The organism is Streptomyces sp. NPDC003032 (assembly GCF_053591415.1).
The window spans coordinates 55,743-170,409 of sequence record NZ_JBSFTT010000014.1 but is presented as its reverse complement, the minus strand read 5'-3'; the positions used below and the strand labels follow the sequence as shown (position 1 = coordinate 170,409).

The 114,667-nt window shown below is 69.1% G+C and carries 101 protein-coding genes and 2 tRNA genes (2 of these 103 only partly in view); 51 read left to right on the top strand and 52 right to left on the bottom strand.

Features of this window, described 5'->3' with window-relative positions; genetic code table 11:
- On the top strand, window positions 1-993 hold the 3' portion of the coding sequence (gene serS / locus ACWDZ7_RS21435) for a serine--tRNA ligase (RefSeq protein ID WP_451517056.1). The gene continues 297 nt to the left of window position 1, outside the view; only the last 993 of its 1,290 coding nucleotides appear in the window; its start codon lies beyond the left edge, outside the window; it ends in the stop codon at window positions 991-993.
- A complete protein-coding gene (locus ACWDZ7_RS21430) occupies window positions 990-1,814 on the top strand; it encodes an HAD family hydrolase (protein ID WP_451798912.1) in 825 nt (274 codons plus the stop codon). The genes serS and ACWDZ7_RS21430 overlap by 4 nt, the downstream gene beginning before the upstream one ends.
- Window positions 1,815-2,135: 321 nt before the next feature.
- Here ACWDZ7_RS21430 and ACWDZ7_RS21425 read toward each other — a convergent pair whose 3' ends face one another.
- The 4 genes from ACWDZ7_RS21425 to ACWDZ7_RS21410 are packed head-to-tail and all read right to left on the bottom strand — an operon-like array spanning window position 2,136 to window position 5,671.
- Window positions 2,136-2,855, bottom strand: a complete 720-nt coding sequence (locus ACWDZ7_RS21425; protein ID WP_451798910.1) for an ABC transporter permease — start codon at window positions 2,853-2,855, stop codon at window positions 2,136-2,138.
- An 11-nt stretch (window positions 2,856-2,866) separates the two neighbouring features.
- Window positions 2,867-3,778, bottom strand: coding sequence for an ABC transporter ATP-binding protein (locus ACWDZ7_RS21420; RefSeq protein WP_451798909.1), 912 nt, complete (start codon window positions 3,776-3,778; stop codon window positions 2,867-2,869).
- Window positions 3,778-4,659 (bottom strand): ABC transporter permease, encoded by an 882-nt coding sequence (locus tag ACWDZ7_RS21415; RefSeq protein ID WP_451798907.1) that lies wholly within the window; start codon window positions 4,657-4,659, stop codon window positions 3,778-3,780. The genes ACWDZ7_RS21420 and ACWDZ7_RS21415 overlap by 1 nt, the downstream gene beginning before the upstream one ends.
- Window positions 4,649-5,671, bottom strand: coding sequence for an ABC transporter ATP-binding protein (locus ACWDZ7_RS21410; RefSeq protein WP_451798975.1), 1,023 nt, complete (start codon window positions 5,669-5,671; stop codon window positions 4,649-4,651). Before ACWDZ7_RS21410 ends, ACWDZ7_RS21415 begins: the two co-directional genes overlap by 11 nt.
- Window positions 5,672-5,932: 261 nt before the next feature.
- Between ACWDZ7_RS21410 and ACWDZ7_RS21405 the strand changes: the two genes are divergently transcribed.
- Genes ACWDZ7_RS21405 through ACWDZ7_RS21390 form a run of 4 tightly spaced genes read left to right on the top strand, consistent with a single transcriptional unit; the run spans window position 5,933 to window position 10,487 of the window.
- A complete protein-coding gene (locus ACWDZ7_RS21405; RefSeq protein WP_451798905.1) occupies window positions 5,933-6,784 on the top strand; it encodes a M24 family metallopeptidase in 852 nt (283 codons plus the stop codon).
- Entirely contained in the window at window positions 6,781-8,562 is a 1,782-nt protein-coding gene (locus ACWDZ7_RS21400) for an SDR family oxidoreductase (RefSeq protein WP_451798904.1), read from the top strand. Before ACWDZ7_RS21405 ends, ACWDZ7_RS21400 begins: the two co-directional genes overlap by 4 nt.
- A gap of 47 nt (window positions 8,563-8,609) precedes the next feature.
- Window positions 8,610-9,527, top strand: a complete 918-nt coding sequence (locus tag ACWDZ7_RS21395) for a metal-dependent hydrolase (RefSeq protein ID WP_451798974.1) — start codon at window positions 8,610-8,612, stop codon at window positions 9,525-9,527.
- Window positions 9,528-9,554: 27 nt separating this feature from the next.
- Window positions 9,555-10,487 (top strand): MerR family transcriptional regulator, encoded by a 933-nt coding sequence (locus tag ACWDZ7_RS21390; RefSeq protein WP_451798902.1) that lies wholly within the window; start codon window positions 9,555-9,557, stop codon window positions 10,485-10,487.
- A gap of 154 nt (window positions 10,488-10,641) precedes the next feature.
- On the opposite strand, the gene ACWDZ7_RS21385 is transcribed toward ACWDZ7_RS21390, so the two are convergent.
- Window positions 10,642-11,553: an LLM class flavin-dependent oxidoreductase gene (locus ACWDZ7_RS21385; RefSeq protein WP_451798901.1), complete on the bottom strand. Its 912-nt coding sequence runs from the start codon at window positions 11,551-11,553 to the stop codon at window positions 10,642-10,644.
- A 245-nt stretch (window positions 11,554-11,798) separates the two neighbouring features.
- Here ACWDZ7_RS21385 and ACWDZ7_RS21380 point away from each other — a divergent pair, with 245 nt between their 5' ends.
- Entirely contained in the window at window positions 11,799-12,785 is a 987-nt protein-coding gene (locus ACWDZ7_RS21380; protein WP_451798899.1) for an HAD hydrolase family protein, read from the top strand.
- On the opposite strand, the gene ACWDZ7_RS21375 is transcribed toward ACWDZ7_RS21380, so the two are convergent.
- The 6 genes from ACWDZ7_RS21375 to hisC all read right to left on the bottom strand — a co-directional run bounded on the left by ACWDZ7_RS21375 (window position 12,782) and on the right by hisC (window position 23,417).
- A complete protein-coding gene (locus tag ACWDZ7_RS21375; RefSeq protein WP_451798897.1) occupies window positions 12,782-13,837 on the bottom strand; it encodes a M23 family metallopeptidase in 1,056 nt (351 codons plus the stop codon). The two genes, ACWDZ7_RS21380 and ACWDZ7_RS21375, sit on opposite strands and share 4 nt — an antisense overlap.
- A 113-nt stretch (window positions 13,838-13,950) precedes the next feature.
- Window positions 13,951-15,687 carry a GAF domain-containing sensor histidine kinase gene (locus ACWDZ7_RS21370; protein ID WP_451798895.1) on the bottom strand — a complete coding sequence of 579 codons (1,737 nt, stop codon included), beginning with the start codon at window positions 15,685-15,687 and terminating at the stop codon, window positions 13,951-13,953.
- Between the two features lie 136 nt (window positions 15,688-15,823).
- The gene (gene cydD / locus ACWDZ7_RS21365) at window positions 15,824-19,402 is read right to left on the bottom strand and encodes a thiol reductant ABC exporter subunit CydD (RefSeq protein ID WP_451798894.1); all 3,579 of its coding nucleotides are present in this window, start codon (window positions 19,400-19,402) and stop codon (window positions 15,824-15,826) included.
- Window positions 19,403-19,457: 55 nt separating this feature from the next.
- The gene (cydB, locus tag ACWDZ7_RS21360; protein ID WP_451798892.1) at window positions 19,458-20,465 is read right to left on the bottom strand and encodes a cytochrome d ubiquinol oxidase subunit II; all 1,008 of its coding nucleotides are present in this window, start codon (window positions 20,463-20,465) and stop codon (window positions 19,458-19,460) included.
- A 19-nt stretch (window positions 20,466-20,484) separates the two neighbouring features.
- On the bottom strand, window positions 20,485-22,047 hold the full coding sequence (locus tag ACWDZ7_RS21355; RefSeq protein ID WP_451798891.1) for a cytochrome ubiquinol oxidase subunit I: 1,563 nt from the start codon (window positions 22,045-22,047) through the stop codon (window positions 20,485-20,487).
- A 290-nt stretch (window positions 22,048-22,337) separates the two neighbouring features.
- Window positions 22,338-23,417, bottom strand: coding sequence for a histidinol-phosphate transaminase (hisC, locus tag ACWDZ7_RS21350; protein WP_451798889.1), 1,080 nt, complete (start codon window positions 23,415-23,417; stop codon window positions 22,338-22,340).
- Window positions 23,418-23,858: 441 nt separating this feature from the next.
- Here hisC and ACWDZ7_RS21345 point away from each other — a divergent pair, with 441 nt between their 5' ends.
- From ACWDZ7_RS21345 to ACWDZ7_RS21335, 3 genes are all read left to right on the top strand, one after another.
- Window positions 23,859-24,980: a LacI family DNA-binding transcriptional regulator gene (locus ACWDZ7_RS21345; protein WP_451517041.1), complete on the top strand. Its 1,122-nt coding sequence runs from the start codon at window positions 23,859-23,861 to the stop codon at window positions 24,978-24,980.
- A 229-nt stretch (window positions 24,981-25,209) separates the two neighbouring features.
- On the top strand, window positions 25,210-26,265 hold the full coding sequence (locus ACWDZ7_RS21340; RefSeq protein WP_451798887.1) for a metallophosphoesterase: 1,056 nt from the start codon (window positions 25,210-25,212) through the stop codon (window positions 26,263-26,265).
- Between the two features lie 180 nt (window positions 26,266-26,445).
- A complete protein-coding gene (locus tag ACWDZ7_RS21335) occupies window positions 26,446-27,333 on the top strand; it encodes a hypothetical protein (RefSeq protein WP_451798886.1) in 888 nt (295 codons plus the stop codon).
- A 64-nt stretch (window positions 27,334-27,397) separates the two neighbouring features.
- On the opposite strand, the gene thiC is transcribed toward ACWDZ7_RS21335, so the two are convergent.
- Window positions 27,398-29,209: a phosphomethylpyrimidine synthase ThiC gene (gene thiC, locus ACWDZ7_RS21330; RefSeq protein WP_451798884.1), complete on the bottom strand. Its 1,812-nt coding sequence runs from the start codon at window positions 29,207-29,209 to the stop codon at window positions 27,398-27,400.
- Between the two features lie 219 nt (window positions 29,210-29,428).
- On the opposite strand from thiC, the gene ACWDZ7_RS21325 reads away from it, so the two are divergent.
- Window positions 29,429-30,889 carry a YibE/F family protein gene (locus ACWDZ7_RS21325; protein WP_451798883.1) on the top strand — a complete coding sequence of 487 codons (1,461 nt, stop codon included), beginning with the start codon at window positions 29,429-29,431 and terminating at the stop codon, window positions 30,887-30,889.
- 146 nt (window positions 30,890-31,035) lie between these two features.
- On the opposite strand, the gene ACWDZ7_RS21320 is transcribed toward ACWDZ7_RS21325, so the two are convergent.
- The 4 genes from ACWDZ7_RS21320 to ACWDZ7_RS21305 all read right to left on the bottom strand — a co-directional run bounded on the left by ACWDZ7_RS21320 (window position 31,036) and on the right by ACWDZ7_RS21305 (window position 33,513).
- Window positions 31,036-31,473 carry an SsgA family sporulation/cell division regulator gene (locus tag ACWDZ7_RS21320; RefSeq protein ID WP_451798882.1) on the bottom strand — a complete coding sequence of 146 codons (438 nt, stop codon included), beginning with the start codon at window positions 31,471-31,473 and terminating at the stop codon, window positions 31,036-31,038.
- A gap of 103 nt (window positions 31,474-31,576) precedes the next feature.
- Window positions 31,577-32,380, bottom strand: a complete 804-nt coding sequence (locus tag ACWDZ7_RS21315; protein WP_451798881.1) for an IclR family transcriptional regulator — start codon at window positions 32,378-32,380, stop codon at window positions 31,577-31,579.
- A gap of 357 nt (window positions 32,381-32,737) precedes the next feature.
- The gene (locus ACWDZ7_RS21310; RefSeq protein ID WP_451798880.1) at window positions 32,738-32,959 is read right to left on the bottom strand and encodes a DUF5326 family protein; all 222 of its coding nucleotides are present in this window, start codon (window positions 32,957-32,959) and stop codon (window positions 32,738-32,740) included.
- A gap of 236 nt (window positions 32,960-33,195) precedes the next feature.
- Window positions 33,196-33,513 carry a cupin domain-containing protein gene (locus ACWDZ7_RS21305; protein ID WP_451798878.1) on the bottom strand — a complete coding sequence of 106 codons (318 nt, stop codon included), beginning with the start codon at window positions 33,511-33,513 and terminating at the stop codon, window positions 33,196-33,198.
- Between the two features lie 96 nt (window positions 33,514-33,609).
- Between ACWDZ7_RS21305 and ACWDZ7_RS21300 the strand changes: the two genes are divergently transcribed.
- The 4 genes from ACWDZ7_RS21300 to ACWDZ7_RS21285 all read left to right on the top strand — a co-directional run bounded on the left by ACWDZ7_RS21300 (window position 33,610) and on the right by ACWDZ7_RS21285 (window position 36,899).
- The gene (locus ACWDZ7_RS21300; protein WP_451798876.1) at window positions 33,610-33,990 is read left to right on the top strand and encodes a phage holin family protein; all 381 of its coding nucleotides are present in this window, start codon (window positions 33,610-33,612) and stop codon (window positions 33,988-33,990) included.
- A gap of 5 nt (window positions 33,991-33,995) precedes the next feature.
- Window positions 33,996-35,201 (top strand): cystathionine gamma-lyase, encoded by a 1,206-nt coding sequence (locus ACWDZ7_RS21295; RefSeq protein ID WP_451798875.1) that lies wholly within the window; start codon window positions 33,996-33,998, stop codon window positions 35,199-35,201.
- A gap of 250 nt (window positions 35,202-35,451) precedes the next feature.
- Window positions 35,452-36,357 (top strand): LysR family transcriptional regulator, encoded by a 906-nt coding sequence (locus ACWDZ7_RS21290; RefSeq protein WP_451798874.1) that lies wholly within the window; start codon window positions 35,452-35,454, stop codon window positions 36,355-36,357.
- Between the two features lie 59 nt (window positions 36,358-36,416).
- Window positions 36,417-36,899 carry an NUDIX domain-containing protein gene (locus ACWDZ7_RS21285; protein ID WP_451798873.1) on the top strand — a complete coding sequence of 161 codons (483 nt, stop codon included), beginning with the start codon at window positions 36,417-36,419 and terminating at the stop codon, window positions 36,897-36,899.
- A gap of 34 nt (window positions 36,900-36,933) precedes the next feature.
- Here the strand turns inward: ACWDZ7_RS21285 and ACWDZ7_RS21280 are convergent, their stop codons facing one another.
- Together ACWDZ7_RS21280 and ACWDZ7_RS21275 are read right to left on the bottom strand one after the other, a co-directional pair.
- Window positions 36,934-38,658 (bottom strand): globin domain-containing protein, encoded by a 1,725-nt coding sequence (locus ACWDZ7_RS21280; protein WP_451798872.1) that lies wholly within the window; start codon window positions 38,656-38,658, stop codon window positions 36,934-36,936.
- A gap of 386 nt (window positions 38,659-39,044) precedes the next feature.
- The gene (locus ACWDZ7_RS21275) at window positions 39,045-39,677 is read right to left on the bottom strand and encodes an HAD family hydrolase (RefSeq protein WP_451798870.1); all 633 of its coding nucleotides are present in this window, start codon (window positions 39,675-39,677) and stop codon (window positions 39,045-39,047) included.
- Window positions 39,678-39,753: 76 nt separating this feature from the next.
- On the opposite strand from ACWDZ7_RS21275, the gene ACWDZ7_RS21270 reads away from it, so the two are divergent.
- Window positions 39,754-40,305, top strand: a complete 552-nt coding sequence (locus ACWDZ7_RS21270; protein WP_451798869.1) for a DUF2269 family protein — start codon at window positions 39,754-39,756, stop codon at window positions 40,303-40,305.
- A gap of 5 nt (window positions 40,306-40,310) precedes the next feature.
- On the top strand, window positions 40,311-41,180 hold the full coding sequence (locus ACWDZ7_RS21265; protein ID WP_451798867.1) for a GNAT family N-acetyltransferase: 870 nt from the start codon (window positions 40,311-40,313) through the stop codon (window positions 41,178-41,180).
- Between the two features lie 23 nt (window positions 41,181-41,203).
- Here ACWDZ7_RS21265 and ACWDZ7_RS21260 read toward each other — a convergent pair whose 3' ends face one another.
- A complete protein-coding gene (locus tag ACWDZ7_RS21260) occupies window positions 41,204-41,635 on the bottom strand; it encodes a GlcG/HbpS family heme-binding protein (RefSeq protein WP_451798865.1) in 432 nt (143 codons plus the stop codon).
- 53 nt (window positions 41,636-41,688) lie between these two features.
- Window positions 41,689-42,903 (bottom strand): MFS transporter, encoded by a 1,215-nt coding sequence (locus ACWDZ7_RS21255; protein WP_451798863.1) that lies wholly within the window; start codon window positions 42,901-42,903, stop codon window positions 41,689-41,691.
- A 141-nt stretch (window positions 42,904-43,044) separates the two neighbouring features.
- Here ACWDZ7_RS21255 and ACWDZ7_RS21250 point away from each other — a divergent pair, with 141 nt between their 5' ends.
- Together ACWDZ7_RS21250 and ACWDZ7_RS21245 are read left to right on the top strand one after the other, a co-directional pair.
- A complete protein-coding gene (locus ACWDZ7_RS21250; RefSeq protein ID WP_451798861.1) occupies window positions 43,045-43,503 on the top strand; it encodes a MarR family winged helix-turn-helix transcriptional regulator in 459 nt (152 codons plus the stop codon).
- A 77-nt stretch (window positions 43,504-43,580) separates the two neighbouring features.
- Window positions 43,581-44,033: an N-acetyltransferase family protein gene (locus ACWDZ7_RS21245; protein ID WP_451798860.1), complete on the top strand. Its 453-nt coding sequence runs from the start codon at window positions 43,581-43,583 to the stop codon at window positions 44,031-44,033.
- Window positions 44,034-44,114: 81 nt separating this feature from the next.
- On the opposite strand, the gene ACWDZ7_RS21240 is transcribed toward ACWDZ7_RS21245, so the two are convergent.
- Together ACWDZ7_RS21240 and ACWDZ7_RS21235 are read right to left on the bottom strand one after the other, a co-directional pair.
- The gene (locus ACWDZ7_RS21240; RefSeq protein WP_451798858.1) at window positions 44,115-45,500 is read right to left on the bottom strand and encodes a serine hydrolase domain-containing protein; all 1,386 of its coding nucleotides are present in this window, start codon (window positions 45,498-45,500) and stop codon (window positions 44,115-44,117) included.
- A 52-nt stretch (window positions 45,501-45,552) separates the two neighbouring features.
- On the bottom strand, window positions 45,553-46,056 hold the full coding sequence (locus ACWDZ7_RS21235) for a MerR family transcriptional regulator (RefSeq protein ID WP_451798857.1): 504 nt from the start codon (window positions 46,054-46,056) through the stop codon (window positions 45,553-45,555).
- A gap of 82 nt (window positions 46,057-46,138) precedes the next feature.
- Between ACWDZ7_RS21235 and ACWDZ7_RS21230 the strand changes: the two genes are divergently transcribed.
- Complete coding sequence (locus ACWDZ7_RS21230; RefSeq protein WP_451798855.1) at window positions 46,139-47,092, top strand: SDR family NAD(P)-dependent oxidoreductase; 954 nt, start codon at window positions 46,139-46,141, stop codon at window positions 47,090-47,092.
- 99 nt (window positions 47,093-47,191) lie between these two features.
- Here ACWDZ7_RS21230 and ACWDZ7_RS21225 read toward each other — a convergent pair whose 3' ends face one another.
- Both ACWDZ7_RS21225 and dnaB read right to left on the bottom strand, forming a co-directional pair.
- A complete protein-coding gene (locus ACWDZ7_RS21225; protein ID WP_451798854.1) occupies window positions 47,192-48,346 on the bottom strand; it encodes a N(5)-(carboxyethyl)ornithine synthase in 1,155 nt (384 codons plus the stop codon).
- A 68-nt stretch (window positions 48,347-48,414) separates the two neighbouring features.
- The gene (gene dnaB / locus ACWDZ7_RS21220; protein WP_451517020.1) at window positions 48,415-49,890 is read right to left on the bottom strand and encodes a replicative DNA helicase; all 1,476 of its coding nucleotides are present in this window, start codon (window positions 49,888-49,890) and stop codon (window positions 48,415-48,417) included.
- A 460-nt stretch (window positions 49,891-50,350) separates the two neighbouring features.
- Between dnaB and ACWDZ7_RS21215 the strand changes: the two genes are divergently transcribed.
- Window positions 50,351-51,688, top strand: a complete 1,338-nt coding sequence (locus ACWDZ7_RS21215) for an MATE family efflux transporter (RefSeq protein ID WP_451798852.1) — start codon at window positions 50,351-50,353, stop codon at window positions 51,686-51,688.
- A 122-nt stretch (window positions 51,689-51,810) separates the two neighbouring features.
- Here ACWDZ7_RS21215 and rplI read toward each other — a convergent pair whose 3' ends face one another.
- From rplI to rpsF, 4 genes are all read right to left on the bottom strand, one after another.
- Entirely contained in the window at window positions 51,811-52,257 is a 447-nt protein-coding gene (gene rplI, locus ACWDZ7_RS21210; protein ID WP_451798850.1) for a 50S ribosomal protein L9, read from the bottom strand.
- Window positions 52,258-52,275: 18 nt separating this feature from the next.
- Complete coding sequence (gene rpsR / locus ACWDZ7_RS21205; RefSeq protein WP_003949403.1) at window positions 52,276-52,512, bottom strand: 30S ribosomal protein S18; 237 nt, start codon at window positions 52,510-52,512, stop codon at window positions 52,276-52,278.
- A 73-nt stretch (window positions 52,513-52,585) separates the two neighbouring features.
- On the bottom strand, window positions 52,586-53,185 hold the full coding sequence (locus tag ACWDZ7_RS21200) for a single-stranded DNA-binding protein (protein WP_451798849.1): 600 nt from the start codon (window positions 53,183-53,185) through the stop codon (window positions 52,586-52,588).
- A 78-nt stretch (window positions 53,186-53,263) separates the two neighbouring features.
- Window positions 53,264-53,554, bottom strand: coding sequence for a 30S ribosomal protein S6 (gene rpsF / locus ACWDZ7_RS21195; RefSeq protein WP_016644628.1), 291 nt, complete (start codon window positions 53,552-53,554; stop codon window positions 53,264-53,266).
- Between the two features lie 266 nt (window positions 53,555-53,820).
- Here rpsF and ACWDZ7_RS21190 point away from each other — a divergent pair, with 266 nt between their 5' ends.
- From ACWDZ7_RS21190 to ACWDZ7_RS21180, 3 genes are all read left to right on the top strand, one after another.
- Entirely contained in the window at window positions 53,821-54,138 is a 318-nt protein-coding gene (locus ACWDZ7_RS21190; protein ID WP_451517016.1) for a hypothetical protein, read from the top strand.
- 147 nt (window positions 54,139-54,285) lie between these two features.
- Complete coding sequence (locus ACWDZ7_RS21185; RefSeq protein ID WP_451798848.1) at window positions 54,286-55,407, top strand: lipid II:glycine glycyltransferase FemX; 1,122 nt, start codon at window positions 54,286-54,288, stop codon at window positions 55,405-55,407.
- 66 nt (window positions 55,408-55,473) lie between these two features.
- Window positions 55,474-56,505 (top strand): alanine racemase, encoded by a 1,032-nt coding sequence (locus ACWDZ7_RS21180; RefSeq protein WP_451798847.1) that lies wholly within the window; start codon window positions 55,474-55,476, stop codon window positions 56,503-56,505.
- Between the two features lie 143 nt (window positions 56,506-56,648).
- Here the strand turns inward: ACWDZ7_RS21180 and ACWDZ7_RS21175 are convergent, their stop codons facing one another.
- Both ACWDZ7_RS21175 and ACWDZ7_RS21170 read right to left on the bottom strand, forming a co-directional pair.
- A complete protein-coding gene (locus tag ACWDZ7_RS21175) occupies window positions 56,649-58,202 on the bottom strand; it encodes a glycosyltransferase family 87 protein (protein WP_451798973.1) in 1,554 nt (517 codons plus the stop codon).
- A 135-nt stretch (window positions 58,203-58,337) separates the two neighbouring features.
- Window positions 58,338-61,124, bottom strand: coding sequence for a transglycosylase domain-containing protein (locus tag ACWDZ7_RS21170; protein WP_451798845.1), 2,787 nt, complete (start codon window positions 61,122-61,124; stop codon window positions 58,338-58,340).
- 373 nt (window positions 61,125-61,497) lie between these two features.
- Between ACWDZ7_RS21170 and ACWDZ7_RS21165 the strand changes: the two genes are divergently transcribed.
- The 4 genes from ACWDZ7_RS21165 (at window position 61,498) to ACWDZ7_RS21150 (ending at window position 65,284) form a co-directional block, all read left to right on the top strand.
- On the top strand, window positions 61,498-62,184 hold the full coding sequence (locus ACWDZ7_RS21165) for a helix-turn-helix transcriptional regulator (RefSeq protein WP_451798844.1): 687 nt from the start codon (window positions 61,498-61,500) through the stop codon (window positions 62,182-62,184).
- 58 nt (window positions 62,185-62,242) lie between these two features.
- Window positions 62,243-63,325 (top strand): inositol-3-phosphate synthase, encoded by a 1,083-nt coding sequence (locus ACWDZ7_RS21160; protein WP_451798842.1) that lies wholly within the window; start codon window positions 62,243-62,245, stop codon window positions 63,323-63,325.
- A 93-nt stretch (window positions 63,326-63,418) separates the two neighbouring features.
- Window positions 63,419-64,675 carry an MFS transporter gene (locus ACWDZ7_RS21155; protein WP_451798840.1) on the top strand — a complete coding sequence of 419 codons (1,257 nt, stop codon included), beginning with the start codon at window positions 63,419-63,421 and terminating at the stop codon, window positions 64,673-64,675.
- A gap of 114 nt (window positions 64,676-64,789) precedes the next feature.
- Window positions 64,790-65,284, top strand: coding sequence for an LppU/SCO3897 family protein (locus ACWDZ7_RS21150; RefSeq protein ID WP_451798839.1), 495 nt, complete (start codon window positions 64,790-64,792; stop codon window positions 65,282-65,284).
- Between the two features lie 101 nt (window positions 65,285-65,385).
- Here ACWDZ7_RS21150 and ACWDZ7_RS21145 read toward each other — a convergent pair whose 3' ends face one another.
- Window positions 65,386-66,828 carry a CCA tRNA nucleotidyltransferase gene (locus ACWDZ7_RS21145; protein ID WP_451798838.1) on the bottom strand — a complete coding sequence of 481 codons (1,443 nt, stop codon included), beginning with the start codon at window positions 66,826-66,828 and terminating at the stop codon, window positions 65,386-65,388.
- A gap of 193 nt (window positions 66,829-67,021) precedes the next feature.
- On the opposite strand from ACWDZ7_RS21145, the gene ACWDZ7_RS21140 reads away from it, so the two are divergent.
- The 7 genes from ACWDZ7_RS21140 (at window position 67,022) to trxA (ending at window position 76,874) form a co-directional block, all read left to right on the top strand.
- Window positions 67,022-69,370, top strand: a complete 2,349-nt coding sequence (locus tag ACWDZ7_RS21140) for a DUF6049 family protein (RefSeq protein WP_451798836.1) — start codon at window positions 67,022-67,024, stop codon at window positions 69,368-69,370.
- Between the two features lie 48 nt (window positions 69,371-69,418).
- Entirely contained in the window at window positions 69,419-71,779 is a 2,361-nt protein-coding gene (murJ, locus tag ACWDZ7_RS21135) for a murein biosynthesis integral membrane protein MurJ (protein WP_451798835.1), read from the top strand.
- A gap of 118 nt (window positions 71,780-71,897) precedes the next feature.
- Window positions 71,898-73,613: a protein kinase family protein gene (locus tag ACWDZ7_RS21130; RefSeq protein ID WP_451798833.1), complete on the top strand. Its 1,716-nt coding sequence runs from the start codon at window positions 71,898-71,900 to the stop codon at window positions 73,611-73,613.
- Between the two features lie 65 nt (window positions 73,614-73,678).
- Complete coding sequence (gene sigM, locus ACWDZ7_RS21125) at window positions 73,679-74,389, top strand: RNA polymerase sigma factor SigM (protein ID WP_451798832.1); 711 nt, start codon at window positions 73,679-73,681, stop codon at window positions 74,387-74,389.
- Window positions 74,386-75,354, top strand: a complete 969-nt coding sequence (locus ACWDZ7_RS21120) for a hypothetical protein (protein WP_451798831.1) — start codon at window positions 74,386-74,388, stop codon at window positions 75,352-75,354. The genes sigM and ACWDZ7_RS21120 overlap by 4 nt, the downstream gene beginning before the upstream one ends.
- Window positions 75,355-75,540: 186 nt before the next feature.
- Entirely contained in the window at window positions 75,541-76,503 is a 963-nt protein-coding gene (gene trxB / locus ACWDZ7_RS21115; RefSeq protein ID WP_451798830.1) for a thioredoxin-disulfide reductase, read from the top strand.
- A gap of 38 nt (window positions 76,504-76,541) precedes the next feature.
- Entirely contained in the window at window positions 76,542-76,874 is a 333-nt protein-coding gene (gene trxA, locus ACWDZ7_RS21110) for a thioredoxin (protein WP_451518343.1), read from the top strand.
- 113 nt (window positions 76,875-76,987) lie between these two features.
- Here the strand turns inward: trxA and ACWDZ7_RS21105 are convergent, their stop codons facing one another.
- The 9 genes from ACWDZ7_RS21105 to rpmH form a co-directional block, all read right to left on the bottom strand.
- Entirely contained in the window at window positions 76,988-77,605 is a 618-nt protein-coding gene (locus tag ACWDZ7_RS21105; protein WP_451798829.1) for a GNAT family N-acetyltransferase, read from the bottom strand.
- Window positions 77,606-77,913: 308 nt separating this feature from the next.
- Window positions 77,914-79,044: a ParB/RepB/Spo0J family partition protein gene (locus ACWDZ7_RS21100; RefSeq protein ID WP_451798827.1), complete on the bottom strand. Its 1,131-nt coding sequence runs from the start codon at window positions 79,042-79,044 to the stop codon at window positions 77,914-77,916.
- Window positions 79,041-80,117 (bottom strand): AAA family ATPase, encoded by a 1,077-nt coding sequence (locus ACWDZ7_RS21095; RefSeq protein WP_451798825.1) that lies wholly within the window; start codon window positions 80,115-80,117, stop codon window positions 79,041-79,043. The genes ACWDZ7_RS21100 and ACWDZ7_RS21095 overlap by 4 nt, the downstream gene beginning before the upstream one ends.
- Window positions 80,118-80,403: 286 nt before the next feature.
- Window positions 80,404-81,123, bottom strand: coding sequence for a 16S rRNA (guanine(527)-N(7))-methyltransferase RsmG (rsmG, locus tag ACWDZ7_RS21090; protein WP_451518340.1), 720 nt, complete (start codon window positions 81,121-81,123; stop codon window positions 80,404-80,406).
- A gap of 100 nt (window positions 81,124-81,223) precedes the next feature.
- Window positions 81,224-81,739, bottom strand: coding sequence for a Jag family protein (locus ACWDZ7_RS21085; RefSeq protein ID WP_451798823.1), 516 nt, complete (start codon window positions 81,737-81,739; stop codon window positions 81,224-81,226).
- A gap of 14 nt (window positions 81,740-81,753) precedes the next feature.
- The gene (gene yidC, locus ACWDZ7_RS21080) at window positions 81,754-83,070 is read right to left on the bottom strand and encodes a membrane protein insertase YidC (RefSeq protein ID WP_451798821.1); all 1,317 of its coding nucleotides are present in this window, start codon (window positions 83,068-83,070) and stop codon (window positions 81,754-81,756) included.
- A 3-nt stretch (window positions 83,071-83,073) separates the two neighbouring features.
- Window positions 83,074-83,430 carry a membrane protein insertion efficiency factor YidD gene (gene yidD, locus ACWDZ7_RS21075; protein ID WP_451798820.1) on the bottom strand — a complete coding sequence of 119 codons (357 nt, stop codon included), beginning with the start codon at window positions 83,428-83,430 and terminating at the stop codon, window positions 83,074-83,076.
- Entirely contained in the window at window positions 83,427-83,798 is a 372-nt protein-coding gene (gene rnpA, locus ACWDZ7_RS21070; RefSeq protein WP_451798818.1) for a ribonuclease P protein component, read from the bottom strand. Before rnpA ends, yidD begins: the two co-directional genes overlap by 4 nt.
- A gap of 21 nt (window positions 83,799-83,819) precedes the next feature.
- Complete coding sequence (gene rpmH / locus ACWDZ7_RS21065; protein ID WP_006381191.1) at window positions 83,820-83,957, bottom strand: 50S ribosomal protein L34; 138 nt, start codon at window positions 83,955-83,957, stop codon at window positions 83,820-83,822.
- A 366-nt stretch (window positions 83,958-84,323) separates the two neighbouring features.
- Here rpmH and dnaA point away from each other — a divergent pair, with 366 nt between their 5' ends.
- From dnaA to ACWDZ7_RS21020, 9 genes are all read left to right on the top strand, one after another.
- Entirely contained in the window at window positions 84,324-86,222 is a 1,899-nt protein-coding gene (dnaA, locus tag ACWDZ7_RS21060) for a chromosomal replication initiator protein DnaA (protein WP_451798816.1), read from the top strand.
- 866 nt (window positions 86,223-87,088) lie between these two features.
- A complete protein-coding gene (gene dnaN / locus ACWDZ7_RS21055; RefSeq protein ID WP_451518334.1) occupies window positions 87,089-88,219 on the top strand; it encodes a DNA polymerase III subunit beta in 1,131 nt (376 codons plus the stop codon).
- A gap of 89 nt (window positions 88,220-88,308) precedes the next feature.
- The gene (gnd, locus tag ACWDZ7_RS21050) at window positions 88,309-89,184 is read left to right on the top strand and encodes a phosphogluconate dehydrogenase (NAD(+)-dependent, decarboxylating) (protein WP_451798815.1); all 876 of its coding nucleotides are present in this window, start codon (window positions 88,309-88,311) and stop codon (window positions 89,182-89,184) included.
- Window positions 89,185-89,236: 52 nt separating this feature from the next.
- Entirely contained in the window at window positions 89,237-90,358 is a 1,122-nt protein-coding gene (recF, locus tag ACWDZ7_RS21045; protein WP_451798814.1) for a DNA replication/repair protein RecF, read from the top strand.
- Window positions 90,355-90,912, top strand: a complete 558-nt coding sequence (locus tag ACWDZ7_RS21040; RefSeq protein WP_451798813.1) for a DUF721 domain-containing protein — start codon at window positions 90,355-90,357, stop codon at window positions 90,910-90,912. Before recF ends, ACWDZ7_RS21040 begins: the two co-directional genes overlap by 4 nt.
- Before the next feature lie 265 nt (window positions 90,913-91,177).
- Complete coding sequence (gene gyrB, locus ACWDZ7_RS21035) at window positions 91,178-93,247, top strand: DNA topoisomerase (ATP-hydrolyzing) subunit B (RefSeq protein WP_451798812.1); 2,070 nt, start codon at window positions 91,178-91,180, stop codon at window positions 93,245-93,247.
- 43 nt (window positions 93,248-93,290) lie between these two features.
- Window positions 93,291-95,894: a DNA gyrase subunit A gene (gene gyrA / locus ACWDZ7_RS21030; RefSeq protein WP_451518329.1), complete on the top strand. Its 2,604-nt coding sequence runs from the start codon at window positions 93,291-93,293 to the stop codon at window positions 95,892-95,894.
- A gap of 18 nt (window positions 95,895-95,912) precedes the next feature.
- A complete protein-coding gene (locus ACWDZ7_RS21025; RefSeq protein ID WP_451798810.1) occupies window positions 95,913-96,608 on the top strand; it encodes a DUF3566 domain-containing protein in 696 nt (231 codons plus the stop codon).
- Between the two features lie 167 nt (window positions 96,609-96,775).
- Window positions 96,776-96,849, top strand: a tRNA-Ile gene (locus ACWDZ7_RS21020).
- Window positions 96,850-97,128: 279 nt separating this feature from the next.
- Here the strand turns inward: ACWDZ7_RS21020 and ACWDZ7_RS21015 are convergent.
- Window positions 97,129-97,461 (bottom strand): DUF6344 domain-containing protein, encoded by a 333-nt coding sequence (locus ACWDZ7_RS21015; RefSeq protein WP_451798808.1) that lies wholly within the window; start codon window positions 97,459-97,461, stop codon window positions 97,129-97,131.
- A gap of 313 nt (window positions 97,462-97,774) precedes the next feature.
- On the opposite strand from ACWDZ7_RS21015, the gene ACWDZ7_RS21010 reads away from it, so the two are divergent.
- Complete coding sequence (locus tag ACWDZ7_RS21010; RefSeq protein WP_003999697.1) at window positions 97,775-97,903, top strand: DLW-39 family protein; 129 nt, start codon at window positions 97,775-97,777, stop codon at window positions 97,901-97,903.
- Window positions 97,904-98,257: 354 nt separating this feature from the next.
- Window positions 98,258-99,568 (top strand): hypothetical protein, encoded by a 1,311-nt coding sequence (locus ACWDZ7_RS21005; RefSeq protein WP_451798972.1) that lies wholly within the window; start codon window positions 98,258-98,260, stop codon window positions 99,566-99,568.
- Between the two features lie 120 nt (window positions 99,569-99,688).
- Here the strand turns inward: ACWDZ7_RS21005 and ACWDZ7_RS21000 are convergent, their stop codons facing one another.
- Together ACWDZ7_RS21000 and ACWDZ7_RS20995 are read right to left on the bottom strand one after the other, a co-directional pair.
- Window positions 99,689-101,491 (bottom strand): protein kinase domain-containing protein, encoded by a 1,803-nt coding sequence (locus ACWDZ7_RS21000; protein WP_451798806.1) that lies wholly within the window; start codon window positions 101,489-101,491, stop codon window positions 99,689-99,691.
- A gap of 49 nt (window positions 101,492-101,540) precedes the next feature.
- Window positions 101,541-102,089, bottom strand: coding sequence for a helix-turn-helix domain-containing protein (locus ACWDZ7_RS20995; protein ID WP_055563954.1), 549 nt, complete (start codon window positions 102,087-102,089; stop codon window positions 101,541-101,543).
- Between the two features lie 183 nt (window positions 102,090-102,272).
- On the opposite strand from ACWDZ7_RS20995, the gene ACWDZ7_RS20990 reads away from it, so the two are divergent.
- A tRNA-Ala gene (locus ACWDZ7_RS20990) sits at window positions 102,273-102,345 on the top strand.
- Window positions 102,346-102,539: 194 nt separating this feature from the next.
- Here ACWDZ7_RS20990 and ACWDZ7_RS20985 read toward each other — a convergent pair.
- The 5 genes from ACWDZ7_RS20985 to ACWDZ7_RS20965 all read right to left on the bottom strand — a co-directional run bounded on the left by ACWDZ7_RS20985 (window position 102,540) and on the right by ACWDZ7_RS20965 (window position 107,811).
- Complete coding sequence (locus ACWDZ7_RS20985; protein ID WP_451798805.1) at window positions 102,540-103,451, bottom strand: urease accessory protein UreD; 912 nt, start codon at window positions 103,449-103,451, stop codon at window positions 102,540-102,542.
- A complete protein-coding gene (ureG, locus tag ACWDZ7_RS20980) occupies window positions 103,448-104,143 on the bottom strand; it encodes an urease accessory protein UreG (RefSeq protein ID WP_451798804.1) in 696 nt (231 codons plus the stop codon). Before ureG ends, ACWDZ7_RS20985 begins: the two co-directional genes overlap by 4 nt.
- A gap of 26 nt (window positions 104,144-104,169) precedes the next feature.
- A complete protein-coding gene (locus ACWDZ7_RS20975) occupies window positions 104,170-104,844 on the bottom strand; it encodes an urease accessory protein UreF (protein WP_451798802.1) in 675 nt (224 codons plus the stop codon).
- Between the two features lie 166 nt (window positions 104,845-105,010).
- Window positions 105,011-107,026 carry an urease subunit alpha gene (gene ureC, locus ACWDZ7_RS20970; RefSeq protein WP_451798801.1) on the bottom strand — a complete coding sequence of 672 codons (2,016 nt, stop codon included), beginning with the start codon at window positions 107,024-107,026 and terminating at the stop codon, window positions 105,011-105,013.
- Window positions 107,023-107,811 carry an urease subunit gamma gene (locus tag ACWDZ7_RS20965; RefSeq protein ID WP_451798800.1) on the bottom strand — a complete coding sequence of 263 codons (789 nt, stop codon included), beginning with the start codon at window positions 107,809-107,811 and terminating at the stop codon, window positions 107,023-107,025. Before ACWDZ7_RS20965 ends, ureC begins: the two co-directional genes overlap by 4 nt.
- Before the next feature lie 400 nt (window positions 107,812-108,211).
- Here ACWDZ7_RS20965 and ACWDZ7_RS20960 point away from each other — a divergent pair, with 400 nt between their 5' ends.
- A complete protein-coding gene (locus tag ACWDZ7_RS20960) occupies window positions 108,212-108,616 on the top strand; it encodes a hypothetical protein (RefSeq protein WP_451798798.1) in 405 nt (134 codons plus the stop codon).
- A 13-nt stretch (window positions 108,617-108,629) separates the two neighbouring features.
- On the opposite strand, the gene ACWDZ7_RS20955 is transcribed toward ACWDZ7_RS20960, so the two are convergent.
- The 3 genes from ACWDZ7_RS20955 to ACWDZ7_RS20945 form a co-directional block, all read right to left on the bottom strand.
- A complete protein-coding gene (locus ACWDZ7_RS20955; RefSeq protein ID WP_451798796.1) occupies window positions 108,630-109,274 on the bottom strand; it encodes a response regulator transcription factor in 645 nt (214 codons plus the stop codon).
- Window positions 109,238-110,560 carry a sensor histidine kinase gene (locus tag ACWDZ7_RS20950; RefSeq protein WP_451798794.1) on the bottom strand — a complete coding sequence of 441 codons (1,323 nt, stop codon included), beginning with the start codon at window positions 110,558-110,560 and terminating at the stop codon, window positions 109,238-109,240. Before ACWDZ7_RS20950 ends, ACWDZ7_RS20955 begins: the two co-directional genes overlap by 37 nt.
- A 776-nt stretch (window positions 110,561-111,336) precedes the next feature.
- Complete coding sequence (locus ACWDZ7_RS20945; RefSeq protein ID WP_451798971.1) at window positions 111,337-112,041, bottom strand: DUF5324 family protein; 705 nt, start codon at window positions 112,039-112,041, stop codon at window positions 111,337-111,339.
- 300 nt (window positions 112,042-112,341) lie between these two features.
- Between ACWDZ7_RS20945 and ACWDZ7_RS20940 the strand changes: the two genes are divergently transcribed.
- Together ACWDZ7_RS20940 and ACWDZ7_RS20935 are read left to right on the top strand one after the other, a co-directional pair.
- On the top strand, window positions 112,342-112,875 hold the full coding sequence (locus ACWDZ7_RS20940; RefSeq protein WP_451798792.1) for a peptidylprolyl isomerase: 534 nt from the start codon (window positions 112,342-112,344) through the stop codon (window positions 112,873-112,875).
- Window positions 112,876-112,999: 124 nt separating this feature from the next.
- Window positions 113,000-113,896 carry a rhomboid family intramembrane serine protease gene (locus ACWDZ7_RS20935; RefSeq protein WP_451798791.1) on the top strand — a complete coding sequence of 299 codons (897 nt, stop codon included), beginning with the start codon at window positions 113,000-113,002 and terminating at the stop codon, window positions 113,894-113,896.
- Between the two features lie 239 nt (window positions 113,897-114,135).
- Here ACWDZ7_RS20935 and crgA read toward each other — a convergent pair whose 3' ends face one another.
- Window positions 114,136-114,414, bottom strand: a complete 279-nt coding sequence (gene crgA, locus ACWDZ7_RS20930) for a cell division protein CrgA (RefSeq protein WP_451798789.1) — start codon at window positions 114,412-114,414, stop codon at window positions 114,136-114,138.
- 139 nt (window positions 114,415-114,553) lie between these two features.
- On the opposite strand from crgA, the gene ACWDZ7_RS20925 reads away from it, so the two are divergent.
- A protein-coding gene (locus ACWDZ7_RS20925) for a DUF881 domain-containing protein (protein ID WP_451519317.1) crosses the window boundary here: on the top strand, window positions 114,554-114,667 show its beginning. The gene runs 657 nt beyond the window's last position; only the first 114 of its 771 coding nucleotides appear in the window; the start codon lies at window positions 114,554-114,556; the stop codon falls past the right edge of the window.

Sequence of the window (114,667 nt, the reverse complement as noted above, 5' to 3'; positions counted from 1 at the left end):
CGGCAGCTGGGCAACATCGTCCACCCGGACGTCCCGGTCGGCGGCGAGGAGGACTTCGTCGTCCTCGACACGATCGGCACCCCGCGCGACTTCGCGGCCGAGGGCTTCGAGCCGAAGGACCACCTGGAGCTCGGCGAGGCGCTCGGCGCCATCGACGTCGAGCGCGGCGCGAAGGTCTCCGGATCGCGCTTCTACTACCTCACCGGTGTCGGCGCCCTCCTTGAGCTAGCCCTGGTCAACGCGGCGATCGCGCAGGCGACGGAGGCCGGGTTCATCCCGATGCTGACGCCGTCGCTGGTCCGGCCGCGCGCCATGGAGGGCACGGGCTTCCTCGGCCAGGCCGCGGAGAACGTGTACCACCTTGAGAAGGACGACTACTACCTGGTCGGCACCTCCGAGGTCGCGCTCGCGGCGTACCACATGGACGAGATCATCGACGCCGACAAGCTGCCCCTGCGGTACGCGGGCTTCTCGCCCTGCTACCGCCGCGAGGCGGGCACGTACGGCAAGGACACCCGCGGCATCTTCCGCGTGCACCAGTTCGACAAGGTCGAGATGTTCTCGTACGTCGACCCGGCCGACGCCGAGAACGAGCACAAGCGCCTCCTGGAGTGGGAGAAGCAGTGGCTGACCGGCCTCGGCCTGCCCTTCCAGGTGATCGACGTGGCCACCGGTGACCTCGGCGCCTCGGCCTCGCGCAAGTTCGACTGCGAGGCGTGGATCCCCACCCAGGGCAAGTACCGCGAGCTGACGTCCGCGTCGAACTGCGACGGCTTCCAGGCCCGCCGTCTGTCCGTGCGCATGCGCGACAGCCGCGACGGCAAGAAGGTCCTCCAGCCGCTCGCGACGCTGAACGGCACGTTGTGCGCCGTGCCCCGCACGATCGTGGCGATCCTGGAGAACCACCAGCAGGCCGACGGCTCCGTGGTGGTGCCCGAGGTGCTGCGTCCCTACCTCGGGGGACGAGAGATTCTGGAGCCCATCGCCAAGTGAGCCACCCAGCTCAGGCCACGCCGTCCTTCCCTTACAAGCTGGTCGCCACCGACCTCGACGGGACGCTGCTGCGGCCCGACGACACGGTTTCGGAGCGTACGCGCGCGGCGCTCACCGCGGCCACCAGGGCGGGCGCCGCGCATATCGTCGTCACCGGCCGTGCCGTGCCGTGGACCCGGCACATTCTCGACGACCTCGGCTATGACGGCATAGCGGTGTGCGGGCAGGGCGCGCAGGTCTACCACGCGGGGGAGCACCGGCTGCTCACCTCGGTGACGCTCGACCGGCAGCTCGCCGGTCTGGCCCTGGCGAAGATCGAGGCGGAGATCGGCCCGCTCGCCCTGGCGGCGAGCCGTGACGGCATCGACGGCGAGGTCCTGGTCGGCCCGGGGTACGCGGTCCAGGACGGTCCGCTGCCGAGCATTCCGTTCACGGACGTCGCCGATCTGTGGGCCGCCCCGCTGAACAAGGTGTACATCCAGCATCCGGGCCTCGGTGACGACGCGCTGACGGACGTGGCGCGCCAGGTGGCGGGCGATCTGGTCGGCGTGACCATGGCGGGCGAGGGCGTCGTCGAGATCCTCCCGCTGGGCCTCTCCAAGGCCACGGGTCTCTCCCTCGCGGCCCGTCGCCTGGGCGTGAAGGCCATGGACACGATCGCCTTCGGCGACATGCCGAACGACATCCCGATGTTCGGCTGGGCTGCCCACGGCGTGGCCATGGCCAACGCGCACGAGGAGCTGAAGGCGGTCGCGGACGAGGTGACGACGTCGAACGAGGCGGACGGCATCGCGGTGGTCCTGGAACGTCTGCTGGGCTGAACCGGCGGCCGGGCCGAGAGACGCGGACCGGGCTCCTCCGGGTGGGCGGCCCGCGCAGCGATGTGCGCTGCGCGCTCGAAGCGGCCGCCCCGGGCAGTCCCCCCGCGGGCGGGGCTCGTACGGAGTGAGTGACTACTCCGGAGCCTGCCGCGGGCTGCCCTGTCGGGAACTCGACGGACCACGGATGGGCACGTCGGCTCCTCTCCCGGAGGGTGAGCGCCGGGTGCCGGCGCGGTGACATCAACTACTCTGCGCGTGCCCGGCGTTCACCGCCACCGAATAAAGCCCTGCTCTTCTCCGGGCCCTACTCCTCTCCAGGCCCTACTCCTCCCCGGCGATCTTCAGCGACCGCAGCTTCTGTCCCGCGTACCAGGTGGTGGCCACCGTGACGGCGACCAGCAGGCACGTCGCCGTCGGAAGGCCGACGTCGGAGGTGATCAGATCGCCGTCGCCGACCTTCTGTGCCACGGCCAGGGACCACTGCTGGACGCTGAGCGTGCGCGCGCCCAGGACCAGCGACCCGAAGAGGGTCTCCCACACCAGGGCGTAGACGAGCCCGAAGACCACGGCGTGCCGGGTGGTCGTGCCGAGGAACAGGAAGATCGCGGCGTATGTGATGGAGGCGACCAGTGCCGCGATCGTGTACGCCACGGCGATCTGCTGGCCGTTGCCGTTGAGGATCATTCCCGCGATGAGGGTGGGTATCGCGGAGAAGGCCATGGTCACGGCGATGGCGACGATCAGCTTGGTGAAGATGATGGTGGGCCGCTTGACCGGTTTGGAGAGGAGATAGACGACGGAGCCGTCGTCGATCTCCGGGCCGATGGCGCCCGTGCCCGCGATGACGCCGATGATCGGCACCATCGTGGCGAGCGCGAAGCCGCCCAGGACGTCGACGGCCACTTGGTCGTCGGCGCCGCTGAAGCCGCGTACCGCACCGGAGATGACGATCAGCAGGACGGGCAGGGCGAAGAGGATGAGCGCCCGGCGGCGGCCGAGCAGGGCCCGGTAGGTGAGCCGGGCCACAGTGGGGTCGTACACAATGGCTCCCTTCAGGCCGCGACGAGGTAGGAGAAGACCGACTCGAGGGACTCGTCCGAGGGCGAGACCGCCAGGAGCCGGATGCCGTGCTCACGGGCGACGCGGGGCAGCAGCGTCGTGAACCGGCCGAAGTCGACCGCCTGAATGCGCAACGCGCCCTCCTTGAGGTCGACTTCGATGCCGGCCGTCGACGGGTCGGCGATCAGCGCGGCGGCCAGGGAGCGGTCGTCGCTGGAACGGATCAGATAGCGGTGGGGCCGGTCGGTCATCAGGCGGCGGATTTTGCGGAAGTCACCGCTCGCCGCGTGCCGTCCGGCGACGATCACCTCGATGTGCGAGGCCAGTTGCTCGACCTCTTCGAGGATGTGCGAGGAGAACAGGACCGTGCGGCCCTGTTCGCCCATGTTCCTCAGGAGGTCCATCAGCTGCATGCGCTGGCGCGGGTCCATGCCGTTGAAGGGCTCGTCGAGCAGCAGCACGGATGGGTCGTGGACCAGAGCGGAGGCCATCTTCACGCGCTGGCGCATGCCCTTGCTGTACGTGGAGATCTTCCGGTCCTGCGCGTACTCCATCTGCACAGTGGCGAGCGCCTGCTTGGCGGCCCGCTCGTCCAGACCGTGCAATTCGGCGTTGGCGACGACGAATTCCTGGCCGGTGAGGAAGTCGTACATCGCCTCCCGCTCGGGGACGATGCCGATGTCCTTGTAGATCTGTTCGTTGCGCCAGATCGGTTTGCCGTCGAGTGTGACGCTGCCCGTGGAGGGGGCGAGGAATCCGCCCATCATGTTGATGAGAGTCGACTTGCCCGCGCCGTTCGGACCGAGGAGCCCCGTGACTCCCGGGCCGATGTTCATGGTGATGTCGTTGACCGCCACCACGTTGCCGAACCAGCGGGACGTGTGGTCGATGGTGATCGTGGGCATCAGAGGCCGACCTTTCGGTAGCGGCGCATCATCGCGCCGTAGCAGCCTGCGATGAGGCCGAGGACGACGAGTACGTAGACGACGCCCATGCCGGACGAGGGGCCTTCCCCTCCGGGGAAGGCGGAGGTCGCGCCGAGGAAGGCGGTCTGCACGCCGTCGATGAGCGTGATCGGTGAGAACAGGCCCAGCCAGGCGATGGCTCCGGTGCTGCCCTGTTCGTAGGCGATCGCCTGGACCGTGGACACCGCGCCGTAGGTGATGGTCAGGACGGCGATGACGGCTGCGATGCCGAAGCCCCGGCGGGGTGTGATCGCCGAGATGACCAGCGCGATGCCGGCGAAGAGGAGGGACAGCAGCGCCACGGAGACCAGGCCCTGGCCGAAGCCCTTCGTCTGGTCCGCGAAGTCGAGCTTGGCGAGCAACGCCCCTATGTAGAGCACAAGGAGCGGCGCGGCCGTGAGGACGAAGAGGGCCGAGGCCATCGCGGTGAACTTCGCGAGGACGTAGTCACCGCGCTCGATGGGCCGCGAGAAGTAGAGCGGCACGGTCTTGAAGCGCAGGTCGCGGGAGACGGTCTGCGGGGCCTGGGCGGCCAGGAAGAGGCTGATGACGGCCTGTAGGAAGATCGCGTAGCGCGTGTAGTCGACGGGGAGGTCCTTGGCCTTGGTGGCCACGGCGACCGCCACCATGATCGCGGCGGGTACGCACATCACCGCGAAGAGGATCATCGGCAGGACCTTGGACTTGGCCGAGCGCCCGAGGCCGTACGCGCCGCGCAGGCTCTGGGAGAAGAGCGAGCGGCGGGCATAGGCACGGCCCAGGCGGGCGCCGTCGTAGTTCCTGTACCCGATGTTGTGGATCTGGGTGGACTCAGTGCTCATCGCGTCCGCCTCCTGTCTGCTGTGCGGCGGCCGCGGTGGCCGACCCGGCGGCCGCGCGCTCGGGGACCGGCTCCTGCCGTGCGTCGTCGTGGTCCTTGAAGACCTCCGCGATGTGGTGCCTGCGCTGTTCCATCCGGACCAGGCCGATGCCCAGGTCGGCGACGAGGTCCCGCACGAGGTCGTACGTCTCCTCGCCCTCGGCGGTGAGCAGGATCGTGTGGCCGGCGCCGGGCAGCTCGCCGCCGGCCTCCGTGCCTATGCCGTGCCCGCGCAGCGCGTCGCGCAACGCCCGGGTGCCGTCCGGGTGTGCGTCGGAGTCGGTGACCTCGACGGCCAGGGTCGTGGTGGTCTGCGTGAAGTCGGTGGTGGAGCTGGACCGCAGCAGCTTGCCGCTGTCGATGACGACGACGTGGTCGCAGGTGCGCTCCAGCTCGCCCAGCAGGTGCGAGGTGACGAGGACCGAGATGCCGAAGTCGGTGTGGACGCGGCGGATCAGGCCGAGCATCTCGTCGCGCCCGACCGGGTCGAGGCCGTTCGTCGGCTCGTCCAGGAAGACCAGTTGGGGGTCGTGGACGAGGGCTTGGGCGAGCTTGACGCGCTGCTTCATGCCCGTCGAATAGCCGCCGATGGGGCGGTAGCGCTCCTCGTAGAGCCCGACGTGCCGCAGGGTGTCCGCCGTGCGCTCACGGGCCGCGGTGGGCGGGAGCCCGGACATGCGCGCCATGTGGACGACGAACTCGGTGGCCGAGACGTCGGGCGGCAGGCAGTCGTGCTCGGGCATGTACCCGACGCGCTCGCGGATCTGGCCGCCGCTGGTGGCGACGTCGAGGCCGAGCACGGCGGCGCGGCCCTCCGTGGCGGGGGACAGACCCAGCAGGATCTTGATCAGTGTGGACTTGCCGGCTCCATTGGACCCGACGAGTCCGGTCACACCGGGCCCGATATCCATGGAGAGCCGGTCAAGCGCGGTCACCCTCGGGAACCGCTTGCTCAGGCTTTCGGTCGCGATCACAGTCACGTTTCGACGGTAGTGGCGCAGACCACACGAGTCGTCAGACCACGGGCTTGCCCTGCTCTCACTCTGGAGTATTACGGGCCCGTAGGGGTCCCCCGGAAGTCGACCCCTGGGGGATCTTCCGGACCTGTCCCCCAGGCTCGGGCAGAACTATTGACGCAGCCGCCGAGCATTGTCACATTCATCAGTGTCAAGTTACGACCGCGTACGGCGACGAGCCGGACACGGGCATGGACCGGACTCGGGACGGACGGTGGCATGACCTCAGCAGGTGCAGACGGACTCTCCGCGGAGCTGCGGGGGTTCAGAGAAGTGCAGACCCTCGCGTATGAATGCGCGGAGGCGGTCGCGGCCCAGCTCAGGCCGGGTGTGACGGAGCGCGGGGCCGCGCGGATGCAGCGCGAGTGGCTGCGGGGGCGGGGCGTGCGGGACTGGTTCCACCTGCCCTTCGCCTGGTTCGGTGACCGCACGGCGTTCGCCGACTTCCGTATACCGCTGCAGTTCTTCCCCACCAACCGCGAGCTGGAGCCGGGGATGCCCTTCATCCTCGACATGGCCCCGGTCCACAAGGGCTTCACGGCCGACATCGGCTACTCCGGCTGTCTGGGTCTCAACCCCGTGCACGACAAGCTGCTGGCCGATCTGGAGGCACACCGCGAGCTGATCCTGCGCGAGGTGCGCGAGCGCCGCCCGCTGCGTGAGATATACGAGGACGTGGACCGGCTCATGGTCCGCCAGGGCTACGCCAACCGCCATCGCGCGTATCCCTTCGGCGTCATCGCGCACAAGGTCGGCCGGGTCAAGGAGCGCCGTCTGTCACCGCACCTCTTCGGGTTCGGCACACAGTCGCTCAAGGGTCTGGCGAGCGACGCGCTGCACGGCCACCGGGACGGCTGGTCACCGCTGTGGTCCCCGTACAAGTTCTCCGACCACCCGCCGCAGAACGGGCTCTGGGCGGTCGAGCCGCACCTCGGATTCAGGGGTACGGGCGCGAAGTTCGAGGAGATCCTGGTCGTCACCGACTCCAGGGATCCCGAACAGAGCGCGTTCTGGCTGGACGACGATCTGCCGCATGTGCGGCGCTGGGCTGAGGAGAGGGCCGCCGCATGACGACAGGAGCAGCCGCCGAGAAGATGAAGGACGCGCGCGAGCGCCGGGTGCGTACGGGCGGGGTGGAGCTGTGCGTCGCCGAGCTGGGCGACCCGGAGCGCCCGACGGTCCTGCTCGTGCACGGCTATCCCGACTCCAAGGAAGTGTGGACCGAGGTCGCCGAGCGCCTCGCGGACCGGTTCCACGTCGTGCTGTACGACGTGCGGGGACACGGCAGGTCGACGGCCCCGCAGCCACTGCGCGGCGGCTTCACCCTGGAGAAGCTGACCGACGACTTCGTGGCGGTCATCGACGCGGTGAGCCCGGACAGGCCGGTGCATGTGGTGGGGCACGACTGGGGCTCGGTGCAGTCCTGGGAATTCGTCACGGTCAAGCGGACCGAGGGGCGGATCGCGTCCTTCACCTCGATGTCGGGTCCGTCGCTCGACCATTTCGGGCACTGGATCAAGAAGCGTATGTCCCGGCCCACCCCGCGCAAGGTCGGCCAACTGCTCGGCCAGGGCGCCAGGTCCTGGTACGTGTACATGCTGCACACCCCCGTCCTCCCGGAGCTAGCCTGGCGCGGTCCGCTCGGCAAGCGCTGGCCGAAGATCCTCCGGCGCGTGGAGAAGGTCCCCGTGGGGGAATATCCGACGCCGTCGCTGCCCCAGGACGCGGCGCATGGAGCCTGGCTCTACCGCGACAACGTCCGCGCGAGGCTGCGCAGGCCCCGCGCCGACGCGTACGCGCACGCGCCCGTGCAGCTCATCACGCCCTCAGGTGACATCTTCCTGTCCGAGCGGCTCTACGACGATCTGGAGCAGTGGGCGCCGGGCCTGGTCCGCCGCACCCTGCCGGCCAAGCACTGGGTGCCGCGCACACGCCCCGACCAACTGGCAGCGTGGATCGGCGTCTTCGTGGCGTCCCATGAGGACGGCCTGCCTGCCAAGGTCAGCTTGGCCACGGGGAAGTACGCCGACCGGTTCGGCGGCCGGCTGGTCCTGGTCACCGGTGCGGGCAGCGGCATCGGGCGGGCCACCGCCTTCGCGTTCGCCGAGGCGGGGGCGCGTGTGGTGGCGGTCGACCGGGACGCGGAGAGCGCTGCCCGCACGGCGGAGCTGTCCCGCCTCATAGGCGCGCCCGAGGCGTGGGGGGAGACGGTCGACGTCTCGGACGAGCAGGCCATGGAGAAGCTCGCCGAGAAGGTCGCCAGGGAGTACGGCGTCGTGGACGTCCTGGTGAACAACGCGGGCATAGGCCTCTCCGGCTCCTTCCTCGACACCAGCGCCGAGGACTGGAAGAAGGTCCTCGACGTCAATCTGTGGGGCGTCATCCACGGATGCCGTCTCTTCGGCAGGCAGATGGCCGAGCGCGGCCAGGGCGGCCATATCGTCAACACCGCGTCAGCGGCGGCGTTCCAGCCTTCCAAGGCGCTGCCCGCCTACAGCACCTCCAAGGCCGCGGTCCTCATGCTCAGCGAGTGCCTGCGCGCGGAGCTCGCGGGCCAGGACATCGGGGTCTCCGCGATATGCCCGGGATTCGTGAACACGAACATCACGTTGACGTCCCGTTTCGTCGGTGTCGACGCCGACGAGGAGAAGCGCCGCCAGAAGCGCACCTCCCGGCTCTACGGCCTGCGCAACTACCCGCCGGAGAAGGTCGCCGACGCGGTGCTGCGCGCCGTTGTCAGGAATCAGGCGGTCGTCCCGGTCACCCCCGAGGCCCGCGGCGCCCACCTCATGTCCCGCTTCACCCCCAAGGCCCTGCGCGCCATAGCCCGATTGGAGCCGCCGCTGTGAGCGAGGAGAGCAACCCCGACACGCATGCCGCGGAGCCCAGAGCGGCAGTGGAACACCAGACGCCGGAGCAGCATTACGCGATCATTCCGCGCCGCGTCTCGTTCGACTGGGACGAGACGCCACTGCACTGGATACCGGACGAGCCGACCGCCACGCACGTCATCAACGTCCTGCATCTGCTTCTCCCGGCGGGGGAGCGGTGGTTCGTGAAGGTCTTCAAGGAAGGCCTGCCGCTGGTCACCGATCCCGTGCTGCTCAGGGACGTCAAGGGGTTCATGGGGCAGGAGGCCACGCACAGCGTGCAGCACGCGCACGTGCTCGACCACCTGGCGGCGCAGCGGCTCGACACCGCCGCGTTCACCAAGTACGTCGACTTGCTCTTCGAGAGGCTCCTCGGGGAGGAGCCTCCGTTGGGGGCGCCGGTGCCGACCCAGGAGTGGCTGCGCTTCCGCCTGTCGATCGTCGCCGCGATCGAGCAGTTCACAGCGGTCCTGGGGAACTGGGTGCTGCACGCCGAGGGCCTCGACCGCGCCGGTTCGGACGAGGTCATGCTCGACCTGCTGCGCTGGCACGGCGCGGAGGAGGTCGAACACCGCTCGGTCGCCTTCGACATGTACCAGCACTGCGGCGGCAAGGGCCTGCCCCGGTACGCCCGCCGGATCGCCGGCATGACGGTGACGGCGCCCGTGATGCTGTACCTGTGGATATGGGGCACCGCCTATCTGATCCGCCACGACCCCCAACTGGCGGGCCGCTCCCGGTACTCACTGGCCGAGCACAACAGGGCGGTCGCGAAGGGGCTGCTGCCCACCTGGCGCGAGATCGGCACGGCGATACCCCGCTATCTGCGGCGGTCGTACCATCCCTCGCAGGAGGGCTCGCTGCGCAAGGCCGTCGAGTATCTGGCACAGTCGCCCGCGGCACGGGCGGCGGCCGGTGCGGTGGGCCGGGCGGCCATCGCCTAGTACGAGGCATCACGGAGGACGGTCAGCGTGGAGTACCGCATCGAGGACCTGGCGCACCACAGCGGCGCGACGGTGCGCACGATCCGTGCGTATCAGGACCGCGGGCTGCTCCCCCGCCCGGAGCGGCGCGGCCGGTCCAATGTGTACGGGGAAGCGCATCTGGCACGGCTGCGGCAGATCGCCGACCTGCTCGACCGCGGTTACACCCTGGCCTCCATCAAGGAGCTCCTGGAGGCCTGGGACGCCGGCCGGGGCCTCGGCGGGGTGCTCGGCCTGGCCGTGGAGGTCGACGGTCCCTGGACGGACGAGAAGGCCGACCGGATCACCCGCGCGGAGCTCGACGAGGCGTTCGGTGGTGTACCGGACGAGGCGGCGGTCGCCGATGCGATAGCCCTCGGCGTGCTCGAACCGATGCCGGGGCGTAAGGACGAGTTCCTGGTGCCGAGCCCCCAAGAGCTGGCGGTGGCTGTCGAGTTGCATGCGGCCGGGGTTCCGCTGTCGGCGATATCTGGTCATTTGCGGGAGTTGAGGGGGCAGGTCGAGCACATAGCCTCCCGTTTCCTGGAGTTCACCACGGAGCACGTCTTCGGCCGTTATCTCGGCAATCATCCGCCGACCGAGGCGGACGCGGCCGAGGCCGCCTCTCTCGTACGTCGGCTCAGGCCGCTCGCACAGCAGTCGGTCGACGCCGAACTGGCGCGTGCGATGCGGTTGTTCGCGACGAGGCACCTTCGCCGGCACCTGGACCCGGAGCAGGCGCCGCAGAGCGCGGACGACTCGCAGAGTGTGGCGCTGCCCGCGTCCACAATGGGCGCTGTCAAGGAGCTGGTTGGCGATGAGAACGCGGCGGCGTTTATCGCTGCCGCCGCCGAACGCGAGGTGCGGGCGCGGACATTGGACGCACTTACCGCAACACGGCGAGAGCCAGCGAAAGTTGCCCAAACGCCGCGTATTCCTTAGGGATTGTCCACAGAATCGCCAACCAGCCTGTGGATAACCGGAGTTGTCTGTGGATCAAACATCTAGCCCCGAATTCGTCGATGAAAAGTCGGTGGACGAAAATCGAGTGGGCGGAGAACGAGCCGTTCCGGGACGAGGGCGGTCCAGTTCTCGGTCAGCGGAGCTGCGAGAGCGCTTCGGTCGCGATCTTCTCGAAGACGCCCTGGTCGGTGGCGAAGACCGAGTCCGGGATGGGGGCGTGGACGACGATCTCGGTGAAGCCGAGTTCCACGTGCTTGCCCGCGAAGTCCACGAAGGCGTCGACGGACTCCAGCGGCTGATTGCGGTCCGGAGTGAAGCCGGTCAGCAGGATCTTGTCCAGCTCGGCGACGTCCCGGCCGACGTCCGCGCAGGCCTTGCCCAGTTTCTCGATCTGGCCCCGGATCACCTCGCGTGACTCTTCGGACGTGCCCGACCCGAAGAGCTTCGGGTCGCCCGTCGTCACCCACGCCTGCCCGTGCCGGGCCGCGAGCCGCAGACCGCGCGGGCCGGTCGCGGCCACCGCGAAGGGCAGCCTCGGCCGCTGCACGCAACCCGGGATGTCGCGCGCCTCGGTCGCCGAGTAGAAGGTCCCCTCGTACGTCACCGAGTCCTCGGTCAGCAGCCGGTCGAGCAGCGGTACGAACTCGCCGAACCGGTCGGCGCGCTCGCGCGGTGTCCAGGGCTCCTGGTCCGCCTTGAGGAGCGTCGTGGCGTCGAAGCCGTTGCCGCCGGCACCGATGCCGAGCGTGATCCGCCCGCCGGATATGTCGTCGAGCGAGATGAGTTCCTTGGCGAGCGTCACCGGGTGGCGGAAGTTGGGCGACGTCACGAGCGTGCCCAGACGCAGCCGGTCAGTGGCAGCCGCGGCCGCGGTCAGCGTGGGCACCGCACCGAACCACGGGCCGTCGCGGAAGGAGCGCCAGGCAAGGTGGTCGTACGTGTACGCGGTGTGGAAGCCCAGTTCCTCGGCGCGCAGCCACTGGTCGCGGCCGCCTTCGTGCCAGCGGCGTACGGGAAGGATCACAGTGCTCAGGCGCAGGCTCATGTCCCAGAGCTTACGGCGACGCGCTGGGGCCTCGACCGGCGCTTACGTCGCAGAGGTAGCCAGCTGCTGAACTCTCCCGGTCCCGACGACATCGTGCCGCTCCTGGAAGAGCTGACCGCACGCCATGCGAGCCGGCCCATATCGGGCTGACACCCGCCCGGTACCGGACTGACCGGCGCTCAGAGAGCACTCAGATGTGCGCCCCCGCGCACGGCCGTGCAGGCATATGCGGGACAATCGACGGCGTGACCTCAGCTACCCCTGGGCCCCAGACCCCGGCCACCACCGCCCCGGCCGCCACCGCCCCGTCGGGGCCCCGGCCGCGGCCCCGGCTGATCGCCACGGACCTGGACGGCACGCTGCTGCGCGACGACAAGTCGGTCTCCGACCGTACGGTCGCCGCGCTCGCCGCCGCCGAGGAGGCCGGGATCGAGGTCTTCTTCGTGACCGGCCGCCCCGCCCGCTGGATGGACGTCGTCAGCGCCCACGTCCACGGCCACGGCCTCGCCATCTGCGGCAACGGCGCGGCGGTGGTCGACCTGCACGGCGGCCCGGGCACGCACCGCTTCGTCAAGGTCCGCGAGCTGGCGCGGGCGAACGCCCTCGACGTCGTCCGCAGGCTGCGCGCCGCGTCGCCGGGCACGTCGTTCGCGGTCGAGCGGACCGGGGGACTGCACCACGAGGAGACGTATCCGCCGCTCCACATGGAGCCCGGTGAGAGCGTCGCGCCCGCCGAGAAGCTCCTGGCCGAGAACCCGGGGAGCCCCGGGAGCCCTGTGAGCCCCGGTGACCCCGACAGCCCCGGTGACCCCGAGGACACCGCCGCCGCCGAACAGCCCGTCCTGAAGATCCTCGCCTTCCACCCCGAACTCCAGCCCGACGACTTCCTGGTGCTGGCCCGCGCGGCCATCGGCGACCGGGCGACGGTCACCCGCTCCAGCCCCAGCGCGCTCCTGGAGATCAGCGGCCCCGGTGTCTCCAAGGCCAGCACGCTGGAGCTGTGCTGCGCCGAGCGCGGCATCGCCCCCGAGGAAGTCGTCGCCTTCGGAGACATGCCGAACGACATCGAGATGCTGACCTGGGCGGGTACGTCGTACGCGATGGGCAACGCCCACCCTGACGTCATCGCCGCCGCCTCCGGACGCACGGTCGCCAACAACGACGACGGTGTCGCGGTCGTGATCGAACGCATTCTGGCGGAACGGACGTCGGGACCAGCCAAGCACGGCTAAAGCTTGACGCCCCGCTCGGCCAGCCACTTCCGCGGGTCGACCCCCGACCCGAGATACGGCGTGAGCCGCGTCTCGAAGTGCAGATGCGGCCCCGTCGAGTTGCCGGTCGTGCCGGCCTGTCCGACCCACTGGCCGGTGCGCACCTTGTCCCCCTGCTCGACGGTGACGGCCGCGAGATGCGCGTACTGCGTGTAGTACCCGCCGCGATGCCGCACCACGACCTCGATGCCGAAGGCCCCACCGCACGACACGCTGTGCACGCGGCCCGCGCCGACCGACCGCACGGGTGTCCCGATGTCGACCGCGAAGTCCTGCCCGGTGTGCCGGCGCGCCCAGCGCTCGCCGGTGCTGTCGAAGCCCGCGGAGAGTTCGTACGTCTTCACAGGCGTGACCCACGCGCGCGTGGAGGCCCTTTTTGGCTGGCGCAGGCGTACGGCACCCCGGCACTTCCCCGCGGCGACCGCCCGGTCGGCCTCGCCCTGCAGGAGCCACCGCGCCGACTCCAGCTTCCGTTCGATGCCGCGCTTCAGCTCGGCCAGGCGTGAGATGTGTCGGTCCAGGCCCTGCTTGGCCCGGTCCGCCACGCGCTTGGCGGCCACGAGCCGGACCCCGGCCCGCTGCGTCTTGTCGATGGCGCTATTGACGGCCAGGTCGGCCTGCCACATGGCCTGTCGGCCGCGCATCAGGGCGTCGGGGCTCTCGGCCAGGAGGAGTTGCGCGGTGTAGGGGAGGCCGCCACCGGTGCGGTACTGGGCCCTGGCCATCCGGCCCAGGTCATCCTGCAGCACCCCGACCTGGTGCCGCTCCTCGAAGAGGAGTCGGTCCAGTTCCCGGACCCTCTCCTTCTGGAGGCGCACCGCCCGACGGCCCTCTTCGTAGCGGGCGGTCGCGAGCGAGGCCTCTTCGTAGAGACGCGCCACGTCGGCGCTCGCGCTCGGCCCGTCGGAGGCCGCGGCGGGAGGCGTGAGCCCGAGCAGCGCGCACAGCAGTACCGACACACTGAAGAGCGGCAGGCACAGGCGCGGACGCGGACGACGGTGGCTCAGGCGCATGTCACGGATCGTTGCCCGGCGCGACGGCACGGTTCCTGCGGGACTCCTGCACTCGGGGGGCGCGGTGCCCCGTACGGCTCAGCCGCATACCTCCGAACAGGGCTGCCGGCGTGTCAGTAAGGCGCCTGCCACACCACCGTCGTGCCGCCACCGTCCTCGCCGATCCCGGGCCCGTACCAACTGTCGCCGCCCAGTGACTCGGCCCGCCTCTTGAGGTTCTTCAGGCCGCTGCGCCGACCGCCCTCCGGGATGCCCACGCCGTCGTCGGCGACCGTCAGGCGTACGCCCTGCCGCCCATCGGGAAGCGGCACCGTCGAGTCGACGACGACGTCGATACGGGCGGCGTGCGCGTGCCGGAAGGCGTTGGACAGGGCCTCCCGCAGGGCCGCGATGAGGTTCTTTCCGGTCAGCTCGCCGACCACGGTGTCGACGGGCCCCACGAAGCGGTGCGCGGGCTTGAAGCCGAGCGGGACGGCGGCCATGTTGATCTCCCGGAGCACGCGCGTGCGCAGCCCTGACGGCGCCTCGGCCGGGCCCTGCTGGAGCGCGAAGATCGCCGTACGGATCTCCTGGATCGTCACGTCCAGCTCGTCGACGGCCCTGCCGACACCGACCTGCACCTCCGGCACGACGGACCTGCGCTGGGCGCTCTCCAGCATCATCCCGGTCGCGAAGAGGCGCTGAATGACGAGGTCGTGCAGGTCCCTGGCGATCCGGTCGCGGTCCTCGTACACCGCGAGCCGCTCCCGGTCCCGCTGCGCGTCGGCCATCATCAGCGCGAGCGCGGCCTGCGAGGCGAACTGGGCGGCGAGCGTCCGCTCCGCCTCGCTGAAAGGACGCGCCCCACGCGCGCGTGGCGTCACGAGCGTCCCGAGGACCCTGCCGTCGCTGTGCAGCGGCAGCATCATGACGGGGCCGTAGCGGTGGGCGAGGTGGGTCACGGCGCGGGGGTCGGTGGCCGCGTCGTCGATGAACACGGCCTCCCCTTCGAGAAGTTGCACGATGATGCGGCTCTCCGGAGGGATGACCAGACCGAGCGCCCCGGTGGGCTCGTCCGAGGAGACCGCGACGATCTCCATGCCGCCCTCCTCGTCGGGCAGCAGCACGATCCCGGCGGCCGAGTCCGCGAGGTGCCGGGCCTGCTCGGCGACGACGGCGAGGGCGTCCTCCGCGTCGCTGCCGGAGAGCAGCGCCGTGGTGACCGCCACTGAGCCGTCGATCCAGCGCTCACGCTGCTTGGCGGCCTCGTAGAGGCGAGCGTTGCCGATGGCGATGCCGGCCTCCGTGGCGAGGACGCGCACCATGTGCACGTCGTCGTCGTTGAAGTCGGCCCCGTCCCGCTTCTCGGTCAAATAGAGATTGCCGAAGATCTGGCCCTGTACGCGGATGGGGACGCCCAGGAAGGACCGCATCGGCGGATGGTGGGCCGGGAACCCGCAGGAGCGCGGATCGGCGGAGAGATCGGCGAGGCGCAGCGTCCTGGGCTGGTGGATGAGGGCGCCGAGCAGCCCCTTGTGGCCGTCGGGAAGCCGCCCGATCCGCTCGGCGGTCTCCGCGTCCATGCCGTGGTAGACGAACTCGGAGAGCCCTTTGCCGTCCTCGGCGACGACGCCGATCGCGGCGTAGTGGGCGTCCGCCAGCTCGGCGGCGGTCTCGCAGATGCGGTCCAGGGTGGTGTGGAGTTCGAGCCCGGTGCCGACCGAGCGCATGGCTTCGAGCAGCTGCGGCACCCGCGACGCCAGCTCGGGCGAGAGCCCCTGGAGGCTGCGGGTCGCCCGCGCCGCCGAGTCCGCCGGGTCCGGTGTGCCGTCGGGGAGAGGGGAATCGGCGGAGGCCGAGGGTGCTGGCATGCCTTTGAGCCTAGTAAGTCCCATTTACCGGGGAAAGTCGAGGCCTCCACGACGATCGAGCGGCAGGCGCACGGTGCTGTCCGCCGACCTCAGCCCACGATCGACACGGCAGACGTACGGCACCGTCCCCCCACCCTCAGCCCGCGGTCAGCAGATCCGCCGCCCGCTCCACCTCCAGCATCCGCCGCAGCGGTCCTTCCACCGCGGCGAGTTCCTCGTACGTACCGCGCTGCGCCACCCGGCCCGAGTCGAGGACGATCACCTCGTCGACCGCGTCCAGCCCGGCGAGCCGGTGCGTGATGAGCAGCGTCGTACGCCCCTCCGTGGCCGCCAGGAGGTCGGCGGTGAGGGCGTCCGCGGTCGGCAGGTCGAGATGTTCGGCGGGCTCGTCGAGGACCAGGACGGGGAAGTCCGCGAGCAGCGCGCGGGCCAGCGCGAGACGCTGTCGCTGCCCTCCGGAGAGCCGCGCTCCGTGCTCGCCGACGAGCGTGTCGAGCCCGTCGGGCAGCGAGTCGGCCCAGCCGTCGAGGCGCGCCCGCTCCAGGGCACCGCGCAACTCCTCCTCGGTGGCGTCCTTCTTGGCGAGCAGCAGGTTCTCGCGCACCGAGCTGTCGAAGATGTGCGCGTCCTGGGCGCACAGCCCGACCATGCCGCGCACGGTGTCGCCGTCCAGCGTGACCGCGTCCGTGCCACCGAGCGTGTACGTCCCTTCGTACGCGCCCACGAAACGCAGCAGCACCTGCGCGAGCGTCGTCTTGCCGGAACCGGAGGGGCCGACCACGGCGATCCGCCTCCCCCGCTCCAGCGTCAGGTCGACACCGGCGAGCGCGTCACCGGCCTGCCCTTCGTGGCGCGCCCGCAGCCCCTCGACGCGCAGCGGGAAGGGCGACCGCGGCGCCCGGGCGGGCACGGGCGGCTCCGGCACCGGCTCGGCCGCGTCGAGGACTTCGTAGACGCGCTCCGCGCTCTTCCTGACCCGCTGGCGGTACTGCACGGCGAGCGGCAGCCCAAGCACCGCCTCGAAGGCGGCGAGCGGCGTGAGCACCACCACGGCGAGGGCGATCCCGCTGAGCCGCCCGTCCTGCACCGCCTGCACCCCGACGAGCGCGGCCGCGGCCACGGTGAGCCCGGTGGCGAGCGCGCCGAGCCCGTTGCCGAGCGCGGTGGCGGTGGCACCCCGGGAGGCGATCCGCGTCAGCTCGGCGTCGGCCTCCCTGGCCTTGGCCGTACGACGCTTCAGCGCGCCGGCGACGGTCAACTCGGCGGTGCCGGTGAGCAGATCGGCCACGCGCGTGGCGAGCGCCCCGCGCGCGGGAGCCAGTTTCCGCTCCGCGCGGCGGGCCACGGCACCGCTCAGCAGCGGCACCCCGACGCCCGCGGCGAGCAGCCCGGCGGCGAGCACCGCGCCCGCCTCGGGCAGCAGCCAGGCGGTGAAGCCGACGGCTCCCATGCTCACCAGGGCTGCGGCGGACGCGGGCAGCAGCCAGCGCAGCCAGTAGTCCTGGAGGGCGTCGACGTCGGCGACCAGGCGGGAGAGGAGGTCACCGCGGCGGGTCGTGCGCAGGCCCGCCGGGGCGAGCCGCTCCAGGCGCCGGTAGACGGCGACACGGGTGTCGGCGAGCATCCGCAGCACGGCGTCGTGCGAGACGAGGCGCTCGGCGTAGCGGAAGACGGCGCGGCCGATACCGAAGGCGCGGGTCGCCGTCACGGCGATCATCAAGTACATCACCGGAGGCTGCTCGGAGGCCCGGGATATCAGCCACCCGGACGTGGCCATGAGCCCCACGGCGCTGCCGAGCGCGAGGCCGCCGAGCAGCAGCGCGAGCCCGAGCTGCCCTCGCCGGGCCCGCGCGGCGTCCCGTACGCGGGCCAGCACCCGGCTCCGCGGACGGAGCTCCTCCCACCCGCCCGTCTGTCCGCTCGGCGCCGCCGAGCCAAGGGCGGGTCCATCAAAACCGGCGTCACCGGAGCGCCCACCAAACCCGCCATCACCGGAGCCTCCACCAAACCCGCCGCCACCCGCCGCAGCCCCGCCGCCCGACCGGCGCTGGGCAGGGAGCCTCCCCGCCTCGGAGGGGCGGCGGACTGCGGCCTCAAGCCGCACCACCCGATCCGCCACAGCCAGCAACGCGGGCCGATGCACCACCAACAGCACCGTCCGCCCGACGGCCAGCCGCCGAACCGCCTCCACGACCCCCGCCTCGGTCCCCCCGTCGAGCGCCGCTGTCGGCTCGTCGAGGAGCACCACGGGCCGGTCCGCGAGGAACGCCCGTGCCAGCGCGAGCCGTTGCCGCTGCCCGGCGGAGAGCCCGGCCCCGTCCTCCCCGAGCGAGGTCTCGGCCCCGGCGGGCAGCGCGTCCACGAACTCCAGGGCCCCCGCGTCCCGAAGAGCCTCCCGCAGCTGCGCATCGGACGCGTCGGGCCGCGCGAGCCGTACGTTCTCCGCGATGGTCCCGGCGAAGAGGTGCGGCCGCTGCGGCACCCACGCGATCCGCTCGCGCCACCGCTCGGGGGAGACCTCCGCGAGGTCGACGCCCCCGACGCGCACCCGCCCCTCGGTGGGCCGTACGAAGCCGAGCACCACGTTCAGGAGGGTCGACTTGCCCACCCCGCTGGGCCCGACGAGCGCCACAGTCTCCCCGGGCGCCACCTCGAAGGCCGCCCCGGAGACGGCGTCCGAACCCCGCCCCGGGTAGCGGACGGTCACGCCCTCCACGCTCAGCACGCCCGAGGGCGCCGCCCCGGCTCCCGCGGCCGGCACCGGAGTCTCAAGGACCTCGAAGATCTCCTCGGCGGCGGCGAGGCCCTCCGCCGCCGCGTGGTACTGCGCCCCGACCTGGCGCAGCGGCAGATAGGCCTCGGGCGCGAGGACGAGGATGACGAGACCGACGTACAAGTCCATCTCGCCGTGGACGAGCCGCATGCCGATGGTCACCGCGACCAGCGCCACCGAGATCGTGGCGAGCAGTTCCAGGGCGAAGGAGGACAGGAAGGCGATGCGCAGCGTCCGCATTGTCGCCTGCCGGTACTCACCGGTGATCTTCCGTATCGACTCGGCCTGCGCCTTGGCGCGGCCGAACACCTTCAGGGTCGGGAGACCCGCCACGACGTCGAGGAAGTGCCCCGAGAGCCGTGAGAGCAGCCGCCACTGATGGTCCATGCGGTTCTGCGTCGCCCAGCCGATCAGGATCATGAAGACCGGGATCAGCGGCAGCGTCACGACGATGATCGCCGCCGAGACCCAGTCCTCGGTGACGATGCGGGCGAGCACCGCCACCGGCACCACCACCGCGAGCGCCAGCTGCGGCAGATAGCGCGAGAAGTAGTCGTCCAGCGCGTCCACGCCCCGCGTCGCGAGCGCGACCAGGGAGCCGGTCCGCCGGCCGCTGAGCCACCCGGGCCCGAGGTCACCCGCCCGTTCCAGGAGCCGGCCCCGCAGCTCGGACTTGACCGCCGCGCTGGCCCGGTGCGCGGCCAGCTCGGTGAGCCAGGAGACCAGCCCCCGGCCCGCCGCGACCAGGGCGAGCAGCATCAGCGGCGTGCCCAGGTCGGCGGCGGAGAGGCCCTTCTGGAAGGCGCCCACCACGATCTCGGCGATGAGCATCGCCTGACCGATGACCAGGCCCGCTCCGACCAGCCCCAGGCCCACCACCGCGACGAGGAAGAGGCGCGTGGCACGGGCGTACCGAAGCAGACGCGGATCGATTGGTTTCACGTGAAACACACCTTCCGGGAAACCACGGGGAGGCTCAATGGGGCTCAATGGAGGCTCAATGGGCGGGGTCGGGCGCGATGTGCTGCGTACCGATCCGCTTGCGGAACACCCAGTACGTCCATGTCTGGTAGAGCAGCACCACGGGCGTCGCGATGGCGGCACACCAGGTCATGATCTTCAGGGTGTACGGGCTGGACGAGGCGTTGGTGACCGTGAGGCTCCACTCCTCGTTCAGCGAGGACGGCATGACATTCGGGAAGAGCGTCAGGAAGAGCATGGCGACGGCCGCCGCGATCGTGATGCCCGACAGCGCGAACGACCAGCCCTCGCGCCCGGCCTTGATCGCCACGACGGCACCGACCAGCGCGAGGACCGCCACGACCATCGCGACCAGGCTCTTGCCGTCACCCTTGTCCGCCTGGGTCCACACGAGGAATCCGACCGCCAGCACGGCGGTGATGAGCCCGAGGCCGAGGGCCAGCTTCCGCGCGCGCACCCGGATGTCACCCACCGTCTTCAGCGAGGCGAACACCGCCCCGTGGAAGGTGAACAGCGTCAGCGTGACGAGTCCGCCGAGGATCGCGTACGGGTTGAGCAGGTCCCAGAAGGAGCCCACGTACTCCTTGTGGGCGTCGATCTTGACGCCCCGCGTGATGTTCGCGAAGGCCACGCCCCACATCACCGCCGGGATCAGCGAGGTCCAGAAGATCGCGTGTTCCCAGTTGGTCTGCCACCGCTCCTCGGTCCGCTTGGCGCGGTACTCGAAGGCGACACCGCGCACGATCAGGCAGATCAGGATGAACAGCAGCGGCAGATAGAAGCCGGAGAAGAGCGTCGCGTACCACTCGGGGAAGGCGGCGAAGGTCGCGCCGCCCGCCGTGAGCAGCCACACCTCGTTGCCGTCCCAGACGGGGCCGATGGTGTTGATGAGGACCCGCTTCTCGACCCGGTTCCGGGCGAGCAGCTTGGTCAGGACGCCCACTCCGAAGTCGAAGCCCTCCAGGAAGAAGTAGCCGATCCACAGAACGGCGATCAGTACGAACCAGATGTCGTGAAGTTCCATGTCCTGAGCGCTCCTTCCTTCAGTACGAGAAGGCCATGGGCCGGTCGGCATCGGAGTCGGCATCGGCGTCGGAGTCCGAGCCCTTGCGGGAACCCGGACCCGGACCCGGGCCGCCGATCTTGGTGGGCGGGTTGAGATCCGCCTCGGTCAGCTCGGGCGGCCCCTGCCTGACGTACTTGAGCAGCAGCCTCACCTCGATCACCGCGAGGACCGCGTAGATGAGCGTGAACCCGATCAGCGAGGTGAGCACCTCGGCCTGCGAGACGCCGGGCGAGACCGCGTCCCTGGTGCGCAGCACTCCGTAGACCACCCAGGGCTGACGCCCTGTCTCGGTGAAGATCCAGCCCCAGGCGGTGCCGATGAGGGGGAAGATCAGCGTCCACTGGGAGAGCCGCCACCACCATGCGCCGAGCTTCGGCGCCAGCTCCCTGTTCTTGGTGAGCATGAGCTTGGGCACGTCGTCCGCGCCGGTGCGGTGCTCCGGAGCGAGCCAGAACTTCTTCCGCGTCAGCCACAGGCCCACCGTGCACAGGGCCATCGAGACGCCGCCGAAGCCGATCATCCAGCGGTACGACCAGTAGGCGGTGGGGATGTTGGGCCGGTAGTCGCCGGGCCCGAACTTCTCCCGCGCCTCCTTGTTGAGGTCGTTGATGCCGGGGATCTCGGCGCTGAAGTTGTTCTTGGCGAGGAAGGACAGGACTCCGGGGACCTCGACGGCGACCTTGTTGTGGCCCTCGGAGACATCGCCGTACGCGAAGATCGAGAACGGCGCGGGCTTCTCGGTGTCCCACAGCGCCTCGGCGGCCGACATCTTCATCGGCTGCTGCTCGTACATGACCTTGCCGAGGGTGTCGGCGCTGACCACGGTGAGCAGGGTGCCGACGAAGGCGGTGACCAGGCCGAGCCGCATCGACAGGCGCATGGTGCGGATGTGCCGCTTCTTGCGCAGGTGGAAGATGGCGATGCCGGTCATGAAGGCGCCGCCGACCAGGATGGCCGCCGAGATGACGTGGAAGAAGTTGACGAGCGCCGTCTCCTGGAAGAGCACCTTCGCGAAGTCGGTGAGCTCCGCGCGCTTGGTGCCGTCCCGCTCCACGATCTTGTAGCCGACCGGGTGCTGCATAAAGGCGTTCGCGGCGATGATGAAGTACGCCGACAGGACGGTGCCGATGGAGACAATCCAGATCGTCGCGCAGTGCAGCTTCTTCGGCAGCTTGTCCCAGCCGAAGATCCACAGGCCGATGAAGGTCGACTCGAAGAAGAAGGCGATCAGGGCCTCGAAGGCCAGCGGCGCCCCGAAGACGTCACCGACGAAGCGCGAGTAGTCGGACCAGTTCATGCCGAACTGGAACTCCTGGACGATGCCGGTGACGACACCCATCGCGATGTTGATCAGGAACAGCTTTCCCCAGAACTTGGTCGCCCTGAGGTAGTGCTCCTTGCCCGTCCGCACCCACGCCGTCTCAAGGATCGCCGTGAGGGCGGCCAGAGAGATCGTCAGGGGGACGAACAGGAAGTGGTAGACGGTCGTGATGCCGAACTGCCATCGCGCCAGAGTCTCCGGCGCCAGAGCCAGGTCCACTGCGTCTCTCCTTACTCGCCGTGGTCATCGCGGCGTTTTGCCCCTGCTTGTCCCGCTGATCTCCGGAGGAACCGGGGCACGCTTGTGAACGCGTTCACATTCACAAGCATTATGTCGTATGGGTTGTCGGCACCCGAACGGGGGGTCCCCAGAAACGCGGGAAGGTCCCGGAGACACGCCTCCGGGACCTTCGACACGGCTCACCGCTCACCGCTAACCGCTAACCGCTAACCGCTAACCGCTAACGGCTAACGGCTAACGGCTAACGGCTAACGGCTAACGGCATACCGCTAAAGCTCCTTGCGGAACGCCTCCGCCGCCGCCAGGAAGACATCATTGGCCTCGGTCTCCCCGATCGTGGCCCGCATCCCCTCGCCCGCGAACGGCCGGACCACCACGCCGGCCCGCTCGCACGCCGCCGCGAAGTCGGTCGCACGGTCGCCGAGCCGCAGCCACACGAAGTTCGCCTGCGTCTCGGGCACCGTCCAGCCCTGCTCGCGCAGCGCCTCGACCACCCGCGTGCGCTCGGCGACCAGCGAGCCGACGCGGCCCATCAGCTCGTCCTCGGCCCGCAGCGAGGCCACCGCCGCGTCCTGCGCGAGCTGGCTCACACCGAAGGGCACCGCCGTCTTGCGCAGCGCGGCGGCCACCGGCTCGTGGGCGACCGCGAAGCCGACACGCAGCCCGGCGAGGCCGTACGCCTTGGAGAACGTACGCAGGACGCAGACGTTCGGGCGCTCACGGTAGATCTCGATGCCGTCCGGAACCTCGGGGTCACGGATGAACTCGCGGTACGCCTCGTCGAGCACGACCAGGACGTCGCTCGGCACGCGGTCGAGGAAGCGCTCCAGCTCGGCCCTGCGCACGGCGGTGCCGGTGGGGTTGTTGGGGTTGCAGACAAAGATGAGGCGGGTGCGGTCGGTGATGGCGTCGGCCATCGCGTCCAGGTCGTGGACCTCGCCCTCCGTCAACGGAACCCGCACCGACGTCGCACCGCTGACCTGCGTGATGATCGGGTACGCCTCGAAGGACCGCCACGCGTAGATCACCTCGTCGCCCGGGCCCGACGTGGCCTGCACGAGCTGCTGGGCGACGCCGACCGAGCCGGTCCCCGTGGCGATGTGCGAGACGGGCACCCCGAAGCGGTCCGCCAGCTCGCTCATCAGGACCGTGCACGCCATGTCGGGGTAGCGGTTGAAGGACCCGGCCGCGGCGAGCGCGCTCTCCATGACGCCGGGGAGCGGCGGGTAGGGGTTCTCGTTGGAGGACAGCTTGTAGGCCACCGGTCCGCCGGCCGCGGCGGGCTTGCCCGGCTTGTAGGTGGGGATACCCTCCAGCTCGGCGCGCAGCCTCGGGCTCGTCTCGCTCACCGCAGTCCTCCTCGTACCAGTGCCAGAACAGTTCGAATACTGCTCACCTTATGAGGATTGGGCTCCGCTGCGAATGGCCTCCAGCGATCCGCATACGAAGGATCGGGCCGTCCGCCCCGGAATCCTCGTACGAAGGACGCGACCGCCGCCGGGCGGAGCCGCCCGGCGGAGCCGCCCGCAGGGGGGAGCGCCCGTACTCCCCTGTGCGCCGGTGGCTCGCTCCGTGGCGCGCGTCACCCGTGAAGGTGAGTTGAGACCTCTTCGAGACCTCGCACATTTGGCAGGCCCGTACCCGACGATCAGCGGCAGCTATCGCCGAGCCCCTCGTCTCCCTTGCTTTCCAAGATCATTTGCGTATGAAGGCCATGCAGAAACGTGCCTGTCAACGAGTGAATATGCGTCCGCGCTACCCACCCCGATGAGCCCTACTATCGGCTCGCCATGACAGCAGCAGGGAAGCACCAGGTGAGCCGAGCGGAGACCGCCCGCCGGGGCAACCGGCAGAGCAGAGCGGGCATCAGAGACGTCGCAGCCGCCGCCGGTGTCTCCATCACGACGGTCTCCGACGCCCTCAACGGCAAGGGGCGGCTGCCCGACGCCACCCGACGCCACGTCCGAGAAGTCGCCGAGCGGCTGGGCTATCGCCCGTCCGCGGCGGCCCGAACCCTCCGTACGGGCAAGTCCGGCCTCATCGGCCTGACCGTGACGACGTACGGGGATGAACCTTTCACCTTCACCGAGTTCGCCTACTTCGCGGAGATGGCCAGAGCCGCCACCTCCGCCGCCCTCGCCCGGGGCTACGCCCTGGTGATCCTCCCCGCCACCTCGCGCCGCAGCCCGGTCGACGTGTGGTCCAACGTCGCGCTCGACGGCACCGTCGTCGTCGACCCCTCCGACCACGACCCGGTCGTGAGCGAGCTGGTCAGACAGGGCCTCCCGGTGGTCTCCGACGGCCGCCCGGCGGGTTCGCTGCCCGTCACCGCCTGGGTCGACAACGACCACGAGGCCGCGGTCCTGGAGATCCTCGACCATCTCGCGGCCGCCGGCGCCCGCCGCATCGGCCTGCTCACCGGCACCACCACCGACACCTACACCCATCTGTCCACGACCGCGTATCTGCGCTGGTGCGAGCGGATCGGCCAGGACCCGGTCTACGAGTCCTATCCCGCGCACGACCCGTGCGCGGGCGCCGTCGCCGCCGACCGGCTGCTCGCCAGGCCCGACCGCCCCGACGCCGTCTACGGCCTCTTCGACCCCAACGGCACCGACCTGCTCGCCGCCGCCCGGCGGTACGGCCTGCGCGTCCCCGACGACCTGCTGCTCGTCTGCTGCAGCGAGTCCACGGTGTACGCGACCACGGAACCGCCCATCACCACGCTCTCCCTCAAGCCGCGCCGCATCGGCACGGCCGTCGTACAGCTCCTCATCGACGCCATCGAGGGCCTCGATTCCGGCCGGCCCGTCGAGCAGGTGATACCGACCGAACTGATCGTGCGCACCTCGTCCGAGCGACGTCCGCCGCGCACGACGGTCAGCCCGCCACGCTCATCGGGTACCGGCTGATCCCGACGATCTCGGGCAGAGGTGCCCCAACAGTCCGCCACCAGCGGGGAAACCTCTGCCCAATTCGGGAGAAAACCTCAGTGAACCGGTGCATGGGACCGATTCACCACCCCTGGTGCACCACACAGCGGGAGCCGCATTCCTATGATGGGCGGACGACACCGCGGGCCGCTGCGACCAGGCAGTCCGTTCTCGGTGCAGATGCGGCGCAATGGTGGTGGAGGGGTCGATGACTCAGGGGGCCGGTCAGGGACCCGATGTGCGGACGGCGACGCTGCGCGACTTCCGCGTACCCGCGTACGTCCATGAGACGACCGGCCCCGCCGAGGTGAGCCCTCCGGCTCCCGGCGAACCACCGGTCGACGGCTACACCCCCACCCAGCGCGACCTGCCCGTCATCAACCGCGGCGACACGGTCCAGGTGCAGGTCATGCCGGAGCCGCCGCAGCCGCGGGGGAGCGACGAGCACGGTCCGCTGTTCGTCGTCGGGGACGTCCACGGCTATCTGGACGAGCTGTTCGCGGCCCTCCAGGAGCAGGGCCTCCTGGACGCCGAGGGCAACTGGTCAGCGGGCAACGCGCGCCTGTGGTTCCTCGGCGACTTCACCGACCGCGGGCCCGACGGCATCGGTGTCATCGACCTCGTGATGCGCCTGTCCGCCGAGGCCGCTGCCGCCGGCGGCTACTGCAAGGCGCTCATGGGCAACCACGAGCTGCTCCTGCTCGGCGCCAAGCGCTTCGGCGACACCCCCGTCAACTCCGGCGCGGGCACCGCCACCTTCCAGGCCGCCTGGCTGCTCAACGGCGGCCAGAAGACCGACATGGAGCGCCTGGAGGACCACCATCTGCAGTGGATGGCCCGTCTGGACGCGATGGAGGAGGCCGACGGCCATCTCCTCGTGCACTCCGACACGACCGCCTACCTGGATTACGGCGACTCGATCGAGGCAGTGAACGACACCATCCGCGAGACGCTCACGCGCAACGACGCCGACGAATGCTGGGACCTCTTCCGCAAGTTCACCAAGCGCTTCGCCTTCCGCGACGAGTCGGGCCCCTCGGCCGTACGGGAACTTCTGGACATGTACGGCGGCACACGCATCGTCCACGGCCACAGCCCCATCCCCTACCTCCTCGGTGATGTCGGCTCCGAGGACGAGTCGGACGGCGGCGGACCGGTCATCGAGGGTCCGCACGTCTACGCCGACGGCCTGGCCATCGCGATGGACGGCGGAGTGACCATGGCCGGAAAGCTACTGGTCCAACAACTCCCCCTGGGTATCTGAGCGTTCTCTGGGCAGGCGCCCCTTTACAGGATCACGCTGGCCGGGGGGGCGAATTCTGGAAACCCCCTGTCAACGCGTGCCGTCACGGCTCTACCATCGGCTTATCCGTAGCAGGCTCCCCTCCGTTTCTGCCCGACGGCTCGTAGCCATGCGAGCCTTAGCCCTACGGAGCATCGGGGGATGCACATGAACAGCGCTCCACATCTGCTCAATGAGGACCGCCCCGAGTACGAGCGGATCCTCGACGAGGCGCTGCGCACCGCACCTGACCGTCCTGAACTCGCCGCAGTGGGCCAGCGGCTCAATCCCGAACAACTGCGCACCATGGCCCTGAACGCCACAGCACTGATCACGGCCGCCGCGGCGGCCGAGTACGCGCACTACGTGAAGGTTCGCGAGGAGTTGCGCGAACCTCGACCGTCCTCCACCTCGATTCGCGAAGGGAGCGGACAGAGCGCCGCGGAGTCCGGCTCCGGAGGCGTAGGTCTCGCCACGACGATGGGCGAGGTCGCCGAACCGGCGGCGGCAGCGGGAGCCGGGGCGGTCGCCGTCGTGGCGGTCCTCGCCCCCGTCCTCGCGGGTACGGCCGCCGCGATCTTCCTGCTCGTCGGCTACATCCTGAAGATGCTCAACCCGGAGCCCGCCTTCGCGGACACCCTGCTCACCGCGGGATGGCTGTTCGGCGCGCTCACCGCCGGGGGCATCCTGGTCGCCGCGGTCGGTCTCCTCCTGACGGCCCTGCGCAACGGCTCCACGTCCCTCCCGGCCGGGCTGCACGGCGAGCGGCACGAGGAGGTGTCCCGCGCCAGGGAAGCCTGGGGCCGGGCGCTCCTTGAGCGGGGCGTCGTGCCGTTCCTGCGGGAGGCCCTGACGGACCCGGGCGCGGCCCCCGCGGCCCGCAAGCGGTCGCACGGGCCCGGAGTCGGCGGTCGTATGCCGCAACTTGGCTACCACCGGCCGGGATTCAGCAGCCCGGACGGCGGCCCCACCGCGGGGTCACGGCCGAGCTTCTCCAGCCCGGACTTCTCCAGCCCGGACTTCGGCGGGCCCGAACACAAGCCGGAGTAGGCCCGGGTGTCCGCAGAGCTGTCGCGACACTCGACACTCTGCGGACACGCCGTCCTTGTGCCGCTCAGTCGGCGATCGGCAGATAGACCCGGTTGCCCGCCGCGGCGAACTCCTTGGACTTCTGCTCCATGCCCGCTTCGATGTCGTTCTGCTCCAGGTCACCGCCGTGCTGGCGGCGGATGTCCTGGGAGATCTTCATCGAGCAGAACTTCGGGCCGCACATCGAGCAGAAGTGCGCCGTCTTCGCCGGCTCGGCGGGCAGCGTCTCGTCGTGGTACTCCCGCGCCGTGACCGGGTCGAGGGCCAGATTGAACTGGTCCTCCCAGCGGAACTCGAAGCGCGCGTCCGAGAGCGCGTCGTCCCAGACCTGCGCGCCGGGGTGCCCCTTGGCGAGGTCGGCCGCGTGCGCCGCGATCTTGTACGTGATGACGCCGGTCTTCACGTCGTCGCGGTTGGGCAGGCCCAGGTGCTCCTTGGGCGTGACGTAGCAGAGCATGGCCGTGCCCCACCAGCCGATCATCGCGGCGCCGATGCCGGAGGTGATGTGGTCGTAGGCGGGCGCGATGTCGGTGGTCAGCGGGCCGAGCGTGTAGAACGGCGCCTCCTCGCAGATCTCCTGCTGGAGGTCGATGTTCTCCTTGATCTTGTGCATCGGGACATGACCGGGGCCCTCGATCATCGTCTGTACGTTGTGACGCTTGGCGATCGTGTTGAGTTCCCCGAGGGTGCGCAACTCCGCGAACTGTGCCTCGTCGTTGGCGTCCGCGATCGAGCCGGGCCGCAGGCCGTCGCCGAGCGAGTACGTCACGTCGTACGCGGCGAGGATCTCGCAGAGCTCCTCGAAGTGCTCGTAGAGGAAGCTCTCCTTGTGGTGCGCCAGACACCAGGCGGCCATGATCGAACCGCCGCGCGAGACGATGCCGGTCTTGCGGCGCGCGGTGAGCGGCACATACGGAAGGCGCACGCCCGCGTGCACCGTCATGTAGTCCACGCCCTGCTCGGCCTGCTCGATGACCGTGTCCTTGTAGATCTCCCAGGACAGCTCCTCGGCCTTGCCGTCGACCTTCTCCAGGGCCTGGTAGAGCGGCACGGTGCCGATCGGGACGGGGGAGTTGCGCAGGACCCACTCGCGGGTGGTGTGGATGTTCCGGCCGGTGGAGAGGTCCATGACCGTGTCGGCGCCCCACTGGGTCGCCCAGGTCATCTTGTCGACCTCCTCCTCGATGGAGGAAGTCACCGCGGAGTTGCCGATGTTGGCGTTCACCTTCACCAGGAACTTCTTGCCGATGATCATCGGCTCGATCTCCGGGTGGTTGACGTTGGCGGGGATAACCGCGCGGCCCGCGGCGACCTCCGCCCGCACGACCTCGGGGTCCATGTTCTCGCGGATCCCGATGAACTCCATCTCGGGCGTGATCTCGCCGCGCCTGGCGTACGCGAGCTGCGTCACCGCCTGGCCCTGGCGGCCGCGGCGCGGCTGGCGGGGGCGGCCGGGGAAGACCGCGTCGAGGTTCTTGAGGCCGCCGCGGGGCGAGGTGTGCTTGATGCCGTCGTCCTCGGGGCGCGGGGGACGGCCCACGTACTCCTCGGTGTCGCCGCGGGCGATGATCCAGTTCTCCCGCAGCGGCGGCAGGCCGCGGCGGACGTCGGTCTCGGCCGACGGGTCGGTGTACGGACCTGAGGTGTCGTACAGGGTGACGGCCTTGCCATTGGTGAGGTGCACCTGGCGGACCGGCACACGCAGGTCGGGGCGGGAGCCCTCGACGTACGCCTTGTGCCAGCCGATGGACTTCCCGGCCTCGTCGCGCTGGTTCCAGACCTGGTCGTGGCCCTGGTTCTGCGTCGAGGCAGGCGTGCGTGCGTCCGCTGTGGTCATGAGACCTACTCCCTACGCCGGCATTACCCGGTAACAGGTTCGGCGGTCGACGCAGCGAATTCCGTACGATTCATGCACGACTCGTGCCATTTCGTACGGAGGTCAGCGCCCTCTCAGCCCGGTGCTCCGAGCTCCCGCGATTGCAAAGGTGGCTCCACGCTAGCGTCATGTCGGCCACGCTGAACAGAGGGCCCCCTCCGTTCTTGCGATGATCGGTCCGTGACCACCACACCCCCGCCCCCGCCTCCGCCCTCCCAACCACCCCTCTCCGGCCCGCCTCCGGACGGACACGGACATGGACACGGACACGGGCCAGGCCACGGCCACGACCCCGGACAGGGGCAGCCGCAGGCGCAGGGGCATGGGCATGGGCACTCGCACAGCCACGGTCCGGCCGCGCCCGTCTCCCAGCATCTGCGCAAGGTCATCGCCGCGGTGCTGATTCCCTTCGCCACCGCGGTCGTCGTGGGGCTCATGGTGCTCTGGCCGGGTGGTACGCCCTCGCACGAGCGGACCGGCGTCGGTTTCGATCGGCAGACGCAGTCGGCGAAGGTCACGAAGGTCCAGGAGCTGCCCTGCAAGGACCTGAACCCCTCGCAGCCCCCGCCGAACGGCGACACCTCCACCGCCGAGGGCCAGTCCGCCCAGTCCCGCGCGGCCGGCACCTGCAAGAAGGCGCTGATCGAGGTGTCCACCGGCAAGGACAAGGGCCGCACGTTCACCGAGATCATCCAGCCGGACTCGCCCCGGCAACTGCGCAAGGGCCAAGAGGTGGTGGTCGCCTACGAGCCCAAGGCGCCCGAGGGGCTCCAGTACTCGGTCACCGATGTGAACCGCAAGATGCCCATGGCCCTGCTCGCCGGCATCTTCGCCCTCGCCGTCGTCGTGGTGGGCCGCCTGCGCGGTGTGATGGCCCTGGTCGCCCTCGCCATCAGCTTCCTGGTCCTCACCTTCTTCATCCTGCCGGCGATCCTGCAGGGCTCGAACCCGCTGGTCGTGGCGGTGATCGGAGCGAGCGCCATCATGCTGGTCGCGCTCTATCTCTGCCACGGGCTCACAGCCCGTACGTCGGTCGCGGTGCTCGGCACTCTCATCTCCCTCCTCCTGATCGGCCTGCTCGGCTCGCTCTTCATCGGCTGGGCCGCGCTGACCGGCAACACGGATGACAACACCGGCCTCATCCACGGCCTGTATCCGTCCATCGACATGAGCGGTCTGCTGCTCGCGGGCGTCATCATCGGCTCGCTCGGCGTCCTCGACGACGTGACGGTCACCCAGACCTCGGCGGTCTGGGAACTGCACCAGGCCAACCCGACCATGGGCTGGCGCGGCCTCTACCGCGCGGGCATCCGCATCGGCCGCGACCACATCGCCTCGGTCGTCAACACCCTCGTCCTCGCCTACGCGGGCGCCGCGCTTCCGCTGCTGCTGCTCTTCTCGATCGCGCAGTCCAGCGTGGGCACGGTCGCCAACAGCGAGTTGGTCGCCGAGGAGATCGTGCGCACCCTGATCGGCTCGATCGGCCTGGTCGCCTCGGTGCCGGTGACGACCGCGCTGGCCGCCCTGGTCGTCTCCGCCGACCGCTCCTCCGGCGCCGGCACCCCGGCCCCGACCTCGACCACCGGCACTCCCGCCCCTCGCTCCTCCCGCGGCGGGAAGGGGCGCCGCCGCAAGGCCTGATCCCGGAGCGACCCCGGAGTGAGGCCGGAATGACCCCGGAGCGAGGCCGGAATGAGGCCGGAATGACCCCGGAGTGAGCCCGAAGTGTGCCCGGACGCAGCCAAATGCACCAATCTGCCATTGCTGTCGGCCGGTTGACCGTTTGGTCAGCCCGCGTTCTGCTCCTCCGCCAGAATCCGGTCGAGCGCCTCGTCGAGATGCGTATCGAAGTCCGCGAGCGCCCGCTCCTGCCCGAGCGGCACCAACTTGTCCGTACGGTCCAGGAAGGCGAGCAGTGGCGGAATGCCCACGCGGAACAGCGCCCGGTCCACACCGACCTGAAGCCTGATCAGAGCCTCGTCAAGCAGTTCGGAATCGGTGGGCTCGATGCGCACATCCCCGACCCCGCACGGTCCGACCACCCCGTCGACCAGCAACTCTCTTCCGAAAGCCCAGGTCACCGGCTCATCACCGGGCAGATGGAAGGTGAGCCGCACGGCATAGGGATCATCTGTCTCATAGCGCAACTCCACCGGGATACGAAACGACAGCTCCTCAGAAACCAGGAAGCTCATCATGACCTCTGCCTGAACCGACTCGTCCATCGCGTCCTACCCCGTCACTTAGCACTCAAATGGCCAGGAACCAACTCCCTGACGCTCAAGGCATCTTGCTTAACGTGCACACCAGATCACAAGGAGTGAGTTTTCAGATGCTGATAGAGAAGGCGAGTGTCCCTAGTAGCTTTCCGATCTCACGCTGCAATCTCTCCGCCGCGGGCAGCAACCGATCGGCCTGACAGGCGGGTACGGAAAGGGCGAGAGTCGCCGCGGTGTCCCCCGCCAAGATCGGAATCGCGGCGCAGACCGTCCCGAGTGCGTACTCCTGACGTTCCATGACGGGCCGCATCCGCTCCATCGCGTCGAGCCGACGCAGAAACGTACGTTCGTCGCGGACCGAGTAACGCGTGATCGACTCAACCGGATAGCGGTCGAGGTGGTCCCGCCGTGCGTCACCGTCGAGTTGGGACAGCAGGCACTGGCCGATGGCGTGGGCGTGCCCCGTCTCGCGGAAATCCGCCCATTCCTCGACGGCGGGATTACCGGGGGTGTCGGAGACCGCCACGACTTCGATCTCGCCCTCGCGATAGACGGCGAAGTACACCGGCATTCCGACGGCATCACGGCAGTGCGCCAGGGCTTCGTCGATCGTGCCGCGCCGATTCTGCTGCGCCCCACTGCTGCTGAGCCGCTCCACTGCCTCGCCGAGCATGAACACGCCCCTCTCGCGGCGCAGATAGCCCTCGTGGGTCAGTGTGCGGAGCAGGTGGTACGCCGTCGGGAGCGCGAGCCCCGCCTCACGGGCCAACTGCTTGGCGGGCGCCCCGCCCGGGTGTGAGGCGGCGGCTTCCAGTAACCGCATCGCCCGCTGCACGGAGCCGATGAGGGTGGGCGTGCCGGTCGTGGTGCTGGGTGGCGTGGCAGTCGTGGTGCTCGGTGGCGTGGCGGCCACGGTATTCGGTGGTGTGGCGTCGCCCGACGGGGTGACATCGGCTGGTGGGGTGGCATCGGCTGGTGGGATGGAGGTGCCGACCGGTGAGGCGGGGGTGTCTACCGGTGAGGTGGAGGTGTCTACCGCGGCCAAGGTTCACTCCCGAAGCGCGTGGGGGGCCGCCCGTGCCCGGAAGAACACGGGAGGGCAGTGCGCCCGTCCGCGGGGAAACGACCCCGCGTCGGATTTCGGACTCTAACCCTTGGCCACCGCTCTACGGCCATCCGCCGGGAAACTTCCCCCTGCCGAGGGAACCATTTCGAAAAGTCGCCACTCGGCAGTAACCAATCCGCGCTCAGCCGTCAGCGTCGCCAATGATCACCAATCGGTGCGGGACGAGGACGAGCCGGATATGAACTTCCGTACGACATAGATGAGTCCACCGACCAAGGCAACGAATAGCAGCGCCTTGAAGAGCAGGCCGACGACGAAACCGACAACAGTCACTATCACGCCGCCGAACACGACCAAGGCGATGACGGGCACGGCCACCCACTTCACCCACCACGGCATTCCCGCAAAGATCTCCTTCGCTGCCATCGTCCTTACCTCTCTCCGCGCACTTCGCATCGGTGCGGGTTCCTGAATGTCCGCAGGCTCCCGGCTTCTTGCATTCGATGCTATGGCGCCGAAGGGCTCTGTGGGGGCCTCGCAGCCCTTGTCCTCCCCTGATCCGACCCTTAGAGAACCCCGAGGTCGCAGCCCTGAACCCGTCAGACTCCAGAGGGAGAGCTCCAGACGGTGATCAGGCCGCCCCGGGGCGGAGAAGAGGCAGATCAGGCCTCGGGCGGGGAGAAGACGACCAGGACCCGCAGGTCCTCGCTGATGTGATGGAACTTATGGGCCACGCCCGCCGGCACATAGACGACGCTGCCGCGCGCGACCGGCGTGGTCTCCATGCCGACCGTGATCGAGGCGCGGCCGCTGACGACCATGTACACCTCGTCCTGCCCGTGCGGCTGCTGAGGATCGGACTGCCCGGCGTTGAGCGCGTAGAGCCCGACCGACATGTTCCGCTCCCGCAGAAACTGCAGATACGCGCCGTCGTTCGCCGCGCGCTCGGCCTCCAGCTCGTCCAGTCGGAATGCCTTCATCGCCCTCGTACGCCCCTCGCTGATGCTCGCCGTGCGGATTTCCGCCGGTGCTCGTGACCTGACCGCTCCCGGTCCACGTCTGCCACGATCAGACACATGAAGAATTTCGTAGTCAAGACGATCGCCAACGCAGCGGCCCTGGCCGTCGCCGTGTGGCTGCTCGACAAGATCACCCTGACCGGCGACAGCACCGGCAAGAAGGTCGGCACCCTGGTCGTCGTCGCCCTGCTCTTCGGACTGGTGAACTTCCTGGTCAAGCCGGTGGTGAAGGTCCTCACCTTCCCGCTGTTCATCCTGACCCTCGGCCTGATCACCCTCGTGGTCAACGCCCTGATGCTGCTGCTCACCTCGTGGCTGGCCGACAAGCTCGACGTCAGCTTCCATGTCGAGGGCTTCTGGACCGCCGTCCTGGGCGGCTTGATCATCTCGATCGTGTCCTGGGCCATGAACGTGGTACTCCCGGACGACGAGGACTGAGCGGCATGACGGACTCCGCAGCCATAGGCGGCGACAGGGAAAGGGAAGACAGGATCGGCGGCCCGACGGGCCGGACTGACTCCGCGGGGATCGGCGACGGCACACGGGCCGTGCGGGCCGGGCTGCCCGAGCCGGTGAAGCACGAACCCACCCTTCCCGGTCCGGTCTTCGCCGCGCACTTCCACCTCCCCGGCGACCCCACGGGCGGCTACGCCTACGCCCGGGACGAGAATCCGACCTGGACCCACCTGGAGCGCGCCATCGGCGAGCTGGAGGCGCCGGGTGCCGGTGAGGACGTCGAGACGCTCGTCTTCGCCTCCGGCATGGCCGCGATCTCGGCGGTGCTCTTCTCACAGCTGCGCGCCGGGGACGCGGTGGTCCTGCCGGATGACGGCTATCAGGCGCTGCCCCTGGTCCGCGAGCAGCTCAGGGCGTACGGCATCGAGGTGCGCACCGCCCCGACCGGCGGCGACGCCCAGCTCGACGTCCTGGACGGCGCCAAGCTGCTGTGGATCGAGACGCCGTCCAACCCCGGTCTCGACGTGTGCGACGTGCGTCGCCTCGCCGATGCGGCACGCGCGCGTGGCGCCCTGGTAGCGGTCGACAACACCTTGGCCACGCCGCTCGGCCAGCGCCCCCTTGAGCTGGGCGCCGATTTCGCGGTGGCCAGCGGCACCAAGATGCTCACCGGCCATGGCGACATCCTCCTGGGGTACGTCGCCTGCCGCGACGCCGGGCTGACCGCGTCCGTGCGGCGCTGGCGCAAGATCGTCGGTGCTGTCCCGGGACCGATGGAGGCCTGGCTCGCGCACCGCTCGCTCGCCACGCTCCAGCTGCGTGCCGACCGGCAGAACGCGAACGCCCTGGCCCTCGCCGAGGCCCTGCGCGACCGTCCCGAGGTGGCGGGGCTGCGCTACCCCGGGCTGCCCGACGACCCCTCGTACAAGATCGCCTCGCGGCAGATGCGGCGCTTCGGGTGCGTGGTCTCCTTCACGCTGCCCACCCGCGCGCGTGCCGAGCGTTTCCTGGAGGAACTGCACCTCGTCGACGACGCGACGAGCTTCGGCGGTGTGCGGTCCACGGCCGAGCGGCGTCGGCGCTGGGGCGGCGACGATGTCCCGGAGGGCTTCATCCGCTTCTCCGCGGGCGCCGAGGACCCCGATGACCTGGTGGCGGACGTGCTCCGCGCGCTGGACGAATCAGCCGGGTGAACGCTGCCGACAGTCTCGGCCGTCGCTCCGACGACACCGCCCGTAGCCCGGAACGGCACCCTGGCTACGCACAACGAACGGTCCGAGCCTCCCCCCTCGTGGCTCGGACCGTTCCGGTCCCACGCGCGCAGAACCGCGCCGACAAGGCTAGTTGACTGTGCGTCAGTGTCCAATCACAGTAGCGACAGAGACCTATCGACATATTTATAGTTGGGCGCGCCCTGAGATCACGAAGGGGAGGGACGTCGTCATGGACCTGGCCCTGTTGCGCACCTTCGTGACGGTGCACCGGGCCGGCTCCTTCACCCGTGCCGCGGCGCTGCTCGGCCTCTCACAGCCCGCCGTCACGTCCCAGATCCGCACCCTGGAGCGGCAGCTCGGCCGTCCTCTCTTCCTGCGCCAGGCCCGTGGTGTGACCCCCACGACCACCGGCGACGAACTCGCCCACAAGGCCGCCCCACATTTGGACGCCCTCGTGGAGATAGCCGAGACCGGGCTCGACGAGGACTCGCCGGTGCGCACCCTCCACCTCGCGGGACCCCCGGAGTTCACCGCGGAACGCGCCTTGCCCGCGCTCACCGCCCTGACCGGCCGGGACGGCCACAGCTACGCCCTGCGCACCTCGTTCGGGACCGCCGAGGAAGTTCTGGAAGGGCTCGCGGCCGGGCACCACGACCTGGCCATCACCACGGCCCGGCCGCGCGGCGCGCTGCTCACCGCCACACCGCTCTGCGACGAGGAGCACGTCCTGGTCGTGGGGGAGCGCTGGGCAGCCCGTACCGGTAACGACAGGCCGCGCCGCAGGGGAGCGTTACCGCTGGAGCACCTGCCGGTGGTCGAGGTGCACGAGACGCTGCCGTTTGTCTCCCGCTACTGGGCCGCCGTCTTCGACGCCCGGCCCGCCGCCTCCGGTGCCGTCATCGTGCCGGACCTGCGCGCGGTCCTCGCCTGCGTGGCCTCGGGCGCCGGCCTGGCCGTGCTGCCTCGCTATCTGTGCGCCGACGCGTTGAAGTGCGGCGACATCGTGGCCCTCCTGGAGCCCGCGGTGCCCCCTCTGCGCACGTACTTCTTGGTAGTGCGCACCGGCACGCTCGCCATGCCCCACATCGCGCGGGCGCACGAACGGCTACTGCGGGCCTCGGTCGACTGGGCTTGATGGCCGTCCCCACCGGTCCGCGATGTTTCACGTGGAACAGTCCGGGCCACATTCCCCCCATGACCGTCCGACCCGTGGTCAAGCGCACCGCACGCGCCGTCCTGCTGGACGGAGACGACCTGATCCTGATCAAGCGGACCAAGCCCGGCGTCGATCCGTACTGGATCACCCCCGGCGGCGGCGTGGAACCGGAGGACGCCACTGTCATCGACGCGCTCCACCGCGAGGTGCACGAGGAACTCGGCGCCAAAATCGTCGATGTGGTGCCCTGCTTCGTCGACACCGTGGAGCACGTCGGCGAGGACGGCGGCGCGACCGGAGTGAAGGTGCAGCACTTCTTCGTCTGCCGCCTGGAGTCCATGGACGCCGGTCTGCGGCACGGGCCCGAGGTCGAGGAGCCGTGCGGCGAGTACGAGATCGTGCACGTGCCCTTCACCCGGGTCGGCATCGCCTCGGTCCATCTCGTACCGCTGTCGCTGCGGCACTATCTGGACGGCAACATCGAGGGCGTCCGCGCGATGCACGCGCCCGACCTGGGCTAGCCGTCCCTGGGTCTGCCGCTCCGCCCCGGGTCAGTCAATCCCTCGCCGCCGCCACCAGTTCCTCGACGGAGTCATGGCGGATCCGGCCCTCCGGGATGCCGACGTCCCGCAGGGCGTCCCGGCCGCTGCGGATCATGCCGGGCGGCCCCGAGAGATAGGCGTCGTACTCGTTCCAGGGGCCGTACTCGCGCACGGCGTCCGGCAGTTGGGCCTGCTGGTCCACGATCGGGCGGACGGCGAGCCACGGGTGGGTCTGCTGCAGTCGCAGCATGGTGTCGATGTCGTACAGGTCGTGATCGGTGCGGGCGCCGTAGAACACCTCGACCGGGCGCCGCCTGCCGTGCTCGGCGACGTCCTCGACCAGGGCCTTGATGGGAGCGATGCCCGTGCCGCCGCCCAGGCACAGAAGGCCGCTGTCGGTGGTGTGGTCGACGGTCATCGAACCCGTGGGCGGGCCGAGCCGCAGCACGTCGCCGGGGCGGGCGTGGTGCACCAGGGCGTTGGAGACCCAGCCGGCCGGGACGGCCTTGACGTGGAAGGAGAGCAGCCCGTCGGATCGGGGCGCCGACGCGAAGGAGTAATGCCGCCAGATCCGCGGCCACCAAGGGGTCTCCAGGCTGGTGTACTGCCCGGCGAGGAAGGGGTAGGGCTGGTCCGGCCTGACCGTGACGACGGCTATGTCCGGGGTCCTGAGGTCATGCGAGACGACCTCCGCGAACCACCAGGCCGGGGCGCGCGCTTCGTCTTCCGCGGCCGCGTCGATCATGATCTGGGAGATCGCCGTGTACGTACGGACCCAGGCGGCCTCTGTCTCCTCGTCCCAGATCGCGCTCGCGTAGCGGCTCAGCGAGCCGATCAGGCACTCGCCGACGGCCGGGTAGTGCTCGGGCCGAGTGCCGTACTTGCGGTGCCCGCGGCCGAGGTTCTTCAGATACGAGACGAGCACGTCGGTGTGGTCGATGTGCTCGGCCGCCGTCAGCAGCGCCTTGAGGAGACGGTCGCGCTGGGTGTCCATCGCTGCGGGGAACAGGGCGCGCAGGTCGGGGTGGCGGGTGAAGAGCAGCGCGTAGAAGTACGAGGTGACCTTGTCGGCGATGGGGCCGATTTCGGCCATCGTGCGCTGCACGAGGGCGGCGTCGGGGGACGCCGGTTTGGACGGCTTCGTCAGTTCCGACGACTGGGCGAGAGCTGCGGCCTCCGGCTCGGCCGCTTCCGGACGCCGCGGCCCGGCGTCAGTGGACGGGTCCGGCTTCTGCGCGGAGGGAGCGGATGCATCTGGCTTCTGCGCGGAGGGAGCGGGCGGATCCAGCTTGCGCTCGGACGGAGCCGGTGGGTCCAGCTCCTGCGCGGACGGAGCCGGTGAATCCAGCTTCCGCTCGGACGGCGCTCGTGGGTCCAGCTTCCGCTCGGACGGAGCGGACGCAACCGGATTCTGCTCGGACGGAGCGGACTGACCCCGCCTCCGCTCAAAGGGGGAGGTGCCGAGGCTCCGGTCCGTGCCAATGGCCTCGGCGGTCACGACGGCACCGGCGGCCGGTATTCGCCCGTCAACCGGCTCGGCGGTGGGCGCGGCGCCTTCACGCCCACCCAGGGGACGTATGGAAGCCGGCCGACGCCCCTCGGCGGCGTCCGGCCCATCGGTGCCGGACTGCTGCGGCTGTCCGTCCTCCGCCCTCTTCGGCGGCCTGCGCGGGGTGAACCAGCCACCCCCGTCGCCGGAGGGCCCGTCGTCCGCCGACGTGGTGGTCGGAGCGTCCATGCTGTGCCTCGCCTCGAACATCTCTCGGTCGGTTATGCACTTCCTGCCGGAAGCCGCCTGCCTTCCCCGCTCTGCCTCGATGGCCGATCCAGCCACATTGAACCCGGCCACCCGGACCCTACGGACAAGTAGGCGGCAAATGTGACATTGGCCGCAGTCATCTCACCGCAGCCTCCCATTCACCGCCGCCGTGTCGGCCGCATAACGAGAAGTACCGGCTCTGGATCTCTCTGCACCGTTAGGCTTCGTTGACCTGCGCGTGCGCCCCCGAGGTGCGAAGAAGCGCACCCGGCACGAACCGGAGTCGACCATACCGGCAGCCGCCCGACATACAAGTGCCTTCCCTTCCGCGGTAATTCAACGCGTGCGCCTTCCCATTGCCTCGATCAGCGGACGTGCCGCACCAATTCGTACGCCTTACGCAGGTCCCGCCCGACATAGGAGTGGGTGGCCAGGCTCACCAGCCGTGGATCCGCATTGACCGCGACGGAAACCGGCACGGCACCGAACAGCTCCAGGTCGGAGAGCGAGTCGCCGTACGCGACGCAATCGCTCCGAGTCACCCCGAACTCTTCACAGAGGCGGTTCGCGATCTCCACCTTGGCGGCCGCATTGAGAATGCCCGTCGGTTCAATGGGCTCGGTGAACGGCACAGCGGGGAAACGCGACCCGTACGCGGCGTGCGCGCCCCACCCGATGAGCCGCTCCACGAAGAAGGACGGCGAGAGCGACACCACCGCGCAGTAGTCGCCGCCCTCCCGGATCTCCGCCCAGGTGTCCTGGATGCCGGACAGCCAGGGCGCCCCCTCGAAGGCGGCCGTCACCTGTACCTCCGTGAGCTCCGCCCACAGGGCGTGCACGCGCACCGCGTACTGCGGTGAAGCGATGCGCCCGGCGACGAAGTCCCGCTCCAGCGCGGCGATCTCCGCGTCCAGGCCGAGCTGCCGCGATATCTCCACGGGCGCCGCCGTGCCGTGCAGCAGCGTCCCGTCCAGGTCGAAGAGGTGGAGGCGTGCCATGTACGCCGAGGCTAGTACCCGCGGTTACTCCCGCTGTAAGACGCCCCGGCCCGTCCCGGTTGGCACCGTGTTTCACGTGAAACTTAGCCGCCCCGTTCGTCGGGCCACCCTGGTCGTCCACGTCATCGGCGCAGCCTGCTGGCTCGGGCTCACGCTCGGGCTGGTGGCTCTCGCCCTCACCGCGATCACGACGGGATCCACCGCCGCCGTGGAGGCCGCCGTCCGCTCGATGAAGGTCTTCGCGGACTGGCTGGTGCTCCCCCTCGCGCTGCTCACCCTGCTGAGCGGTCTCCTGCTGTCCCTGGGCACGCAGTGGGGGCTCGCCAAGCACCGCTGGGTCTATACGAAGTTCTGGCTGACCCTGGCCACCACCACCGCGTCGGCCTTCGCACTGCGTCCCGGTGTCGACGACTCGGTCGCCACGGTGGCCGCCGGCGGTCCCATCACCGACGCGTCCGGCTTGATCGCCGGCCCTCTTGTCTCGCTCAGCGCCTACCTGTTCATGACGGTCCTGTCGGTGCTCAAACCCTGGGGGCTAACCCGCCGTGGCCAGAGGCAACGTGGCGAAAAGGAACGTGCTTCTGCCCACAAACGGGTGGACGCCGAGGACGTACGTCGGACAGCCTGACCCGAGTGTCGACACCTTCCCTCTCCGCACTGCCCATCCGCCGACTCACCCCGCGCGATCTGACGTCCTGCGCCGATCTGTCCGAGGACCGGGGCTGGCCTCGTGAAGAACACAAGTGGGGCCTCCTGCTGTCGGCCGGAACGGGCTACGGCATCGATGCCCCCGACGGCAACGGCCTCATCGGCGCCTACGTAGTGACCCGGTACGGCCCGCAGGAGCGCCCCGACCTCGCTGCGATCGGCATGGTCCTGGTCGCCGAGCGATATGCCCGCCAGGGCATCGGCCGCCGCCTGATGCAGTACGCCGTCGAGGAGGCGGCCACCGTCCCGCTGACCCTCCACGCGACGCCGAACGGCCGCCCCCTCTACGAACAGCTCGGCTTCAAGACGATCGGCCGCGCCGAAATGCTCTGCGGACACTTCAGCCTTTCGGGTCCGCTCCCCGACATCGCCACGCGCCCGGCCACCGCGGAGGATCTGACCTCCATCGTCCGGCTCGACACCGAGGTCTTCGGCCACGACCGGACCCATGTGATCGCCCGGCTCCCCGCCTTCACCGACCAGCTCCGGGTCGCGGAGGCCGACGGCGAGATCGTCGGATACGCGGGTGCCTGGCCGAATATGGAGACGCACGTCATCGGCCCGCTCATCGCCCCCGACACGGACACCGCGAAGGCGCTCATCGCCTCGCTCAGCGCTCACACCGACCGCCCGCTGCGCACCGACATCGACGTACGGCACGAAGAGCTCCTGGCGTGGCTGAAGGACAGCGGCCTGGAACCCATCGCCTTCAACGCGGTGATGGCCTACGGCACGCCGGAGCTGCCCGGCGACTGGACCCGCCGCTTCGCACCGCTGACGGTGGCGGCCGGCTGAGACTCGGTCGCGAGATACCTGGATTACGCGAGGGCCTCCACGGCCGCCGACGCGAAGCCATGGTCCTGCTCGGGCGCACCGCCGCCGACGCCGATCGCGCCGATGAGACGGCCGTCGCGGTGGACCGGCACCCCGCCCGCGATGAAGAGCAGCGGCCGGTCGAGGGCGGTGGGCAGGGTGTGGAAGAGACCGCCGGGCTGGACCGCGTCGACCAGGTCGGCGGTCGGGGCGTTCAACTGAAGGGCGGTGTACGCCTTGCGGGTGCTGGTCTCGCCGGAGATCAGCACGGCCCGGTCGTCGCGCCGGAAGGCGAGGAGGTGGCCGCCCGCGTCGAGGACGGTGACGCTGACCGTGACATCGGCCGCGTCGGCGGCGCGGCGGGCCGCGGTGACGAGCGCTTCGGCGTCCTCGATGGTCAGCGGCGCGACGGCGGCGGGGGTGGTGATGGTGCTCATGAGGGGCTATCTCCTTGCGGGGCGTGCCGGGGTGTGGCGTGTGTGGGGGCAGGTCAGTGGTGAGCGGGCGTGGCGCGCTCGGCGGGGGCCTTGCCGGTCACGACGAGGCTCGGAGCCGCCTTGGCGGAGCGGCGCTCCAACCCGGCCGAGACGACGGCCAGGACGAGGGCGGATCCGGCGAGGGCGGCGCCCACCCAGTTGGGGGCGGTGTAGCCGAGGCCCGCGGCGATGACGATGCCGCCGAGCCAGGCCGCGAGGGCGTTGCCGAGGTTGAAGGCGCCGATGTTGACGGCCGAGGCGAGGGTGGGAGCGCCTGAGGCCTGGTCGAGTACGCGCTTCTGCAGCGGCGGCACGGTCGCGAATCCGAGAGCGCCGATCAGTGTGATGGTCACGGCCGCCGCGATCTTGTTGTGCGCGGTGAGCGTGAAGAGGGCGAGCACGACGGCCAGGGCGCCCAGCGAGATGTAGAGCAGCGGCATCAGCGCGCGGTCGGCGAACTTTCCGCCGATCAGGTTGCCGGCGACCATGCCGAGGCCGAAGAGGACGAGCAGCCAGGTCACGGAGGAGTCCCCGTAGCCGGCGACGTCCGTCATCATCGGCGCCAGGTAGGTGACGGCGGCGAAGACCCCGCCGAAGCCGAGGACGGTCATCGCCATGGCCAGCAGTACCTGTACGTTGCGGAAGGCGGCCAGTTCATGGCGGAGCCGCACGCCTTCGGGCTTCGGCAGGTCCGGAACGAGCTTGGCGATGCCCGCGAGACCGATGACGCCGAGCGCCGCGACGAGCGCGAAGGTCATCCGCCAGCCGAGCGTCTGCCCGACGAAGGTGCCGAGCGGCACGCCGACCACGTTGGCCACGGTCAGGCCCGTGAACATCATGGCGATCGCGCCGGCCTTCTTCTCAGGGGCGACCAGTTCGGCCGCGACGACCGAGCCGATGCCGAAGAAGGCGCCGTGGGCGAGGGAGGCGACGACACGGCCCGCCAGCATCACGCCGAAGACGGGGGCGACCGCGGAGATCAGATTGCCGACGATGAACAGGCCCATCAGCAGCATCAGCATCCGCTTGCGCGAGATCTTGGTGCCGAGGACGGTCATCAGCGGGGCTCCGAGGACGACGCCGAGGGCGTAGCCGGTCACGAGGAAGCCGGCCGTGGGGATGGAGACGCCGAAGTCGCCCGCGACCTCGGGGAGCAGCCCCATGATCACAAACTCGGTGGTTCCGATTCCAAAGGCCCCGATCGCGAGGGCCAGTAGCGCGAGAGGCATGGATCTACCTTCCAGACGATTGCAGATGCACTTAACGTGCGTCCACAATAATTGCAGACGCTGGTTAATTGCAAGCGCTGGCTATTGCATACGTGGACTACCCTGAGTCGTAGCCACTCCGGAACGGAGGAAGTAGGAGCCATGACAGCTACGGACCCCGCACTCACCGCCCTCGCCCAGGGTTGGTGCGCGCTCTCCCTGCTCCACGGGCAGATCGAGACCCACATCGAGCGCGCCCTCCAGGCCAAGCACGGGTTGAGCGTCCGCGAGTACTCTCTGCTCGACGTCCTCAGCCGCCAGCACGACGGCGAGGGCGGCCATCTGCAGATGAAGCAGGTCGCGGATGCCGTGGTCCTGAGCCAGAGCGCCACCACGCGCCTGGTCACCCGCCTGGAGGACCGCGGGCTGCTCTCCCGCTACCTGTGCCCCACCGACCGCCGCGGCATCTACACGGACGTGAGCGAGGCCGGTACCGCGCTCCTCGACGAGGCACGCCCCACCAATGACACGGCCCTGCGCGAGGCCCTCGACGAGGCCGCGCGGAATCCGCAGCTCGCCCCGCTGGTCAAGGCCGTCGAGACGCTCGGCGTGCCCGCCTAGGGAGTGCCGGGCTCCGTCGGCGGGGAAAGCGCGACGAGCGCTCCCTTTCGCAGTGTCGGCCCGCATAGGCTGCGGCCATGGGAGATCTTGAGATACGTCCGGCCGTCGCCGACGATCTGCCCGCCATCGTGGGCATGCTCGCCGACGACCCGCTGGGCGCCGCCCGTGAGTCGCCGGACGACCTCACCCCGTACGTCAGCGCCTTCCAGCGCCTGGCCGACGACCCGAACCAGCACCTGGTCGTCGCCGTGCGCCAGGGGCGCGTGGTCGGCACACTCCAGCTCACGATCGTGCCGGGGCTCTCCCGGAAGGGCTCCACGCGGTCGATCATCGAGGGCGTACGGGTGCACACCGATGAGCGTGGCAGTGGACTCGGCACGCGGTTCATCGAGTGGGCCGTCCAGGAATCCCGCCGCCACGGCTGCCAGTTGGTGCAGTTGACCTCCGACGCCACGCGCACCGACGCCCACCGCTTCTACGAGCGACTCGGATTCACGGCGTCGCATGTGGGGTTCAAGCTCCAGCTCTGAAGGCTTTCGAGCAAGGGGCGAGGGAGGGCGTGTTTCACGTGAAACATGCCCTCGCTGCCGTCCCTGATCACCGCCCGCTCATCACAGCCCCTGGAAGCCGCGCCACCCCTGCGGGTCCACGCCACCGGGAACCGGCGCTCCCCCGTCGTACGGCATACGCGTGAAGACGAACGACCCCAGGTCGAGATGGCTCACCGAGCCGTCCGCCCGCCGTACCGGCCGCAGCAGCTCCCCCGCGTAGTAGCCGTCGTGCCCCGTCCATGTGCCGTCGCCGTTGGGCCGGAACCGCGCCTGGCGGCCCGCGCCGGACAGCGGGCCGAGCTCGACCCCGCCGCCGGCCATCAGCCGGAGCGCGAGCACCTGGGTGCCCCAGTACCAAGGGCCGGCCAACTCCAAGACCGAATCGTCGACTTCGGGGAGGGGCCGCCACGGCTCAGGGATGCGCGGCTCGGCCTCAGCGACGATCTTCACCAGGTCGGCGGCCAGCGTCGCCACCAACGGCCCCGAAGTGCAGTTGGCGAGCGCGACGGCGGCCACTCCCTCCCGCTCACTCACCCACAGACCGGCCAGGAAGCCCGGGAGCGATCCCGTGTGCCCCGCCAGGCCGATCCCCTCCCACCGCAGCAGATCCAAACCAAGGCCGTACGCCCTGTCCCAGCTCTCCGCCTGCGAAGGAGCCGAGGGGGTCCGCATCTCCCGTACGGACTCCGCACCGAGGACCCGCTCGTCGCCCTTGGCGAGGAAGCAGGCAAAGCGCGCCAGGTCCGCCGTCGTGGACCACAGCTGGCCCGCCGGAGCCATCAGCCCCAAATCCTCGACGGCCTCCGGCATCATCACGTCCGCCCAGGGGTGCACGGCCCACCCGCCCGCGTGCGGGGCCTCGGGCTGCGCACTCGTACGGCTGAGCCCCAGCGGCTCCAGCACCTCGGCGCGCAGCACGTCCTCCCACGGGGCGCCCCGCAACTCCTCCACCAGCGAGCCGAGCAACGTATAACCGGGGTTGGAGTAGTGGAAACGACGGCCGACGGGATGCCTGAAGGGCTGCTCGCCGAGGACATCGGTGAGCTCCGGGCGCGCCGAACCAGGGGTACGCTCCCACCACTCACCCGGCGTCTCGGCCGCCAAGCCGCCGGTGTGCGCGAGAAGCTCCACGACCGTGGCCTCTCCCGCGCCGGTTCCCGGCAGATGCTTCTCCAGCGGGTCCCCCAGGTCCAGCAGACCCTCGTCCCGCAACCGCATCACCAGGACAGCGGTGAAGGTCTTGGTGATCGAGCCGATGCGGTACTGGACGTTCTCGTCCGGCGCGTGCCCGTCCACCATGCTGCGGCCGCCGCTCCACACCAACTCACCGTCCCGGGCCACCGAGGCCACCAGCGACGGAGCCCGGCCCTCCGCCTGAGCGGTGGCGATGCGGTGCAGCAGGGCTCGGCGGGTGGCGGGGAGCAGTTCTTCGTGGGGTGTCGTCATGGAACCAGTTCACCTGGGGGGAGCGCGCGCGTCGAGCGAATTCGTACGTCCGTCAGCGCGTTGGCCCCGGCGCCCAGAGCCCGGCCGCCGTCCCGTCGCGCAGGTGCTGCTCGTAGGTGACGACCTTGCCGTGAATGACCTCGAGGCAGGCGTCCAGGTCATCGATCTTCGCGCGTACGTCACGCTCGTGCTCCTGGAGCAGCGCGAGGCGGTCCCGCTCGTTGCCGGGGCCTGAGCGTATGAGCGCGGCGAACTTCTTGATCGTGGCGATCGGCATGCCCGAGTTCCGCAGGCGCCCGCAGAGCAGGAGCCAGTCCACGTCCGCCTGCTCGTAGACCCGTCGACCGCCACTGGAACGCGGGATCTCACGCAGGAAGAGCCCCTCACGCTCGAAGAACCGCAGCGCGTGCACGCTCAGACCGGTCGCTTCGGCGACCTTCCCGATGGAGAGCCCACCAACACTCGGGACGGGCCAGCCGTCCTCGTCCCCACCAAGCACACGGCCCACACCCATGCCCCTGCCGGGCAAGCCACCCTGGTACGCATCCTCACTCATGGCACGACCGTACTGACGCATCGAACCGGCAGGCATCTCCGTACTTGATCTAGCCCGCACTCCAGGTTCTAGCGTCGCCCGCATGATCACGGAACAGCAGAGACTCGGCACCCCGTTCGGCGCCCACAGCACCGCCGACGACGTACTCGCGGGCCTCGATCTTTCGGGCACCACCGCTCTGGTCACCGGCGGCTACTCCGGCCTAGGTCTGGCAGCCACCCGCGCTCTCGTCCGCGCCGGTGCCCACGTCGTCGTCCCCGCCCGCCGCCCCGATACCGCCGAGGACGCCCTGCGCGGCGTCCCCCGAACGGAGGTGCACGCCCTCGACCTGGCCGACCTGGACAGCGTCCGCGTCTTCTCGGAACGCTTCCTGGAGACCGGCCGCACCCTCGGCATCCTCATCAACGGCGCGGGTGTCATGGCCTGCCCGGAGACCCGCGTCGGCCCCGCCTGGGAGGCGCACTTCGCCATCAACCACCTCGGCCACTTCGCGCTCGTCCACCGCCTGCGCCCGGCCTTCGATCCCGCCGGCACCCGCGTGGTGGCCGTCGCCTCCTCCGGGCACTTCCTGTCCGGCATCCGCTGGGACGACGTCCACTTCCGCACCGGCTACGACCGGTGGCTGGCCTACGCCCAGTCCAAGACCGCCAACGCTCTCTTCGCCCTCCACCTCGACCGCCTGGGCGCGGACCGCGGCCTGCACGCCTTCGCCGTACACCCCGGCAGCATTCTCACGCCCCTGCAACGTCACATCCCCCGCGAGGAGTGGTTCACCCAGGGCTGGGTGACCCGGGACGGCACACCGGCCACCGGCTTCAAGACGCCGGAACAAGGCGCGGCGACAGCCATCTGGGCGGCGACCTCGCCCCTGCTGGACGGACACGGGGGCGCGTACTGCCAGGACTGCGACATCGCCGAACCGGCCGCCACCGACGACATGCTCGTCGGCGGCGTGAAGCCCTGGGCGAGGGACCCGGACGCGGCGTCCAGGCTCTGGGATCTCTCCTGCGAACTCACCGCGCTCAGCGCGCTGTGAGCGAAGTCCGGTCGGCCCGAGCCACGGCTGAGGGAAGGCTGGAGCGTCTGGGCGACGACGTACCCGGCCGGGGTACGCCGTCGACCAGGCGGTTTCGGCTCAGAGCACCGCGTGCGGGTACTTTTCGGCGCGGTGCTGGAAAGCCAGGACCGCGGGATTCTGGACGGTGCCGCCGCGGATCTCGATCGCTCGGCTGATCGTGCGGTCACCGTCCCAGCCGGTCGGCCCTTCGAGGACCGACCTCAGGAACGGGATCAGCGCTTCGCTGTTCTCCCAGGTGGCCGCGTCCCACAGGTAGGAGGGGCTGTGGTCCACGGCGTAGTAGTGGACGTGGTCGCCGACGGTGAACATCGGCTCGTTGAAGGTGGTGGGCCGAGCCCAGGCGAAGCCCATGCCCTCGTCACAGGAGACGTCGATGACCAGAGTGCCGGGCGCGAGCTTCGGCAGGTCCTCCTCTATCAGGAACATCAGCGGCGCCGCGGTGTCCTGGAGCACGCAGTTGACGATGATGTCGTGCCCGGCGAGGAACTCGGCCAGCGGCTCCGGTCCGTCCTCGGTGAGCGCCATGCTGCGGCGCGGGTCGAGGGTGTCGTCGGCCACATCGTGGTCGAATTGCACGATCCGTGCCGAGTGGATCGGTGAGCTGACGGCGGTGGTACCGCGGGCGGTCAGCACGTCCACGTCGTGCACGCCCAGCGCGCTGAGCGCGGTTACCGCGCCGCGTGCGGTGGCGCCGAAGCCCATCACCACCGCACGCCGCCGCCGCCCGTAGTCACCGGTCGTCCCGGTCAGCTGCATGGCATGCAGCACCGACGAGTAGCCGGCCAGCTCGTTGTTCTTGTGGAAAACGTGCAGGCTGAATCCGCCCTCCCGGGTCCAGTGGTTCATCGCCTCGAAGGCGATCACCGTGAGCCTGCGGTCGATGGCGGCCTGCGTGACCTTCTCGTCCTGTACGCAGTGCGGCCACCCCCACAGCACCTGTCCGTCCCGCAGCTCCGCCACGTCCTCGTGCAACGGTTTGGCCAGCAGGATGACGTCACACTCGGCGATCAGCTCCTCGCGTGAGCGGAAACCGGCGACCCACGGTGCAAGCTGACGGTCCGGGACACCGAAGTGCTCTCCGTAACCGGTCTGCAGATAGATGCTGGGCTGAAGGTCGGCGTCGACGCGTTCGAAGTGCGCTGGGTGGATCGGCAGACGGTGCTCGTTCTCTTTGCGGGTCTGCGACATGATTCCGAGCTTGAGCTGCTGCAAAGTACCCCTTTGATTACCACCTGTCTAACACACCCCGGGGCGAGGGGACTTGGTCCAACCTCGCGGGATCAGGTCTGCGCCATGTCCACGAAGCGCGAGTAGTGGCCCTGGAAGGCGACCGTGATCGTCGCCGTCGGGCCGTTACGGTGCTTGCCCACGATGATGTCCGCCTCGCCCGCGCGGGGCGATTCCTTCTCGTACGCGTCCTCGCGGTGCAGCAGGATCACCATGTCCGCGTCCTGCTCGATCGAACCGGATTCACGCAGGTCGGAGACCATGGGCTTCTTGTCCGTACGCTGCTCGGGGCCACGGTTCAGCTGGGAGAGCGCGATCACCGGCAGTTCCAGCTCCTTCGCCAGGAGCTTCAGGTTTCGCGACATGTCCGAGACTTCCTGCTGCCGGCTCTCGGACCGCTTGGAACCACCGGACTGCATCAGCTGCAGATAGTCGATGACGACGAGCTTCAGGTCATTGCGCTGCTTGAGCCGACGGCACTTGGCGCGGATCTCCATCATCGACAGGTTCGGGGAGTCGTCGATGTAGAGCGGGGCGGCCGAGACGTCCGGCATGCGGCGGGCGAGCCGGGTCCAGTCCTCGTCGGTCATCGTGCCGGACCGCATGTGGTGCAACGCCACACGCGCCTCGGCGGAGAGCAGACGCATCGCGATTTCGTTGCGTCCCATTTCGAGCGAGAAGATCACGCTCGGCATGTTGTGCTTGATCGAACAGGTGCGCGCGAAGTCCAGCGCCAGCGTGGACTTACCCATGGCGGGGCGGGCCGCGATGATGATCATCTGGCCCGGGTGCAGACCGTTGGTGAGCTGGTCGAGGTCGGTGAAGCCGGTCGGCACACCGGTCATCTCCCCCGATCTCGAGCCGATCGCCTCGATCTCGTCGAGGGCGCCCTCCATGATGTCGCCGAGCGGCAGGTAGTCCTCGGTGGTGCGCTGCTCGGTGACCGCGTAGATCTCGGCCTGGGCGCTGTTGACGATCTCATCGACGTCGCCGTCGGCCGCGTATCCCATCTGGGTGATGCGCGTACCCGCCTCGACGAGGCGGCGCAGCACCGCGCGCTCGTGGACGATCTCCGCGTAGTACTCGGCGTTCGCCGCGGTCGGGACCGTCTGGACCAGCGTGTGCAGATACGATGCGCCGCCCACCTTGGTGATCTCGCCGCGCTTGGTCAGCTCGGCCGCGACGGTGATCGGGTCGGCCGGCTCGCCCTTCGCATAGAGGTCGAGGATCGAGGCGTAGATCGTCTCGTGCGCGGGCCGGTAGAAGTCGTGGCCCTTGAGCACCTCGACGACGTCGGCGATGGCGTCCTTGGAGAGCAGCATGCCGCCGAGCACCGACTGCTCCGCGTCGAGGTCCTGCGGAGGCACGCGCTCGAAGGACGAGCCTCCCCCGTCCCAGCCGCTCTCGCGTCCGCGCTCGTGCTGCTCGTCGCGGCCACGGCCTCCGTCGCGGCGCTGACGGGAGACGGGCAGACGGTCACTGGGACCGCTGTCGGCCCAGGGGTCGTCCAAAGGCTCGGAAATACTCACCGGGCCACCTCCTCCCGTCCGCCGCGCGGACCTCGCCGTGCCCCTCTTTCCTACGGCACGACACTGACAAATACGGGGGCCCAACTCCGGTTCTGACGCGTCGGTTTTGCAGGGTTTCCGAGGTCGGACGACGAGGCGGGCGCCGGACCACGGTAGGCCCGCGGGCACCTTCAGCCAATCTGGTTATCCACAGGTGGTGTGGATGACGGCCCCGATGCTGTGGAGAACTCCGTAAAACCTGTGCACGGCCCGGTGGACAGCCCTGTGAACAAGCCCTCAGACACTCCGGGGAACGGCACCTGACCTGCGGCTTTCCCATCCACCGGCTGTGCAGAAGAAAAACTTTCCCCAGCAGGCCAAGATCACGACAAACGGCGCGCCCCGGAGCGTCCATCGAGCGCTGAAGTAAGGGTCTCAATCACATTGCATCTCTTACCTGTGGAAGATTAGATTGGTGCCCATGACACAGGCTTCCGCCGCGCCCAAGGCCGACCGGCGACGACACGACCGAGAGATCATCGCGCTCGCCGTCCCCGCCTTCGGCGCGCTGGTCGCCGAGCCCCTCTTCGTGCTCGCCGACAGCGCCATCGTCGGCCACCTCGGCACCGCGCAACTGGCCGGTCTCGGCGTCGCCTCCGGCCTCCTCACCACCGCGGTGAGTGTCTTCGTCTTCCTCGCCTACGCCACCACCGCCGCGGTCGCCCGCCGGGTGGGCGCCGACGATCTCCCCGCCGCCATCCGCCAGGGCATGGACGGCATCTGGCTCGCGCTGCTCCTGGGCGCCGCCGTCATCGCCGTCGTCCTGCCCACCGCGCCCGCGCTCGTCGATGTCTTCGGCCCCTCGGATGCCGCGGCCGGGTACGCGATCACGTATCTCCGCATCTCCTCGCTCGGCATCCCCGCCATGCTCGTCGTGCTCGCCGCGACCGGCGTACTACGGGGCCTCCAGAACACGAGGACCCCGCTCTACGTCGCGATCGGCGGCTTCATGGCCAACGGCGTCCTCAATGTCATCCTGGTCTACGGCGCCGACCTGGGCATCGCCGGTTCCGCCTGGGGCACGGTCATCGCCCAATGCGGCATGGCCGCGGTATACCTCTTCGTAGTCGTACGCGGCGCCAGGCGCCACGGTGCCTCACTCCGCCCCGATGCCGCCGGGATCCGGGCCTGCGCCCAGGCAGGAGCACCGCTCCTGGTCCGCACACTCTCGCTGCGGGCCATCCTGCTGATCGCCACCGCCGTGGCCGCACGCCTCGGGGATGCCGAGGTGGCCGCACACCAGATCGTTCTCTCCCTGTGGAGTTTTCTGGCCTTCGCCCTGGACGCCATCGCCATCGCCGGGCAGGCGATCATCGCCCGCTACCTCGGCGCCGACGATCCGGACGGCGCCCGCGCCGTCTGCCGACGCATGGTGCAGTGGGGCATCGCCTCGGGAGTCGCCCTCGGCCTGCTGGTCGTACTCGCGCGGCCGCTGTTCATCCCGCTCTTCACCGGTGACGCCTCCGTCCAGGACACGGCGCTGCCGGCTCTCATCGTCGTCGCCCTGGCCCAGCCGATCTGCGGCATCGTCTATGTCCTCGACGGTGTCCTGATGGGCGCCGGTGACGGGCCATATCTCGCTTGGGCGATGCTGATCACGCTCGCGGCCTTCGCACCGGTCGCGCTGCTCGTACCGGCCTTCGGTGGCGGCCTGACCACCCTGTGGGGTGCGATGACGCTGATGATGCTGGTGCGGATGCTGACCCTGTGGCTGCGCTCCCGCTCCGGCCGCTGGATCGTCACGGGCGCCACACGCTGAGCCATCGCCCGCTGTTTCACGTGAAACCACGCCGATTTCACGAGGAACTCGGCGGACTCCACGAGAAAAGGGGCCACACCCATGGGTGCGGCCCCTTCACTCAGTCCAGCCAAGCGTAGTGCTTAGGCAGAGACGACCTCGACGTTGACCTTCGCGGCAACCTCGGGGTGCAGACGCACGGACGTCGCGTGGGCGCCCAGGGTCTTGATCGGCGAGCCCAGCTCAACGCGGCGCTTGTCGATCTTCGGACCACCGGCAGCCTCGATCGCCGAAGCGACGTCGGCCGGGGTGACGGAACCGAAGAGACGACCGGCGTCGCCGGAGCGGACGGCCAGACGGACCTTGACACCCTCGAGCTGGGCCTTGATCTCGTTGGCCTGCTCGATGGTCGCGATCTCGTGGATCTTGCGCGCGCGACGGATCTGCGCGACGTCCTTCTCGCCACCCTTGGTCCAGCGGATCGCGAAGTTCCGCGGGATCAGGTAGTTGCGGGCGTAGCCGTCCTTGACGTCTACGACCTCGCCGGCGGCACCGAGGCCGGAGACCTCGTGGGTGAGGATGATCTTCATTATTCGGTCACCCTTCCCTTATCGCGCGGTGGACGTGTAGGGCAGCAGCGCCATCTCACGGCTGTTCTTCACGGCCGTGGCGACGTCACGCTGGTGCTGCGTGCAGTTGCCGGTCACGCGGCGGGCACGGATCTTGCCGCGGTCGGAAATGAACTTCCGCAGCATGTTCGTGTCCTTGTAGTCCACGTACGTGACCTTGTCCTTGCAGAAAGCGCAGACCTTCTTCTTAGGCTTGCGCACAGGCGGCTTCGCCATGGTGTTTCTCCTGTGTGATCAAGAAGTGGGGGTACGACCCACCTTCGGCCCGGAGGCCTGAAAGCCCGAAGGCTTAGAAGGGGGGCTCGTCCGAGTAGCCGCCACCGGAGCCGCCGGAGCTTCCGCCCCAGCCGCCACCGCCGCCGCCCTGCTGCTGGCCGCCACCGGCCGGCGCACCGGCCGCCCAGGGGTCGTCGGCGGGAGCACCGCCGCCGCCCTGCTGCTGACCGCCACCGGAGCCACCGCCCCAGTTGCCGCCGCCCTGCTGGCCGCCGCCACCGCCGCCGTAACCGCCCTGGCCACCGCGACCGGTGGTCTTGGTGACCTTGGCCGTGGCGTTCTTCAGGCTGGCGCCGACTTCCTCGACGTCCAGCTCGTAGACCGTGCGCTTGATGCCCTCACGGTCCTCGTAGGACCGCTGCTTCAGCCGGCCCTGCACGATGACGCGCATGCCTCGCTGGAGCGACTCCGCGACGTTCTCCGCCGCCTGACGCCAGACCGAGCAGGTCAGGAACAGGCCTTCGCCGTCCTTCCACTCATTGGTCTGCTTGTCAAAGATGCGGGGGGTGGACGCGACACGGAACTTCGCGACCGCCGCACCGGAGGGGGTGAAGCGCAGCTCGGGGTCGTCGACAAGATTGCCGACGACCGTGATGACGGTCTCGCCTGCCATGGGGGAACCTCTCGGCGGGTTTGCTGCTGGCTGCTTGTTGCTGCTACTCGATTCCCGGATGCCGCTGAGCTAGAAAGCTCAGTGCATCTCGGGACGGAGGACCTTGGTCCGGAGGACCGACTCGTTCAGGTTCATCTGTCGGTCGAGCTCCTTGACGACCGCAGGCTCGGCCTGCAGGTCGATGACCGAGTAGATGCCCTCGGGCTTCTTCTTGATCTCGTAGGACAGACGACGACGGCCCCAGGTGTCGACCTTCTCGACCTTTCCGTTGCCCTCACGGACGACGGAGAGGAAGTTCTCGATCAGCGGGGAGACAGCGCGCTCCTCGAGATCGGGGTCGAGGATGACCATCACTTCGTAGTGACGCATGTGGAACCCACCTCCTTTGGACTCAGCGGCCACGGTCGTTCCGTGGCAGGAGGGTCGTGATGCGTACGCAACGGTATCGGCAGCCACTGACAATCGGCTCCCGCGAGCGGGGGCCCTTGCCGCAGCCTGGGCAGACACCGGTGCAGACGGTACAGACTACCCGCACCAAGGCTTCCGGTTGAAATCCGGCGGCGGACGGGCAGAATCTGTACACATCGGGTGTCTATGGCGCTACGATGCGCCGCTTTCCGCAGGAGGTGCCTCACATGGCACAGACAATGCGACGGAACACCGCTACCTCCCTCTTCGCGACGGACGGCAAGTCCCATCCGCTCCAGGACACGCTGGTCGGCGTGACGCTGGTGCTGGGGGCGATCGCCTTCGTGACGGCGATGTTCCACAACCTCCATCTGCTCAGCTCGTGGACGGGTCTGGTCGGGATCGCCACGGGCGCGTACGGCCAGTTCATCTCGGCGACGACCCGCGAGCGCTTCGGCCTGGTCCTGGGCCTCGGCGCCTCGGCGATCGGTTTCTTCCTGGGCATGGCGCACGGCGGACTCTTCGGCGGAGTCGTCGGGGGCTGACCGCCTCGCGGCACCCCGGTCCCGGGTGGGGCCGGGGGCCTTGGTTCCGTACGGCCAGACGGGGCGCTCCCGGGGCGCAGTAGGCTTCGGCGCGAGAGCCGGAGCCCCTGAACCCATGGGGACACACCAGCCCGAGGAGCGCCCCGAATGAGTCTGACCCTGAGGACCATCAGTCGCGAGCAGCATCTGGCGTATATCCAGACACTGCCGGCGGCGAGTCATTGCCAGGTCCCGGCATGGGCTGACGTGAAGAGCGAATGGCGTTCGGAGAGCCTGGGCTGGTTCGACGACAGGACCGGTCAGCTGGTCGGTGCCGGCCTGGTGCTCTACCGTCAGCTGCCCAAGCTGAAGCGGTACCTCGCTTACCTCCCCGAGGGTCCGGTCATCAACTGGTATGCCCCGAACCTCGACGAGTGGCTTCAGCCGATGCTGGCGCACCTCAAGCAGCAGGGCGCCTTCTCCGTGAAGATGGGTCCGCCGGTCGTGATCCGCCGCTGGGACGCTCCGGCGATCAAGGCCGGCATCCAGAACCCGGACGTGAAGCGGCTGCGGGACACCGAGGCGACGTTCATCGAGCCGCGTGCCTTCGAGGTCTCCGACCGGCTGCGCCGGATGGGCTGGCAGCAGGGCGAGGACGGCGGCGCCGGTTTCGGTGACGTACAGCCCCGCTTCGTCTTCCAGGTGCCGCTGGCCAACCGCTCTCTGGACGAGGTCCAGAAGGGCTTCAACCAGCTGTGGCGGCGCAACATCAAGAAGGCCGAGAAGGCCGGCGTCGAGGTCGTCCAGGGCGGCTACCAGGACCTCGCCGAGTGGCAGCGCCTTTACGAGATCACGGCCATCCGCGACAAGTTCCGCCCGCGGCCGCTCGGCTACTTCCAGCAGATGTGGCAGGCCCTCAACTCCGAGGACCCCAACCGCATGCGGCTGTACTTCGCGCGGCACAACGGGGTGAACCTGTCGGCCGCCACGATGCTCGTCGTCGGCGGGCACGTCTGGTACTCCTACGGCGCCTCGGACAACATCGGGCGCGAGGTCAGGCCCTCGAACGCGATGCAGTGGCGGATGCTCCGCGACGCGTACGCCATGGGGGCCACGGTCTATGACCTGCGCGGCATCTCCGATTCCCTGGACGAGACGGACCACCTCTTCGGTCTGATCCAGTTCAAGGTGGGCACCGGTGGCGAGGCCGCCGAGTACATCGGCGAGTGGGACTTCCCGCTCAACAAGCTCCTGCACAAGGCGCTCGACATCTACATGTCGCGCCGCTGATCCCGCACAATTTCGTTCCACAACTCTGATACACCGCAGACACGAGAAAGGTTCCGGGATCCAGCCATGGCGCTCACGCTCTATGTCGACACCGCGCGCTGGCGGGCACATCACAAGCACGTGCTGGAGCAGTTCCCGGGCATCGTCCCGGTCTGCAAGGGCAACGGTTACGGCTTCGGTCATGAGCGCCTGTCCGAGGAAGCCACGCGCTTCGGCTCCGACATCCTGGCCGTGGGCACCACCTACGAAGCGGCCCGCATCAAGGACTGGTTCAGCGGTGACCTGCTGGTCCTGACCCCGTTCCGGCGGGGCGAGGAGCCGGTGCCGCTGCCCGACCGCGTCATCCGCTCCGTGTCGTCGATCGACGGCGTGCACGGCCTGGTGGGCGCCCGCGTCGTCATCGAGGTCATGTCCTCGATGAAACGCCACGGCGTCAGCGAGCAGGAGCTCCCGCAGCTGCACGCCGCCATCGAGGACGTACGCCTCGAAGGCTTCGCGCTCCACCTGCCGCTGGACCGCGCCGACGGCTCGGACGCCGTCGAGGAGGTCATCGGCTGGATGGACCGCCTGCGCGCGGCCCGCCTCCCGCTGCACACGATGTTCGTCAGCCACCTCAAGGCCGGCGAACTCGCCCGTCTTCAGCAGCAGTTCCCGCAGACCCGTTTCCGGGCGCGCATCGGCACGAACCTCTGGCTGGGTGACCACGAGGCCACTGAGTACCGCGGCGCCGTCCTGGACGTCACCGCCGTCTCCAAGGGCGACCGCTTCGGCTACCGCCAGCAGAAGGTCGCGTCCGACGGCTGGCTGGTCGTGGTGGCGGGCGGCACCTCGCACGGCGTCGGCCTGGAGGCCCCGAAGGCGCTGCACGGCATGATGCCGCGCGCCAAGGGTGTGGCCCGCGCGGGCCTCGCGACCGTCAACCGCAACCTCTCGCCGTTCGTCTGGGCGGGCAAGCAGCGCTGGTTCGCGGAGCCACCGCACATGCAGGTCTCCATCCTTTTCGTGCCCTCCGACGCACCGGAGCCCAGGGTCGGTGAGGAACTGGTGGCCCACCTGCGGCACACCACCACGCAGTTCGACCGGATCGTGGAACGCTGAGCCACCGCCGAACCGGCACGCACCAGACCGAAGGGGCCGGACACGACATGCGTCGTGTCCGGCCCCTTCGGCCGTGAGTCGGCCTCTGTTCGCCGCCGCCCTCCTGGGTGTTCGCTCAGGGCGAACCCCTCACCCAGGAGCCCTCAGCGCGGCAGATCGGTGGCCGATCCCCACTTCACGAACGGCCCTTCGGAGGAGTGCGCCAGTGTTCGCGTGGGGTGGGCCGCGGGTCCCAGGACGAAGACGTCCTCAGCCCCGTCCAGAACACCGCCCGACGGATCGTCCTCCCCGCCTCTGCGCACCACGTCCCGTTCCGGCATCAGGATGTCTCGTACGACCACGGCGCACAGATACAGCGTCCCCAGCAGGTGCACGACGATCACCGCCTGGTAGCCCTCGGTGGGCAGACCCTTGTGGGCGTCTCCGCTCGTCGTGTACGCCAGGTACATCCAGATCCCGAGGAAGTACGCCACCTCGCATGCCTGCCAGATCAGGAAGTCACGCCAGCGCGGCCTCGCGAGCGCGGCGAGGGGGATCAGCCACAGGACGTACTGCGGCGAGTAGACCTTGTTGGTGAGGATGAAGGCGGCGACCACCAGGAAGGCGAGCTGTACGAAGCGCGGCCGACGCGGCGCGGTGAGCCCGAGCGCGGCGATGCCCAGGCAGGCGACGAGCATCAGCGCCATCGCCAGGGTGTTGACGGTGTCGGTGGTCAGCGGAGAGTCCATGCGCTGGTTGAGGATCAGCCAGAAGGACCCGAAGTCGACACCGCGTTCCTTGCTGAAGGTGTAGAACTTCGACCAGCCGTCACCGGCGAGCAGTATCACCGGAAGGTTGACGGCGAGCCAGGTGCCCGCCGCACCGAGCAGACCGATCCCGAACTGCCGCCATCGGCCCGCGCGCCAGCAGAGGATCAGCAGCGGTCCGAGCAGCAGCACGGGATAGAGCTTGGCGGCCGTCGCGAGCCCCAGGAGGACGCCGAAAGCAAGGGCACGCGCGCGTGCCCACATCAGCATCGCCGCGGCCGTCAGAGCGACGGCGAGCAGGTCCCAGTTGATGGTGGCCGTCAGCGCGAAGGCCGGGGCGAGGGCGACGAGCAGTGCGTCCCAGGGGCGCCGCCGGTGCGTGCGCGCGACGCAGACGGCGACGACCGCGGTGCAGGCCATCAGTATGCCCGCGTTGACCATCCAGTAGATCTTCTCCTGGTGCTGGGTGGAGCCGCTGCCGGGTGTCACCCAGGAGGCCATTTCCATGAACATTCCGGTCAGGACCGGGTATTCGAGGTACTCCATGTCGCCGGGCAGCTTGTCGAAGTACGGCAGGAGACCGTCGGCGAAACCGCGTCCTTCGTAGAGATGCGGGATGTCGGAGTAGCACGCGTGCGTGTACTGCGAGCTAGCCCCGAAGAACCACGCGCCGTTGTAGCACGGCATCTTCTGGACCATTCCGAGCGCGAACATCCCGATCGCGACGAGCGCGATGACGCGTACGGGGGACCACCAGGAAACGGCGGACAGCGCTCTTCGGCCGAGAGGGCCACCGAGCAGCTCGCTGCCGGCCCGTGCGACCTCGTCCTCCTTCGTCGGCCGTACCGGCTCCATTTCCGGCTCCGGCGCGTTCACGGCCTCGTACGCGCTTGTGCTCGGCGTCTCTGCGCCCGGGTCGGCGCTGGGGTCTGCACTGGGCATGCCCGACATCCTGCCGTACGCGGCTGAGAACACGGCGAGGGCCGCCACACCGGTCGGTGTGGCGGCCCTCGTTTCACGTGAAACATTCGCGGGGGAGTCCCCCGGCGCCATCAGATCGCTCTGCCCGATCCGGCCGGGCCCGGCTCAGTCTCTCGGACCGCCGATGAAGCCTCCGCCGTCCTGGCCGGGGGGAGCAGTCGAGGGAGGCGGCGATTCCCCGCCCGGACCGCCATCGGCGCCACCGTCCCCGGCGCCACCGTCCGCACCGCCGTCCGCGCCGCCGTCGTTGTTGCACTCCCAGTCCCACTGGCTGCAGGACTCATCGGGCTCGGGCGACTGTGTCTCGGGCGGCTTCGTCGTCTCCGTCTCCGTAGGCGTCGGAGACGAGGGCTCGTCCTCGGGCTCCTCGGTCGCCGTCGGGCTCGGCGGCGGAGGCGGCGTCTCACCGACGACCTTGCCGATCGGCGCGGGCACGGGGAAGGGCTCCACTCGCTCACCCTTGAGCGCCTTCGACATGTAGTCCTGCCAGATCTTCGCGGGGAACGAGGCGCCGTGGATCTTCTCCTCGCCACCCGTGCCGAACATCTCCAGGAACTCGCGCTTCTTGTTCGTCTCGTCGTCGTCGAGGCGGTACATGCTGATGGCCGTCGACAGCTGCGGGGTGTAGCCGACGAACCAGGCGGACTTGTTGCCGTCGGTCGTACCGGTCTTGCCCGCGACCGGTCGGTTGCCCAGCTGGGCCGAGGTGCCGGTGCCCTTCTCCACGACGGTCCTCAGCACGTCGGTGACGTTGTCGGCGACCGCCGGAGTGAAGACCCGCTCGGTCTTCTTGGGGTGCCGGTAGACGGTGTCACCCTCGTGTTCGACCTCGGTGACCGAGTACGGATCGTTCTGTTTGCCGCTGGCCGCGAACGTGGAGTAAGCCCCGGCCATCCGGATCGCGCTCGGCGACGAGGTGCCGAGGGAGAACGACGGGTAGTTGGCGCTGGCCATGGAGTTGTCGTCCTTGAGGCCGGCGTCCATCGCCGCTTCCTTCACCTTGCTCAGACCGACGTCCATGCCGAGCTGCACATACGCCGAGTTGACCGACTCCCTCATCGCCTCACGCAGATCGATCTGGTAGCTCGGAGGGTTGTACGACTGGTCTCCGTCGTTCTTCTGGTTCCACTGCTTGCCATCGCGGTCGGTCCAGACCGTCCCGTTGTAGTTCTGGATCTTGAGCTCGTTCTTGCCGCTGTACAGGCTCTTCGGGTTGACGACGGTGCGCTCGGCCTCGGTCTGCTCCTCCGCGCCGTCGGGATCACGTACGCCGTACTTGAAGGCAGCGGCCAGTACGAACGGCTTGTACGTCGATCCGACCTGGGCGCCGGTCTGGTCGGCGTTGTTGGTGAAGTGCTTCGTCGCGTCCTCACCGCCGTAGATCGCCTTGATCGCTCCGTCCTCGGGATCCACGGACGCGCCGCCGAACTGGACGTGCGTGTCCTTCTCCGGACGCAGCTTCGGCTTGATCTTGTCCTTGCGGACCTTGTTCACGGCCTTTTCCAGCTCGTTGACCTTCTTCCTCTCGAAGGTCGTGTGGATCTCGTAGCCGCCCCGTTGGAGCTGCTCGGCGGTGATGTCGGTGTTGCGGATGACGTACGCCTTGGCCAGGTCCACGAGGTAGCCGGTCTGGCCGCCCAGCTGGGTGTTCGACCGCGGGTTGGCCAGCTTCGGGAACTCCGTGTACTTGTTCCGCTGCGCGGCGGTCAGGCGGCCGTCCTTGACCTCCTCGTCGAGGATCCACTTCCACCGCTTCTTGGCGCGCGCGGTGTTGTCCTTGCTGTTGGCCGCGGGGTCGATCTCGGGGTAGCCGGCCGGGTCGTAGTACGTGGCGCCCTTGAGCACCGTCGCCAGGAGTGCGCACTCGCTCGGGTCCAGCTTGCGGGCTTCCTTGTCGAAGTACGCCCGCGCGGCCGCCTGGATGCCGTAGGCCCCACGACCGTAGTAAGCGGTGTTGAGGTAGCCGGCCATGATCTTTTCCTTGGGTTCGGTCCGGCCGACCTTTATGGAGATGAAGAGCTCTTTGAACTTCCGGCTGAACGTCTGGGACTGGTCACCCAGGCGCGCGTTCTTCACGTACTGCTGGGTGATCGTGGAGCCACCCTGGGTCTGCCCGCCCTTGGCCATGTTGACCATGGCACGCGCGATGCCCATCGGGTCGACGCCCTTGTCGTCCTCGAAGGTCTTGTTCTCCGCCGACATGACGGCGAAGCGCATCTCCTTGGGGATGTCGTCATAGTCGATGATCTGCCGGTTGCGTTCACCACCGGTCGCGACCATCTGCTTGCCGTCGGCCCAGTAATAGACGTTGTTCTGGGCCTCGGCCGCCTCGTCGACCTTCGGCACCTCCACCAAGGCGTACGAGATGCCGGCGACCGCCATCAGGCTGCCGATGAAGCCGAGGAACAGGCCGGTGACCAGGCGCCACGACGGAACCCAGCGCCGCGCGCCCCTCCTGCCCGCGCGCGGGTAGTCGATGAACCGCTTCTTGCCGGACGGCTCGGAGCCACGGCCCCTGCCGCGCCCGGCACCACCCGAGCCGCCGGAGCCACCCCCGCCACGGCGCCCACCGCCCCCGGCGCGTCCGCCGCCACCGGCGGCCTCGGCCCCCCTGCGGCGGCCGCCTCCCGCGCCGGCGGGGACGCTGCGTTGCGCGGCGCGACGGGCCTCAGCCCGGCCGCCGTAGGGCCGGTCCCCTCCGTCCGGGGCACCGGACCCATGCGCTCCATAGGGAGGAGCCCCATAGGACGAAGCCTCATGGGAGGAAGAGGACGCTCCAGTGGCATCTCGCGGCGCCGCGCGGCGGCCCGACGGCGCTCCTGGGGTGTCACGCCTGGCCGCGGCGCGTCCGCCGCCCTGCGGCTGCGGCGGTTTGCGACGGTGCTCGCTCATCGAACGATTACTCCTCGGGCAGGCGCAGCTGTCCGCGCCTGGAAACGGCGGCTGGTTTCCGGTCCCCCCGAAGTACGGATGCGCCCGTTCCGGCACTCACCCGCACTACACCAGGGACGACGACGCTACCTGGCGTCACTTGGTTCCCGGCGGCATGCATGGCGCACAGACTACGCACCGTCAAAACCCTCGTAGAGCCGAAGTTCACCCCAAAACAGGCAAGTTACTTCCTACGAATCGGTGATGTGACGCCGTTCACCGTGCCCCCTCTTGTCTCAGCCAGATCGCCGTTCTATCGTCTCGATGTATCGAGTCGATACATCAGCTCGGCATAAAGGCCGTCCTGAGGGACCGCGGCAGATGGGAGGCGAAGGTGAGCAGGCGCTCCGGCATCCTGGAGTTCGCCGTACTCGGCCTCCTCCGCGAGTCCCCGATGCACGGCTATGAGCTGCGGAAACGTCTCAATACCTCGCTGGGAGTGTTCCGCGCCTTCAGCTACGGGACCCTCTACCCCTGCCTCAAGACGCTGGTCGCCAACGGCTGGTTGATCGAAGAGGCGGGCAGCACCTCCGAAGACGCCCTGGCGGCTCCGCTCACAGGGCGTCGCGCCAAGATCGTCTATCGGTTGACGGCGGAAGGTAAGGAGCATTTCGAGGAGCTGCTCTCGCAGACCGGCCCCGACGCGTACGAGGACGAGCACTTCGCCGCCCGCTTCGCCTTCTTCGGGCAGACCTCGCGGGACGTACGCATGCGGGTGCTCGAGGGCCGCCGCAGCCGTCTCGAAGAGCGCCTGGAGAAAATGCGCGCCTCCCTGGCCCGTACCCGGGAGCGCCTGGACGACTACACGCTTGAGCTGCAGCGGCACGGCATGGAGTCCGTGGAGCGCGAAGTGCGCTGGCTGAACGAGCTCATCGAGAGCGAGCGAGCGGGACGGGACCAGCACCGGTCCTCCCCCGAAGGCTCCGCTCAGCAGAACACCACATCCGGGGAGTCGGCGGGCCTGCCCCGGCGGCGGGAGAACGACCCGCCGCCGGATCCGTCCGATGACCCCACCAAGTGAGACCCAGCGTTCCGCGGGGTTTCATCCGGAATACGAGATCACACAGGGAGCAACCGGAATGGGTTCGGTTCGCGTAGCCATCGTCGGCGTGGGCAACTGCGCCGCCTCGCTGGTCCAGGGCGTCGAGTACTACAAGGACGCCGACCCGGACGCCAAGGTCCCGGGCCTGATGCACGTCCAGTTCGGCGACTACCACGTCGGTGACGTCGACTTCGTCGCCGCCTTCGACGTGGATGCGAAGAAGGTCGGCCTCGACCTCGCGGACGCCATCGGCGCCAGCGAGAACAACACCATCAAGATCTGCGACGTGCCGAACACCGGCGTGCAGGTCCAGCGCGGCCACACCCTCGACGGCCTGGGCAAGTACTACCGCCAGACCATCGAGGAGTCCGCCGAGGCCCCGGTCGACGTCGTCCAGATCCTCAAGGACCGCAAGGTCGACGTCCTCGTCTGCTACCTGCCCGTCGGGTCCGAGGACGCCGCGAAGTTCTACGCGCAGTGCGCCATCGACGCCAAGGTCGCGTTCGTCAACGCGCTGCCGGTCTTCATCGCCGGTACCAAGGAGTGGGCCGACAAGTTCACCGAGGCCGGCGTGCCGATCGTCGGTGACGACATCAAGTCGCAGGTCGGCGCCACCATCACGCACCGCGTGATGGCGAAGCTGTTCGAGGACCGCGGTGTCCGCCTCGAGCGCACGATGCAGCTGAACGTCGGCGGCAACATGGACTTCAAGAACATGCTCGAGCGCGACCGCCTCGAGTCCAAGAAGATCTCGAAGACGCAGTCCGTCACCTCGCAGATCCGCGACCGTGACATGGGCGCCGACAACGTCCACATCGGCCCGTCGGACTACGTCGCGTGGCTCGACGACCGCAAGTGGGCGTACGTCCGCCTCGAAGGCCGTGCCTTCGGTGACGTCCCGCTGAACCTGGAGTACAAGCTCGAGGTCTGGGACTCCCCGAACTCGGCCGGTGTCATCATCGACGCCCTGCGCGCCGCGAAGATCGCCAAGGACCGCGGCATCGGCGGCCCGATCCTCTCGGCCTCCTCGTACTTCATGAAGTCCCCGCCGGTTCAGTACTTCGACGACGAGGCCTACGACAGCGTCGAGAAGTTCATCAAGGGCGAGGTCGAGCGCTAAGCGCCCTCTCCTTGTCATACGTCGAGGGTCCCCGGGCATGCCGCCCGGGGACCCTCCTCGTACGTGCCCTCCGCGTATGTGAAGGTGGGGGCCATGGCTGTCGTCGGTGACCTGCGTGTCCTGCTGCGCCTACGGGACTTCCGGCGCCTGCTCGCCGTGCGGCTGATCTCCCAGAGCGCGGACGGCGTCTACCAAGTCGCCCTCGCCACGTACGTCGTCTTCTCACCGGAGAAGCAGACCTCACCCGGAGCGATCGCGTCCGCGATGGCGGTGCTGCTCCTTCCGTACTCGCTGATCGGCCCCTTCGCGGGCGTGCTCCTGGACCGCTGGCAACGCCGGCAGGTGTTCCTCCACGGCAATCTCCTGCGAGCGGTGCTGGCGGCGCTCACCGCCCTGCTGATGCTCAGCGGCGTCCCCGACTGGCTCTTCTACGCCTCCGCGCTCTGTGTCACCGCCGTGAATCGATTCGTCCTCGCCGGGCTGTCGGCCGCGCTGCCCAGGGTCGTCGACGCAGACCGCCTGGTCATCGCCAACTCCCTCTCGCCGACCGCGGGCACGCTCGCCGCGACCGTGGGCGGCGGCCTCGCCTTCGTCGTGCGGTTGGCAGGTCCGGACTCGGACGCGGCGGTGGTCCTCCTCGGAGCCGTCCTGTACCTCTGCGCGGCGTTCGCCTCGCTCCGCATGGCCCGGGAACTACTCGGGCCCGATCCCGAATTGTTGCGGCCCCGGCTCGGTGAAGCGCTGGTCGGCACGGCGCACGGCCTGGGAGCGGGAGTACGACACCTGGCGCGGCGCCCTGCGGCAGCCCGCGCGCTGGCCGCCATAACGGTGATGCGGTTCTGTTACGGCGCGCTGACGGTCATGGTCCTGATGCTGTGCCGGTACGCCTGGACCTCATCGGAGTCCGACGGGCTCGCGCTGCTCGGGCTCGCCGTGGGCATCTCCGGGGCCGGGTTCTTCGTCGCGGCCGTGGTGACGCCGTCGGCGGTGGGGCGGTTCGGGGCAGGTGGGTGGATGGTCGTCTGCGCGGGCACGGCAGCGGTCCTCGAACCGGCGCTCGGCCTCTCCTTCGCGCCGGCCCCGCTTCTCATCGCCGCCTTCGTCCTCGGCCTGACGACCCAGGGCGCGAAGATCGCCACCGACACGGTGGTTCAGTCCTCGGTGGTAGACGGCTTCCGCGGCCGGATCTTCTCCCTCTACGACGTGCTCTTCAATGTCGCCTTCGTAGGAGCGGCCGCGGTGGCCGCACTGATGCTGCCGCCTGACGGCCGATCGGTTCCGCTTGTCGTCACCGTGGCTCTGCTGTACGCAGCGGTTGCTGCTGCTATGGCCCGGTTTGACGTGCAGTAAGTGTCACATCAGTGCCACAGAGCCTCTCTCGGCTTCAGAGATGTCACCGCCTCCCGATAACTTACGGGCGTCGTATTCGCGCCATCGCGCTCTCGTTCGAGGGGGATCCCCAAAGTGACCACTCCGCCGCCCCAGGGCCAAGCTCCGTACCCGCCCCAGGGCCAGAACCCCTACGGCCAGCCCCAGGCCGGCGCGCCGTATCCCCCGCAGCAGGGCCAGCCGACTGCTCCGCAGCAGCCGTACCCGGCCTTCAACCAGGGGGCGCCGGTTCCTCCGCCGGCGGCCCCCCGCCGAGGCGCCAAGAAGTTCCTTCTGCGCATCAGTGGCTTCATCCTGGTCGCCATCCTCATAGCCGTCGGCAAGTGGTACTTCGGACAGAGCGACGCCGAGACGACCTCCGTGGGCGCTTGCATGCACAACAAGGGCACGGAGTTCACTCCTGATCTGCAGGAGGTCGACTGCTCATCGAGCGACGCCGACTTCAAGGTGGTCGAGAAGTTCGACGACACCAGCGACAGCGACAAGTGCAAGGCCGTCAAGACGTCCGAGATCGCCTATTACCAGGAGGGCAAGGGCCACAATCTGGTGCTCTGCCTGAAGAAGAACTAGGACAACGTCCAAGGGGCGGTGTTTCACGGTTTCACGTGAAACACCGCCCCTTGGCATGTCCTGGGTACTGCGGGTGTTTCACGTGAAACACCCGCCTTGCCTTACTCCTGCGAGGCCCACCACTGCTTGAGCGCCGCCACCGCCGCGTCCCGCTCCATCGGCCCGTTCTCCAGCCGCAGTTCCAGCAGGAACTTGTACGCCTTGCCGATGGCCGGCCCGGGGCCGACGTCCAGGACCTGCATGATGTCGTTGCCGTCCAGGTCGGGGCGGATCGAGTCCAGCTCCTCCTGTTCCTGGAGGCGGGAGATGCGCTCCTCCAGGCCGTCGTACGCGCGCGACAGGGCGTTCGCCTTGCGCTTGTTGCGCGTCGTGCAGTCCGAGCGGGTCAGCTTGTGCAGGCGCTCCAAGAGCGGTCCCGCGTCGCGTACGTAGCGGCGTACGGCCGAGTCCGTCCACTCGCCCGTGCCGTAGCCGTGGAAGCGCAGGTGGAGTTCGACGAGGCGCGAGACGTCCTTCACCAGCTCGTTGGAGTACTTGAGCGCCGTCATGCGCTTCTTGACCATCTTGGCGCCGACCACCTCGTGGTGGTGGAAGGAGACCCGGCCGTCGCTCTCGAAGCGCCGCGTCCTCGGCTTGCCGATGTCGTGCAGCAGCGCCGCGAGCCGCAGCGTCAGGTCGGGGCCGTCCGTCTCCAGCGCCATCGCCTGTTCGAGAACGATCAGCGAGTGGTCGTAGACGTCCTTGTGCCGGTGGTGCTCGTCCCGCTCCAGGCGGAGCGCCGGGAGCTCCGGCAGGACCCGCGCGGCGAGCCCCGTGTCGACGAGGAGGGCGAGGCCCTTGCGCGGGTACGCGGAGACGATGAGCTTGTTCAGCTCGTCCCGGACGCGCTCCGCGGAGACGATGTCGATGCGCTCGGCCATCGCCTTCATCGCGGCGACGACCTCGGGCGCCACCTCGAAGTCCAGCTGCGCGGCGAACCGCGCGGCCCGCATCATCCGCAGCGGGTCGTCCGAGAAGGACTCCTCGGGCGTTCCGGGGGTGCGCAGGACGCGCTCGGACAGGTCCTCGAGCCCGCCGTGCGGGTCGACGAACTCCTTCTGGGGGAGCGCCACGGCCATCGCGTTCACGGTGAAGTCACGGCGGACGAGGTCTTCCTCGATGGAGTCGCCGTAGGACACCTCGGGCTTGCGCGAGGACCTGTCGTACGCCTCCGACCGGTACGTCGTGACCTCGATCTGGTAGCCCTCTTTCTGGCAGCCGACCGTCCCGAAGGCGATCCCGACCTCCCACACCGCGTCCGCCCACGGCCGGACGATCTTCAGTACGTCCTCGGGGCGGGCGTCGGTCGTGAAGTCCAGGTCGTTGCCGAGCCGGCCCAGGAGGGCGTCCCTGACCGAGCCACCGACCAGGGCGAGAGAGAACCCGGCCTCCTGGAAACGGCGGGCAAGATCGTCCGCGACAGGGGACACACGCAGCAGTTCGGTGACCGCGCGGCGCTGCACCTGGCTCAGTGCGCTGGGATTTTCTTCGTTGGCGTTCGGCACAACAGAAAAGGGTACGTGCCCCGGGCGCCCCGAGCCGACCCGATTCCGAGCGGCCCTCCCAAGGCCCGTGCCGCCGCTCCGGCCGAGTCTTCCGATCACGTGGAGCAGTCCGCGGCACTTCGCCACAGCGCGCATCGTTACCATGCGTGGACGCACAACCGACGACCACTGACGACGAGGGACGGGCGAACGCGTGGCCGAGGCGGCAGACTTCCCGGGGACAAGCCCCTCACCTGCCCGCCGGTGGCTGCGGCGCACCGCAGCACTGCTGGTGGGTACCCCTTTGCTGGCCGGTCTCCTGCAGGCCCCCACAGGCCCCGTCGCGCACGCCACCGCGCCGAGCGCGATGGCCGACGCCATCGGCTCCAGGACCGTCGACGTCTCCCTGGACAAGCTCACCCCGACCGCCCCCGGTGAGGACGACACGCTCACCGTCTCGGGCACCGTCACGAACAACGGCAAACAGACGGTGACTGGCGCCCAGGTCGGACTGCGGGTGGGGCCGACCGTCAGCGGTCGGAGCGGGATCGACAGCGCCGCGAAGCGCACGGGCTTCCAGCCGGGGGCCGACGGCACGGAGGTCGGCGGCAAGTACGTCGACAAGTTCGCCAAGCTCGTTCCCGGCGTCCGGCAGGACTTCAGCATCTCCGTGCCCGTCAAGGCCCTGGACCTCGGTGCCGACGGCGTCTATCAGCTCGGCGTCGCCCTCACCGGTCAGAGCGCCGCGCAGCCCTACCCGCAGGTGCTCGGCATCGAGCGCACCTTCCTGCCGTGGCAGCCGGAGGCCGCTGACACGAAGACGAAGACGACGTATCTGTGGCCGCTCATCTCCGACACGCACCTCACGGCGAAGACGGAGTCCGACGAACAGCAGACGTCCGTCTTCAAGAACGACGATCTGGCCGACGAACTCGCGCCGGGCGGCCGGCTCCAGCAGCTCCTGGCTCTCGGCAGTGACCTCGACGTCACCTGGGTCATCGACCCGGACCTGCTCGCCTCCGTGGAGGCGATGACCGAGGGGTACCGGATCCAGAATCCCGACGGGAAGACCAGCAGGGCGGGCAAGCACCAGGCGGTGGCCAAGGAGTGGCTGAACGACCTGGAGGCCGCCGTCAAGGGCAAGAAGGTCGTCGCGCTGCCCTTCGCCGACCCCGACCTCGCCTCCCTCGCGCACAGCGGCAGGTCCGTCAGCGGTTCCCTCAGCCACCTGAAGGAGGCCACCGACGCCGGGGCCAAGGCGGTGGTGACGACCCTGCACGTCAAGCCGAGCACGGACTTCGCGTGGCCGGCCGAGGGCGCGATCGACCCGTCCATCGTCGATGTCTCCACCTCCGCGGGCGCGCACACGGTGATCGCCCGCAGCGACAGCCTGCGCGAGACCGGCGGCCTGGCGTACTCGCCGACCGCGGCCCGGCCCATCGGGGGCGGAACGACCGCCGTGGTGGCCGACGCACGCCTCTCCACCGCCTTCCAGGGCGACATGACGCGGGCCGAGAACTCCACACTCGCCGTCCAGGAGTTCGTCGCCCAGAGCCTGATGATCAACCTGCAGGACCCCGGAAAGCAACGCAGCATCGTGGTCGCCCCGCAGCGCATGCCCACGGCCAGCCAGGCCCAGGCCATGGAGAAGGCGCTGACCACCCTCCAGGACGAGCAGTGGACACAGTCCGAGGACCTCACCGCAGCGGCGAAGGAGAAGCCGGACCCGCGGGCCACGACCCGGGTGCCGTCGACCGGGTCGTACCCGGCGTCGCTGCGCAAGCAGGAGCTGCCCCAGTCGGCCTTCGAGTCGATCAGGGAAACGCAGAGCATGCTCGAGCGCTTCCAGGTGATCCTCAGCGAGGAAGACCGCGTGATGACCCCGTTCGGGAGGGCCATAGACCGTGAGATGTCCACGTCCTGGCGCGGCCGCCCGGCAGAGGCGACCACCTACCAGAACAACGTCAAGAGCCATCTGCGAGAGCTCGCCGGTCAGGTGTCTCTCATCGACAGGTCCGACGCGAAGCTCTCCGGGCGCAGCGCGACCATCCCGGTGTCCGTGCAGAACAACCTGGTGCAGGGCGTCGAGCACCTGACCCTGCGCCTGTACTCGCGGAATCCCACGCGACTGAAGATCGGCGACGGGCAGTTCGAGGAGCACCCGGTCAAGATCGCGGGCGGTCACTCGCAATCGGTGAAGTTCACCACCACGGCCAACGCCAACGGCCCGGTCCCGGTCTACGCCCAGCTCTACACGGAGGACGGGGAGCCCTACGGAGACGCCGTGGAGTTCGAGGTCAACGTCACCGAAGTCACCCCCACCGTGATGCTCGTCATCGCCGGCGGTCTCCTGCTGCTCGTCCTCGCCGGATTCCGCATGTACACCCAGCGCAAGCGCGCGGCGCGGAAGCAGGCCGCCCAGGAGGGCCCGGACGAGGGACCCGACGGCGAATCCGGCACCGCGTCCGGGGAGAACGGCCCCGAGCAGCCGAGTGACCCGACAGCGGACACCGCTCCGGAAAGCACGGGCCCATCGGACACGGGTGAGAGAGTGGACCGTTGAGCGATGTCGTGGCCGGTGGGCCCGGGGACGATGAGGTGGGGTAAAACCATGAACGCGCCGTACGACGGTGACCGTGGCCAGGGCTCGGGCGGCTCTGCCTCGCCCGGGGACCCGCCCCAGGACTCTGCCGACCACGGGCAGCAGGTTCCGCCGCAGCCCGCGCCGGACATGTACTTCCAGGACGCCTACGACCAGGATCCCTACCGGGCGCAGGACCTCTCCGCCCAGGACCCGGTGACCGAAGCGCTCTACGACCGTGCGGCACACCCCCCACCGCCGCCCGGCGCTTATCAGCAGCCGCTCTACGCCCAGCCGCCCACCCCTGAGCACGCCCCGGACCCCCACGTGTGGGCGCAGACCCCGCCCCCCGAGCCGGAGGGCCCCACCCGGCACCTTCCGTACGGCGACGATGCCCGTACGACGCAGTTCGTGGGCGTCGACGATCTGGTCACCCAGGCCGGTGAGGAGCGCCACGAGCCGGACGCCTTCGCGCACCTCTACCGCGACCAGCAGCCCGGCGGCTACCGCGGCCACCAGGTCGGTTACCAGCAGGGCGGGTACCCCCAGGACAACGGGTACCCGCAGGACAACAACGGTTACCCGCAAGGCAGCGGGTATCCGCAAGGCAGCGGATACCCCCAGGAGAGCGGCTACCCCCAGGGCGGCTACCAGCAGCCCGCCCCCAGTGGCTACCCGCCCGCCGACCAGCCGGTCGTCCCCGCTCCAGCGCCACCCCCGGCACCCGCACCCGCGCCGGCGCCCGCCCCCCAGTCGGGCGGCCGCGCGTCGAGCCTGCTCAAGTCCAGTGCCGTCATGGCGGCGGGCACACTCGTCTCACGCCTCACCGGCTTCGTCCGCTCCGCACTGATCGTCTCGGCGCTCGGCGTCAGCCTGCTCGGTGACACCTTCCAGGTCGTCTACCAGATCCCGACGATGATCTACATCCTCACCGTCGGCGGCGGCCTCAACTCCGTGTTCGTCCCGCAGCTGGTGCGGTCCATGAAGGAGGACGAGGACGGCGGCGAGGCGTACGCCAACCGCCTGCTGACCCTCGTCATGGTGGCGCTCGGCCTGCTCACCGCCCTGGGCATCGTCCTGGCTCCCCATCTGGTGCGAGTGATGTCCGTCCCGGTCGCCAACGACCCGGCGGCGACCGAGGTCGGCACCACGCTGCTGCGCTACTTCCTGCCCTCGATCTTCTTCATGGGCATCCACGTGGTGATGGGCCAGATCCTCAACGCGCGCGGCAAGTTCGGCGCGATGATGTGGACCCCGGTCCTCAACAACATCGTCATCATCGCCACACTCGGCATGTTTATCTGGGTCTACGGGACCGCGGCGACGTCCGACATGTCCGTCGAGACCATCCCGCCGGAGGCCGAGCGCCTCCTCGGTGCCGGTGTCCTGCTCGGTCTCGTCGTGCAGTCCCTGGCGATGATCCCGTATCTGCGCGAGACCGGGTTCAAACTGCGTCCGCGCTTCGACTGGAAGGGCCACGGTCTGGGCAAGGCCGCCAAGCTCGCCAAGTGGACGATCCTGTTCGTGCTCGCCAACCAGGCTGGCGCCCTCGTCGTCACCCAGCTGGCCACCTCCGCCACCGTCGACCTGCGCTCGGCGAGCGGCATCGGCTTCTCCGCCTACGCCAACGCCCAGCTCATCTGGGGGCTCCCACAGGCGATCATCACGGTGTCCCTGATGGCGGCTCTGCTGCCCCGGCTGTCCCGCTCGGCCCAGGACGGGGACTCCGGCTCGGTCCGTGACGACATCTCCCAGGGCCTGCGCACGACGGCGGTCGCGATCGTTCCCATCGCCTTTGGGTTCGTCGCGCTCGGCATCCCGATGTGCACCTTGATCTTCGGCTCCTCCGGCAGCGCCGCGGCCACGAACATGGGATACATGCTGATGGCCTTCGGCCTCGGCCTGATCCCCTACTCCGTGCAGTACGTCGTGCTGCGTGCCTTCTACGCCTACGAGGACACGCGCACGCCCTTCTACAACACGGTCATTGTCGCCGCCATGAACGCCGCCGCCTCCGCGGCCTGCTACTTCGTCCTGCCCACCCGCTGGTCCGTCACCGGCATGGCCGCCGTCTACGGCCTCTCCTACGCCATCGGCGTGGGAGTCGCCTGGCAGCGGCTACGGAAGCGGCTCGGCGGCGACCTGGACGGCTCCCGCGTACTGCGTACGTATGCCAGGCTCGGCATCGCCGCTCTGCCCGCGGCGATTCTCGGCGGTGGTGCCGCGTACGCCATCACCAGGACACTCGGGCAGGGCACCCTCGGGTCGCTGGCGGCGCTGGTGGCGGGCGGTGCCGTACTGCTCGGCGTCTTCTTCATCGCCGCCAAGCGCATGCGCATCGAGGAGCTCAATTCCATGGTCGGCATGGTCCGCGGCCGTCTCGGTCGCTGAGATGAGGAGTACCGCACAACCATCGCCGGCCACCGCGTGTCGTGCATAGCACCGGACTGTGGGCACAATTGGCTTTGGCGTCTGACGAAACGCAACGGATGGGGAGGCAGGACCGACGGTGGCGGAACGGAGCACGGCTGCCGTCGACGTGGCAGACAACAGCGGTGAAGAGCCGCTGACCGCCAAGGCGGAGCAGCCCACGGCCGACGGGGTGGCCCAGACCCGGGAGCGGGACACGGCAGCAGACGAAGACGCGGCGAAGACCGAGAAGCCCACGAGCCGTGGGGCCTCCTCACCCCCAGAACTGCACAGCGGCCATAAGCTCGCCAGACGCTATCGACTCGAAGAGTGCGTCACCCGTCTGGACGGTTTCAGCAGTTGGCGCGCGGTGGACGAGAAGCTCCGCCGTGCCGTCGGCGTGCACTTGCTGCCCGCGGATCACCCGCGGGCCCGCTCGGTGCTCGCGGCGGCCCGCTCCTCGGCCCTCCTCGGCGACCCGCGTTTCGTGCAGGTCCTGGACGCGGTCGAGGAGAACGACCTCGTCTACGTCGTCCATGAGTGGCTTCCGGACGCCACGGAGCTCACCGCGGTCCTCGCGGCGGGCCCGCTGGAGGCGCACGACGCGTACCAACTCGTCAGCCAGGTCGCCCAGGCCATGGCTGCCGCGCACCGCGAAGGGCTCGCCCATCTGCGGCTGACCCCGAGCGCCGTGCTGCGCACCTCCTCGGGGCAGTACCGCATCCGCGGTCTCGCCGTGAACGCCGCACTGCGCGGCATCAGCTCCGAGACACCGCAGCGCACGGACACAGAGGCGATCGGCGCTCTCCTGTACGCCTCGCTGACCCAGCGCTGGCCGTACGAGGACGACGCCTACGGCCTCTCCGGGCTTCCCAAGGACGTCGGCCTCATCGCCCCCGACCAGGTGCGCGCGGGCGTCCACCGCGGCCTCTCCGAGCTCGCCATGCGGGCGCTCGTCAACGACGGCGCGACCGCGTCCCGCCAGGACCCCCCGTGCGCGACGCCGGAGGAGCTGGTCAAGGCCATCGGCGAGATGCCGCGCATCCGCCCGCCGGAGCCCGTCTTCACCGCCCCGCCCGAGTACCAGCGCACCACGTACCAGCAGGGCACCTACGGCCGCCCCGCGGCCCATCCGGGCGTCACCCAGCCCGTGCCCACTCCGCCGCCCCCGCTGCAGAGCCGCACCGGCAAGGCCCTCAAGTGGGCCGTCTCCGCGCTGCTCATCGCCGCGCTCGGCCTGGGCAGCTGGCAGCTAGCGGACGCCCTCATGCACAGCGAGAAGTCCAACGACTCCAATAAGACACAGACGACCGACGGCGGCGGCGACAAGGGCCGCCCCAAGCCCCTGAAGCCGCTCAGCATCAAGGGCGGTCAGGAGTACGTCGTGAAGGGCGACCCCCAGGACCCCGAGAGCATCGGGAACACGTACGACGAGGACCGTGCCTCACTCTGGCGCACCAAGACGTTCAACGACGGTCCGAAGCTCGCCCCGTTCAAGCCCGGTGTCGGTATCGTCTACGACCTCGGCTCCGAGCAGAACGTCTCGGCGGCGTCGATAGCCCTTCAGTACGGCGGGCCCCACACCACGGTCTTGCTGTACGCCACGGATTCGCTGACGCCTTCGGCGCCGATCGGCTCCATGAAGAAGATCGGCGGCGTCAGCACGTCGGGCAGGACCGCGAAGATCAAGGCCAAGAAGCCCGTGAAATCGCGGTATGTGCTCCTGTGGATGACAGCGGTTCCGAGGTCCGACCGCGACGGGTACTACGGAGCAGGGTTCAAGCAGGCCATCACGGACGTTCGACTCAAGGGCTGAGGGCTCGGCTCGGCGAAGCTCACTGGGGGAGGGGTTCGACGGTGGATGGCACCGCGCGTGGTGACATGAGCGACCAGGACCTCCTCGCTGCCCATGTCGCCGGGGACAAGGACGCCTTCGGTGAGCTCGTACGGCGCCACCGGGACCGGTTGTGGGCCGTGGCGCTGCGCACCCTGGGGGACCGTGAGGAGGCGGCCGACGCGGTGCAGGACGCCCTTGTCTCGGCCTACCGCGCGGCGCACACCTTCCGCGGGCAGTCGGCCGTGACGACCTGGCTGCACCGGATCACCGTCAACGCCTGCCTCGACCGGGCCCGTAAGGCGGCGTCCCGCAAAACGTCCCCGATCGACGACACCGAGCGCCTCGAACAGCTCCTGGAACCGGAGGAATCGGCTGCCGCCCCGGTCGAGCGGGGCGATCTGCACCGAGAACTCCAGGAAGCGCTCAGCACACTCCCTCACGACCAGCGTGCCGCTCTCGTCCTGGTCGACATGCAGGGTTATCCGGTCGCTGAGGCCGCCCGCGTCCTGGACGTGCCCACCGGCACGGTCAAGAGCCGCTGCGCCCGCGGAAGAGCCAGACTGCTGCCGCTGCTCACCCATCTGCGTACGGGTACACGCACGCGGGAAGGGGACAGCGGCGAGGACGGCCGAGGTGAGAAGCCCGGCTCAGGAAGGAACCGGACGCAGGGGATGTCCGTCCCACCGGCAGCAGGGCCACGGGATGCGGGACCAAGCGATTCAGCTGCTGTGAAGGGCGGAGGTGGGCGAGCGTGACAGCCACGACCGATTCGGCCGGGCACCCGGAGGTCGCCGAGCTCTCCGACCTGACCGAAGGTCTGCTCTCCCCGTCGCGCACGAGCGACGTGCGACGGCATCTCGACGGCTGTGGGCTCTGCGCCGACGTCTACGCCTCCCTGGAGGAGATCCGCGGCCTGCTCGGCACCCTGCCCGGCCCGCCCCGTATGCCCGACGACGTCGCAGGACGCATCGACGCGGCTCTGGCGGCCGAAGCGCTGCTGGACGGCACCGCCCCCGATGCCTCCCCCGATGGCCTTGCCGCAACGGACGTGGGGGCCGAGCCCGAGCCCACACCTGCCACTCCGACGCCCGCCCCGGCGCATGTTTCACGTGAAACATCTCCCGGCTCCGCCCCTCGCACATCCGCCGACCGTCCCGCCGGACGTCCTCGCGCGGCCACCGGTCCGGGGCGCGGTGGCCAACCGCGCCGCACTCGCCGCCGTACCGCCGTGCTCGGCGCCGTCTTCACCGCTGCCGCCATCGGTCTCGGCTCGCTGCTGATGCAGACCGTGGGCAGCGATTCGCCGGGCACGTCCGCCGGTCGACAGGACACCGCGGACTCCTTCTCCGAGGGAAAGCTCAAGGGACGGGTGGCCGACCTCCTCGCCGAAAGCCCCGCCAAGGAGACACCCGGCGAGAAGTCGGACGGGTCCAAGCCGACCTTCGACACCCGCTCCAGTCAGGAGTCCCCGCCGGCCAACTCCCGGCTGCGCGGGGAGACAGTCCAGGTGCCGGAGTGCATCCAGCGCGGCATCGGTGCCAGGACACCGCTCGCCGCCGAGGAGGGCTCGTACGAGGGCAAGCGTGCCTACCTCGTCGTGGTGCCCCATGACTCCGACGCCGCCCAGGTCTCCGCGTACGTCGTCGACGCCACCTGCGTGGGCAAGACCTCACCCCGCGCGGGCAAGGTCCTTCTGACGCACTCCTACCCTCAGGGCTGACCGTCCCAGGACCGCCTCTAGGCTGATTCCTGGGCTGACTTCGGGGCCCCTTTGTCACCGCTGCTCCGTACGCGTGGACACGTCGGGGAATGCATGCCCCGTAGGATCCGTTGGGTGGGGTGAGTAGTCCTGAGACAGGCACCCACCAGCAGTACGCAGCAGTCCCCAGAGACGAGGAATCAAGCCGTGACCGACGTCCGTAACGTGATCATCATCGGCTCCGGGCCCGCCGGCTACACGGCGGCGCTCTACACCGCGCGCGCGTCGCTGAAGCCGCTGGTGTTCGAGGGCGCCGTCACCGCAGGCGGTGCGCTGATGAACACCACCGAGGTGGAGAACTTCCCTGGCTTCCAGGACGGCGTCATGGGCCCTGAGCTCATGGACAACATGCGTGCCCAGGCCGAGCGCTTCGGCGCCGAGCTCGTGCCCGACGATGTTGTCGCCGTCGACCTCAGCGGCGAGATCAAGACCGTGACGGACACCGCGGGCACTGTGCACCGCGCGAAGGCCGTCATCGTCACGACCGGCTCCCAGCACCGCAAGCTCGGCCTGCCGAACGAGGACGCCCTCTCCGGACGCGGCGTCTCCTGGTGCGCCACCTGCGACGGCTTCTTCTTCAAGGACCAGGACATCGCCGTGATCGGCGGCGGCGACACCGCGATGGAGGAGGCCACCTTCCTCTCGCGCTTCGCCAAGTCCGTGACGATCGTGCACCGCCGTGACAGCCTGCGCGCCTCCAAGGCGATGCAGGAGCGCGCCTTCGCCGACCCGAAGATCAAGTTCGTCTGGGACAGCGAGATCGCCGAGATCAAGGGCGAGCAGAAGCTCTCCGGTCTGACGCTGCGCAACCTCAAGACGGGCGAGACGTCCGAGCTGCCGGTGACCGGCCTGTTCATCGCGATCGGCCATGACCCGCGCACGGAGCTCTTCAAGGGCCAGCTGGAGCTGGACGACGAGGGCTACCTGAAGGTCGAGGCGCCCTCGACGCGGACGAACCTGACCGGTGTCTTCGGCGCGGGCGACGTCGTCGACCACACGTACCGCCAGGCGATCACGGCGGCCGGCACCGGCTGCTCCGCCGCCCTCGACGCCGAGCGTTTCCTCGCTGCCCTCGCCGACAGCGAGACCGCGACGGCTGTCACCGTCTGACCCCCTCTTCCCCACCGCACCAAGTTAAGGAGACTGCCGTGGCCGGCACCCTCAAGAACGTGACCGACGCCTCCTTCGAGGAGGACGTCCTCAAGAGCGACAAGCCCGTACTGGTGGACTTCTGGGCTGCCTGGTGCGGCCCGTGCCGCCAGATCGCCCCGTCCCTCGAGGCGATCGCGGCCGAGCACGGCGACAAGATTGAGATCGTCAAGCTCAACATCGACGAGAACCCCGGCATTGCCGCCAGGTACGGCGTCATGTCCATCCCGACCCTGAACGTGTACCAGGGTGGCGAGGTGGCCAAGACCATCGTCGGCGCCAAGCCGAAGGCCGCGCTCGAACGCGACCTCGCGGACTTCATCGCCGAGTAGTCGGCGACAACGTTTCACGTGAAGCACGATGTTTCACGTGAAACACGAATGGACCAGTCCCTCCGGGGGCTGGTCCATTCTGTCTGTGCGGGCCCCTCAGCGAAGAGCGACTGTCAGAGCGGTCGGAGCGCGGGTTCCTTCTGCACTGCTCCCAGCAGACGATCCAGTGCCAACTCGACGTCTTCCTTCCAGGAGAGCGTCGTCCGCAGCTCCAGCCTCAGCCGTGGGTAAGCGGGGTGCGGGCGGACCGTCTTGAACCCCACCGCCAAGAGGTGCTCCGCCGGCAGCACGCACGCCGGCTTCTCCCACCGCGCGTCACCGAAGGCCTCGATCGCCTTGAACCCTCGGCGCAGCAGATCCTTGGCGACCGTCTGCACGATCACCCGGCCGAGTCCCTGGCCCTGATAGCCGGGCATGATCCACGCCGTCATCAGCTGTACGGCGTCCGGGGACACCGGGCTCGTGGGAAACGCGGTGGACCGAGGAACATACGCGGGAGGTGCGTAGAGCACAAAGCCCACCGGCACGTCGTCGACGTACACGACCCGACCGCAGGACCCCCACTCCAGCAGGACCGCGGAGATCCACGCCTCCTTCTCCAGCTCCGGGGTACCGGCCTTTACCGCGGCCTCGCCGCTGACCGGGTCCAGCTCCCAGAAGACGCACGACCGGCAGCGCTGGGGAAGGTCCGGGAGGTTGTCCAGCGTGAGCGGTACGAGCCGACGCCCCATGAAGGCGGTTCCTCACTTTCCTCGCCCGCCGCGCTGCGGGCGGCTGTCAGAGCGCTGCGTTCCCGGATCAGGCTGCCGACGAATCCGCCGACCGCTCCCAGCCCCAGGCCCGCGGTCATCAGTCCGGTGCGGCTCATCGTTCGCATGGCCCCCGCCTCCCCAATGAGGTGCCGTCAGGTGGATGCGCCATACCCGAACGCATCGTATCCACGAAGTGATTCCATCGATACCGTAAGAAAGCAAAGAGCGGGCCGTGTTCCGGTGGATACCGGACACGACCCGCTCTCATGAAGCCAGTGCCCTTGCGACTAGGCCTTGCCGTCCTCGGAGGCGCCTTCCGAGGCGTTCTCCGGGCCGTCCTCGTCTTGTCCGTTCTGAAGGACAGGCCCTTCGCCCGGAGCCAGCGTGCTGAGGATGCGCTCCAGGTCCTCCAGGGAGGCGAAGTCGACGACGATCTTGCCCTTCTTCTGGCCCAGATCCACCCGCACCCGGGTTTCGAACCGATCGGAGAGCCGGGTGGCGAGGCTGGTGAGAGCCGGCGAAAGCCGGGTACCGGCGCGCGGCCCCTTGGCCTTCGGAGCACTCTGGGGCCGCGACCCCATGAGGGTCACGATCTCCTCGACGGCCCGCACCGAGAGGCCTTCGGCCACGATCCGGTGCGCGAGCCGGTCCTGTTCCTCCGAGTCCTCGACGGAGAGCAGCGCACGGGCATGCCCTGCGGAGAGAACCCCGGCGGCCACCCTGCGCTGCACGGCCGGCGAGAGCTTCAGCAGACGCAGCGTGTTGGAGACCTGCGGACGGGACCGGCCGATGCGGTCCGCCAACTGGTCGTGCGTGCAGTTGAAGTCCTTGAGCAGCTGGTCGTAGGCGGCGGCCTCTTCCAACGGGTTCAGCTGGGCACGGTGCAGGTTCTCCAGCAGCGCGTCCAGGAGGAGCTTTTCGTCTTCAGTAGCCCGCACGATCGCCGGGATGCGCTCCAGGCCCGCCTCCCGGCAGGCCCTCCAGCGCCGCTCGCCCATGATGAGCTCGTAGCGCGCGGGGCCCAACTGGCGTACGACCACCGGCTGGAGGAGGCCGACCTCCTTGATGGAGGTCACCAGCTCCGCGAGGGCATCCTCGTCGAACACCTCACGTGGCTGCCGAGGGTTGGGCGAGATGAAGTCGAGCGGCAGCTCGGCGAAGTACGCACCGGCCACCGGTGCGTTCTCCGGTGCCTGCGCGGTCTGCTGAGGCGGCTCCGCCGTTTCACGTGAAACGGAGTTCTGCGGGAGCGCCGTCACCTTCGCGGCAGCGACCCCCCGCTCAGCAGTGAGCACAGGCACAGCCGTAGGGGAGGAGGCCGAGGCACCCGCCGCGCTCTGCGGGATCTGCCGCTCTGTAGGGGCTGCAGGGATCAAGGCGCCGAGGCCCCGCCCCAGTCCTCTCCGTCGCTCGCTCACTGCATCCCCTCCGTCATGCTGTGCTGGTCGTTCTGAGCGCCCGTCTGGGCGTGTTGGACGTCGTAGCTCACTCCGACTCCGCGCAGCGCGATTTCGCGTGCCGCTTCGAAGTAGGAGAGGGCGCCACTCGATCCAGGATCGTAGGTGAGCACCGTCTGGCCGTAGCTCGGCGCCTCCGAGATGCGGACCGATCTCGGGATGCTGGTCCGCAGGACCTCGCTGCCGAAGTGGCTGCGCACCTCGTCCGCCACCTGGGAGGCGAGCCGGGTCCTGCCGTCGTACATGGTGAGCAGGATCGTCGAGACATGCAGGTTCGGGTTGAGGTGACCCCGCACGAGGTCGACGTTGCGCAGGAGCTGGCCGAGGCCTTCCAGTGCGTAGTACTCGCACTGGATGGGGATCAGCACCTCCGCGCCGGCCACCAAGGCGTTGACCGTCAGCAGGCCGAGCGACGGCGGGCAGTCGATGAGGATGTAGTCCAGCGGCTGCTCGTACGCCTGGATGGCCCGTTGCAGCCGGCTCTCCCGTGCCACCAGCGACACCAGTTCGATCTCCGCACCGGCGAGATCGATCGTGGCGGGGGCGCAGAAGAGACCCTCGACATCCAGCACCGGCTGGACGACATCGGAGAGCGGCTTGCTCTCGACCAGGACGTCATAGATGGACGGCACCTCGGCGTGATGGTCGATACCGAGAGCGGTGGAGGCGTTGCCCTGCGGATCGAGGTCGATCACCAGGACGCGTGCGCCGTGCAGAGCGAGTGAGGCGGCGAGATTGACGGTCGTCGTCGTCTTGCCCACCCCGCCCTTCTGGTTGGCGACCACCATGATGCGGGTCCGCTCGGGCCGTGGCAGGCCTTCGCCCGCGCGGCCGAGCGCTTCGACCGCCAGTTGGGCAGCACGACCGATGGGTGTGTCGTCCATCGGGGTCGGTGTTTCACGTGAAACATCCTCCCCCACCGACTCGGTACGGGGACCGGGGACCGGATCGGTCATCGGTCCCGCGATGTTGGCGTCGGACCGCAAGGATTCACTCTCCTCGACATCAGGCTCGCAATGAACAGAGCCTCCCATGCTTTCGGGGTCGTGAACCAGCGAGGCCCGGTCTTCTGTGGACGAATCCACCTCTGTGGACAACTCCGTCCCCTTATCGAGGGAACCAAGTGGTCGACGGTCGCGAGGTTCCGCGGCGCGGCCGCGACTGATGATGCCATGCAGCAGTGAGCGACGTTTCACGTGAAACACGATGCACGGCAGCCGGGGTGCCGCTGGTGCGACACCCCGGTATGCGTACGTTTGGCAGCTTTTGTGGAGTACAGCTCGCCGTCAAACAGCCGCCAGAGCGGCAATCATGAGCGAGTCAGCCGCGGCGGCGGCGCGCACGACCGGTGCGAGCGGCCTTGGCCCGCTTCGCCGCGAAGCGCACACCGCCCGGGCTCTCCCCCACCTCGACCCGTACGACCGTGGACAGCGGATCCACCACGCCCTCGCCGACATGCAGGACGGAGGTGCCCACCGCGCCGAGCTTGCTCAGGGCGGACCCCGCGGCCTTGACCTCTTCCTCGGCGGTGTCGCCCTTGAGGAGCAGCATCTCGCCGTACGGACGCAGCAGGGGAACGCCCCAGGCCGCCAGGCGGTCCAGCGGGGCGACGGCTCGCGCGGTCACCACATGGACGGGAGGCAGCTTGCCGAGAACTTCCTCGGCGCGGCCCCGCACGACCGTCACATGGTCGAGTCCGAGCAGCTCGACGACCTCGGTGAGGAAGTTCGTGCGCCGCAGCAGTGGCTCAAGGAGCGTGATCTTGAGGTCCGGGCGGACGAGGGCCAGCGGGATGCCGGGGAGTCCGGCGCCGGAACCGACATCGCACACCGTGACGCCCTCGGGCACGACTTCGGACAGCACCGCGCAGTTCAGCAGGTGCCGCTCCCAGAGCCGGGGCACTTCCCGGGGTCCGATCAGGCCTCGCTGCACTCCCGCATCGGCGAGCAGCTCCGCGTACCGGACCGCGTCCGCGTAGCGATCGCCGAATACCGTCCGGGCCTCTTCAGGCGCCGGGGGAAGCTCCGCTGCCTCCGTCACGGGGACCGTCCTTCCGTACCGCACTGGGGTGGCTGACTATCGGGCTGACAAAGTCCGGCCCCGCCTGTGAACAGACGGGGCCGGATATACGCGGTGCCGCTCAGGCGGGGAGTACGACGACGAAGCGCTGCGGCTCCTCGCCCTCGGACTCGCTGCGCAGACCGGCGGCCTTGACCGCATCATGCACGACCTTGCGCTCGAACGGCGTCATCGGCTTGAGCTTGGCCGGCTCGCCGGAGCTCTTGACGTCGGCCGCGGCCTTGGCCCCGAGCTCCGATAGCTCCTCGCGCTTCTGGGCGCGGTAGCCCGCGATGTCCAGCATCAGGCGGCTGCGGTCACCGGTCTCACGGTGCACGGCGAGACGTGTGAGCTCCTGGAGGGCCTCCAGGACCTCGCCGTCACGGCCGACCAGCTTCTGCAGGTCACGGCTTGCGGTGTCGCTGATGATGGAGACAGCGGCCCGGTCGGCCTCGACGTCCATGTCGATGTCGCCGTCGAGGTCGGCGATGTCCAGCAGACCCTCGAGGTAGTCCGCCGCGATCTCGCCCTCCTGCTCGAGGCGGGTGAGAGTGTCGCCGGCCTCGGCTGCGGCGGAGGTGGTGGTGCCTTCCGTCACTGGATGGACTCCTTCTACTTCTTGGAGGACGGGTGCTTGGGCCGCTGCTGGCCCTTGCGCTGCTGTCCCGACTTGGCTTTGCTGCGCGTACCGGAGCCGGGCTTGTTGCCCGTCGTGTTGCTGCCCGTCGTGTTGCTGCCCGTCGGCTTGGCCGGGGCGACGTCCTCAGGCTGATCCTGAGCCTTCTCCAGCGACGTCTTGGGCGCCTCTTCGGCATCCGCCCTGGCGGCGGCCTGTGCGATGGCTGCCTGGCGCTTGGACTTGCTCTGGCGCTTGGGCTGCTGGCGCTTCGGGGCGCCGGACGCCGTTGCTCCGTCCTCAGTCTCCGCGGCGACGGCGGTCTCACTCTCCACCACGGTGCCATCGGCCTGGGCCGCGAGGCCCGCCTTGGTCAGACTGTTGATGAACTTGCGCTCGAAGTCGTTGCGGTCACGACCCTTGGCGACGATCGCCTTGATGACGTTCGTGTTGCCACGCCCCCGCACCTTCTTGTGGTGCGTGACCTGCTTCTGCAGACGCTCCAGGAAGGCCTCCTGCGCCTTGGAGCCCGGCGTCGGGTTCCTGCGGATCACGAACATCTGCTGGCCCATGGTCCACACGTTGGTGGTCAGCCAGTAGACGAGGACACCGACGGGGAAGTTGATGCCGAACACGGCGAACATGATCGGGAAGACGTACATCAGCATCTTCTGCTGCTGCATGAACGGCGTCTTGACCGTCGTGTCCACGTTCTTCGTCATCAGCTGGCGCTGCGTGAAGAACTGCGAGGCCGACATCAGGACGATCATGACCGCCGTGATGACACGGACGTCCGTGAGAGAGGCACCGAGCGAGGCGACCTTGTCGGCGCCATCCGTGAACTTCGCCGCCAGCGGCGCCCCGAAGATGTGCGCCTTACGCGCGCTCTCCAGGAGCGGGCCGTCGATGACGCCGATCTCCTTGCCCGTCGCGATGCCGTTCAGCACGTGGTACAGGGCAAAGAAGAACGGCGACTGCGCCAGGATGGGAAGGCACGAGGAGAGCGGGTTGGTACCCGACTCCTTGTACAGCTTCATCATCTCTTCGGACTGGCGCTGCTTGTCGCTCTTGTAGCGCTCCTGGATCTTCTTCATCTCGGGCTGCAGGGTCTGCATGGCCCGAGTGGCCTTGATCTGCTTCACGAAGAGCGGGATCAGGCAGATACGGATCAGGATCACCAGGGACACGATGGACAGGCCCCAGGCCCAGCCCGTGTCGGGACCGAAGATCTTCCCGTACACCGAGTGGAACTGGACGATGACCCACGAGACTGGTGTCGTGATAAAGCTGAAGAGACTGGCAATCGTGTCCACTAATCAAGCTCCTTGAGCATGGGACGGGGTCTCGGTCTCGGCGGCCGGGCCCGGGGGGAGAACCCCGGTCGGCACGCCTGCGGCGGAGGGCCCGCCCTTGCGTTCGCGCCAGGCGGCGCGCAGCATCTCGTGCCACCGCGGGCGCTTGCGCGGCGGGACATGGTCGACACCGCCCAGCGACCACGGATTGCACCGCAGAACGCGCCAGGCGGTGAGCGCCGTTCCCTTGATCGCACCGTGCCGGTCGATGGCCAGGTAGCCGTAGCGGGAACACGACGGGTAGTACTTGCACACCGGGCCGAGAAGTGGACTGATCGTCCACTGGTACAGCTTGATCAGGGCCAATAGTGGGTACTTCATCGCGCGCCCCCTCCCAGCAACCGCTGCAAGGCGGCATCCAGGTCTCGGGCCAGCTGTGCATGGTCGGCGTCGCCCGCTCCGGGCAGCGCTCGTACGACTACCAGGCTACCGGGGGGCACGGAGGCCAGCCGGTCGCGCATGAGATGGCGAAGCCGGCGCTTCACGCTGTTGCGTACGACCGCGCCGCCCACGGCCTTGCTGACGACGAAACCCGCACGTGTCGGGGGAAGGGTCTCCCCAGGCACGTGCGGGTCCGTTGCGCCGCTACGTAGATGGACGACGAGGAGCGGGCGTCCGGCCCGGCGTCCTCGGCGTACCGCGGTCGCGAAGTCTTCGCGCCGCCTCAGCCGATGCTCGGTAGGCAGCACGACGTCATGACCTGACTTGGATCAGGCGGACAGGCTGGCGCGACCCTTGCCACGACGGTTCGCGAGAATCGCGCGGCCGGCACGGGTACGCATCCGCAGGCGGAAGCCGTGGGTCTTGGCGCGACGGCGGTTGTTCGGCTGGAAGGTGCGCTTGCTCACTCGGGGGCTCCAGAAATGATTGTGGGTGGCGGGACATCGCCTGGCTGTCACCGTGCGCCCACGAGAAGCTCGCGAATACGCACCGAGTGCACCGCTTCACAATCACAGATCGTGATCTTTGCCCATCGGAGGCAGGCGGCAGCAGCCATCGACAACTCGACCTGGTCACGGTACGCGGGGCTACGCCATCCGGTCAAACCGGCCACTGGAGGGAGACACTGTGCACAGCCTGTGGACAACAACTTGAACCGCAGCCGTCGCCCTGACTACCTTGGCTGAACTCCGATTCGTTCCCTTCCCCCTGCCCATCCCGATTTCCGTCCCAAGAACCACACCTTCGTGGGACCCCGTGAGAGAGCGTGCCCTGTGGCTGACGTACCTGCCGATCTTGCCGCAGTGTGGCCACGAGTTCTGGAACATCTGCTGGGTGAAGGGCGAGGGCAGGGCGTCGAGGCGAAGGACGAGCGGTGGCTCAGGAGCTGCCAGCCCCTGGCTCTCGTCGCCGACACGGCGCTGCTGGCCGTCCCGAACGAATTCGCCAAGGGCGTACTCGAAGGGCGTCTCGCGCCCGTGGTCAGCGAGACCCTGAGCCGCGAGTGCGGGCGCCCGATCCGCATCGCCATCACGGTCGACGACTCCGTCGGTGAGCCCGGGGGCCCGTCGGCGCCGCCGATCCAGCACCAGCAGCGCTACGAAGAGCACGAGCTGCCCTCCGGCTCCGGTCAGGGGCGTGAGTCGTACGAGGGTTACGGGCGGCGCCCCTCGGACGAGCACCAGTCGGGCTCGCGGTCCGACCAGATGCCGACCGCGCGCCCCGCCTACCCGGACTACCAGCGTCCGGGCCCCGGCGCCTGGCCGCAGCAGCAGCCGCAGGACGACTACGGCTGGCAGCAGCAGCGGCTCGGCTTCCCCGACCGCGATCCGTACGCGAACCCGGTCCAGCAGCCGCAGCACGACTACCGCTCGCAGCCGCCGCAGGAGCGCTCGCCGTACGAGCAGCAGCGTTCCGATCCGCAGGACCGGCGCGAGCGCCACGACATGCCCGAGTCGTCCGGGGACCACCGTGACCATCGCGATCCGCGTGATCCCCGTGATCATCGCGACCACCGCGGCAATGTCGGGCACGGCGGCCACGGCGTGCACCGGGGCGGCCCCGTCGGCCCCACCTCGTCGAGCGGCGCCCCCGGCCCACTGGCCGCGCAGCCGGCGCCCGCGACGGGCCCCGGCGAGCCGACCGCGCGGCTCAACCCCAAGTACCTCTTCGACACCTTCGTCATCGGCGCGTCCAACCGCTTCGCGCACGCGGCCGCGGTCGCCGTCGCCGAGGCGCCCGCGAAGGCGTACAACCCCCTCTTCATCTACGGGGAGTCGGGGCTGGGCAAAACGCATCTGCTGCACGCGATCGGGCACTACGCCCGCAGCCTGTACCCCGGCACGCGCGTGCGTTACGTGAGCTCCGAGGAGTTCACCAACGAGTTCATCAACTCCATCCGCGACGGCAAGGGCGACAGCTTCCGCAAGCGCTACCGCGAGATGGACATCCTGCTGGTCGACGACATCCAGTTCCTCGCGGACAAGGAGTCGACACAGGAGGAGTTCTTCCACACCTTCAATACGCTCCACAACGCGAACAAGCAGATCGTGCTCTCCAGCGACCGGCCGCCCAAGCAGCTGGTCACCCTGGAGGACAGGCTGCGCAACCGCTTCGAGTGGGGACTGATCACCGACGTCCAGCCGCCCGAGCTGGAGACGCGTATCGCGATCCTTCGTAAGAAGGCGGTGCAGGAGCAGCTCAACGCCCCTCCGGAGGTGCTCGAGTTCATCGCGTCGCGGATCTCACGGAACATCCGTGAGCTGGAGGGCGCGCTGATCCGGGTCACGGCGTTCGCGTCGCTGAATCGACAGCCTGTGGACCTGGGGCTCACCGAGATCGTCCTCAAGGACCTGATCCCCGGCGGCGAGGACGCGGCCCCGGAGATCACGGCGACGGCCATCATGGCGGCGACCGCTGACTACTTCGGGCTGACGGTGGACGACCTGTGCGGATCCTCGCGCAGCCGCGTCCTGGTGACGGCCCGCCAGATCGCCATGTACCTGTGCCGTGAGCTGACCGACCTCTCCCTGCCGAAGATCGGGGCGCAGTTCGGCGGCCGCGACCATACGACCGTCATGCACGCGGACCGCAAGATCCGCGCTCTGATGGCCGAGCGGCGGTCCATCTACAACCAGGTCACCGAGCTCACCAACCGCATCAAGAACGGCTGACAGCGGCCGCGACACGTCGCTGAGGGCGCCCCGGGACGACTCCGGGGCGCCCTTTTCCGTTGCCCACGCGCGCGTGGCTGTTCGATTTCCCCTGCTCAGGCGGGGGTTCTCCACAGATATGCGGACTTTCTCGCTTCCACACCCTGGGGACTGGAAAGTTGTCCAGACGCTGTCCACAGGCGACGCTGCTGAGGGATCATCAGGCCAGGTCAGTTGGCTGTGGATTCGTGGACGAAGACTGTCCACAGGCTGTGGATGAAAATTCCGTCCACAGGGTGTGCATGAGGTTGTCCACCGGCGACCCACAGGTTCAGCCCGGTTGTCCCCAGCTTTCCCCGGCTTCTCCACACGGCTGTCCACTGTTCGGCAACGTGACGCGCCCTGTCACCGGGTCGAGTGAAAGGCGTCACACCAAGGTGCCTGGTTGGCCTGTGGGGAAGCTGGGTAAAGCTGGGGACAGCGCTGGGGAGAAGTGGCCCCTGCCTGTGTACCGGGTGTGCAGAACTTTCGCCCGTCCACAGAAACACCTGGTTTTCCACGGGCGTCGCCCACAGGCTCGGTGGATAAAAAACCGGTGCTGACCAGCGCATACGCGGTTATCCACGGTTTCCACAGCCCCTACTACTACTCCCAACTAGAGAGACCGGGGAAATGGTTTCGAAGTGGGGCCTGTGCACAACTCGCGCTCCGGAGCTCCGACGCCGCTCGCCACGACTTGACCCCGACGGGCACGGACTGTCAGTGCCGTGCGTCAGACTGGACCCCGGTGTCCTTCCCACGGCATGGCTGAGAGACACCGAGTCAGACGACGAGGGCCACAGGTCCAGCGGGCGAGAGCAGCCAGCAACAGCAGGAGGGCGGCTTAGGTGAAGATCCGGGTTGAACGCGACGTACTCGCGGAGGCGGTGGCCTGGGCGGCGCGCAGCCTCCCGGCCCGGCCGCCTGCGCCCGTCCTCGCAGGCCTGCTGCTGAAGGCCGAGGAAGGCGCACTGAGCCTGTCGAGCTTCGACTACGAGGTCTCGGCACGTGTCTCGGTGGACGCGGAGATCGACGAGGAAGGCACGGTCCTCGTATCGGGCCGGCTGCTCGCGGACATCTGCCGCGCGCTCCCCAACCGCCCCGTGGAGATCTCCACAGACGGTGTACGGGCGACGGTGGTCTGCGGCTCCTCGCGCTTCACACTCCACACGCTTCCTGTGGAGGAGTACCCCGCGCTGCCGCAGATGCCGACCGCCACGGGCACCGTCCCCGGTGAGGTCTTCGCCTCCGCCGCCTCCCAGGTGGCCATCGCCGCGGGCCGCGACGACACGCTGCCCGTGCTGACCGGCGTGCGCATCGAGATCGAGGGCGACACGGTCACCCTGGCCTCCACCGACCGCTACCGCTTCGCGGTCCGCGAGTTCCTGTGGAAGCCGGAGAACCCCGAGGCGTCCGCTGTGGCGCTCGTTCCCGCCAAGACGCTCCTGGACACCGCCAAGGCGCTCACGAGCGGCGACACGGTCACCCTGGCGCTCTCCGGCTCCGGTGCGGGCGAGGGCCTGATCGGTTTCGAGGGCGCCGGGCGGCGTACGACCACGCGTCTCCTCGAGGGCGACCTGCCGAAGTACCGCACGCTGTTCCCGACCGAGTTCAACTCGGTGGCCGTGATCGAGACCGCCCCCTTCGTGGAGGCCGTCAAGCGCGTCGCCCTGGTGGCCGAGCGGAACACCCCGGTGCGGCTCAGCTTCGAGCAGGGCGTGCTCATCCTGGAGGCGGGCTCCAGCGACGACGCACAGGCTGTGGAAAGGGTCGACGCCCAGCTCGACGGCGACGACATCTCGATCGCCTTCAACCCGACGTTCCTGCTCGACGGCCTGAGCGCGATCGACTCCCCGGTCGCCCAGCTGTCCTTCACGACCTCGACGAAGCCCGCGCTGCTGAGCGGCAGGCCGGCCATGGACGCCGAGGCGGACGACGCCTACAAGTACCTGATCATGCCGGTACGTCTGAGCGGCTGAGCCCACAGGTGTGCGCGTGCGTCCGGGCGTAGGCTCGGACGCAGGTACGAAAGTGCCGTAACGCCACGTCGCTAGTGAAGGAACCTCTGATGGAGCTCGGTCTCGTCGGCCTCGGCAAGATGGGCGGCAACATGCGCGAGCGCATCCGCCGCGCAGGTCACACCGTCATCGGATACGACCGCAATCCGGACCTCGCGGATGTCCACAGCCTGGAAGAGCTTGTGGGCAAGCTCAAGGGCCCGCGCGTCGTGTGGGTGATGGTCCCGGCCGGGGCCGCGACCCAGTCCACGGTCGACGAGCTGTCCGAGCTCCTCCAGCCCGGCGACGTCGTCGTCGATGGCGGGAACTCCCGCTGGACGGACGACGAGAAGCACGCGGAGGAGCTGAAGGCCAAGGGCATCGGCTTCGTCGACTGCGGTGTCTCCGGCGGCGTGTGGGGCCTGGAGAACGGCTACGCGCTGATGTACGGCGGCGACAAGGAGAACGTCGCCAAGGTGCAGCCCGTCTTCGACGCGCTGAAGCCCGAGGGCGACTTCGGCTCGGTGCACGCGGGCAAGGTCGGCGCCGGCCACTTCGCGAAGATGGTCCACAACGGCATCGAGTACGCGATGATGCAGGCCTATGCCGAGGGCTGGGAGCTCCTTGAGAAGGTCGACTCGGTCACGGACGTCCGTGAGGTCTTCCGCTCCTGGCAGGAGGGCACGGTCATCCGTTCCTGGCTGCTCGACCTGGCGGTCAACGCCCTGGACGACGACGAGCACCTGGAGAAGCTGCGCGGTTTCGCCGCCGACTCCGGAGAGGGCCGCTGGACCGTCGAGGCGGCCATCGACAACGCGGTGCCGCTCCCGGCGATCACCGCGTCGCTCTTCGCGCGCTTCGCGTCCCGCCAGGACGACTCGCCGCAGATGAAGATGATCGCCGCGCTGCGCAACCAGTTCGGCGGCCACGCGGTCGAGAAGAAGTAATCCACAGCCTGTGCGTTGAGCACGGGTTTGCCGGGGGAGGTCGGCGCACATCATGCACGTCACGCATCTGTCGCTGGCCGACTTCCGGTCCTACGCCCAGGTCGAGGTCCCTCTCGACCCGGGCGTCACCGCGTTCGTGGGCCCCAACGGCCAGGGCAAGACCAACCTCGTCGAGGCCGTGGGCTATCTCGCCACGCTCGGCAGCCACCGGGTCTCCTCGGACGCCCCCCTGGTGCGCATGGGCGCAGAGCGGGCCGTCATCAGGGCCTCGGTCCGGCAGGGCGAGCGGCAGCAACTGATCGAACTCGAACTCAATCCCGGCAAGGCGAACCGCGCCCGCATCAACAGGTCCTCGCAGGTCAGGCCGCGGGACGTGCTGGGGATCGTACGTACTGTGCTGTTCGCGCCCGAGGACCTCGCGCTGATCAAGGGCGACCCCGGCGAGCGGCGGCGCTTCCTCGACGAGCTGATCACCGCGCGCTCCCCGCGCATGGCGAGTGTCCGGTCCGACTACGACCGTGTCCTCAAGCAGCGCAACACCCTCCTGAAGTCGGCCGCCCTCGCGCGGCGCCACGGCGGGCGCTCCATGGACCTCTCCACGCTCGACGTCTGGGACCAGCACCTCGCGCGCGTGGGCGCCGAGCTGCTGGCGCAGCGGCTCGACCTGATCTCGACGCTGCAGCCGCTGGCCGACAAGGCGTACGAACAGCTGGCGCCCGGCGGCGGCCCGCTCTCCCTGGAGTACAAGCCGTCCGCGCCCGGTGACGGCCACACGCGCGAGGCGCTGTACGAGCAGCTGACCGCCGCCCTCGAAGAGGCCCGCAAGCAGGAGATCGAGCGGGGCGTCACCCTCGTCGGCCCGCACCGCGACGACCTGCTGCTCAAGCTGGGCGAGCTCCCCGCGAAGGGGTACGCGAGCCATGGCGAGTCCTGGTCGTACGCCCTGGCGCTGCGGCTGGCCTCGTACGACCTGCTCAGGTCCGAGGGCAACGAACCGGTGCTTGTCCTCGACGACGTCTTCGCGGAGCTGGACACGCGCCGCAGGGAGCGGCTCGCGGAGCTGGTGGCCCCGGGCGAGCAGGTACTGGTCACGGCCGCGGTCGACGACGACGTGCCGGGCGTGCTGTCCGGCACGCGGTACACGGTGGCGGACGGCGCGGTGGAGCGCGTATGAGCACCGAGGAACCGGCCAAGGGCGACCCCAAGGAGGCGGGGGCGGCGAAGACCCCCGAACCCTCCGGTGTCGACCTCGCCCGGGTCGCCCTGCGTGCGGCGAAGGAGCAGGCACGCGCGCGTGGGGATGCCGCCCAGCAGAAGAAGCAGGCCCGCCGCGGCGGGCTGCGCTCCGGTGCTCGGGCCGACGGCCGTGATCCGCTGCCGCTCGGCTCCGCCATCAACCGGCTGATCACGGAGCGGGGCTGGGAGACGCCGGCCGCGGTCGGCGGGGTGATGGGCCGCTGGCCGCAGATCGTCGGCGACGACCTGGCCAACCACTGCGTCCCGCAGAAGTACGACGAGGACGAGCGCGTCCTGACCGTGCAGTGCGACTCGACGGCCTGGGCCACGCAGCTGCGCCTCATGGCCCCGCAGCTGGTCGCACGCCTCAATGAGGACCTGGGCCACGGCACCGTGCGCCTCATCAAGGTCCTTGGCCCCGGAGGCCCTCCGCGCCGCTTCGGCCCCTTGCGCGCCCCGGGAAGCACAGGCCCCGGCGACACATACGGCTGAGGCCGTCGGCGGCGGTAGCTGGGGGTTGACGGCCCGAAGCGCTGAGTGCCGCTGTGAGCCCTCTAGGGCCCCGCTCCGCATATGGGGAGTCGGCCGAGTCCGGTTCAGGGCGGCACATGAGGACTCAGGTACCGGCAAACCCCCATCACTGTCAGCGCTACCGGTAGACTGGAAGCTAATCCCGCCCCACTTGTGGGACGCACCGAGCAACGCTGACTATCGCTGAACGACGCAGCCGCTCCGGCCACCGCCGGGAGCCAGGCTTGTGCTGTGCCAGAAAGGGCGCTTCGTGGCCGATTCCGGCAACCCCAACGAGAACATTCCGTCCACCGCCGCCGGCGAGAACGGCGAGGCACCGCCCTCGTACGACGCCAGCGCGATCACCGTCCTCGAGGGTCTGGACGCGGTCCGCAAGCGACCCGGCATGTACATCGGTTCGACCGGTGAGCGCGGACTGCACCACCTGGTGCAGGAGGTCGTCGACAACTCCGTGGACGAGGCCCTCGCCGGCCACGCGGACACGATCGACGTCACGATCCTCGCGGACGGCGGCGTGCGCGTGATCGACAACGGCCGTGGCATCCCGGTCGACATGCACCCCGTGGAGAAGAAGCCCGCCGTCGAGGTCGTCCTCACCGTGCTGCACGCGGGCGGCAAGTTCGGCGGCGGCGGCTACGCCGTCTCCGGTGGACTGCACGGCGTCGGCGTCTCCGTGGTGAACGCCCTTTCGACCAAGCTCGCGGTCGACATCAGGCGCGACGGATACCGCTGGACCCAGGACTACAAGCTGGGTGTGCCGACGGCCCCGCTCTCCAAGCACGAGCAGGTCGAGGATTCCGGCACCACGGTCACCTTCTGGGCCGACCCGGACGTCTTCGAGACGACGGAGTACTCCTTCGAGACGCTGGCTCGGCGCTTCCAGGAGATGGCGTTCCTCAACAAGGGTTTGACGATCAAACTCACTGATGAGCGCGAGTCGGCGAAGGCCACGGTGGGTGCGGACTCCCCCGAGGCGACCGACGACGAGGCCCCCGAGGCTCGCACGGTCACGTACCACTACGAAGGCGGCATCGTCGACTTCGTCAAGTACCTCAACTCCCGCAAGGGCGAGGTCATCCACCCGACCGTCATCGACGTCGAGGCCGAGGACAAGGAGCGCATGCTCTCGGTCGAGATCGCGATGCAGTGGAACTCGCAGTACACCGAGGGTGTGTACTCCTTCGCGAACACGATCCACACGCACGAGGGCGGTACGCACGAAGAGGGCTTCAGGTCCGCGCTGACAGGCCTGGTGAACCGCTACGCGCGCGAGAAGAAGCTGCTGCGCGAGAAGGACGACAACCTCACGGGTGAGGACGTCCGCGAGGGTCTGACCGCGATCATCTCGGTGAAGCTGGGCGAGCCCCAGTTCGAGGGCCAGACGAAGACCAAGCTGGGCAACACGGAGGCGAAGACCTTCGTACAGAAGGTTGTCCACGAGCACCTCACGGACTGGTTCGACCGCAACCCGAACGAGGCCGCGGACATCATCCGCAAGGGCATCCAGGCCGCCACGGCCCGCGTCGCCGCCCGCAAGGCGCGCGACCTGACCCGCCGCAAGGGCCTCCTGGAGACGGCGTCCCTGCCCGGCAAGCTCTCCGACTGCCAGTCGAACGACCCGACGAAGTGCGAGATCTTCATCGTCGAGGGTGACTCCGCCGGTGGCTCGGCGAAGTCCGGCCGCGACCCGATGTACCAGGCGATCCTGCCCATCCGAGGCAAGATCCTGAACGTCGAGAAGGCGCGCATCGACAAGATCCTGCACAACCAGGAGGTCCAGGCCCTCATCTCGGCCTTCGGCACCGGTGTGCACGAGGACTTCGACATCGAGAAACTCCGCTATCACAAGGTCATCCTGATGGCGGACGCCGACGTCGACGGCCAGCACATCAACACGCTGCTCCTGACGTTCCTGTTCCGCTTCATGCGGCCGCTGGTCGAGCACGGGCACATCTATCTGTCGCGCCCGCCGCTCTACAAGATCAAGTGGTCGCGGGACGACTTCCAGTACGCGTACTCGGACCGCGAGCGCGATGCCCTGGTGGAGCTCGGCCGCCAGGCCGGCAAGCGCATCAGGGACGACTCGGTCCAGCGCTTCAAGGGCCTCGGCGAGATGAACGCCGAGGAGCTGCGCATCACGACGATGGACCAGGAGCACCGCGTGCTCGGCCAGGTGACCCTGGACGACGCGGCACAGGCCGACGACCTCTTCTCGGTGCTGATGGGAGAGGACGTAGAGGCACGGCGCTCGTTCATCCAGCGCAATGCCAAGGACGTCCGTTTCCTCGACATCTGAGTCGGCCCGTACAAGCCGCACCTCGAAAGGACTTTGACCAGCAATGGCCGACGAGAACACCCCTGTGACGCCCGAAGAGGAACCCGCCGTTCCCGGCGTGGGCATGCGTGTCGAGCCCGTCGGGCTCGAGACGGAGATGCAGCGCTCGTACCTCGACTACGCGATGTCCGTCATCGTGTCCCGCGCGCTGCCCGACGTACGGGACGGCCTGAAGCCCGTACACCGCCGCGTCCTGTACGCGATGTACGACGGCGGCTACCGCCCCGAGAAGGGCTTCTACAAGTGCGCCCGCGTCGTCGGCGACGTCATGGGTACGTACCACCCGCACGGCGACTCCTCCATCTACGACGCTCTGGTGCGCCTCGCCCAGCCGTGGTCGATGCGGATGCCGCTGGTGGACTCCAACGGCAACTTCGGCTCCCCGGGCAACGACCCGGCGGCCGCCATGCGGTACACCGAGTGCAAGATGGCGCCGCTGGCCATGGAGATGGTCCGTGACATCGACGAGGACACCGTCGACTTCACGGACAACTACGACGGCCGCAACCAGGAGCCGACGGTCCTGCCGGCGCGCTTCCCGAACCTGCTGATCAACGGCTCGGCGGGCATCGCGGTCGGCATGGCCACCAACATCCCGCCGCACAACCTCCGCGAGGTCGCGGCGGGCGCGCAGTGGGCCCTTGAGCACCCCGAGGCCTCGCACGAGGAGCTGCTCGACGCCCTTATCGAGCGCATCAAGGGACCCGACTTCCCGACCGGCGCTCTAGTAGTGGGCCGCAAGGGCATCGAGGAGGCCTACCGCACGGGCCGCGGCTCCATCACGATGCGCGCGGTCGTCGCGGTCGAGGAGATCCAGAACCGCCAGTGCCTGGTGGTCACCGAGCTCCCCTACCAGACCAACCCGGACAACCTCGCGCAGAAGATCGCCGACCTGGTCAAGGACGGCAAGGTCGGCGGCATCGCCGACGTCCGCGACGAGACGTCCTCGCGCACCGGTCAGCGCCTGGTCATCGTCCTGAAGCGGGACGCGGTCGCCAAGGTCGTACTGAACAACCTCTACAAGCACACCGACCTCCAGTCGAACTTCAGCGCCAACATGCTGGCCCTGGTCGACGGCGTGCCGCGCACCCTCTCGCTCGACGCCTTCATCCGGCACTGGGTCACCCACCAGGTCGAGGTCATCGTCCGGCGTACGAAGTTCCGGCTGCGCAAGGCCGAGGAGCGGGCGCACATCCTGCGTGGCCTCCTCAAGGCCCTGGACGCCATCGACGAGGTCATCGCGCTCATCCGCGGCAGCCAGACCGTCGACATCGCGCGCGAGGGCCTCATGGGCCTCCTCTCGATCGACGAGATCCAGGCCAACGCCATCCTTGAGATGCAGCTGCGCCGCCTCGCCGCTCTGGAGCGCCAGAAGATCGTCGCCGAGCACGACGACCTCCAGGCGAAGATCAACGAGTACAACGCGATCCTGGCCTCGCCCGAGAGGCAGCGCCAGATCATCAGCCAGGAACTGGCCGCGATCGTCGACAAGTTCGGCGAGGACCGCCGCTCCGCGCTCGTGCCCTTCGACGGCGACATGTCCATGGAGGACCTGATCGCCGAAGAGGACATCGTCGTCACGATCTCCCGCGGTGGCTACGTCAAGCGCACCAAGACCGACGACTACCGCTCACAGAAGCGCGGCGGCAAGGGCGTTCGTGGTACGAAGCTCAAGGAAGACGACATCGTCGACCACTTCTTCGTGTCGACGACGCATCACTGGCTGCTGTTCTTCACCAACAAGGGCCGCGTCTACCGCGCCAAGGCGTACGAACTCCCCGACGCCGGACGCGACGCCCGCGGCCAGCACGTGGCGAACCTCCTCGCCTTCCAGCCGGACGAGCAGATCGCCGAGATCCTCGCGATCCGCGACTACGAAGCGGCGCCCTACCTGATCCTCGCCACAAAGGGAGGCCTCGTAAAGAAGACCTCCCTCAAGGACTACGACTCGCCCCGTTCGGGCGGTGTCATCGCCATCAACCTCCGCGAGACGGAGGACGGTTCGGACGACGAGCTGATCGGCGCCGAGCTCGTGTCGGCCGACGACGACCTGCTGCTCATCAGCAAGAAGGCCCAGTCGATCAGGTTCACGGCGACGGACGACGCGCTGCGCCCGATGGGCCGCGCCACGTCGGGTGTGAAGGGCATGAGTTTCCGCGACGGCGACGAGCTGCTCTCGATGAATGTCGTCCGGCCCGGTACGTTCGTGTTCACCGCCACCGACGGTGGGTACGCGAAGCGGACCAATGTCGACGAATACCGCGTTCAGGGTCGCGGTGGCCTCGGTATCAAGGCCGCCAAGATCGTGGAGGACCGCGGCGAGCTCGTGGGCGCTCTGGTGGTGGAGGAGACCGACGAGATCCTCGCCATCACGCTGAGCGGTGGTGTGATTCGTACGCGAGTCAACGAGATCAGGGAGACGGGCCGTGACACCATGGGCGTCCAACTGATCAACCTGGGCAAGCGCGATGCCGTGGTCGGCATCGCTCGTAACGCCGAGGCCGGGCGCGAGGCCGAGGAAGTCGACGGTGACATCGTCGTCGACGACTCGGACGGCGGTGAGCCGGCCGTCGGTACGGACGAGGGCACGGACTCCTCGGCCGAGTAGCGCGAGGAGTGGAACATCGTGAGTGGAGCCACGGGCACCGGGGCGAATCGGACCGGCAAGACCGGCGCGGACAGTGCCCGTGGCTCCGCCACTGATGCGCACGACTCCGAGTCTCATGGATCCCAGGGGGGGACTGTGACGGACACCCGAGACGCCGAGACGGCGGGTGGGATGCTGCCCGGCAGCGCCGACAAGGCAGAGGGGGCCCTGCCGAGCGAGCGGCAGCCCCAGAAGAAAGCGTCCAAGAAGGCGTCCCAGCCGTATCACCCGCCGCAGGCGTACCAGCAGAGCGCCAAGGCGGGCGCGGCGCGCAAGCCGCGTACAGGGACGCGCACGGTGCCGCGCACGCGCAAGGCGCGGCTGCGGGTGGCCAGGGCCGACCCGTGGTCGGTGATGAAGGTCAGCTTCCTGCTCTCCATCGCGCTCGGCATCTGCACGATCGTCGCGGCTGCCGTCCTATGGATGGTCATGGACGCGATGGGCGTCTTCTCGACGGTGGGCGGCACGATCTCCGAGGCGACGGGCTCGAACGAGTCCAACGGCTTCGACCTGCAGTCCTTCCTGTCGCTGCCGCGCGTTCTGACCTTCACCGCGATCATCGCGGTCATCGACGTCGTCCTGGCCACGGCACTGGCGACGCTCGGGGCGTTCATCTACAACCTCTCCGCGGGCTTCGTGGGCGGCGTCGAGCTGACCTTGGCGGAGGACGAGTAGCGGGGCCTCTTCCGGGGCCCTGTCCGGGGCCTCGTCCAGGGTTATGCCCGGTCTTCTCCGGGGCTTCGGCCTTGGTTCGCTCCCCGCGCGGGTATCGATTTTGGGACTGGCCCGCAGGTGCGCTAATCTTCAGGGGTCAGCGCGCGGGACACACACCGAAGCGCGGCGGGGCTATAGCTCAGTTGGTTAGAGCGCATCCCTGATAAGGATGAGGCCACAGGTTCAAATCCTGTTAGCCCCACAGTGGCATAACGCCAGGTCAGAAGGCCGGTAGATCTCGTGGATCTACCGGCCTTCTGCGTTTTGGCGGTAGGGGGTGTCTATGTCGGGGGTGCGTTGTCTGTGGCCCTGTGAGGTCTGTGACCTATGTGCAAAGGAAGCACCCCTTCCAGTGCGGAAGCGATGCGGTGGCCCGCGGTACGAAGTCCTGCGAGCGGATGAGAAGTGCCCCCAGCCGGTGTGGCTGGGGGCACTTCGTAAGTCTCTGGGGGCCTGGGGCTGGGCCCGGGCAGGGACCGTATTACGGCTCTGGGGCGAGCCCTGGCTGATGGGTGGTGGTGGGCTCAGCCTCGGCTTCCGTGTCCACGGGGGGCAGGTGCCGGCAGCTGGGGGACGAGCCGTGGGCCTCGGCGCGGATGCGCTGCTTCATCGTCGGAGGCAAGGACCGTTCGTGCGCAGCCGTCCAGAGGGCCATGGCCGGCGTGGGTGCGCACTCCGTGGCGTTGCGTGCGTTCGTGGTCTCGTGTACGGCCGTGGCCGCGGTGGCCGTCGTGGTGAGTCCCAGCGCGGCGAAGAGCGCGAGGAAGGCGGTGACGATCGTGGCCCACAGCTTCGTGGCCTTGCTACCAGTCATGACCCCTCAATTCGAGTTGGGCGATTTGCGTACTTTCCTCATGATGTGTATGTGGGGTCGAGAGTGGTGGACCGGCGCCCGCGCGGCGCCGATGTTCGGATGAACACCACCCGGATGGCCCCAAGGGCACCGAGAAAGGGCAAGAGCGGCGAAAGTCACAGTGGGTCGACGGCATACGGAGCGCCGAGGTCCGTTTCGACTGCTGCGGAACGGGCGGCAGTTGGGGGCGTATCCAGGTCACCGATCGATATCGATCGGTGTGTATAGTCGGGCGCCAGAAGTCTCCTACGTCAAGGAAAGACGAGGTCGCGCGGTGAAGAAGCTTCTCCTGGTCGCACTGGCCGCCATCGGCGGGCTCCTCGTGTACCGCCAGATCCAGGCGGATCGCGCCGAGCAGGATCTGTGGACGGAGGCGACTGACTCCGTGCCCACGGGTTCGTGAGTCATCGACACCAGTCACTTCACAGGCCCCGGTCGCTTTTGCGGCCGGGGCTTTGTGCTGGCTGGAGGCTCCGGGGAGTGCCGGATTCGCGATGGCTTTGATTCGCTTACGTGAATTTTTTGTTCGCTGAAGTAAATGTTCGGGGTGTTGGTGCGGTTGCGCCGGTGGCGGGTTCGTGGTGGTGTCCGCGGGGCGTCGGGCGGGCAGGACGGTCGGGACGGGCGGTACGGGCGGAACGGCTGAGTTCGCGACGAGGGGTGGCGCGTGATGGGGCGGCGGCGGCTTGGCGGGGGCTGGGGCGCGGCGACGTGCGCGACGTGCGCGACGATGTGTGCGGTGGTGTGTGCGGTGGTGATGGTTCCGGCGCAGGCCGGGGCCACGGGAACGCCCGCTCCGTACGGCTTCGCCGAGGGCGCCGAGACGATCGACGGCACGACGAGCAACGTCGAGGGGCACCGGCTCAGCCCCGGGAAGACGTACAAAAGCTCCCTCCCGCGCGCGGGACAGCGTTTTTACCGCCTGGAGCTCAAGGCGGAGGAGAGCGCGTACGTCGCTGTCACCGCGGTGCCGGAGTTCGGCAGCAAGGTCTCCTACGCCGACGGTGTCGAGGTGTCCGTACAGGATGCCGACGGCAACAACTGCAGCCCTCTGGAGGCGCAGAAGGCGAGGTTCGGCGCTTCGGAGAGCCCGCGTCCCATCACGGCGACGGCGGCGCGCAGGGTCGGACCCGATGAGCAGAGCTGCGAGGGGGCCGGTACTTACTACGTGCTCGTCGAGCGGACCAGCACCCCTGAGTCCTCCCGGGCGGGCTGGGATCTGGAGCTTCGGGTCGCGTCGGAACCCGCGTTACGGGCGGACGGGGCGACGGAGCCTCCGCATTCCTGGAACTCCGCGACACCTGTGCCGCCGACCGGCGAGCGGAAGGGGCGTGAGGGCGGCACGGGCTTCCACGGGGCGCGTGCGCTGGGGAAAGGCGTCTGGGGAGGCCGCATCGAGCCCGGCCGGACGCTCTTCTACCGCGTGCCCGTCGACTGGGGGCAGCAGCTCTCCGTCACCGCGGAACTCGGCAGTTCGCATGGAGGCGGTGGCGAGTCCGGCGGGATGGGGCGCCGGGCGGCGCGCGGCGCGGGGTACGTGTCGTCCGCGCTGGTCATGACGTTGTCCAACCCGGTGCGCGCGGAGGTCGACGACGCGGACACGGCGTACGACGGCAAGCAGAAGTCGGCGGTACTGGATCCGCTGCCGCCTGTCGCGTACGAGAACCGCTTCGCCCCGGCTGACGAGATGGCCGCGATGCGGTTCGCCGGCTGGTACTACCTGTCGGTCCATCTCAGCCCGGAGGTCGCGGAGAGGTTCGGCGAGGCTCCGCTGGACCTGACGCTGCGGGTGGATGTCGACGGGGCGGCGCGGCCGGGGCCGGCGTACGCGGGCTCGCCCGTTCCCGCTGATGAGTTCGGCGTCACGGAGCGCGACGTGGAGGCCGCCAGGCGCGGGGAGACGGCTGCCGGGAGCGGTGTGGGCCGGGGTGACGACCGGGCGATGGTGGCGCTTGCCGCCGGGGGGATCGGGACGGGCGTGGCGCTGCTGGGCGTTCTCGGCGCGTGGGCGCTGATTGCGCGGCGGCGGGCGGCTGCGGTGGAGGCCGCGCGGCTGCTTCGGGGGTAGATGGTTCTGCTCGTGCTCGTGCCCGCATGCCTGCGCAGTTCGGGCCGCCGCCGGGTTGTTGAGGGCGGAGCTGTGCCCGTGACGCCGGTGCGCGGCCGGGGCTGGCGGCTGCCTCGATGGTCAGAGCTGAGTGAGTGCCCAGACGCCGACCGCGAGGCAGACCAGCGCGACGAGCAGCATCGGTACAGCCACCTTCGCGGGCGGGCCCGGCCGCCGCTTCTGCGGGCCTGGGAAGGCCGGGGCCTGAGGATGGGGGATTGCCGCGTTCGGATGTGGAACCTGAGGGGCGTGAGCGGTGTATCGATAGGTAGGAGCGTGGGCGTGGTGCACCGCGGACGTCACGGTCTGTGCGGGGTGAGGGGCCGGGATCTGGTGGGGGGAGGACACATGCGTGGGCTCGGGCGCGGGTGCCCGCAGGGGCAGGGACAGGGGCAGAGGTGTAGGGGGAGTGGATGGATGGGGTGGCTGCATGGGCGGAGGCAGCAGGAAGCTGCCGGTCTCCGAGCTGAGGGCAGGGGCTGGGGGCTGCGTCGGGTCAGATGCCGGGGGCTCGGGGCCGTGGCCGCTCGGGCGTGGAGGCAGGGGTATGCCGTTGGGGCTGTGGCTGCTCGGGCGTGGAGGCAGGGGTATGCCGTTGGGGCTGTGGCTGCTCGGGCGTGGAGGCAGGGGTATGCCGTTGGGGCTGTGGCCGCTCGGGCGTGGAGGCAGGGGTATGCCGTTGGGGCTGTGGCCGCTCGGGCCTGGAGACACGGGTATGCCCTCGGGGCCCTGGCCACTCGGGCCAAGAGACAGAGCTACGTGCCCGGGGTCGTAGGCGCTCGGCCTTGGGGACGGGGGTATGCGGTCGGGGCCCTGGCTGCTCGTCGCTGGAGGCAGGGGTTCCTGCCCGGGGCCCTGGCCGCTCGTCGCTGGAGACGGAGCTACGTGCCCGGGATCGTAGGCGCTCGGCCTTGGAGGCAGGGGGCCGTGCCCGGGGTCAGGGACGCTCGCCCCCGGAGGCAAAGGCACGTGCCCGGACGCCACCTCCGGGTGGGATGTGGAGGGGAGAGGGCCGGCGGGGCCGTAGCCGATGGGGAGCGGGGGGAGTTGGTCGAAGATCTCGACGAGCTCGTCGTCGGGGCCGGGCTCGGGCAGCATCTCGGCGGCGCAGGCCAGCGCCTTGCGCGCACCGGTGGCGGTGCGGAAGCGCGTCTGCGGATCGGGCTGGAGCAGGGTGGCGATGACCTGCCAGAGGGGCTCCGGCATGCCTCGTGGGGCGCAGGGAGTGCCGTGCTCGGCGAAGCGTTCGATCAGCGCCTTGGCGTCCGGCTTGGCGCCCTCCAGGAGATACAGGGCGACGAGGCCCACGGCGAAGAGGTCGCCGGTGAAGTCCGGCTCGGCGCCGAGCATCTGCTCGGGGGCGAAGTAGCCGGGCGTGCCCACCACATAGTCGGTCTCGGTCAGCCGGGGCTCGCCCTTGCGCATCGATATGCCGAAGTCGGACAGGCGCAGATGCGGGCGTCCGGCGCCGGTGGCTTCGAGCAGGATGTTGGCCGGTTTGATGTCGCGGTGGATGACGCCCTCGGCGTGGACGGCCGCGAGACCGGAGAGGAGCTGGTCGAGGAGCGTGCAGGTGAAGGGGGGCGGCAGCGGGCCGTAGTCCCCGATGACATGCGCCAGCGAGCCGCCGGCGACGAGGTCCATGGTGAACAGGACCTTGTCGTCGTCGGCGGCCCAGCTGGCGGGCGCGAGTACATGGGGGTGGTCGATACGCAGGGCCTGTTCCCGCACGAACCTCAACAGGGCGTGTGCGTCGCTCTGCTGAAGGACTTTGGCAGCCACATACCGGCGCCGACGGTGGTCCCAGGCGCGCCAGACCGCTCCGACTCCCCCGTGTCCGATCGGGTCGACCAGTTCGTACCGGCCGGCGAAGACCTCACCCATGGTCGCGCCCCGCTCCCCTCCCCGGCCGTAAGGCGGCCCGGTCGACGGCTCAGCTCTGGTGCGCCTCGTAGTGGGCGACCGCGTCCGCGGTGCGCCCGGCGCCGTACACCCGGAGGAACTCTGCCAGCTCCGGGTGGGTGGGGGCGAGGGAGTCCGCGGCATCGATGATGTCGCCGGCCGCCGCGACGGAGCGCAGCAGGGACTGGATCTCGCGGACCACGCGCTTGACGGTGGGCGCGCCCGAACTCGTCGCGGTCTGTGAGGTGTTGGTGAGCACGGAGCCGCCCTGGGACTTCTTGATCTCGTCCATGCGGTCGGTGGCCTCGGCGGCGCTCACGCTGCCGTCGGCGACCTGGCCCGCCAGTTCCTGGAGGAGCTGGACGCGCTGGACGACCGCCGGGTTGCCGATCTTGGCGCGCTGACCGCTCATCAGCTGGGACAGCATGGGCGCGGACAGGCCGAGGACTCCGGCGAGGCGCGCCTGGTTCAGACCCAGATCATCGATGAGGCGACGGAAGAGCGCCCCCAGCGGCTCCCCGTACCAGTTCCGCTGGAGCTCTCGTGCTCTCGCGGTGGTGTCTTGTTGTGCGGCGTCCATTGCGTCTCCCCATCGCTTCCCCTAAGACCGTGGTTCGCTGCCGCGAACCACGTCGTGCATCTTACGGAGAGTGGTCGTCGACCGGGACCCCCAATCCTTTTGCGAGATCCGGGGGGAGACCCGGTACTCTGGGGTGCGATGCACGCCGGGGAGGTGATTCCCCCGGTCCGACGCATCGTTACCGGGGCCTTAGCTCAGTTGGTAGAGCGCTGTCTTTGCATGGCAGATGTCAGGGGTTCGACTCCCCTAGGCTCCACTTGTAGACGCCCTCTGAACTGCGGAAACGTGGTTTCGGAGGGCGTTTTTTATGCCCACCGGTGGGTGCGGCGGTGCCCATCGGTTGAGGGTGCGGCGGTGCCCACCGGGTGCGCTGGACTCCTTGGTCTCCGTGGCGTGTGGTTTCCGTGGCGTGTGCGCGGAGCTGCTCATGCTGCTCGGGGGCGATCCCGGCTACATGTTCCGGATGTGTTCGAGGGCTGTGTCCAGGAGCTGGCCCACGTGGTGGAGGGTGTGGGCGGTGGCGGTGGCCAGGTAGGCAGGGTGCCGGGCGAGCGGGGTGAGGACGACGTGGCCCTGCTCGGGATCGTCGCCGATGAGGACCGGCGGGTGTTCGGTGGTGAGGTGGGGGTCCACGACGAGGAGTTGGCCGGTGGCGCGGTGTCCGCCCAGTACGGCGGGGCCGTCCCATGCCGGTGCCGTTCCGCCGTAGGCGGTCTGCTGGTCGAGGACGGGGCGGCCGCCCCGATTCACGGTCAGGCGGGTGGTGAGGTGGCCGGGAGGCTCGGGGACGCGGCCGAGGAGCTGTTCTTCGCGCAGGATGACGGCGGCGGTGGGTGCGAGGGCGACGGTGCAGGTCTGGTGGAGGGTGCTGTTCTGGGCGCTGATGAGGGGTTTCGGGAGCCACGTCAGCATGGCGTGGTCGGCGACGGTGAGACGTACGTCGTAGGTGGCGAGGGCGGCGGTGGCGCCGGGCAGCGCGATGGTGGAGGCCGCCGTGGACACCTCCAGCTTGGCGTGTTCCTCGGCGGTGACGTCGAGGGCGAGTCGGTCTCCGCCGAGCGGTGCGCACATGGAGCTGATCACGCTGACCCGGGCCCACTCGCCGTGGGACCGCGTCTGGTGCAGGTGGAAGGGGCCGCTGTTGCGCAGGCGCGGGACGGTGGTGGCGGAGCCGTCGTATGTCGCTCTGATGAAGGCGGTGGCCTTGACTCCGGAGAGTTCGGGGTCCGTCGCGTGCACCCACTCGACGGCGGGTGCCTCGTCTGTCCGCCCGCTGTCAGTCCCGCTTCCTTCGGCGACCGGCGTCGGCGTGGGGTGTTCCGCCGTGGGTGCCGGTCGCGTACGGGGTGCGGTGGCTGTCATACGGCGGCCTCGGCACGCCAGGCGGACAGGCATCCCTCGACCCAGTCGGCGATCGGCTGGATGCCGTCGTCCGAGGCCAGGCTGGTGAAGACGACGGGGAGGTCGCCGCGCTGCTTGTTCGCGTCGGCGGCCATGGTGTCCAGGTCCGCGCCGACGTACGGGGCGAGGTCGGTCTTGTTGATGACGAGGAGGTCGGCGGTGGTGATGCCGGGGCCGCCCTTGCGGGGGATGTCGTCACCGCTGGAGACGTCGATGACGAACACCTGGTTGTCGGCAAGGCCCTTGGAGAAGGTGGCGGTGAGGTTGTCGCCGCCGGACTCGATGAGGATCAGATCCAGTGGGGGCAGTGTCTCCTCCAGCTGTTCGACGGCTTCGAGGTTGGCGGAGATGTCGTCGCGGATCGCGGTGTGCGGGCAGGCGCCGGTCTCGACGGCGATGATGCGCTCCGGCGGCAGCACGGCTTCGCGGCGCAGGAACTCGGCGTCCTCGCGGGTGTAGATGTCGTTGGTGACGACCGCGATGGACAGCCGGTCGCGCAGGGCGCGGCACAGTGCGGCGACGGTGGCGGTCTTGCCGGATCCGACGGGTCCGCCGAGGCCGATACGCAGGGCGCGGCGGCTGCCGTCGGGGCGCAGTGCCTCGGCGCTGGGGGTGTGGTGGTGCGGCAGGGTCGTGGCGTGGTCGAGGTGCATGGCGTTCTCCGGACGGTATGGGGGGGTCAGGAGGCGAAGAGCCGCATGGACCAGGCGGCGTGCTGTTCGCCGGTGATGTCAAGGAGCGGCGAGGACGCGGCGGGCAGGACTCCGACACCGTCGGTGGCGAGCTGCGCTGCCGCCTCGGCGGCGGTGCGTGCGACGTCGTCGAGTTCGCCGGTGAGCCGGGCCAGCAGGGCGGTCGCGTCGAACGGGTCGAGGCTCAGCAGCCGCACCGCCGCCGTCGCCGGGCCGCCGATGCTCTCGTACGCGGCGCACTGGGCGGCATCCGACGGGCTCAGGCCTGCGGCGCGGGCGGCGACGCCCAGGACCACGGGCTGGTGTGCGCCCTGCGGCAGGCGGTGGGCGATCCGGTCGAGCTCGGGGCAGGGCCAGGCGGCGCGGGCGGCACGCAGCATCTGCCGGCCGAGCTTGCGGGCGACCTGCCGCAGTGCTGGTACGGGGGTACGCGCGTCTGCGGCCTCGTCCAGCGCCATCGGGTCGTATTCGGTGGCGGCCGCGGCGGCGAGCCCGGCCGCGGTCAGCCCGGCGGTGTGCAGGCGGCCCCGGCAGAACGCCTCCAGGCTTGGGGCGTCGTGGACGCCGTGCGAGGCGACCGCGGCCTCCACACCGCCGGAGTGGGCGTGCCCACCGGCGGGGAAACGGCCGTCGGCCAGGACGAGCAGGGCGGCATGGCTCATGGGAACGGTGGCCTGCCTTTCGCGGGTACGGGGTTCAGGAGGAGGGGCTTCCCCGGGGCAGCGGGCCCGGCGGCGGTGTGCCGCCAGGCCCGACGCCGGGCTCGGACGCCGGGCTCGGACGCCGGGCTCGGACGCCGGGCTCGCACGCCGGGCTCGCACGCCGGGCTCAGAAGAGGAAGTACCGCTGCGCCAGCGGGAGTTCTGTCTCGTACAGCTCTCTATTGGGCGGCTGGCCCGGTTCGAACATCTGCTTGTCCTGCGGGTTCGTCGGGTCCTCCGGGTAGTCCTCCAGCACGGTGGGGATGTCCATGGTCGATCCCCTTCCCGCTCCCGGGGGCGTGCCCGGGGGCTTGTCCGGGGGCACGTTCGGGGACGTGAGCGAGCCGATGGTGACGTTGAAGGCATCGCCGCCGATCCTGATCTCTGGCGACTCGGAGTTGAGCTTCATGTGGCTCTTGGCAATGCCGCGGGTGGAGGTGATCTCCTTCACCCCCTTGGTCAGCCCGTACTCCGTCTTGATGTCGACGGCATCATCGTGGTCCACCACGAAGTTGAAGGAGTTGCCTCCCGGGGCCCGGCCGCATGCTCCCCACACCGGGCGGGGCAGGTACGGCTGCGGTGTCGGGATCGACGCGTTGGCGTCACCGAGCTGCGCGTAGGCGATCTGTCCGCCCTTGATGATCACGTGCGGCTTGACGCCGAAGAACTTCGGCTCCCACAGCACCAGGTCCGCCACCTTCTCCGTCTCGACGGAGCCGACATGCTTGTCGATGCCATGGGCGATGGCGGGGTTGATCGTGTACTTGGCGATGTAGCGCCTGACGCGGAAGTTGTCCGAGTCCTGGTCGTCCGGCGGTTCCTGGCATCCGGCCTCCGGCTGGAGGGGCCCGCGGCGGCCCTTCATGACGTGTGCGGTCTGCCAGGTCCGCATGATCATCTCGCCGATACGCCCCATGGCCTGCGAATCGGAGGACATCATCGAGATGGCGCCGGTGTCGTGCAGCCAGTCCTCGGCGGCCATGGTGGAGGGCCGGATCCGAGAGTCGGCGTATTTCCTGTCCGCGTCGACTTTGAGGTTGAGGTGATGGCAGATGACCATCATGTACATGTGCTCGGCGACGGTGTTCTTCGTCAGGGGCCGGGTCGGGTTGGTCGACGCGGGCAGCACACTTTCGTAGCCCTTGCCCACCAGTTTCATGATGTCCGGTGCGTGGCCGCCACCGGCGCCTTCGACATGGAAGACGTGAATGCCTCGGGGTACGCCGGTGGGGGTGGGGGGACTCTTGGTGGCATCGTAGGTGTCCTCGACGAACCCGGACTCGTTCATCGAGTCGGCGTGCAGGGCGACTTGGGCGCCCCCGTAGGTCGCGCAGACCTCCAGCGCCTTGTCGATGGCCGCGGGGGTGGCTCCCCAGTCCTCGTGGATCTTGATGCCGATGGCGCCGGCGAGAAGCTGGTGCTTCAGCGCGTCTTCGTTCACCGTGCCGCCTTTGCCGAACAGCCCGATGTTGACCGGATAGGCGTCCAGTGCCTCGAACGTCCGCCGGATGTGCCATTCGCCGGGCGTCATGGTGGTGGCCCTGCTGCCTTCCGCGGGGCCGGTACCGCCGCCGATGAGCGTGGTCACTCCCGACGCGAGTGCCTCGTGGACCTGGCCGGGGCCCAGGAAGTGGACATGGGTGTCGATGCCGCCCGCGGTCAGGATCCGCCCGTTGCCGGAGATCACCTCGGTCTCCGGTCCCACTACGAAGTTCGAGGCACGCGTGTTGGCCGGGTCCTGCTCCATCGGCGACATCGTTTCCGGGTTGTGGGCCTGGCCGATCGCCTTGATCTTTCCGCCCCGCAGACCGACGTCGGCCTTCACCACACCCCAGTAGTCAATGATCAACGCACCGGTGATCACCGTGTCCATCGGCTCGTGTGTGGTGTCGCACCTCGGGAAGTGCGACATGCCCATCGACTCGCGGATGACCTTGCCGCCGCCGAAGAGCATCTCGTCGCCGCTGCGGCCGTCCCCGCCGCACCAGTCCTGATCGATCCTGATGATGAGGTTGGTGTCGGCGAGCCTGATCCGGTCACCGGCCGTCGGGCCGTACAACGTGGCGTAGTCGCTCCGTTGCAGCGGCCCCGGAGAGCTTGGTGAAGCTGCGCTCCTTGGAGCCTGCCGGGAGATACTGCTCATCGGGACACATCCGGATCGAGTGGGGACCCGGCCGGAGCACTCGCGGACTTGCCCGCTCGAAGGCCCTTCACCAACTTCGCTCCCTGGATGGGCACCACCCACACCGGACAGTCGACACCGGGGTCGATCCGCTCCGACGTACCGGCTGGAATGTGCAGCCGCTTCCCCCTCACGTTGGCCTCTTGGGTGCACCCCTGGTCAACAAAGAAGCGGAGTTTCTCGTTGACGTCGGCCAAGTGGAAGTGGGAGCCGACCTGGACGGGGCGGTCCGCGGTGTTCTTCGCCCACAGGGGTTCCACCGGCAGGGGGTTGCCTTGCTGGTCCGTGTTGTACACCACCGCGTGCTGATCGTGGTCCGGGAGAAGCTCGTGCTTGCCCGGGTAGTCCCTCATGGCAGGCTCGGCCTTGAGTGGCTCCGGGATGGTCACCAGCTTCGTTCCGTCCTTGAACGTCGCCTCGACCTGCACATCGCCGATCATCTCCCGGACGCCCGGCATGATCTTGAGAGTCGGATTGCCCGCCGGCGAGGTGGGCAAGGTGACGTTGGTGCCGAGTTTGGTGAGGCGGTCCTGGAGCTGCTTCGCCACATCGCTCAGATTGGTATCCATGAGCTCGGCGACCGTCTTCTTGTCGTGCCGGGCCTCTTCGAGGACATAGGCCGAGAACAACGCCATGACTTCCGGATAGTTCAGTGCGAGTCCGGGATCCCGAGTGAGGCGTCGCTCGACCAGATCCGCCGTGACACGGATCATGAGCCGTTCCTGCTCATGCAGGGTCAGATGCACGCGGTGTCTCCTTCCTGTGATTCGAGGTGACATGCGGCGCGGACGCACGAGGAGAACCGCTGCGGTCGCCGCACCCTTGCCCAACGACCGCGACAGAGATGGAAACGGAGCTATTACTTCCGTTCATGCCATCGGGCGAACCACGGTGATGCGGGGGCAGTGGCGGCCGGCCTCCACGACCTCGCGGCCGTCGTGCGGCAGGCCTGACCGGTAGGCGGGGCGGCAGTCGGCAGGCCTGACCAGTACGCGGGGCGGCAGCCGGCAGGCCTGACCGGTACGCGCGGCGAAAGGGTGATCATTGCACCGGTCGTCTCCAGGGGGCGGTACCAGTCGCCGATGAAGGAGCACGGGTGCCCACGCGTTCGCCCGGGCACGTACTCCTGATCGGCAAAGAGGAACCATGACCGTCAAAGCACAGCGCGCTGTAGGCATCGCGGCCCCGCTCGTCCTGGTGCTGGCCGCCCTGGCCGCACCGGCGCACGCCGCCGACGAACCCCGCCACGGTGGGTCGAACTGCCAGGCCATCGACTCCCACGCCCCCAACAAGCACGAGGAGCACACCGTCGCCATCTCCGATGGCCACGCCTACGCCGGCGCGTGGGACAAGAAGGCCAAGAACATCGTGTGGCAGAAGCTGTCCGACAACGAGGGCTACCCCACGCGGGCCTGCGACATCACCCTCAGCGAGCAGGGACGGAACGTCTGGATCAAGGCCATCACCACCGACGGCCACGTGTACGAGACGTCGTGCACCAGCCCCGGCAAGAAGCTCATCTGCGAAAAGGGCTGGACCCGCCTCCACTGACGGCGGAGGGTGGTCACTGCTCCAGGTAGGTGAGGACAGCCAGTACGCGGCGGTTGTCGCCGTCGGCCGGCAGCAGGCCCAGCTTGGTGAAGATGCTGCTGATGTGCTTGGCGACGGCCTTCTCCGAGATGAAGAGGCCCTGCGCTATGCCCGCGTTGGACCGTCCTTGGGCCAGCCACTCCAGGACCTCGCGCTCGCGGCCGGAGAGGCTGGCCACGTTCTTGTCCCGCTCCTTGCGCATCAGGAGCTGGGTGATCACCTCGGGGTCCATCGCGGTGCCTCCCTCGGCGACGCGACGGATGGCGTCCAGGAACTGCGTTCCGTTGGTCACCCGGTCTTTCAGCATGTAGCCGACCCCGCGGCCACCGCTGCTCAGCAACTCGCGTGCGTACAGCGGCTCGACGTACTGGGAGAGGAGCAGGACGGGCAGGCCGGGCGTCTCGCGCCGGGCGGCCAGGACCGCTCGTAGGCCCTCGTCGGTGAAGTTCGGCGGCAGCCGGACGTCCACGACGGCCACGTCGGGCCGTTCCTTGGTGAGGGACTTCAGGAGGTCTGTTCCGTTGTCCACCGCGGCCACGATCTCGTGGCCGTATGCCTCAAGGAGGCGGACCAGCCCGTCTCTCAGAAGGAAGTGGTCTTCGGCGAGGACAATACGCACGGGAGCTCCATCGTCACCATCGTCGGGCCGTTGGCGGGACTGTTCACGGCCAACACCCCGTCGAATGTGGCGAGCCGTCGCTCGATGCCGCGCAGACCGGTGCCACGGCTGGCGTCCGCACCGCCCTGTCCGTCGTCGGTGACGGTGAGGCGCAGCATTCCGTGATCGTAACGGATGTCGATCCAGGCCCGGCCGGCGTGCGCGTGCTTGGTGACGTTGGTGAGGATCTCCGAGACCGCGAAGTACGCGGCCGACTCGACCGGCATCTCGGGTCGGCCCGGCAGGTCGACCGTGACCTCGGTGGTGACCGGGCAGACCATGGCCAGGGCCCGTACGGCGTCGGCGAGTCCGCGGTCGGCGAGCACCGGCGGGTGGATGCCGCGTACCAGGTTGCGCAGTTCCTCCAGCGCCTTGGAGGACGACTGGCGGGCCTCGATCAGCAGGGCGCGCACGGCCTCGGGGTTGGTGTCCAGGAGGTGTTCCGCGGCGTCCAGGGTCATACCCATCGCCACGAGGCGGGCCTGGGCGCCGTCGTGCAGGTCGCGTTCGATGCGGCGGATCTCGGTCATCTGGGTGTCGACCGCGTTCGAGCGGGTCGCGGCGAGGTGCTCGATACGTCTGGCCATCAGTTCGTTCTCGCTCGGGGCGAGCATCGAGCGGGTGTAGAGGGCGTGCTTACGGACGGCTCGCGGTGCCGCCCACAGGGCCAGCGGCAGTTGCAGCGCGCCGAGGACGCCGGCGAGTACGGCGGTGACCGGGCCCTCGATGGGGATGAACTGGTACCAGAGGCCGTCCCACTCCACGGAGAGGGGGACGCCGAAGAAGGCGAGGCCGATGCCCCAGACGCCGCTGAGGACCAGCGCGATCGGGAAGAAGGCGAGGAAGGCGCCGGCGAGGGGGTCGGCGAGGACCCAGACGAACTCGCGCCGGGTCTGGGGGTCGTTCATGATCCAGCGGTAGCGGGCGACGGCGCCGGAGGCGCCCGCGGGCACGGGAGGCAGCGGTCCCGGCGGGCCCGGAATGTGCACGCCGGACCAGCGGGCGGCCAGTTCGCGCCGCCGGGTGCCCAGGTTGCGTACGCCTTCCATGGCGCGCGGCACCATGCCGAGGCCCGGCCCTACGAGGGTGATCGCCGAGGAGACGGCCAGGGAGCGGCCCAGGGCCGCGAACGCGGTCCAGCACAGGGTCATCGCACGCCGTAGGCCCACTATCCCGGCCGCGACGGAGAATCCCTTGATCACGTCCGGCGGGCGGGTCTCCGCCAGCTGCATCGTGCTGTGCTCCATCGGGTTCGTTCCTCTCTCTGGTGCCATTCGCATCCCTTGGCCGAAGTGGCCGCGTCCTCATTGTGGCGGCGGGCAGGCACAGAAATCGGTGGTACTAACTCCCCTATTCCGCGGCGGGTTGGGCGCCGACGAAGAGCGACAGGGTGTCCGCGACCCGCTCGTTCGGGTGGGGCGGGTCGATGGGCAGATGGGCGCGCCCGTCCTGGTGACCGCCAGCACGGCGGTCACCGCGGCCGGGCCGCGCTCCAGGCAGAGCGCCACGAGGCGCCGGAGCTCGTTTGCCCGACGGTGCTCGTCGCGCGGCTCCGGTTCCTCGGTGAACTGGAGGAACAGATCCCATCTGGCTGTGCCGCCCGGCATCGGCTCCTGCCGCACTGAGAGCTCCGCGCCCGCGTCCGCGTGGGTCCGCGCAGCCGCCCCAGCTCCCCGGCCTTCCGCGGATTGATGAAGGGGTCGGCGCGGAAGCAGTGCCCGGTCTTCGGCACCAGGTCGAGGAAGACCCGCTCAAGGGGCAGGCCGAGGGCCTTGCAGACGCCGATCCACGGCAGCCGGTTGACGTTGTGCGGCAGTACGAGGGACAGACGATCGGCGACGTCATACCGGCAACAGTCAGCGGAGGCGTTGACGACCCGGTGACGGTGGACTGACTGTTCTCACCGGCTGTTCTCACCGACCTGTTCTACGGGCGGCGACGGTTTCACGTGAAACACCGTGGGGCGGGAAACCGGATGGTCTCCCGCCCCACGGCGTTGTCGTCGCTGCGCGCGGCCTGCGGGTCAGCCCTGCTTGTGCCGGTCCGCCGCCGCCTCCGCCTCGGCCTGCTTGGCCTGGACCTCGGGGTCGAGGGCCGCCTGGTCACTGCCGTCGACCGTGGTCAGCGGCGTGGTGTCCGGGACCTCGGTGGCCGCGGGCGGCTCGACCAGCCAGTCGGGGTTGGCCTGCTTGTCCCACCACTTCCAGGCGGCGATGGCACCACCCGCGAGAATGCCGAGGACGGCGATCCTCTTGGCGATGCGGCCGTTCCTGGCGCGGCGCTCGTGCTTGCGTACCAGGCGCTGGATCTCCTTGGCCGAGACCTGGCCGCGCAGCGCGGCGAGGGCCGCCGTGCTGCGGGACGTGGCCTCCTCGCGGACGGGCTGCGCGGCGGCCACCGCGTACTCGATGCGGGGCTTGGAGTACTCGGCGGCCTGTCGGGCCGCCTTGCGCGTGCGGGCGGCCGCCTCGTGGGCGGCGTGGTCGACCTTCGGCGGCACGTGCGTACGCGCCTGCTCGACGCGGGGGGCGACGTGGGCGCCGTACTGGACACGGGCCTGTTCGGCGGCCTGCGACACCTTGGGCGCCAGCCGCGCACGCGCCTCATGGGCGTACTGGGTGGCTCGCTCCTTGGCCGTGTCGGCGTATGGCGCCACCGCGTCCGCGGCGTGCCGCACGCTGTCCTTGGCCGAGCCGGTCGCGGCGCGCACGCTGTCCTTGCGGGTCACGTGATCCTCCTCCTCGGTGGCGTATACGTATGTCACCTTTCCACCCTTTCAAGGATCATGCCTTCTGGATGCCTGTTGGATACCTTCTGGATCGCTCCCAGGTATGAGACGGCGGGCATCCGGCGCAAGGGGAAGGTGATCGATCGGTTCGTTCCGTTCAATTCGATCGATTCGGTGCGAGAAGAGCTCTTCGCCGACAATGCCACGGATCGCTTGGGCGCGCGCCCACTCGGTGGCTACTCGTCCCAATCCGGTCCGTGCGAGGATCGGGGTGTCACAGAGGACAACGGAAGGCAGATCGTGGCTGAGCAGCTTTACGCCACCCTGAAGACCAACCAAGGCGACATCGAGGTGCGGCTGCTGCCGAATCACGCGCCGAAGACGGTCAAGAACTTTGTTGAACTCGCCCAGGGCGAGCGCGAGTGGGTTCACCCGCAGACCGGCAAGAAGACCAAGGACCGGCTCTACGACGGCACGGTCTTCCACCGGGTCATCAGCGGTTTCATGATCCAGGGCGGTGACCCGCTGGGCAACGGCACGGGCGGCCCGGGTTATGAGTTCGAGGACGAGTTCCACCCGGACCTCGCCTTCGACAGGCCGTACCTGCTGGCGATGGCCAACGCGGGCCCGGGTACCAACGGCTCGCAGTTCTTCGTGACTGTGTCACCGACCGCGTGGCTGACCCGCAAGCACACGATCTTCGGCGAGGTCGCCAACGACGCCGGCAAGAAGGTCGTGGACGCCATCGCGGGCGTCCAGACCAACCCGCGCACCGACCGCCCGGTCAACGACGTGGTCATCGAGTCCGTGGTCATCGAGACCCGCGACGCCTGATCAGCGCGTACCCGCGCGTATCCGCCCGGGAACCGAACCGCCCCGCCCATCCGTAAGGAAGGGCGGGGCGGCGCGTTGCCAAGCGTCCGTCGCAGTGCCTTCGTACGGAGATTGAGGGGATCCCATGGACCAGGTGCCAGGCAGCCCGCAGGAACCGCAGAGGATGTCGGGCCTGCCCGGCTGCTACCGACACCCGGACCGTGAGACCGGCATCACCTGCACCCGCTGCGAGCGCCCCATCTGCCCCGAGTGCATGATCAGCGCCTCGGTCGGCTTCCAGTGCCCGGAGTGCGTCCGCGAGGGCTCCGGTACGGGTCACGCGCCCGCGGCCAACCGGCCGCGCACGGTCGCGGGCGGCACGATCGCCGCGGACCCGCGGCTGGTCACCAAGATCCTGCTGGGGCTGAACGTCGCCCTGTTCATGGTGCAGCTGGCGGTCGGGGACCGCTTCACCGACCAGTACGACATGCTCGGGCGGGCCATCGTGCCGGAGCTCGGGTCGGTCGAGGGCGTCGCCGAGGGGCAGTGGTACCGCCTGGTCACGGCCATGTTCCTGCACGGCAGCATCATGCACATCGCCTTCAACATGCTGAGCCTGTGGTGGATCGGCGGCCCGCTCGAAGCGGCTCTCGGCCGGGTCCGCTACATCGCGCTGTACATGGCGTCGGGACTCGCGGGCAGCGCGCTGACCTATCTGCTCGCCGAGCCGAACCAGCCCTCGCTCGGAGCGTCCGGCGCCATCTTCGGTCTGTTCGGCGCGACCGCCATCCTGATGCGACGCCTGAACTACGACATGCGGCCGGTCATCGCCCTACTGGCGATCAACCTGCTCATCACCGCCTTCTGGCCCAACATCGCGTGGCAGGCGCACGTCGGCGGCCTCGTCGGCGGTGTCATCGTCGGCTACGCCATGGTGCACGCGCCCCGCGAGCGGCGGAACCTCATCCAGTACGGCAGCTGTGCGCTGGTGCTCGTCGCGACCGTGGTGATGGTCGTCGTCAGGACCGGGCAGCTCACGTGACGTGAGCACGGTTGTCCACAGCGTGTGCCCGATCTCGTGCACGCTGTGGGGAACAACCGTGCCCCTTGTCGCTGACCTGGGTTTCCCCAGGAAGGGCAAGGGGCGAGCGGTGGGGAGAGAACCGGTGCACCGGTCACACCGGCGTCAACCGGCGGAGAGTTATCCACAGATCTTCAGACCTTTTCCACTCATGTGGATAGCGCTGTGGATAACTCAGGGCAGGGCTTGCGCGCGGCGGCCTACTTCCACTGCGTGGAGACGCCGAATCCCGCCGCGATGAAGCCGAAGCCGACCACGATGTTCCAGTTTCCGAGCGGGTCGACCGGCAGCTTGCCGTCCGTGACGTAGAAAACGACGATCCAGGCGAGCCCGATGAGGAACATCGCCAGCATCACCGGAGCCACCCAGCTGCGGTTGGTCAGCTTGATGGCCGTCGCCTTCTTCGACGAGGACGCCGACGAGGACGACGGCGGCGGCGTGTAGTCGTCTGCCTTCTTGCGGATACGTGACTTCGGCACGAGGGTCTCTCCTGTCGATGCGCTGCGTGGCCGCGCAGGTAACGGGTCTGGCGCCGGGCGGGGCTCCACGGGAGCCGAGGCCTCCCCCGGGCGTCCGTTAGCGTAGTGCTTCCGCGGCGCTGAAGGAGATAAGGGTACGTTGAGCAATTCTGCCGACCCCCACAAAGGTGCCGGTCGTCGACCCCGATGGCGTCCGGTTCGAGTGCTTACGGGCGCCGTTTTCGCCCTCGCCGGCCTGATTTTCTTCACCAGT

Excerpts from the sequence above, each read along its gene's own strand:
- ACWDZ7_RS21420 (WP_451798909.1), bottom strand. The coding sequence starts at position 3,778 with ATGCCCACGATCACCATCGACCACACGTCCCGCTGGTTCGGCAACGTG.
- ACWDZ7_RS21415 (WP_451798907.1), bottom strand. The coding sequence starts at position 4,659 with ATGAGCACTGAGTCCACCCAGATCCACAACATCGGGTACAGGAACTAC.
- ACWDZ7_RS21405 (WP_451798905.1), top strand. The coding sequence starts at position 5,933 with ATGACCTCAGCAGGTGCAGACGGACTCTCCGCGGAGCTGCGGGGGTTC.
- ACWDZ7_RS21400 (WP_451798904.1), top strand. The coding sequence starts at position 6,781 with ATGACGACAGGAGCAGCCGCCGAGAAGATGAAGGACGCGCGCGAGCGC.
- ACWDZ7_RS21385 (WP_451798901.1), bottom strand. The coding sequence starts at position 11,553 with ATGAGCCTGCGCCTGAGCACTGTGATCCTTCCCGTACGCCGCTGGCAC.
- ACWDZ7_RS21375 (WP_451798897.1), bottom strand. The coding sequence starts at position 13,837 with ATGCGCCTGAGCCACCGTCGTCCGCGTCCGCGCCTGTGCCTGCCGCTC.
- ACWDZ7_RS21370 (WP_451798895.1), bottom strand. The coding sequence starts at position 15,687 with ATGCCAGCACCCTCGGCCTCCGCCGATTCCCCTCTCCCCGACGGCACA.
- cydB (WP_451798892.1), bottom strand. The coding sequence starts at position 20,465 with ATGGAACTTCACGACATCTGGTTCGTACTGATCGCCGTTCTGTGGATC.
- ACWDZ7_RS21345 (WP_451517041.1), top strand. The coding sequence starts at position 23,859 with ATGACAGCAGCAGGGAAGCACCAGGTGAGCCGAGCGGAGACCGCCCGC.
- ACWDZ7_RS21340 (WP_451798887.1), top strand. The coding sequence starts at position 25,210 with ATGACTCAGGGGGCCGGTCAGGGACCCGATGTGCGGACGGCGACGCTG.
- ACWDZ7_RS21335 (WP_451798886.1), top strand. The coding sequence starts at position 26,446 with ATGCACATGAACAGCGCTCCACATCTGCTCAATGAGGACCGCCCCGAG.
- thiC (WP_451798884.1), bottom strand. The coding sequence starts at position 29,209 with ATGACCACAGCGGACGCACGCACGCCTGCCTCGACGCAGAACCAGGGC.
- ACWDZ7_RS21320 (WP_451798882.1), bottom strand. The coding sequence starts at position 31,473 with ATGGACGAGTCGGTTCAGGCAGAGGTCATGATGAGCTTCCTGGTTTCT.
- ACWDZ7_RS21310 (WP_451798880.1), bottom strand. The coding sequence starts at position 32,959 with ATGGCAGCGAAGGAGATCTTTGCGGGAATGCCGTGGTGGGTGAAGTGG.
- ACWDZ7_RS21305 (WP_451798878.1), bottom strand. The coding sequence starts at position 33,513 with ATGAAGGCATTCCGACTGGACGAGCTGGAGGCCGAGCGCGCGGCGAAC.
- ACWDZ7_RS21300 (WP_451798876.1), top strand. The coding sequence starts at position 33,610 with ATGAAGAATTTCGTAGTCAAGACGATCGCCAACGCAGCGGCCCTGGCC.
- ACWDZ7_RS21295 (WP_451798875.1), top strand. The coding sequence starts at position 33,996 with ATGACGGACTCCGCAGCCATAGGCGGCGACAGGGAAAGGGAAGACAGG.
- ACWDZ7_RS21290 (WP_451798874.1), top strand. The coding sequence starts at position 35,452 with ATGGACCTGGCCCTGTTGCGCACCTTCGTGACGGTGCACCGGGCCGGC.
- ACWDZ7_RS21285 (WP_451798873.1), top strand. The coding sequence starts at position 36,417 with ATGACCGTCCGACCCGTGGTCAAGCGCACCGCACGCGCCGTCCTGCTG.
- ACWDZ7_RS21280 (WP_451798872.1), bottom strand. The coding sequence starts at position 38,658 with ATGGACGCTCCGACCACCACGTCGGCGGACGACGGGCCCTCCGGCGAC.
- ACWDZ7_RS21275 (WP_451798870.1), bottom strand. The coding sequence starts at position 39,677 with ATGGCACGCCTCCACCTCTTCGACCTGGACGGGACGCTGCTGCACGGC.
- ACWDZ7_RS21260 (WP_451798865.1), bottom strand. The coding sequence starts at position 41,635 with ATGAGCACCATCACCACCCCCGCCGCCGTCGCGCCGCTGACCATCGAG.
- ACWDZ7_RS21255 (WP_451798863.1), bottom strand. The coding sequence starts at position 42,903 with ATGCCTCTCGCGCTACTGGCCCTCGCGATCGGGGCCTTTGGAATCGGA.
- ACWDZ7_RS21250 (WP_451798861.1), top strand. The coding sequence starts at position 43,045 with ATGACAGCTACGGACCCCGCACTCACCGCCCTCGCCCAGGGTTGGTGC.
- ACWDZ7_RS21245 (WP_451798860.1), top strand. The coding sequence starts at position 43,581 with ATGGGAGATCTTGAGATACGTCCGGCCGTCGCCGACGATCTGCCCGCC.
- ACWDZ7_RS21240 (WP_451798858.1), bottom strand. The coding sequence starts at position 45,500 with ATGACGACACCCCACGAAGAACTGCTCCCCGCCACCCGCCGAGCCCTG.
- ACWDZ7_RS21235 (WP_451798857.1), bottom strand. The coding sequence starts at position 46,056 with ATGAGTGAGGATGCGTACCAGGGTGGCTTGCCCGGCAGGGGCATGGGT.
- ACWDZ7_RS21230 (WP_451798855.1), top strand. The coding sequence starts at position 46,139 with ATGATCACGGAACAGCAGAGACTCGGCACCCCGTTCGGCGCCCACAGC.
- ACWDZ7_RS21215 (WP_451798852.1), top strand. The coding sequence starts at position 50,351 with ATGACACAGGCTTCCGCCGCGCCCAAGGCCGACCGGCGACGACACGAC.
- rplI (WP_451798850.1), bottom strand. The coding sequence starts at position 52,257 with ATGAAGATCATCCTCACCCACGAGGTCTCCGGCCTCGGTGCCGCCGGC.
- rpsR (WP_003949403.1), bottom strand. The coding sequence starts at position 52,512 with ATGGCGAAGCCGCCTGTGCGCAAGCCTAAGAAGAAGGTCTGCGCTTTC.
- ACWDZ7_RS21200 (WP_451798849.1), bottom strand. The coding sequence starts at position 53,185 with ATGGCAGGCGAGACCGTCATCACGGTCGTCGGCAATCTTGTCGACGAC.
- rpsF (WP_016644628.1), bottom strand. The coding sequence starts at position 53,554 with ATGCGTCACTACGAAGTGATGGTCATCCTCGACCCCGATCTCGAGGAG.
- ACWDZ7_RS21190 (WP_451517016.1), top strand. The coding sequence starts at position 53,821 with ATGGCACAGACAATGCGACGGAACACCGCTACCTCCCTCTTCGCGACG.
- ACWDZ7_RS21185 (WP_451798848.1), top strand. The coding sequence starts at position 54,286 with ATGAGTCTGACCCTGAGGACCATCAGTCGCGAGCAGCATCTGGCGTAT.
- ACWDZ7_RS21180 (WP_451798847.1), top strand. The coding sequence starts at position 55,474 with ATGGCGCTCACGCTCTATGTCGACACCGCGCGCTGGCGGGCACATCAC.
- ACWDZ7_RS21175 (WP_451798973.1), bottom strand. The coding sequence starts at position 58,202 with ATGTCGGGCATGCCCAGTGCAGACCCCAGCGCCGACCCGGGCGCAGAG.
- ACWDZ7_RS21170 (WP_451798845.1), bottom strand. The coding sequence starts at position 61,124 with ATGAGCGAGCACCGTCGCAAACCGCCGCAGCCGCAGGGCGGCGGACGC.
- ACWDZ7_RS21160 (WP_451798842.1), top strand. The coding sequence starts at position 62,243 with ATGGGTTCGGTTCGCGTAGCCATCGTCGGCGTGGGCAACTGCGCCGCC.
- ACWDZ7_RS21155 (WP_451798840.1), top strand. The coding sequence starts at position 63,419 with ATGGCTGTCGTCGGTGACCTGCGTGTCCTGCTGCGCCTACGGGACTTC.
- murJ (WP_451798835.1), top strand. The coding sequence starts at position 69,419 with ATGAACGCGCCGTACGACGGTGACCGTGGCCAGGGCTCGGGCGGCTCT.
- sigM (WP_451798832.1), top strand. The coding sequence starts at position 73,679 with ATGAGCGACCAGGACCTCCTCGCTGCCCATGTCGCCGGGGACAAGGAC.
- ACWDZ7_RS21105 (WP_451798829.1), bottom strand. The coding sequence starts at position 77,605 with ATGGGGCGTCGGCTCGTACCGCTCACGCTGGACAACCTCCCGGACCTT.
- ACWDZ7_RS21095 (WP_451798825.1), bottom strand. The coding sequence starts at position 80,117 with ATGGGAGGCTCTGTTCATTGCGAGCCTGATGTCGAGGAGAGTGAATCC.
- yidD (WP_451798820.1), bottom strand. The coding sequence starts at position 83,430 with ATGAAGTACCCACTATTGGCCCTGATCAAGCTGTACCAGTGGACGATC.
- gnd (WP_451798815.1), top strand. The coding sequence starts at position 88,309 with ATGGAGCTCGGTCTCGTCGGCCTCGGCAAGATGGGCGGCAACATGCGC.
- recF (WP_451798814.1), top strand. The coding sequence starts at position 89,237 with ATGCACGTCACGCATCTGTCGCTGGCCGACTTCCGGTCCTACGCCCAG.
- ACWDZ7_RS21040 (WP_451798813.1), top strand. The coding sequence starts at position 90,355 with ATGAGCACCGAGGAACCGGCCAAGGGCGACCCCAAGGAGGCGGGGGCG.
- gyrA (WP_451518329.1), top strand. The coding sequence starts at position 93,291 with ATGGCCGACGAGAACACCCCTGTGACGCCCGAAGAGGAACCCGCCGTT.
- ACWDZ7_RS21015 (WP_451798808.1), bottom strand. The coding sequence starts at position 97,461 with ATGACTGGTAGCAAGGCCACGAAGCTGTGGGCCACGATCGTCACCGCC.
- ACWDZ7_RS21005 (WP_451798972.1), top strand. The coding sequence starts at position 98,258 with ATGGTTCCGGCGCAGGCCGGGGCCACGGGAACGCCCGCTCCGTACGGC.
- ACWDZ7_RS21000 (WP_451798806.1), bottom strand. The coding sequence starts at position 101,491 with ATGGGTGAGGTCTTCGCCGGCCGGTACGAACTGGTCGACCCGATCGGA.
- ACWDZ7_RS20995 (WP_055563954.1), bottom strand. The coding sequence starts at position 102,089 with ATGGACGCCGCACAACAAGACACCACCGCGAGAGCACGAGAGCTCCAG.
- ACWDZ7_RS20985 (WP_451798805.1), bottom strand. The coding sequence starts at position 103,451 with ATGACAGCCACCGCACCCCGTACGCGACCGGCACCCACGGCGGAACAC.
- ureG (WP_451798804.1), bottom strand. The coding sequence starts at position 104,143 with ATGCACCTCGACCACGCCACGACCCTGCCGCACCACCACACCCCCAGC.
- ACWDZ7_RS20975 (WP_451798802.1), bottom strand. The coding sequence starts at position 104,844 with ATGAGCCATGCCGCCCTGCTCGTCCTGGCCGACGGCCGTTTCCCCGCC.
- ureC (WP_451798801.1), bottom strand. The coding sequence starts at position 107,026 with ATGAGCAGTATCTCCCGGCAGGCTCCAAGGAGCGCAGCTTCACCAAGC.
- ACWDZ7_RS20960 (WP_451798798.1), top strand. The coding sequence starts at position 108,212 with ATGACCGTCAAAGCACAGCGCGCTGTAGGCATCGCGGCCCCGCTCGTC.
- ACWDZ7_RS20950 (WP_451798794.1), bottom strand. The coding sequence starts at position 110,560 with ATGGAGCACAGCACGATGCAGCTGGCGGAGACCCGCCCGCCGGACGTG.
- ACWDZ7_RS20935 (WP_451798791.1), top strand. The coding sequence starts at position 113,000 with ATGGACCAGGTGCCAGGCAGCCCGCAGGAACCGCAGAGGATGTCGGGC.